This is a genomic window from Mycobacterium sp. MFM001 (assembly GCF_003402475.1).
Classification (GTDB): domain Bacteria; phylum Actinomycetota; class Actinomycetes; order Mycobacteriales; family Mycobacteriaceae; genus Mycobacterium.
In genome coordinates this window covers 54,865-157,503 of record NZ_BFAB01000012.1, presented here as the reverse complement: position 1 = coordinate 157,503, position 102,639 = coordinate 54,865, and the positions used below count along the sequence as shown (strand labels likewise).

103 protein-coding genes, 2 tRNA genes, 1 pseudogene and 1 riboswitch (1 of these 107 only partly in view) are annotated in these 102,639 nt (G+C 68.1%); of the genes and pseudogenes, 65 read left to right on the top strand and 41 right to left on the bottom strand.

The genetic code is table 11. The annotated features are described in order from the left end of the window. The first annotated feature begins 45 nt into the window (after positions 1-45). Positions 46-1,509: an HNH endonuclease signature motif containing protein gene (locus MFM001_RS19680; RefSeq protein ID WP_116376931.1), complete on the top strand. Its 1,464-nt coding sequence runs from the start codon at positions 46-48 to the stop codon at positions 1,507-1,509. Here MFM001_RS19680 and MFM001_RS19675 read toward each other — a convergent pair whose 3' ends face one another. The 5 genes from MFM001_RS19675 to ponA2 form a co-directional block, all read right to left on the bottom strand. Beyond that, on the bottom strand, positions 1,510-3,303 hold the full coding sequence (locus MFM001_RS19675; protein ID WP_116376930.1) for a thiamine pyrophosphate-requiring protein: 1,794 nt from the start codon (positions 3,301-3,303) through the stop codon (positions 1,510-1,512). Between the two features lie 79 nt (positions 3,304-3,382). After that, positions 3,383-3,456, bottom strand: a tRNA-Pro gene (locus MFM001_RS19670). Positions 3,457-3,778: 322 nt separating this feature from the next. Next, positions 3,779-4,876 carry a PLP-dependent cysteine synthase family protein gene (locus tag MFM001_RS19660; RefSeq protein WP_116376928.1) on the bottom strand — a complete coding sequence of 366 codons (1,098 nt, stop codon included), beginning with the start codon at positions 4,874-4,876 and terminating at the stop codon, positions 3,779-3,781. Continuing rightward, a complete protein-coding gene (locus tag MFM001_RS19655; protein ID WP_116376927.1) occupies positions 4,873-5,829 on the bottom strand; it encodes a metallophosphoesterase in 957 nt (318 codons plus the stop codon). Before MFM001_RS19655 ends, MFM001_RS19660 begins: the two co-directional genes overlap by 4 nt. 22 nt (positions 5,830-5,851) lie before the next feature. Then, the gene (gene ponA2 / locus MFM001_RS19650) at positions 5,852-8,287 is read right to left on the bottom strand and encodes a transglycosylase/D,D-transpeptidase PonA2 (RefSeq protein WP_116376926.1); all 2,436 of its coding nucleotides are present in this window, start codon (positions 8,285-8,287) and stop codon (positions 5,852-5,854) included. Between the two features lie 326 nt (positions 8,288-8,613). On the opposite strand from ponA2, the gene MFM001_RS19645 reads away from it, so the two are divergent. Then, complete coding sequence (locus MFM001_RS19645; RefSeq protein ID WP_116376925.1) at positions 8,614-8,967, top strand: WhiB family transcriptional regulator; 354 nt, start codon at positions 8,614-8,616, stop codon at positions 8,965-8,967. A 9-nt stretch (positions 8,968-8,976) separates the two neighbouring features. On the opposite strand, the gene MFM001_RS19640 is transcribed toward MFM001_RS19645, so the two are convergent. Next, entirely contained in the window at positions 8,977-10,110 is a 1,134-nt protein-coding gene (locus tag MFM001_RS19640; protein ID WP_116376924.1) for an ArsA family ATPase, read from the bottom strand. Continuing rightward, positions 10,107-11,117 (bottom strand): ArsA-related P-loop ATPase, encoded by a 1,011-nt coding sequence (locus tag MFM001_RS19635; RefSeq protein WP_116376923.1) that lies wholly within the window; start codon positions 11,115-11,117, stop codon positions 10,107-10,109. Before MFM001_RS19635 ends, MFM001_RS19640 begins: the two co-directional genes overlap by 4 nt. 47 nt (positions 11,118-11,164) lie before the next feature. On the opposite strand from MFM001_RS19635, the gene MFM001_RS19630 reads away from it, so the two are divergent. The 3 genes from MFM001_RS19630 to MFM001_RS19620 are packed head-to-tail and all read left to right on the top strand — an operon-like array spanning position 11,165 to position 12,557. Continuing rightward, positions 11,165-11,326, top strand: a complete 162-nt coding sequence (locus MFM001_RS19630; RefSeq protein ID WP_099539648.1) for a DUF4177 domain-containing protein — start codon at positions 11,165-11,167, stop codon at positions 11,324-11,326. Then, positions 11,323-11,790, top strand: coding sequence for a RidA family protein (locus MFM001_RS19625; protein WP_116376922.1), 468 nt, complete (start codon positions 11,323-11,325; stop codon positions 11,788-11,790). Before MFM001_RS19630 ends, MFM001_RS19625 begins: the two co-directional genes overlap by 4 nt. After that, positions 11,787-12,557, top strand: coding sequence for an MBL fold metallo-hydrolase (locus tag MFM001_RS19620; protein WP_116376950.1), 771 nt, complete (start codon positions 11,787-11,789; stop codon positions 12,555-12,557). Before MFM001_RS19625 ends, MFM001_RS19620 begins: the two co-directional genes overlap by 4 nt. Positions 12,558-12,569: 12 nt before the next feature. Here MFM001_RS19620 and crp read toward each other — a convergent pair whose 3' ends face one another. Together crp and MFM001_RS19610 are read right to left on the bottom strand one after the other, a co-directional pair. Further along, on the bottom strand, positions 12,570-13,244 hold the full coding sequence (gene crp / locus MFM001_RS19615) for a cAMP-activated global transcriptional regulator CRP (RefSeq protein WP_023368605.1): 675 nt from the start codon (positions 13,242-13,244) through the stop codon (positions 12,570-12,572). A 101-nt stretch (positions 13,245-13,345) separates the two neighbouring features. Then, on the bottom strand, positions 13,346-13,633 hold the full coding sequence (locus MFM001_RS19610) for a hypothetical protein (protein ID WP_116376949.1): 288 nt from the start codon (positions 13,631-13,633) through the stop codon (positions 13,346-13,348). Between the two features lie 174 nt (positions 13,634-13,807). Here MFM001_RS19610 and nth point away from each other — a divergent pair, with 174 nt between their 5' ends. From nth to marP, 4 genes are read left to right on the top strand one after another with little or no spacing between them, the layout of a single operon-like run. Next, positions 13,808-14,488 (top strand): endonuclease III, encoded by a 681-nt coding sequence (nth, locus tag MFM001_RS19605; RefSeq protein WP_116376921.1) that lies wholly within the window; start codon positions 13,808-13,810, stop codon positions 14,486-14,488. 10 nt (positions 14,489-14,498) lie between these two features. After that, on the top strand, positions 14,499-15,134 hold the full coding sequence (locus MFM001_RS19600) for a TlpA disulfide reductase family protein (RefSeq protein WP_116376920.1): 636 nt from the start codon (positions 14,499-14,501) through the stop codon (positions 15,132-15,134). A gap of 16 nt (positions 15,135-15,150) precedes the next feature. Then, positions 15,151-15,915 carry a CoA pyrophosphatase gene (locus MFM001_RS19595; protein ID WP_116376919.1) on the top strand — a complete coding sequence of 255 codons (765 nt, stop codon included), beginning with the start codon at positions 15,151-15,153 and terminating at the stop codon, positions 15,913-15,915. Then, positions 15,912-17,102, top strand: a complete 1,191-nt coding sequence (gene marP, locus MFM001_RS19590) for an acid resistance serine protease MarP (RefSeq protein WP_116376918.1) — start codon at positions 15,912-15,914, stop codon at positions 17,100-17,102. Before MFM001_RS19595 ends, marP begins: the two co-directional genes overlap by 4 nt. On the opposite strand, the gene MFM001_RS19585 is transcribed toward marP, so the two are convergent. Together MFM001_RS19585 and MFM001_RS19580 are read right to left on the bottom strand one after the other, a co-directional pair. Further along, entirely contained in the window at positions 17,095-18,060 is a 966-nt protein-coding gene (locus MFM001_RS19585) for an alpha/beta fold hydrolase (RefSeq protein ID WP_116376917.1), read from the bottom strand. The genes marP and MFM001_RS19585 overlap by 8 nt on opposite strands. Beyond that, positions 18,061-18,582, bottom strand: a complete 522-nt coding sequence (locus tag MFM001_RS19580; protein ID WP_116376916.1) for a phage holin family protein — start codon at positions 18,580-18,582, stop codon at positions 18,061-18,063. A gap of 134 nt (positions 18,583-18,716) precedes the next feature. Here MFM001_RS19580 and MFM001_RS19575 point away from each other — a divergent pair, with 134 nt between their 5' ends. Beyond that, positions 18,717-19,433, top strand: a complete 717-nt coding sequence (locus MFM001_RS19575; RefSeq protein ID WP_192887000.1) for a S1 family peptidase — start codon at positions 18,717-18,719, stop codon at positions 19,431-19,433. Between the two features lie 54 nt (positions 19,434-19,487). Here MFM001_RS19575 and acs read toward each other — a convergent pair whose 3' ends face one another. Next, positions 19,488-21,419 carry an acetate--CoA ligase gene (gene acs, locus MFM001_RS19570; protein WP_371685572.1) on the bottom strand — a complete coding sequence of 644 codons (1,932 nt, stop codon included), beginning with the start codon at positions 21,417-21,419 and terminating at the stop codon, positions 19,488-19,490. 28 nt (positions 21,420-21,447) lie between these two features. On the opposite strand from acs, the gene MFM001_RS19565 reads away from it, so the two are divergent. The 5 genes from MFM001_RS19565 to MFM001_RS19545 all read left to right on the top strand — a co-directional run bounded on the left by MFM001_RS19565 (position 21,448) and on the right by MFM001_RS19545 (position 27,160). Beyond that, positions 21,448-23,046 (top strand): ABC transporter substrate-binding protein, encoded by a 1,599-nt coding sequence (locus MFM001_RS19565; RefSeq protein ID WP_116376914.1) that lies wholly within the window; start codon positions 21,448-21,450, stop codon positions 23,044-23,046. Between the two features lies 1 nt (position 23,047). Further along, positions 23,048-23,974: an ABC transporter permease gene (locus MFM001_RS19560; protein ID WP_116376913.1), complete on the top strand. Its 927-nt coding sequence runs from the start codon at positions 23,048-23,050 to the stop codon at positions 23,972-23,974. Next, on the top strand, positions 23,967-24,788 hold the full coding sequence (locus MFM001_RS19555) for an ABC transporter permease (RefSeq protein WP_116376912.1): 822 nt from the start codon (positions 23,967-23,969) through the stop codon (positions 24,786-24,788). Before MFM001_RS19560 ends, MFM001_RS19555 begins: the two co-directional genes overlap by 8 nt. A 70-nt stretch (positions 24,789-24,858) precedes the next feature. After that, on the top strand, positions 24,859-26,427 hold the full coding sequence (locus MFM001_RS19550) for an ABC transporter ATP-binding protein (RefSeq protein ID WP_116376911.1): 1,569 nt from the start codon (positions 24,859-24,861) through the stop codon (positions 26,425-26,427). Continuing rightward, complete coding sequence (locus tag MFM001_RS19545) at positions 26,417-27,160, top strand: oxidoreductase (protein ID WP_116376947.1); 744 nt, start codon at positions 26,417-26,419, stop codon at positions 27,158-27,160. The genes MFM001_RS19550 and MFM001_RS19545 overlap by 11 nt, the downstream gene beginning before the upstream one ends. A 436-nt stretch (positions 27,161-27,596) precedes the next feature. On the opposite strand, the gene MFM001_RS19535 is transcribed toward MFM001_RS19545, so the two are convergent. After that, positions 27,597-28,454, bottom strand: a complete 858-nt coding sequence (locus MFM001_RS19535) for an HAD-IB family hydrolase (protein ID WP_116376910.1) — start codon at positions 28,452-28,454, stop codon at positions 27,597-27,599. Between the two features lie 406 nt (positions 28,455-28,860). On the opposite strand from MFM001_RS19535, the gene ssd reads away from it, so the two are divergent. From ssd to MFM001_RS24950, 7 genes are read left to right on the top strand one after another with little or no spacing between them, the layout of a single operon-like run. Next, on the top strand, positions 28,861-29,937 hold the full coding sequence (ssd, locus tag MFM001_RS19530; protein WP_116376909.1) for a septum site-determining protein Ssd: 1,077 nt from the start codon (positions 28,861-28,863) through the stop codon (positions 29,935-29,937). Next, the gene (locus MFM001_RS19525; protein WP_116376908.1) at positions 29,934-31,097 is read left to right on the top strand and encodes a TadA family conjugal transfer-associated ATPase; all 1,164 of its coding nucleotides are present in this window, start codon (positions 29,934-29,936) and stop codon (positions 31,095-31,097) included. The genes ssd and MFM001_RS19525 overlap by 4 nt, the downstream gene beginning before the upstream one ends. Beyond that, on the top strand, positions 31,094-31,888 hold the full coding sequence (locus MFM001_RS19520; RefSeq protein ID WP_116376907.1) for a type II secretion system F family protein: 795 nt from the start codon (positions 31,094-31,096) through the stop codon (positions 31,886-31,888). The genes MFM001_RS19525 and MFM001_RS19520 overlap by 4 nt, the downstream gene beginning before the upstream one ends. Positions 31,889-31,937: 49 nt before the next feature. Beyond that, positions 31,938-32,516: a type II secretion system F family protein gene (locus tag MFM001_RS19515; RefSeq protein ID WP_192886999.1), complete on the top strand. Its 579-nt coding sequence runs from the start codon at positions 31,938-31,940 to the stop codon at positions 32,514-32,516. Between the two features lie 15 nt (positions 32,517-32,531). Continuing rightward, a complete protein-coding gene (locus MFM001_RS19510; RefSeq protein ID WP_116376906.1) occupies positions 32,532-32,738 on the top strand; it encodes a DUF4244 domain-containing protein in 207 nt (68 codons plus the stop codon). A gap of 41 nt (positions 32,739-32,779) precedes the next feature. After that, positions 32,780-33,061, top strand: coding sequence for a TadE family type IV pilus minor pilin (locus tag MFM001_RS24955; protein WP_238159294.1), 282 nt, complete (start codon positions 32,780-32,782; stop codon positions 33,059-33,061). Between the two features lie 31 nt (positions 33,062-33,092). Beyond that, entirely contained in the window at positions 33,093-33,389 is a 297-nt protein-coding gene (locus MFM001_RS24950; protein WP_238159292.1) for an Rv3654c family TadE-like protein, read from the top strand. On the opposite strand, the gene MFM001_RS19500 is transcribed toward MFM001_RS24950, so the two are convergent. Beyond that, positions 33,386-34,408, bottom strand: a complete 1,023-nt coding sequence (locus tag MFM001_RS19500; RefSeq protein ID WP_116376904.1) for a PAS domain-containing protein — start codon at positions 34,406-34,408, stop codon at positions 33,386-33,388. The two genes, MFM001_RS24950 and MFM001_RS19500, sit on opposite strands and share 4 nt — an antisense overlap. A gap of 234 nt (positions 34,409-34,642) precedes the next feature. Then, positions 34,643-36,967: a DEAD/DEAH box helicase gene (locus MFM001_RS19495; protein ID WP_116376903.1), complete on the bottom strand. Its 2,325-nt coding sequence runs from the start codon at positions 36,965-36,967 to the stop codon at positions 34,643-34,645. 256 nt (positions 36,968-37,223) lie between these two features. Here MFM001_RS19495 and MFM001_RS19490 point away from each other — a divergent pair, with 256 nt between their 5' ends. The 3 genes from MFM001_RS19490 (at position 37,224) to topA (ending at position 41,007) form a co-directional block, all read left to right on the top strand. Further along, positions 37,224-37,427 (top strand): cold-shock protein, encoded by a 204-nt coding sequence (locus MFM001_RS19490; RefSeq protein ID WP_003925183.1) that lies wholly within the window; start codon positions 37,224-37,226, stop codon positions 37,425-37,427. A gap of 99 nt (positions 37,428-37,526) precedes the next feature. After that, positions 37,527-38,105, top strand: a complete 579-nt coding sequence (locus tag MFM001_RS19485; RefSeq protein WP_116376902.1) for a hypothetical protein — start codon at positions 37,527-37,529, stop codon at positions 38,103-38,105. Between the two features lie 130 nt (positions 38,106-38,235). After that, the gene (gene topA, locus MFM001_RS19480) at positions 38,236-41,007 is read left to right on the top strand and encodes a type I DNA topoisomerase (RefSeq protein ID WP_116376901.1); all 2,772 of its coding nucleotides are present in this window, start codon (positions 38,236-38,238) and stop codon (positions 41,005-41,007) included. 35 nt (positions 41,008-41,042) lie between these two features. On the opposite strand, the gene MFM001_RS19475 is transcribed toward topA, so the two are convergent. Next, the gene (locus MFM001_RS19475; protein WP_238159290.1) at positions 41,043-42,722 is read right to left on the bottom strand and encodes an adenylate/guanylate cyclase domain-containing protein; all 1,680 of its coding nucleotides are present in this window, start codon (positions 42,720-42,722) and stop codon (positions 41,043-41,045) included. A 14-nt stretch (positions 42,723-42,736) separates the two neighbouring features. Between MFM001_RS19475 and MFM001_RS19470 the strand changes: the two genes are divergently transcribed. Both MFM001_RS19470 and MFM001_RS19465 read left to right on the top strand, forming a co-directional pair. Beyond that, positions 42,737-43,939 (top strand): DNA polymerase III subunit delta', encoded by a 1,203-nt coding sequence (locus MFM001_RS19470; protein ID WP_116376944.1) that lies wholly within the window; start codon positions 42,737-42,739, stop codon positions 43,937-43,939. A gap of 23 nt (positions 43,940-43,962) precedes the next feature. Next, positions 43,963-44,035: transfer RNA gene (locus tag MFM001_RS19465), tRNA-Thr, on the top strand. 48 nt (positions 44,036-44,083) lie between these two features. Here MFM001_RS19465 and MFM001_RS19460 read toward each other — a convergent pair. Next, positions 44,084-45,886, bottom strand: coding sequence for a hypothetical protein (locus MFM001_RS19460; protein WP_192886998.1), 1,803 nt, complete (start codon positions 45,884-45,886; stop codon positions 44,084-44,086). Here MFM001_RS19460 and MFM001_RS19455 point away from each other — a divergent pair. Beyond that, entirely contained in the window at positions 45,852-46,796 is a 945-nt protein-coding gene (locus MFM001_RS19455; RefSeq protein ID WP_116376900.1) for an NAD-dependent epimerase/dehydratase family protein, read from the top strand. The genes MFM001_RS19460 and MFM001_RS19455 overlap by 35 nt on opposite strands. On the opposite strand, the gene MFM001_RS19450 is transcribed toward MFM001_RS19455, so the two are convergent. From MFM001_RS19450 to MFM001_RS19440, 3 genes are read right to left on the bottom strand one after another with little or no spacing between them, the layout of a single operon-like run. Beyond that, positions 46,793-47,134 (bottom strand): DUF2304 domain-containing protein, encoded by a 342-nt coding sequence (locus tag MFM001_RS19450; RefSeq protein ID WP_116376899.1) that lies wholly within the window; start codon positions 47,132-47,134, stop codon positions 46,793-46,795. The genes MFM001_RS19455 and MFM001_RS19450 overlap by 4 nt on opposite strands. Then, on the bottom strand, positions 47,131-47,817 hold the full coding sequence (locus MFM001_RS19445) for a glycosyltransferase family 2 protein (protein WP_116376898.1): 687 nt from the start codon (positions 47,815-47,817) through the stop codon (positions 47,131-47,133). Before MFM001_RS19445 ends, MFM001_RS19450 begins: the two co-directional genes overlap by 4 nt. A gap of 14 nt (positions 47,818-47,831) precedes the next feature. Then, on the bottom strand, positions 47,832-49,154 hold the full coding sequence (locus tag MFM001_RS19440) for a hypothetical protein (protein WP_192886997.1): 1,323 nt from the start codon (positions 49,152-49,154) through the stop codon (positions 47,832-47,834). 25 nt (positions 49,155-49,179) lie between these two features. On the opposite strand from MFM001_RS19440, the gene MFM001_RS19435 reads away from it, so the two are divergent. Next, entirely contained in the window at positions 49,180-50,148 is a 969-nt protein-coding gene (locus tag MFM001_RS19435; protein ID WP_116376896.1) for a TerC family protein, read from the top strand. Between the two features lie 106 nt (positions 50,149-50,254). Further along, positions 50,255-51,412, top strand: coding sequence for an alpha-hydroxy-acid oxidizing protein (locus MFM001_RS19430; protein WP_116376895.1), 1,158 nt, complete (start codon positions 50,255-50,257; stop codon positions 51,410-51,412). Here the strand turns inward: MFM001_RS19430 and MFM001_RS19425 are convergent. From MFM001_RS19425 to MFM001_RS19415, 3 genes are read right to left on the bottom strand one after another with little or no spacing between them, the layout of a single operon-like run. Then, on the bottom strand, positions 51,409-52,101 hold the full coding sequence (locus MFM001_RS19425) for a hypothetical protein (protein WP_116376894.1): 693 nt from the start codon (positions 52,099-52,101) through the stop codon (positions 51,409-51,411). The two genes, MFM001_RS19430 and MFM001_RS19425, sit on opposite strands and share 4 nt — an antisense overlap. Positions 52,102-52,126: 25 nt before the next feature. After that, the gene (locus tag MFM001_RS19420; RefSeq protein ID WP_116376893.1) at positions 52,127-52,903 is read right to left on the bottom strand and encodes a hypothetical protein; all 777 of its coding nucleotides are present in this window, start codon (positions 52,901-52,903) and stop codon (positions 52,127-52,129) included. Further along, a complete protein-coding gene (locus MFM001_RS19415) occupies positions 52,900-53,316 on the bottom strand; it encodes a hypothetical protein (RefSeq protein WP_116376892.1) in 417 nt (138 codons plus the stop codon). Before MFM001_RS19415 ends, MFM001_RS19420 begins: the two co-directional genes overlap by 4 nt. A 115-nt stretch (positions 53,317-53,431) precedes the next feature. On the opposite strand from MFM001_RS19415, the gene MFM001_RS19410 reads away from it, so the two are divergent. Genes MFM001_RS19410 through MFM001_RS19390 form a run of 5 tightly spaced genes read left to right on the top strand, consistent with a single transcriptional unit; the run spans position 53,432 to position 56,411 of the window. Further along, positions 53,432-53,878 carry a hypothetical protein gene (locus tag MFM001_RS19410; protein WP_116376942.1) on the top strand — a complete coding sequence of 149 codons (447 nt, stop codon included), beginning with the start codon at positions 53,432-53,434 and terminating at the stop codon, positions 53,876-53,878. Continuing rightward, the gene (locus MFM001_RS19405; RefSeq protein WP_085168681.1) at positions 53,875-54,183 is read left to right on the top strand and encodes a PE family protein; all 309 of its coding nucleotides are present in this window, start codon (positions 53,875-53,877) and stop codon (positions 54,181-54,183) included. The genes MFM001_RS19410 and MFM001_RS19405 overlap by 4 nt, the downstream gene beginning before the upstream one ends. A gap of 2 nt (positions 54,184-54,185) precedes the next feature. Further along, positions 54,186-55,775: a PPE family protein gene (locus MFM001_RS19400; RefSeq protein ID WP_192886996.1), complete on the top strand. Its 1,590-nt coding sequence runs from the start codon at positions 54,186-54,188 to the stop codon at positions 55,773-55,775. Positions 55,776-55,811: 36 nt separating this feature from the next. Next, positions 55,812-56,105, top strand: a complete 294-nt coding sequence (esxG, locus tag MFM001_RS19395) for a type VII secretion system protein EsxG (protein WP_116372470.1) — start codon at positions 55,812-55,814, stop codon at positions 56,103-56,105. Positions 56,106-56,120: 15 nt separating this feature from the next. Further along, complete coding sequence (locus MFM001_RS19390; RefSeq protein WP_083130471.1) at positions 56,121-56,411, top strand: WXG100 family type VII secretion target; 291 nt, start codon at positions 56,121-56,123, stop codon at positions 56,409-56,411. A 3-nt stretch (positions 56,412-56,414) separates the two neighbouring features. Here MFM001_RS19390 and MFM001_RS19385 read toward each other — a convergent pair whose 3' ends face one another. Beyond that, positions 56,415-56,906 (bottom strand): inorganic diphosphatase, encoded by a 492-nt coding sequence (locus MFM001_RS19385; RefSeq protein ID WP_083131181.1) that lies wholly within the window; start codon positions 56,904-56,906, stop codon positions 56,415-56,417. Positions 56,907-57,011: 105 nt separating this feature from the next. Here MFM001_RS19385 and dacB point away from each other — a divergent pair, with 105 nt between their 5' ends. Genes dacB through hpt form a run of 4 tightly spaced genes read left to right on the top strand, consistent with a single transcriptional unit; the run spans position 57,012 to position 60,992 of the window. Next, complete coding sequence (gene dacB, locus MFM001_RS19380; RefSeq protein ID WP_116376891.1) at positions 57,012-58,397, top strand: D-alanyl-D-alanine carboxypeptidase/D-alanyl-D-alanine-endopeptidase; 1,386 nt, start codon at positions 57,012-57,014, stop codon at positions 58,395-58,397. Then, a complete protein-coding gene (locus MFM001_RS19375) occupies positions 58,385-59,437 on the top strand; it encodes a zinc-dependent metalloprotease (RefSeq protein WP_238159288.1) in 1,053 nt (350 codons plus the stop codon). Before dacB ends, MFM001_RS19375 begins: the two co-directional genes overlap by 13 nt. Next, complete coding sequence (gene tilS / locus MFM001_RS19370; protein ID WP_116376889.1) at positions 59,416-60,378, top strand: tRNA lysidine(34) synthetase TilS; 963 nt, start codon at positions 59,416-59,418, stop codon at positions 60,376-60,378. Before MFM001_RS19375 ends, tilS begins: the two co-directional genes overlap by 22 nt. Positions 60,379-60,404: 26 nt before the next feature. Then, positions 60,405-60,992, top strand: coding sequence for a hypoxanthine phosphoribosyltransferase (hpt, locus tag MFM001_RS19365; RefSeq protein ID WP_371685571.1), 588 nt, complete (start codon positions 60,405-60,407; stop codon positions 60,990-60,992). Here hpt and MFM001_RS19360 read toward each other — a convergent pair. The 4 genes from MFM001_RS19360 to MFM001_RS25245 form a co-directional block, all read right to left on the bottom strand. Beyond that, positions 60,989-61,687: an SIMPL domain-containing protein gene (locus MFM001_RS19360; RefSeq protein WP_116376888.1), complete on the bottom strand. Its 699-nt coding sequence runs from the start codon at positions 61,685-61,687 to the stop codon at positions 60,989-60,991. The genes hpt and MFM001_RS19360 overlap by 4 nt on opposite strands. Positions 61,688-61,850: 163 nt before the next feature. Beyond that, entirely contained in the window at positions 61,851-63,455 is a 1,605-nt protein-coding gene (locus MFM001_RS19355; protein WP_116376887.1) for an HNH endonuclease signature motif containing protein, read from the bottom strand. A 41-nt stretch (positions 63,456-63,496) separates the two neighbouring features. Then, positions 63,497-63,907: a heavy metal-responsive transcriptional regulator gene (locus MFM001_RS19350; protein WP_116376939.1), complete on the bottom strand. Its 411-nt coding sequence runs from the start codon at positions 63,905-63,907 to the stop codon at positions 63,497-63,499. A gap of 398 nt (positions 63,908-64,305) precedes the next feature. After that, positions 64,306-64,605, bottom strand: coding sequence for a DUF4189 domain-containing protein (locus tag MFM001_RS25245; RefSeq protein ID WP_371685577.1), 300 nt, complete (start codon positions 64,603-64,605; stop codon positions 64,306-64,308). Positions 64,606-64,990: 385 nt separating this feature from the next. Here MFM001_RS25245 and MFM001_RS19340 point away from each other — a divergent pair, with 385 nt between their 5' ends. Next, positions 64,991-65,305 carry a type VII secretion target gene (locus tag MFM001_RS19340; RefSeq protein ID WP_116376885.1) on the top strand — a complete coding sequence of 105 codons (315 nt, stop codon included), beginning with the start codon at positions 64,991-64,993 and terminating at the stop codon, positions 65,303-65,305. Positions 65,306-65,307: 2 nt separating this feature from the next. Here the strand turns inward: MFM001_RS19340 and MFM001_RS19335 are convergent, their stop codons facing one another. Genes MFM001_RS19335 through MFM001_RS19325 form a run of 3 tightly spaced genes read right to left on the bottom strand, consistent with a single transcriptional unit; the run spans position 65,308 to position 68,473 of the window. After that, entirely contained in the window at positions 65,308-66,312 is a 1,005-nt protein-coding gene (locus tag MFM001_RS19335; RefSeq protein WP_116376884.1) for a zinc-binding dehydrogenase, read from the bottom strand. After that, entirely contained in the window at positions 66,312-67,505 is a 1,194-nt protein-coding gene (locus tag MFM001_RS19330; protein WP_116376883.1) for an LLM class flavin-dependent oxidoreductase, read from the bottom strand. The genes MFM001_RS19335 and MFM001_RS19330 overlap by 1 nt, the downstream gene beginning before the upstream one ends. Beyond that, on the bottom strand, positions 67,502-68,473 hold the full coding sequence (locus MFM001_RS19325; protein ID WP_238159286.1) for an alpha/beta fold hydrolase: 972 nt from the start codon (positions 68,471-68,473) through the stop codon (positions 67,502-67,504). The genes MFM001_RS19330 and MFM001_RS19325 overlap by 4 nt, the downstream gene beginning before the upstream one ends. 146 nt (positions 68,474-68,619) lie before the next feature. Here MFM001_RS19325 and ftsH point away from each other — a divergent pair, with 146 nt between their 5' ends. The 14 genes and pseudogenes from ftsH (at position 68,620) to clpC1 (ending at position 83,145) form a co-directional block, all read left to right on the top strand. Beyond that, on the top strand, positions 68,620-70,926 hold the full coding sequence (gene ftsH / locus MFM001_RS19320) for an ATP-dependent zinc metalloprotease FtsH (protein WP_116376881.1): 2,307 nt from the start codon (positions 68,620-68,622) through the stop codon (positions 70,924-70,926). A 17-nt stretch (positions 70,927-70,943) separates the two neighbouring features. Beyond that, positions 70,944-71,552, top strand: coding sequence for a GTP cyclohydrolase I FolE (gene folE / locus MFM001_RS19315; RefSeq protein ID WP_116376880.1), 609 nt, complete (start codon positions 70,944-70,946; stop codon positions 71,550-71,552). A 20-nt stretch (positions 71,553-71,572) separates the two neighbouring features. Beyond that, a pseudogene (gene folP / locus MFM001_RS19310) lies at positions 71,573-72,377 on the top strand (dihydropteroate synthase); the annotation flags it as partial. After that, positions 72,369-72,752, top strand: a complete 384-nt coding sequence (gene folB, locus MFM001_RS19305; RefSeq protein ID WP_371685576.1) for a dihydroneopterin aldolase — start codon at positions 72,369-72,371, stop codon at positions 72,750-72,752. The pseudogene folP and the gene folB, both read left to right, overlap by 9 nt. After that, the gene (gene folK / locus MFM001_RS19300; protein ID WP_116376878.1) at positions 72,749-73,273 is read left to right on the top strand and encodes a 2-amino-4-hydroxy-6-hydroxymethyldihydropteridine diphosphokinase; all 525 of its coding nucleotides are present in this window, start codon (positions 72,749-72,751) and stop codon (positions 73,271-73,273) included. The genes folB and folK overlap by 4 nt, the downstream gene beginning before the upstream one ends. After that, entirely contained in the window at positions 73,273-73,749 is a 477-nt protein-coding gene (locus MFM001_RS19295) for a DUF3180 domain-containing protein (RefSeq protein WP_116376877.1), read from the top strand. The genes folK and MFM001_RS19295 overlap by 1 nt, the downstream gene beginning before the upstream one ends. 64 nt (positions 73,750-73,813) lie before the next feature. Further along, a complete protein-coding gene (locus MFM001_RS19290) occupies positions 73,814-75,094 on the top strand; it encodes a DUF6779 domain-containing protein (RefSeq protein ID WP_192886994.1) in 1,281 nt (426 codons plus the stop codon). A 116-nt stretch (positions 75,095-75,210) separates the two neighbouring features. Continuing rightward, on the top strand, positions 75,211-76,098 hold the full coding sequence (locus tag MFM001_RS19285; RefSeq protein WP_116376875.1) for a Rossmann-like and DUF2520 domain-containing protein: 888 nt from the start codon (positions 75,211-75,213) through the stop codon (positions 76,096-76,098). Next, complete coding sequence (panC, locus tag MFM001_RS19280) at positions 76,095-77,015, top strand: pantoate--beta-alanine ligase (protein WP_116376874.1); 921 nt, start codon at positions 76,095-76,097, stop codon at positions 77,013-77,015. Before MFM001_RS19285 ends, panC begins: the two co-directional genes overlap by 4 nt. Further along, positions 77,015-77,422 (top strand): aspartate 1-decarboxylase, encoded by a 408-nt coding sequence (gene panD / locus MFM001_RS19275; RefSeq protein WP_116376937.1) that lies wholly within the window; start codon positions 77,015-77,017, stop codon positions 77,420-77,422. The genes panC and panD overlap by 1 nt, the downstream gene beginning before the upstream one ends. Positions 77,423-77,424: 2 nt before the next feature. Further along, entirely contained in the window at positions 77,425-78,240 is an 816-nt protein-coding gene (locus MFM001_RS19270; protein ID WP_116376873.1) for a type III pantothenate kinase, read from the top strand. A gap of 101 nt (positions 78,241-78,341) precedes the next feature. Next, positions 78,342-79,841, top strand: a complete 1,500-nt coding sequence (lysS, locus tag MFM001_RS19265; RefSeq protein ID WP_116376872.1) for a lysine--tRNA ligase — start codon at positions 78,342-78,344, stop codon at positions 79,839-79,841. Positions 79,842-79,959: 118 nt separating this feature from the next. Further along, positions 79,960-80,295: a histone-like nucleoid-structuring protein Lsr2 gene (lsr2, locus tag MFM001_RS19260; RefSeq protein ID WP_045382835.1), complete on the top strand. Its 336-nt coding sequence runs from the start codon at positions 79,960-79,962 to the stop codon at positions 80,293-80,295. Positions 80,296-80,595: 300 nt separating this feature from the next. Beyond that, positions 80,596-83,145: an ATP-dependent protease ATP-binding subunit ClpC gene (gene clpC1, locus MFM001_RS19255; RefSeq protein WP_116376871.1), complete on the top strand. Its 2,550-nt coding sequence runs from the start codon at positions 80,596-80,598 to the stop codon at positions 83,143-83,145. A 40-nt stretch (positions 83,146-83,185) separates the two neighbouring features. Here the strand turns inward: clpC1 and MFM001_RS19250 are convergent, their stop codons facing one another. The 3 genes from MFM001_RS19250 to mhuD form a co-directional block, all read right to left on the bottom strand. Beyond that, positions 83,186-84,262, bottom strand: a complete 1,077-nt coding sequence (locus MFM001_RS19250) for a HoxN/HupN/NixA family nickel/cobalt transporter (protein ID WP_116376870.1) — start codon at positions 84,260-84,262, stop codon at positions 83,186-83,188. A 27-nt stretch (positions 84,263-84,289) separates the two neighbouring features. Further along, positions 84,290-84,442, bottom strand: a riboswitch (cobalamin riboswitch). Next, positions 84,406-85,785, bottom strand: coding sequence for a serine hydrolase (locus tag MFM001_RS19245; RefSeq protein ID WP_371685570.1), 1,380 nt, complete (start codon positions 85,783-85,785; stop codon positions 84,406-84,408). (Overlaps the previous riboswitch by 37 nt.) After that, on the bottom strand, positions 85,748-86,065 hold the full coding sequence (mhuD, locus tag MFM001_RS19240; RefSeq protein ID WP_116376869.1) for a mycobilin-forming heme oxygenase MhuD: 318 nt from the start codon (positions 86,063-86,065) through the stop codon (positions 85,748-85,750). Before mhuD ends, MFM001_RS19245 begins: the two co-directional genes overlap by 38 nt. A 14-nt stretch (positions 86,066-86,079) precedes the next feature. Here mhuD and MFM001_RS19235 point away from each other — a divergent pair, with 14 nt between their 5' ends. Beyond that, on the top strand, positions 86,080-86,844 hold the full coding sequence (locus MFM001_RS19235) for an alpha/beta fold hydrolase (RefSeq protein WP_116376868.1): 765 nt from the start codon (positions 86,080-86,082) through the stop codon (positions 86,842-86,844). Here MFM001_RS19235 and MFM001_RS19230 read toward each other — a convergent pair. Next, a complete protein-coding gene (locus MFM001_RS19230) occupies positions 86,808-87,662 on the bottom strand; it encodes an alpha/beta fold hydrolase (RefSeq protein WP_116376867.1) in 855 nt (284 codons plus the stop codon). The genes MFM001_RS19235 and MFM001_RS19230 overlap by 37 nt on opposite strands. A gap of 23 nt (positions 87,663-87,685) precedes the next feature. On the opposite strand from MFM001_RS19230, the gene MFM001_RS19225 reads away from it, so the two are divergent. Further along, positions 87,686-88,297, top strand: coding sequence for a TetR/AcrR family transcriptional regulator (locus tag MFM001_RS19225; RefSeq protein WP_116376866.1), 612 nt, complete (start codon positions 87,686-87,688; stop codon positions 88,295-88,297). Here the strand turns inward: MFM001_RS19225 and MFM001_RS19220 are convergent. Beyond that, positions 88,274-89,176: an A/G-specific adenine glycosylase gene (locus tag MFM001_RS19220; RefSeq protein WP_116376865.1), complete on the bottom strand. Its 903-nt coding sequence runs from the start codon at positions 89,174-89,176 to the stop codon at positions 88,274-88,276. The genes MFM001_RS19225 and MFM001_RS19220 overlap by 24 nt on opposite strands. Here MFM001_RS19220 and MFM001_RS19215 point away from each other — a divergent pair. Beyond that, positions 89,175-89,798, top strand: a complete 624-nt coding sequence (locus MFM001_RS19215; RefSeq protein ID WP_116376864.1) for a carbonic anhydrase — start codon at positions 89,175-89,177, stop codon at positions 89,796-89,798. The genes MFM001_RS19220 and MFM001_RS19215 overlap by 2 nt on opposite strands. Here MFM001_RS19215 and MFM001_RS19210 read toward each other — a convergent pair. Together MFM001_RS19210 and MFM001_RS19205 are read right to left on the bottom strand one after the other, a co-directional pair. Then, positions 89,795-90,460, bottom strand: a complete 666-nt coding sequence (locus MFM001_RS19210) for a response regulator transcription factor (protein ID WP_116376863.1) — start codon at positions 90,458-90,460, stop codon at positions 89,795-89,797. The two genes, MFM001_RS19215 and MFM001_RS19210, sit on opposite strands and share 4 nt — an antisense overlap. A gap of 1 nt (position 90,461) precedes the next feature. Next, positions 90,462-91,664: a sensor histidine kinase gene (locus MFM001_RS19205; protein ID WP_116376862.1), complete on the bottom strand. Its 1,203-nt coding sequence runs from the start codon at positions 91,662-91,664 to the stop codon at positions 90,462-90,464. A gap of 133 nt (positions 91,665-91,797) precedes the next feature. Between MFM001_RS19205 and MFM001_RS19200 the strand changes: the two genes are divergently transcribed. Genes MFM001_RS19200 through MFM001_RS19190 form a run of 3 tightly spaced genes read left to right on the top strand, consistent with a single transcriptional unit; the run spans position 91,798 to position 95,793 of the window. Continuing rightward, positions 91,798-92,124, top strand: a complete 327-nt coding sequence (locus tag MFM001_RS19200; RefSeq protein WP_116376861.1) for a hypothetical protein — start codon at positions 91,798-91,800, stop codon at positions 92,122-92,124. Further along, positions 92,117-94,960: an RND family transporter gene (locus MFM001_RS19195; RefSeq protein WP_238159285.1), complete on the top strand. Its 2,844-nt coding sequence runs from the start codon at positions 92,117-92,119 to the stop codon at positions 94,958-94,960. The genes MFM001_RS19200 and MFM001_RS19195 overlap by 8 nt, the downstream gene beginning before the upstream one ends. A 20-nt stretch (positions 94,961-94,980) precedes the next feature. Continuing rightward, a complete protein-coding gene (locus MFM001_RS19190) occupies positions 94,981-95,793 on the top strand; it encodes a hypothetical protein (RefSeq protein WP_238159284.1) in 813 nt (270 codons plus the stop codon). Positions 95,794-95,797: 4 nt separating this feature from the next. Here the strand turns inward: MFM001_RS19190 and disA are convergent, their stop codons facing one another. From disA to MFM001_RS19175, 3 genes are read right to left on the bottom strand one after another with little or no spacing between them, the layout of a single operon-like run. Next, positions 95,798-96,907, bottom strand: a complete 1,110-nt coding sequence (disA, locus tag MFM001_RS19185) for a DNA integrity scanning diadenylate cyclase DisA (protein ID WP_116376859.1) — start codon at positions 96,905-96,907, stop codon at positions 95,798-95,800. A gap of 14 nt (positions 96,908-96,921) precedes the next feature. Continuing rightward, positions 96,922-98,337, bottom strand: coding sequence for a DNA repair protein RadA (radA, locus tag MFM001_RS19180; protein ID WP_116376858.1), 1,416 nt, complete (start codon positions 98,335-98,337; stop codon positions 96,922-96,924). Between the two features lie 35 nt (positions 98,338-98,372). Continuing rightward, positions 98,373-98,948 (bottom strand): hypothetical protein, encoded by a 576-nt coding sequence (locus MFM001_RS19175; protein ID WP_116376857.1) that lies wholly within the window; start codon positions 98,946-98,948, stop codon positions 98,373-98,375. A 328-nt stretch (positions 98,949-99,276) separates the two neighbouring features. On the opposite strand from MFM001_RS19175, the gene carD reads away from it, so the two are divergent. The 5 genes in view from carD to rlmB are tightly spaced (at most 11 nt apart) and all read left to right on the top strand, a layout consistent with a single transcriptional unit that may run on beyond the window. Further along, positions 99,277-99,765, top strand: a complete 489-nt coding sequence (carD, locus tag MFM001_RS19170) for an RNA polymerase-binding transcription factor CarD (RefSeq protein WP_045382876.1) — start codon at positions 99,277-99,279, stop codon at positions 99,763-99,765. 2 nt (positions 99,766-99,767) lie between these two features. Next, the gene (ispD, locus tag MFM001_RS19165) at positions 99,768-100,430 is read left to right on the top strand and encodes a 2-C-methyl-D-erythritol 4-phosphate cytidylyltransferase (protein WP_192886993.1); all 663 of its coding nucleotides are present in this window, start codon (positions 99,768-99,770) and stop codon (positions 100,428-100,430) included. Continuing rightward, on the top strand, positions 100,427-100,897 hold the full coding sequence (ispF, locus tag MFM001_RS19160) for a 2-C-methyl-D-erythritol 2,4-cyclodiphosphate synthase (protein WP_116376855.1): 471 nt from the start codon (positions 100,427-100,429) through the stop codon (positions 100,895-100,897). Before ispD ends, ispF begins: the two co-directional genes overlap by 4 nt. 11 nt (positions 100,898-100,908) lie before the next feature. Further along, positions 100,909-102,321, top strand: coding sequence for a cysteine--tRNA ligase (cysS, locus tag MFM001_RS19155; protein ID WP_116376854.1), 1,413 nt, complete (start codon positions 100,909-100,911; stop codon positions 102,319-102,321). Next, positions 102,311-102,639: the beginning of a 23S rRNA (guanosine(2251)-2'-O)-methyltransferase RlmB gene (gene rlmB, locus MFM001_RS19150; RefSeq protein ID WP_116376853.1), read on the top strand. 604 nt of this gene lie beyond the right edge of the window; the window shows 329 of its 933 coding nt (coding positions 1-329); the start codon lies at positions 102,311-102,313; the stop codon falls past the right edge of the window. The genes cysS and rlmB overlap by 11 nt, the downstream gene beginning before the upstream one ends.

Below are 102,639 nucleotides of genomic sequence, written 5' to 3'. Positions count from 1 at the left end.
TTGGACGAGTCAACGCGGTCATAGGGCGCGTGTAGTGTCGAATACATGTTCGATAACGGCGTATCGCCGCAGGCTACGGACCCTTTTGCCGGGGTCGACGACGCCGGCGTGGTCGACGCCCTCACGACGGCGGCGCGCAATCAGAACGCGATGTGCGCGCGCGAGTTGGCGGCAATCGGTGAGCTGTATGCGCGCCGGGCACCCGAGGACGATGCCGACCGGGTCAACTGGGCCATCGACGGGTACGAGAACGTGGCGGCCGAGGTGGGCGCGGCGTTGGGCATCAGCCGGGGACGGGCCCGCGGGCGGCTGCGCTACGCGATCGACCTACGTGAGCGGCTGCCTCGGGTCGCCGAGGTCTTCGCGCGGGGAGACATTGACTTTCGGTTGATGGCCGCGGTGGTACGCCGCACCGAGTTGGTCGACGATCCCCTGCTGGTTGCCAAGCTGGATGCCGCGATCGCTCGACATGGCCACAAGTGGATGCGGCTATCCGAGCCCAAACTCATTGAGCGGATCGACATGTGGGTGGCCCGGTTCGACCCGGCCGGCCAAAAGATGCCGGGCCAGCGCAACGAGGATCGCTATGTCGAAGTCGCGCCGCTCGAGTCCGGCCTGGCCGGCGTGTGGGCCCAGCTGCACGGCCAGGACGGCGCCGCCTTGGACCAGAAGCTCGACTCGTTGGCGGCCACCGTTTGCCCGGCAGATCCGCGCACCAAGGCGCAACGTCGCGCCGACGCGCTCGGTGCATTGGTGGCCGGACTGGAGACCATCCGCTGTGAGTGCGGCTCACCGGAATGCCCAGCGGCACAACGGCGGCCGGCCACCGACGTGGTCATTCATGTGCTGGCCGAGCAGGCCACCATTGGCGGCGACTCTGAGGCGCCGGGCTATCTGCCCGGGTTCGGGCCGCTGCCGGCAACCGCGTTGCGGGATCTCGCCGGTACGGCGAAGCTCAAGCCGCTCGCGACACCCCCGGCCGATGCACAGCCCGGGTATCGGCCGTCGGCGGCGTTGGCGGAATTCGTGCGGCTGAGGGATTTGACATGCCGGTTTCCGGGATGCGACCAGCCGGCCGAGGTGTGCGACATCGACCACACGGTCCCGTTTCCGTTCGGCCCCACGCACCCGTCGAATCTCAAGCTCCTGTGCGGTTACCACCATCTTTTGAAGACCTTCTACACCGGCATCGGCGGTTGGGCCGACCGCCAGCTGGCCGATGGCACAGTCGAATGGACAGCGCCAACCGGTCACACGTACACCACCAAACCCGGTGGTGCCGTGCTCTTCCCGGCTCTGGCCATTCCTACGGGCGAATTGGCGTTACCTACCTCGGTACCGCCGGCATCTGAGAAGCGCGGACTGATGATGCCGACCCGGCGACGTACCCGGGCCCAGGAGCGCGCAGCGCGCATCGCCCACGAGCGTGGCATCAACGAGGCGCGCCTCGCCGCGGAAGCGGGCCGCCAGGCCGAGCACGTTGCGGCCTGCAACGACCCGCCCTTCTAGTTATTTGCGGCGCCGCGGAATGAACTCCTGCACCTTGACCTTGATGCCCTCCCTGAGCATCCCGAACGCGTCCTCGTCGCCCTTGAGCACTGACGTGGCGGCGGCCTTCATCTGGTCGAAGGTCGCATGCGGCGGCACCGGCGGGATGTTGGGATCGCAGTGCACGTCGAGCACAGTCGGGCGATCTGCGGCCAGCGCCTGATCCCACGCGGAGCCAATCTGCCCCGGATCGGTAAGCGTCGCCGAGCCCAGGCCCAGACTGGCTGCGAAGCCCGCGTAGTCCACAGTTGGAAGTGTTTGCGACTCAGGGAATTTCGGCGCTCCCGCCATTGCCCGCATCTCCCACGTCACCTGGTTGAGGTCGTTGTTGTGCAACACCGTGACGATCAACCGCGGATCGGTCCACTCTTTCCAGTAGTGCGCGATCGTGATCAGCTCGGCCATCCCGTTCATCTGCATCGCGCCGTCACCCGCGAACACGATCACCGGGCGGTCCGGGTTGGCGAACTTGCCGCCGATCCCGTAGGGCACCCCGGGACCCATCGTGGCCAGGTTGCCCGACAGGGACCCCCGCATGTTGCCACGGAATTTCAGTTGGCGCGCATACCAATTCGCCGACGAGCCGGAGTCGGCAGTGACGATCGCGTTGTCCGGCAGCTTCGGCGACAACTCGGCGAAGAGCTTCATCGGGTTGATCGGCTCGGCGGACACGTTGGCTTCCATTTCCATGGTTTCCCACCAGCGCTGCACGTTCTTCTCGATCTTCTCCCGCCAGGACCGGTCGGACTTGCGCTGAATCAGCGGGATCAGCTCCCGCAGTGTGGCCGCGGCGTCGCCGACGAGATTCACCTCGTTGGGGTAGCGCATGCCGATCAACGCCGGGTCGATGTCGATCTGCACACCACGAGCGTCGCCGAACCCGGGCAGGAACTGCGTGTAGGGGAAACTCGAGCCGATGGTCAGCAGGGTGTCGCAGTCGCGCATCAGCTCGTAGCTGGGCCGGGTGCCGAGCAACCCGATAGAACCCGTGACCCAAGGCAGTTCGTCGGAGAGCACGTCCTTGCCCAGCAGCGGCTTGGCGACGCCGGCACCAAGCAGATCCGCGATCTCGGTGACCTCCTTGACCGCTCCCTTCGCCCCGCAGCCGACCAGCATGGCGACGCGTTCGCCGGCGTTGAGCACCTCGGCGGCCCGCTGCACACCCTCTTTGGAGGCTGCGACCTCGGGCCATTCGAATCCCAGACTCGAGGGCACCATCTTGAATGCGTGCGTGGGCGGCGAATATTCGAGCTCCTGCACGTCAGCCGGAATGATGACGGCGGTCACCGTGCGCCTGGTCAGCGCGGTGCGGATGGCGCGGTCGAGCACGTTCGGCAGCTGCTCGGGCACCGTCACCATCTGGATGTACTCGCTGGCCACGTCCTTGAAGAGGCTCATCAGGTCGACTTCTTGCTGGTAAGAGCCGCCCATCGCGCTGCGGTTGGTCTGCCCGACGATCGCCAGCACCGGAACCCGGTCGAGTTTGGCGTCGTAGAGGCCATTGAGCAGATGGATCGCGCCCGGTCCCGACGTCGCCGCGCACACGCCGAGCTTGCCAGAGAACTTCGCGTAGCCGACCGCCTCGAACGCGGCCATCTCCTCGTGGCGGGCCTGCACGAACTTCGGCTGGTTGTCGGCGCGCCCCCAGGCTGCCAGCAGGCCGTTGATGCCGTCACCGGCGTAGGCGAATACCTTCTCGATCTCCCAATCGCGCAGTCGTTCCAACACGAAGTCGGCAACCAGAGCGCTTGCCATTGCACACCTCTTCCTGTCCGGGAGCAGATAACAGGAAGGTGGTTACCCAGGGAATGCCCCGGTTAGACGCATAAAAATGTCGGGGTGGCGGGATTCGAACCCACGACCTCTTCGTCCCGAACGAAGCGCGCTACCAAGCTGCGCCACACCCCGCGTGAAGCCACGACAGCGTATCGCACTGGCCTGACCGCCCGCCAAAGCGGATTGGCCCGCCGGAGCCGCCGGGTACCCGAACAGTGTTGCAACCCGACGACTGTGCCGCGTGGATCACACCGCGGACAGCCGCGCGACGTGCCTCACACAATGCAGCGGAATAGCCGCCGGTATCAGTACGGTTTATATGCACCGAATTCGGCAACGGAAGCGAGACAATCATGACGGTCCTTGGTGCCGTGGTGTTCGGCGGACTCTTGGTCCTCGGTGTGCTGTGGCTACTGGTGACCGCTCCGGCCAACGAAGCGCAGGAAGCCTGGGATCACGCCCAGCTGCACGAGCGTTCGAACTCGGCCAGCGCCGCGGCCGACGGGGCCGGGTCCAGCCCGTGGGCCTTGACCCATTCGTCGCAGAAGTAGGTGTCGGCGTAGCGGTCGCCGCTGTCGGCGAGCAGCGTGACCACCGACCCGCTGCGGCCTTCGGCAACCATTTCGGCGATTAGGCCGAAAGCTCCCCATAGATTGGTGCCCGTCGACGCGCCGACCCGACGACCCAGCACTGCGCTGGCGTGACGGGCGGCCGCAATCGAGGCGGCATCGGGAACCGAGACCATCCGGTCGACCACATCGGGCAGAAACGACGGCTCCACGCGTGGCCTACCGATGCCCTCGATGCGTGACGACGCGTTGACGACGACGTCGTTGCGGCGCTCGGCGTAGGCGGCGAAAAACGCGGAGTTCTCCGGATCGACCACACATAGCTGCGTGGCATGCCGCCGGTAGCGGATGTAGCGGCCGATCGTCGCGCTGGTGCCGCCGGTGCCCGCCCCGACGACGATCCAGTCCGGGATCGGGTGCTTCTCGTCGCGCATCTGCACATAGATCGACTCGGCGATGTTGTTGTTGCCCCGCCAGTCGGTGGCCCGCTCGGCGTTGGTGAACTGATCCAGGTAATGCCCGCCGGTCTCGCGGGCCACCCGTTCCGCCTCGGCGTACACGTCGCCCGAATGCTGCACGAAATAGCAACGGCCGCCTTGTGATTCGATCAACGCAACTTTAGAAGCACTGGTCGACGCAGGCATCACCGCGACGAACGGAAGACCAAGCAGCGCAGCAAAATACGCCTCCGACACCGCCGTCGACCCCGACGACGCCTCGACCACTGTGGTGTCCTCGCCGATCCAGCCGTTGCACAGCGCATACAAAAACAATGACCGGGCTAGCCGGTGTTTCAGGCTGCCCGTGATGTGCGTGGTCTCGTCTTTGAGGTAGAGCTCGACGTCGGCGCCGGCGCTCCACGCCGACGGCAGCGGGTAGCGCAGCAGATGAGTGTCGGCGCTGCGACGGGCGTCGGCCTCGATCAGCCGAATCGCGTTGTCTGTCCAGTCACGCGGCCTGCTGCGGTCTGCAACGCGGGTCAATGCACCGAATACGTTGGCTGCGAACGCCCCCGGTCGCGGTTCGAGTCACGACCGCCCGTCGGCGCGGCGATCAGCGTCAGCAGCGTCGCCTCGGGACGGCAGCAGAACCGCACGGGCGCAAACGGCGACGTGCCGATCCCCGCCGAGACGTGCAGCCGCATCGTGGCACCCCAACGCGACGCACCCTTGGCCCGGGAGCGGTCCAGGCCCGAATTCGTCACCAGGGCACCGTAGAACGGCAGGCACAGCTGACCGCCGTGGGTGTGACCGGCCAGCACCAGCTGGTAGCCGTCGGCGGCGAAGCGGTCCAGCACCCGCGGTTCGGGCGAATGCGTCAGCCCCAGCCGCAGATTGGCGGCGGGACTGGCCGGGCCGGCGATCGTCTCGTAGCGGTCGCGCGCGATGTGCGGGTCGTCCACGCCGGCCGCGGCGATGTGCAGACCGGCCACCTCGAACTCGCGACGGTTGTGGGTCAGATCCAGCCAGCCGCGCTCGGTGAACGCCGCGCGCAGGTCCTGCCACGGCAGCGGCTGGCCGTGCACCCGGTGCCCGGGATTGGTCAGGTAGTTCATCGGGTTCTTCAGCCGCGGACCGAAGTAGTCGTTGCTGCCGAAGACGAACACGCCCGGCAGCGACAGCAGGTCGCCCAGCGTCTGCACCACCGCGGGCACCGCCTTCGGGTGGGCCAAGTTGTCGCCGGTGTTGACCACCAGGTCGGGCTCCCAGCCGGCCAGTTCCCGCAGCCACGCCTGCTTGCGGCGCTGGCCCGGCCGCATGTGGATGTCGCTGATGTGCAGCACCCGCAACGGCGACGAGCCCGGCGTCAGCACCGGCATGGTCAGTTCCCGCACGACGAACGCGTTGCGTTCGATGATCGAGGCGTAACCGATGCCGGCGGCGGCCGAGCCGAGCGCGACGGCGCCGGTGGTTTTCAAAACTGCGGATGCGGGCATGCAGGCATGCTACTGCGCGACACTATGGCGGCGGCGGTGGCGGCTCGCCCGGCGGCGCGGGTGGCGGCAACAACGGAATCGTGATCGGCGGCAGCCCGGGGATCTCGATGACTTGCGAGCCGATCGGCGCACCTTCGGGTGGTGGCGGCGGGGCGGGCGGGACGCCGTTGCTGATCTGGATGGTGACGACGGCGCCCGGGATAGTCTGGCCGTTCGGCGTCGTTCCGACCACTTCCCCGTACTTGGCGCTGCTGTTGACCGACGTCGGTTGGTCGGCGACCTGGAAACCGGCTTCCTTCAGGCGCTGGCGTGCCCCGTCGACGTCCAGTCCGACGACGCTGGGCACTCGCGAGTTCGGCCCGCCGTCGACGTAGCGCGGATCGGTCGGCGGCAACTTCACTTCGCCGAACTTGTCCGCGATCGGCTTCATCGCGTTGAACCAGGTGCGGGCCGGCTCGTTACCGCCGTAGAGGTTGCCGTCGCCGCAGCGCCGCAGCGGCGAGGAGCACAGATCCGACGGCGAGCTGGAGTCGTCGTAGATATAGTTGGCGGCCGCGTACTGGTTGGTGAAGCCGACGAAGCCCGACGAGCGGTGCGCCTCGGTGGTACCGGTCTTACCCGACATCGGCAGAGTCCAGCCCGCCGCCCCGGCCGACCCCGACGCGGTCCCGCCGGGCTGCGAGTCCTTGCTCAGCGCGTTGGCCAGGGTGTTCGCCAATCCTTCCGGCACCACCTGGTCACACGCCTCGGTGCTGACGGAGACCTCATTGCCGTCGCGGTCGATCAGCTTGTCGATCGGGTTGGGCGGGCACCACTTGCCGCCGGAGGCCAGCGTCGCCGCGACGTTCGACAGCTCCAGCGCGTTGACCTCGAACGGTCCCAGGGTGAACGAGCCGATGTTCTGCCGCTTGATGAAATCGGCCAGGCTCTCGTTGCTGTTTTCGTCGTAGTCGCGGGCGGTGCCCGGGTCGGCGTAGGAGCGCAGCCCGAGTCGGACCGCCATGTCCACCGCACGCGGCACCCCGACCATCTGGATCAGCTTGGCGAACGCGGTGTTCGGCGACGTGGCCAGCGCGTCAGTCACGTTCATCGACCCACGGTAGTTGCCGGCGTTGACCACGCACCACGTCTCCTTGGGGCAGCCCTTGGCGCCCCCGCTGCCCATGCCCTTGGCCTGGAAGCTGCCCGGCACCTCCAGCTGCATGTTGATGCCCATGCCCATCTCCAGCGCGGCGGCGGTGGTGAAGATCTTGAAGATCGACCCCGCGCCGTCGCCGACCAGAGAGAACGGCTGTGGCCGCATCGTCTCGCCCGCATCGGTGTTCAGACCGTATCGGCGGTTGCTCGCCATCGCGATCACCTTGTGCGAGTCTTTACCCGGCCGGATCACGCTCATCACGCTGGCGATGCCGTTGAGATCCGGGCTGGCCAACCCGTCGATCGCCGACTTGACCGAAGCCTGCACATCGGGGTCGAGGTTGGTACGGATCGTGTAGCCGCCGCGCGCGACCTGCTCCTTGCTGATGCCGGCCCGCGCCAGATACGCCTGTACGTAGTCGCAGAAGAATGCGCGGTCGCCGGCTGCGATGCAGCCACGCGGTAATTCGTTGGGCTGCGGCAGAATTCCCAGCGGCTCCGCCTTGGCGGCGCGCAACGCGTCGGCTTCCTGCGGCAGGTTCTCGATCATGGTGTCCAGCACCAGGTTTCGGCGTGCCAGCGCACCCTCGGGGTTGGTGTAAGGATTGAGCGCGGTGGTCGACTGCACCATCCCGGCCAGCAGCGCCGCCTGCTGCCAGTTCAGCTCCGAAGCGTTCACGCCGAAGTAGGTTTGCGCGGCGTCCTGCACACCAAAGGCGTTGTTGCCGAACGAAACCAGGTTCAGGTAACGGGTCAAGATCTCCGGCTTGGAAAAGGTCTTGTCCAGCGTGAGCGCCATCCGGATTTCGCGCAGCTTGCGCGCCGGCGTGGTCTCGACCGCCGCACGCTTTTCGGCGTCGGTCTGCGCGATCACCAGCAGCTGGTAGTTCTTCACATACTGCTGCTCGATCGTCGAACCGCCGCGGGTGTCGACGTCGCCGGACGCGTAGCCGGCCAGCCCGTGCAGCGTGCCCTGCCAGTCGACGCCGTTGTGTTCGGCAAACCGCTTGTCCTCGATCGATACGATTGCCAACTTCATCGTGTTGGCGATCTTGTCGCTGGGCACCTCGAAGCGGCGTTGCGAGTACAGCCAGGCGATCGTGTTGCCCTTCGCGTCGACCATCGTGGTGACGGCCGGGACGTCGCCCTCGAGCAGCTGGGCCGATCCGTTGGCGACGACCTCCGAGGCGCGGTTGGACATCAGCCCGATGCCGCCGACGGCAGGAAACAGTAGAGCCGCGACGATGACGCTGGCCAACAGGCAGCAGCCGGCGAGCTTGGCGACCGTGATAGCGGTCTGGGGCTGCTCCGGCTCCGGCATGGCTACTAGACTAGCGGCGCCGCGACGGAAGTCATCTGGAGTCATCTCGAGTGGCTGATGAGCATATTTTCGCCAGCGTCACAGGTCAGGGCCTATTCGGTGGTTCGTTCGACCTTTCCGGCGGTCCCCTTCATGATCGGACGGCACAGTTGTCCCAAAAAAGGGTGTATCAAACCGTTGCGCAATTGGCACCTGACCACCTAACTTAGACGCACAGTGAGATACAGGTAACACCGACGTGCATAGTGTGGCCTAGATCGCATCGCCGATCTGCAACGCGAGTCGGGGGCCGTCGTACTGACGGTGAGAGCGAAGAGGGGACGCTGGTGTCAGGTACACGGATCGTGGCACGGAAGGCGAACACTGCACCGTCAGCCAACACCGTTCATCGTGCTGATTCCGAGTCACGGATCGCGTGGGTGTCCAAGGCACTGTGCCGGGCCGCCGACCCCGACGAGCTCTTCGTCCGCGGCGCCGCGCAGCGCAAGGCCGCGGTCATCTGCCGCCACTGCCCGGTGATGCTGGAATGCGGCGCCGACGCGCTGGACAACCGGGTCGAGTTCGGCGTGTGGGGTGGCATGACCGAACGCCAGCGCCGCGCACTGCTCAAGCAGCATCCCGAGGTGGAGTCCTGGGCGGAGTTCTTCGCTGCGCAGCGCAAGCACCGCAGCGCTGGCTAAGCCGGGCTTTTAAGCCGCGCCGTTAGTAGCCGTCATCTGGTCGGCGATCGCCCGCAGCGCCTCGAGGTCGCAGACGTCGAACGGCAGCGACGGCACCCCGACAATCGCGACGTGCGGGTTGGCGCCCGTGAACCGGGACAGCAGCCGGATCTCCCGCTTGGACGTCGCCGCCCGGTCAGCGTGAATCTGCAGGACCGCCCTGGCCAGCGCGCCGGAGTCGGATTCGTTCTCCAGCGTCTCGGCGCCGTCGATGGCCCGCTCCACCGGCAACGAGCACAACATCGGGTGGGTGCGGTTCAGGATCAGCCCCGCCAGCGGCATGCGTTCCTCGGAGAGCCGGTCGACAAAGAACGACGCCTCCCGCAGTGCATCCGGCTCGGCCGCCGACACCACCACGAACTGCGTGCCACGCCGCTTCAGCAGGGCATAGGTGCGGTCTGCCTTCTCCCGGAACCCACCGAAGGTGGCATCCAGTGACTGCACGAAACCTGCTGCGTCGGAAAGCATCTGGGAACCCAGCACTGTCGAGAGCGCCTTCATCGCCAGGCCGACCGCGCCGGTGACCAGTCGGCCGATGCCCCGGCCGGGACCCAGCAGCAGCCGCCACAGCCGGCTGTCCATGAAGCTGCCCAACCGTTTCGGCGCGTCCAGGAAGTCCAGCGCGTTGCGCGACGGCGGAGTGTCCACTACCACCAGGTCCCAGCGGTCCTGGCTCAGCAGTTGGCCCAGCTTCTCCATCGCCATGTATTCCTGCGTGCCGGCCAGCGAGGTGGCGACCGTCTGATAGAACTGGTTGTCCAAAATTGCTTGTGCGCGTTCGGGTCCCGAGTACTGGATCACCATTTCGTCGAACGTGCGGCGCATGTCGAGCATCATCGCGTAGAGCTGCCCGGGCACTTCCGGAGCCAGCGGCACACGCTGCGGCGAGTTACCAAGGTCGTTGATTCCCAACGCTTGTGCCAGCCGTTTGGCGGGGTCGATGGTCAACACCACGACCGTACGGCCGTTCTCGGCTGCGCGCAACGCCATTGCGGCAGCGGTCGTGGTCTTGCCGACGCCGCCGGCGCCGCAGCACACCACCACCCGGTTGGTTTTGTCGGCCAGAATGGTGGCCAGGTCCAGCTTCGGCGGCGTAGTACTCATCGAACTCCTTGCTGCGCAAGCACTTCGGAGAGCTCGTAGAGACTGCCGAGGTCGACGCCGTCGGCGATCGTGGGAAGCTCCAGCCGCGGCACTTGCAACTCGTCGAGCTGCTCGGCGGTCTCGGCGCGGGCGGTGATCCGGGTGGCGTGCTGGATGGTCTCGGTCAGCAGGCCGGCGAAATCGGCGTCGTTCAGGGTGATTCCGGCCTTGGCCAGCCCGGCTCGCACTGCGTCGGCGTCGATATCGCCCTCCGCGGCCTTGGTCAAATCGTCGGGCTGCAGGTAGGCCGGGATGTTTCGGTTGACGATCACGCTGCCGATCGGCAGATTAAGCTCCTGCAGCTCGTCGATCGCCTCCATGGTTTCCTGCATCGGCAGCGCTTCCAGCAGCGTCACCAGGTGGACGGCGGTCTGGTCGGAATGCAGCAGCTGGACCACGCCTTCGCTTTGCGAATACACCGGTCCGCCCTTGGCCAGATCGGCCACCGCCCGGGTGACATCCAGGAAGCGCGCAATGCGACCCGTCGGCGGCGCGTCCACCACCACCGCGTCGTAAACGGGCTGCCGGTTCTTGCCGACGCGGATCACCGACTCCTTGATCTTTCCGGTGAGCAGCACGTCGCGCAGGCCAGGGGCGATCGTCGTCGCGAACTCGATCGCGCCGATGCGCCGCATCGCCCGACCCGCGATGCCGAGGTTGTAGAACATGTCGAGGTATTCCAGGAACGCGGCCTCGATGTCGATCGCCAGCGCGTTCACCAGGCCGCCGTGTTCGGCGGTGGCTATCTTGACCTCTTTATAGGGCAGCGGCGGCACGTCGAAAAGTTGCGCAATCCCTTGGCGCCCTTCGACTTCCACTAGCAACACCTTGCGCCCGCCGGACGCCAGGGTCAGTGCGAGCGCGGCGGCGACCGTCGACTTGCCGGTGCCCCCCTTGCCGGTCACGAAATGCAAGCGGGCCTTCTCCAGTCGCGCTGGCCAGCCGATGCTCGGTGTGGTCGCCACCAAAGCATGCTAACCAACGCGTGTTGTCACCCGACCGATAAGCTCGGGCTATGACCCAACCGACCGCATGGGAGTACGCCACCGTCCCGCTGTTGACGCACGCCACCAAACAGATCCTCGACCAGTGGGGCGCCGACGGCTGGGAGCTGGTTTCGGTGCTGCCCGGGCCGACGGGTGAGCAACACGTCGCGTATTTGAAACGCCCGAAGTGAGCGGGGGGTCTGCCAAGGCCCGGCTCGCTGAGCTCGGAATCGAGCTCCCGGCGGTGGTGAAGCCGCTGGCCTCCTATGTTCCCGCGGTGCGCACCGGCAACCTGGTGTACACGGCGGGTCAGCTGCCGATGCAGGCCGGCAAGCTGGCCGGCGCCGGCAAGGTCGGCATCGAGGTCAGCCCCGAGCAGGGCAAGGAATTGGCCCGGCTGTGCGCGCTCAACGCGCTGGCGGCAGTGGATTCGCTGGTGGGCATCGACGCGGTGACCCAGGTGGTCAAGGTGGTCGGGTTCGTCGCCTCCGCGCCCGGGTTCACCGGTCAGCCCGGCGTCGTCAACGGTGCCTCGGAGTTGCTCGCCGACGTGTTCGGGGACCGCGGCGCGCATGCGCGATCGGCGGTCGGCGTTGCCGAGTTGCCGCTCGGTGCGCCGGTGGAAGTCGAGTTGGTCGTCGAGGTGGGGTCCTGAAGCATCCGGCGTACGGACAGCTGCGACCGGTCACCGACACCGCGTCGGTGCTGTTGGCCGACAACCCGGGCCTGATGACGCTGGAGGGCACCAACACCTGGGTGCTGCGCGGACCGGGCAGCGACGAGGTGGTGATCGTCGACCCCGGCCCCGACGACGACGAGCACATTGCCCGGGTTGCGGCCGTCGGCCGGATCGCGCTGGTGCTGATCAGTCATCGGCACGGCGACCACACCGACGCCATCGACAAACTGGTCGACGCGACCGGTGCGCCGGTGCGGGCGGTGGGCAGCGGATGGTTGCGCGGCCTCGGCGGTCATCTGGTCGACGGCGAAGTGATCGAGGCGGCGGGGCTGACGATCCGCGTGTTGGCCACGCCCGGGCACACCGCCGACTCGGTGTCGTTCGTTCTCGACGACGCCGTGCTCACCGCGGACACAGTGCTGGGTCGCGGCACGACGGTGATCGACAAGGAAGACGGCAGCCTGGCCGACTATCTGGAGTCGCTGCAGCGGCTGCGCGGTCTGGGGCCGCGACGGGTGCTGCCCGGCCACGGGCCGGATCTGGCCGACCTCGCGGCGGTCGCCACCGGCTATCTCGAGCATAGGGAACAGCGGCTCGACCAGGTGCGCTCGGCGCTACGCGATCTCGGCGACGACGCCAGCGTGCGCCAAGTCGTCGAACACGTCTATACCGACGTGGACAAGAAGCTATGGGACGTCGCTGAGTGGTCGGTGCAGGCGCAGCTGAACTACTTGCGTCGGTAAGCGCGGAGACCGCTAACGCGCGCGGCGGGCCAGCCGCTCCGAGTCGGAGATCAGCACGCTCTTGCCCTCCAGGCGAATCCAGCCGCGGTGGGCGAAGTCGGCCAGTGCCTTGTTCACGGTTTCTCGTGACGCGCCGACCAGCTGAGCGATCTCCTCCTGGGTCAGGTCGTGGGTGACCCGCATGGCGCCGCCCTCCTGGGTGCCGAACCGCTGGGCCAGCTGCAGCAGCTGTTTGGCCACCCGACCCGGGACGTCGGTGAAGATGAGGTCCGCCAGGTTGTTGTTGGTGCGTCGCAGCCGGCGGGCCAGCACCCGCAGCAGCTGCTCGGCGATCTCGGGACGGTCGGCGATCCAGGCCCGCAGCGCGTCGCGGTCCATCGAGACCGCCCGCACCTCGGTGATGGTCGTGGCGCTCGACGTCCGGGGCCCCGGGTCGAAGATCGACAGTTCACCGAACATGTCGGACGGGCCCATGATCGTCAGCAGGTTTTCCCTGCCGTCCGGCGAACGCCGGCCGATCTTCACCTTGCCGGAAATGATGATGTACAGCCGGTCGCCCGGCTCCCCCTCGGCGAAAACGGTATGCCCGCGCGGGAAGTCGACGGGCTGCAATTGTTTGGTCAGCGCGGCGACGGCGCTGGGTTCCACCCCCTGGAAGATTCCGGCCCTCGCCAGGATCTCGTCCACGTTGCCCCTTAGCTGCTTGGAAGAAGATGTGATGCGCGCACGGCCCACCTTTACTTTGTGAGCTGAGTCTAAAGGTAGGCCGCTAACCCAACGTGCCAACGCTACACACGATTGGCGTGCCGAGGCGGCCCAAACTGCCGATTCGTCCGGGAATGCCGGTGCCGCGGCCTGGCCAACGCCGGTGGGCTGACCGGCGGCGCAGGCTCGGAGATCACGTACTCGGCGCGACGGCGATGCAGGCAATCCAGCGCTTCGGGCATGCCTTCGCGGGCCAGCGTGCTCATGTCGACGGCCTCGGCCTGTTCGAAAAACTCCGCGACGTCGCGCGCGGTGAGCGTGTCGTCGACCAGGCCGGCTTCAAGACGGCTGAGCCCGAACGTCGCCAACATCAGCAACCCCGGAATAAATGCCACCAGCAGCCACGACACAAGGACGAAGTAAACACGGCGAAGGTCTCAACGGGATTACGAAATTCAGTGGATATTCCTCAAAGTACGCTGTCGGACGTGACAACGGCCAAGGCTGAAGAGACCCGTCTGGGCTTGGTGCGACGAGCTCGCCGAATGAATCGCAAACTGGCACAAGCGTTTCCGCATGTCTACTGCGAGCTGGACTTCACCAATCCGCTCGAGCTGACGGTGGCCACCATCCTCTCGGCGCAGAGCACCGACAAGCGGGTCAACCTCACCACCCCCGCCTTGTTCGCCCGCTATCGCACCGCACTGGACTATGCGCAGGCGAACCGCGAAGAACTGGAAAACCTCATCCGCCCCACCGGTTTCTACCGCAACAAGGCGGGGTCGTTGATCGGTCTGGGGCAGGCACTGGTCGAGCGGTTCGACGGCGAGGTGCCGGCGACCATGGAAGAGCTGGTGACGCTGCCCGGTGTGGGACGCAAGACCGCCAACGTCATTCTGGGAAACGCGTTCGGTGTCCCGGGAATCACCGTCGACACTCATTTCAAGCGGCTGGTTCGCCGGTGGCAGTGGACCACTGAAGACGACCCGGTGAAGATCGAGCACGCCGTCGGGGAGCTCATCGAACGCGAGGAGTGGACCGACCTGTCTCACCGGGTGATCTTCCACGGGCGCCGGGTCTGTCACGCCCGCAAACCGGCATGCGGCGTCTGCGTGCTGGCCAAGGACTGCCCGTCGTTCGGCACCGGGCCCACCGACCCGTTGATCGCCGCGCCGCTGGTTCAAGGCCCTGAAAAAGACCACCTGCTGGCGCTGGCCGGCTTGTAGACCGTCGGCCATGAACGCCCGTGCCGGTTGGACCGTCGCGATCCTGGTGGTGGTCGCGGCGTTGCTCGGGGCTCTGCTGGTCGAGTTGCGCGACACCTATCACTTGTCGACGCCGCCGTCGACGAGCGGGCCCCGCGAACACCGCGACGCCGACACCCCCGAGGCGCTGGCCGGGCCGCGCCAGCGCGCCGACTTGCCGCCGTGCCCAACCGCCGGTCCGAGCGACGGGCCGCCCGCGCTGCGCGGCATCACGGTGGAATGTGCGGCCGACGGCTCGACGGTCGAGGTGGCCCGCGCGCTGGCCGGACGCCGAGTGGTGCTCAACCTCTGGGCGTATTGGTGCAAACCGTGCAAGGCCGAATTGCCGGCGATGGCCGAGTATCAGCGTCGCGTCGGATCGGCCGTGACCGTGGTGACCGTGCACCAGGACGAGAACGAGACGGCCGGGTTGCTGCAGCTGGCGCAACTCGGTGTTCGGTTGCCGACCCTGCAGGATGGTCGGCGGCGGATCGCGGCCGCATTGCGGGTACCCAATGTGATGCCCGCGACAGTGGTGTTGGCGCCGGACGGTAGCGTTGCGCAGACCCTGCCGCGGGCGTTCGCCACCGCCGACGAGATCGCGGCCGCGGTTTCAGGCCAGAGGTGAGACCAGGGAGGGCCGGTTGAGCGCTGCGGTTCCGCTGACGCCGGAGCTCGGACCGTCCTGGCTGCGCCCGCTCGTCGACAACGTCGGCCAAGTGCCGGAAGCCTTCCGCCGCCGACTGCCGCCCGACGTGCTGGCGATGGTGACCGCCGCCAAGGTCGCGGCGTCGGTGCGCCGCAACGGCCGCGACGCCGCAGTGCTGGTGCTGTTCTCCGGTCCGGAGTCCGGCCCGGCCGACGGCGGGGTTCCCGACGACGCCGACCTGCTGGTCACCGTGCGCGCCTCCACGTTGCGCCATCACGCCGGGCAGGCGGCGTTCCCCGGCGGCGCATCCGATCCCGGGGACGACGGCCCGGTGGCCACCGCTTTACGGGAAGCCCGCGAAGAGACCGGCGTCGACGTCGGACGGCTGCACCCACTGGCGACCATGGAGCGAACGTTCATCGCCCCGTCGGGTTTTCACGTCGTCCCGGTGCTCGCGTACTCGTCCGATCCCGGACCGGTGGCCGTCGTCGACGAGGCGGAAACGGCGATCGTCGCGCGGGTTCCGGTGCGGGCCTTCATCAATCCCGCGAACCGGCTGATGGTATATCGCAGTGCCCACGGCCGGCGTTGGGCCGGCCCGGCGTTCCTGTTGAATGAGATGCTGGTGTGGGGTTTTACTGGCCAGGTTATTTCCGCGATGCTCGACGTCGCGGGTTGGGCGCAGCCATGGGACACCACCGACGTCCGTGAACTCGACGAAGCCATGGCTCTGGTCGGCGATGAGGGTGGTGCACGATGACCTCGTCACAGTGGTTGGACATCGCGGTGCTCGCGGTCGCCTTCATCGCGGCCATATCCGGTTGGCGCTCAGGCGCATTGGGCTCGCTGCTGTCGTTCGTCGGGGTCCTGCTCGGCGCCGTCGCCGGAGTGCTGCTGGCACCGCACATCGTCACCCACATCGAAGCTCCGCGCGCCAAGCTGTTCGCGGCGCTGTTTTTGATCTTGGGATTGGTCGTCATCGGTGAGGTTGCCGGCGTCGTGCTGGGCCGCGCGGTGCGCGGCGCGATCCGCAGCCGCATCATCCGATTCTTCGACTCGCTCATCGGGGTGGCTGTGCAGATGGTGGTGGTGCTGATTGCCGCGTGGCTGCTGGCCACCCCGCTGACGTCGTCGTCCGGCCAGCCCAATCTTGCTGCGGCGGTGCGTGGTTCACGGGTGCTGGCCGAGGTCAACCAGGTTGCCCCGCCCTGGCTGAAAACAGTGCCCAAACGGCTGTCGTCGCTGCTGGACACCTCCGGTCTGCCGCAGGTGCTGGAACCGTTCAGCCGCACGCCCGTCGCCGCGGTGGCCACACCGGATGCCGGGCTGGCCAACGACCCGGTCGTGGCTGCCACCCAGCCGAGCGTTGTCAAGATTCGCGCGATAGCGCCCAGCTGCCAGAAAGTGTTGGAAGGCAGTGGGTTTGTGTTGTCTCCCGACCGGGTGATGACCAATGCCCACGTGGTGGCCGGCGCCAACAACGTGACGGTCGAGGCCAGCGGCAATCCCTACGACGCCACGGTGGTGTCCTACGACCCGTCCGTCGACATCGCCATTCTGGCCGTCCCCAACCTGCCGCCGCCGCCGCTGGCATTCGCCGACAGCCCAGTCAAGGGCGGCACCGACGCGTTGGTGCTGGGCTATCCCGGCGGCGGTGGTTTTGTCGCAACGCCGGCGCGGGTGCGGGAAATCATCGAGCTGTCCGGCCCCGACATCTACCGCGACGCGACCGTCAACCGTGAGGTGTATACGATCAGAGCCACTGTGGAGCAAGGTAATTCGGGTGGCCCACTGATCGACCTGAACGGCAAGGTGCTCGGGGTGGTGTTCGGCGCGGCGGTTGACAACAACGACACGGGTTTTGTGCTGACCGCCAAAGAGGTGGCCAGCCAGCTGGCCAAGATCGGCGACACCGCGCCGGTGGCCACCGGCGCCTGCGTCAGCTGAGCTCGGGGCCGTACACCTGCCCGAAGAACCGCGTCAGGTGGCTGTTGACGTCCTGCGGCGCCTCTTCGTGGCTGAAATGCCCTGCGCCGGAGAGTGTTACGTAATGACCGTGCGGCGCATAGCGCCGAGTGCGTTCGACCGGGTCGGCCAGCACGTAGGGATCGGCGTCACCGCGGATGTGCAGCAGCGGCAGACCGATGTGTCTCGCCATGGATTTCATGAACCGCCGACCCTCGTCGCGCAGCTGGCTGCGCACCGCCCAGCGCTGGTACTCCAGCGCGGAATGCGCCGCCGACGGAATCTGGATGGCTTGGCGCAAATGGCCGATGGTTTCGGAGAAATCCTCGGACGCAACCCATTTCGCGCTGGCCCGGCTGCGCACCAGCCGCTCGATTTCCTCGGCATTGTGCCGGGTCAGCGAGCGCTCCGGCCAGATCGGCACCTGGTAGCGCAGCAGCCACGGCAACAGCGCGCGCGCCTGGTCGCGGTGGGTCAACGCCGAAGCGCGCAACGCTGCCGGATGCGGTGAGCTGATCACCGCGATCGCGCGGACCAGCCGGGAGTGCAGCACCGAAGTGGCCCAGCAGACCAGTCCGCCGTCGGCGTGGCCGACCAGGGTTGCCGACGAATGCCCGAGCGCGCGGATCAGCCCGGCCGTGTCGCCGGCGAGGGTCCAGCCGTCGTAGCCGCGGGGCGGTTTGTCGCTGCCGCCGTAGCCGCGCAGGTCGACAGCGACGGCGCGCACCCCGGTCAGGCCGCGCAGCTGGTGACGCCACGACCACCAGAACGAGCCGAAGCCGTGCAGCATGATCACCAGCGGCCGCGCCGTCGACGGGGTGCCCGCATCAGGGCCCGTCGGCGCCGCCTCGACGACGTGGAACCGAATCCCGTTGGCGTGTATGTCCAGATGGCGCCATGGCCCGTCGATACGGGTCACCGACGGGTCTGGTGGCGCCATTTACCAGCCCGAAGGGTCGGCCGGTGTTCCGCCCGTGCCGAGCGCCTGCTGGCCGGCCTTGTCGTGGCCCGGCGTGAATGCGGTGCGGGTCTCCTTGACCGATTCGATGGTTTGGCGTGGGCCGCGGATGCGGCGGACCTTCAAGAAGCCGAACAATGCCAGCACCGCGGTGAACACCACCATGATCCCGAACACGATCAGGAACGCGACCCAGCGCCACAGCCAGGTGTCGAGCAGCTCGGCGAGGAAGAAGAAGAAAAAGAAGGTCGAGTAGAACAGCACGACCAGCGCCGAGATGAAGAAGATGCTGCCGGTCAGTCCCTTCTTGACGTCGCGGGTGATCTCGGCGCGGGCCAGTTCCACTTCCGCGCGCACGAGAGTCGACATCTGCGCGGTGGCATCTTTGACCAGGTCGCCGATCGACGGCTCGACGGGCAACGCATGGGGGTCGGTCAACGGGATCGTGGTCAGCGTGCTGGGCACCCCATTGCCACCGGCCTTCTTGCGATCTGGCTTGCTCACAGACGGTCCTCCCGATTGTCGTCGCGGTTCATGTTGCCATGCGGCCTCTGGCCAGACGAGGCCCTGGCCGATCGTGCTCCGCTAGACTGACCCAGCCGGGTCTCATGGCCGGAGTCGTTGACGGGAGTAACTCTTTGCAGACCACGCACTGCCGGCTGTTCCGTGTTGCTGCGGCATTAGTGATGGCCTCGCTGTTTGCCGTCGCTGCTCCGCGCACCGCCGCGGCCGACGACAGGGTTCCGATGGGCGGCGGCGCGGGCATCGTCATCGACGGCGACACGATATGCACACTGACCAGCATCGGCAACGACAACGCCGGCGCGCTGGTCGGCTTCACGTCGGCGCACTGCGGCGGGCCGGGCGCTCAGGTAGCCGCCGAGGCGGCGCAGAACCGCGGCGCCGTCGGCACGATGGTGGCCGGCAACGACAGCCTCGACTACGCGGTGATCCGGTTCGATCCGGCCAAGGTGACACCGGTGCCCAACTTCGACGGCTTCGCGATCGACGGGATCGGTCCTGATCCGGGTGCCGGTCAGATCGCCTGCAAGCAGGGCCGCACCACCGGAAACTCCTGCGGCGTCGTCTTCGGGCCAGGCCAGGACCCCGGCACCCTCGTGATGCAGGTGTGCGGCCAGCAGGGCGACTCGGGGGCGCCGGTCGTCGTCGACAATCTGCTGGTCGGGATGATCCACGGCGCGTTCAGCGAGAACCTGCCGACCTGCGTCATCAAATACATCCCGCTGCACACGCCCGCGACCGTGGTGTCGATCAACGCGGTGCTGGCCGACCTCGCCGCCAAGGGCCGCCCGGGCGCCGGGTTCGTCCCGGTGTCGGCGAATCCGGCTACTTAAGGCGATCGCAAGCGCGGCGAAGCCGGGCGCCGCGGGTCGCCGCGAATCCCGCTGCTATTTAGCCGCCTTTATCGCGTCGAACACGCCCGGGTCCAGCAGCGTGGACGTGTCGCCCAGTTCGCGGTTCTCGGCGATGTCGCGCAGCAGCCGGCGCATGATCTTGCCGCTGCGGGTCTTCGGCAGCTCGGGCACCACGTGCAGCTCACGCGGCCGGGCGATCGGCGAGATCTCCTTGGCGACGTGCCCGCGCAGCTCGTCCAGGATCTCCTCGCCCAGGGATTCCGGCTGATCGGCCTGCAGCACGACGAACGCGCAGATCGCCTGACCGGTGGTTTCGTCGGTGGCGCCGACGACCGCGGCCTCGGCCACCCCGGAATGCCCGACCAGCGCGGACTCCACCTCGGCGGTGGAGATCCGGTGCCCGGACACGTTCATCACGTCGTCGATGCGACCGACCACCCAGATGTCGCCGTCGGCGTCGTAGCGGGCGCTGTCGCCGGCGAAATACCAGCCCTGCTTGGCGAATTTGGACCAGTACGTCTCGCGGTAGCGTTCCGGGTCACCCCAGATGCCGCGCAGCATGGCCGGCCAGGGTTGGTCGATGACCAGGTATCCGGCGTCTTCGCCACCGGGCCCGAGCTGATTGCCGTCGTCGTCGACGATCTTGGCGGAGATGCCTGGCAGCGGCGTCATCGCCGAACCGGGTTTGGCGGCGGCCACCCCGGGCAGCGGCGAGATCATCGCGGCGCCGGTCTCGGTTTGCCACCAGGTGTCCACCACCGGAGTCTTGCCCGCGCCGAGGACGTCGCGGTACCACCGCCAGGCCTGCGGGTTGATCGGCTCGCCGACCGATCCCAGTAGCCGCAGGCTGGACAGGTTGTGCGCGTCGGGAATCTCCCGGCCCCACTTCATGAACGTGCGGATCAATGTTGGCGCCGCGTAATAGGTTGTGACACCGTATTTTTCGATGACCTCGAAATGCCGGTGCTCGTTGGGGGAGGCGGGCGTGCCCTCGTAGAGAATCTGGGTGACGCCGTTGGACAGCGGTCCGTAGACGCTGTAGGTGTGCCCGGTGACCCAGCCGATGTCGGCGGTGCACCAGAACACGTCGGTCTCCGGCTTGACGTCGAAGATGCTGTAGTGGGTGGACGACGACTGGGTGAGGAACCCGCCGCTGGTGTGCATGATGCCCTTGGGCTTGCCGGTGGTGCCCGACGTGTAGAGCAGGAACAGCGGATGTTCGGCGTCGAAGGCTTCCGCCGTGTGCTCGGCCGGCGCGGAGTCGACGACGTCGTGCCACCACAGGTCGCGGCCCTCGGTCCATGGCACGTCGATTCCGGTGCGCCGCACCACGAGAACATGCTCGACGGGGCTGTCCTGGCCCACCGCCTCGTCGGCCGCCTCCTTCAACGGCATGGGCTTGCCGCGGCGGAACTGCCCGTCGGCGGTGATCAGTAATTTGGCCTCGGCGTCGGCGATTCGGGCCTGCAGCGCGTTGGCGGTGAATCCGGCGAAGACGACGCTGTGCATGACGCCCAGCCGCGCGCAGGCCAGCATCGCGATGACGGCTTCCGGGATCATCGGCAGGTAGATGGCGACGCGGTCACCGGCCACCAGCCCCAGGTCGCTCAACGCGTTGGCGGCCTTGCAGACCTCGGCCTGCAGGTCGGCGTAGGTCAGGGCGCGGCTCTCATCGACCGGTTCGCCCTCCCAGTAGATCGCGGTGCGGTCGCCGTGGCCGGCCTCGACGTGGCGGTCCACGCAGTTGTAGGCGACGTTGAGCTTGCCGCCGGCAAACCATTTGGCGAACGGCGCATCCGACCAGTCCAGCACCTGCTCGAACGGCGTCGCCCAGGACAGCCGCTCGGCCTGCTTGGCCCAGAACGCCAACCGGTCCTGTTCGGCCTCGCGGTATGCCTCGTCGCTGACGTTCGCCTGCGCTGCGAACTCCGATGACGGCGGGTACGACGACGGCGCTTCGGTCACAGGTTTGAGCCTAACTAGTGTCGCTGCCATGGTGCGTGCGGTGGCGGCGGCAGCGGTGGTTGCCGCCGCGGTGCTGTCGCTGACCGGCTGCGCCGGGCCGGCCGTCAACCCGCACGCGGTGGTCGTCAACGCCGGCGAGCCACAGAATCCGCTGATCCCGACCAACACCAACGACACCAACGGCGGGCGCGTCATCGACCGGCTGTTCGCGGGGCTGATGTCCTACGATGCCAAGGGCACACCGTCGCTGGAGGTCGCGCAGTCGATCGAGACCACCGACAACGTCCACTACACGATCACCCTCAAACCGGGATGGACGTTCTCCGACGGATCGCCGGTGACGGCGCACTCGTTCGTCGACGCCTGGAACTACGGTGCGCTGGCCACCAATGCCCAACTGCAGCAGAGCCTGTTCGGCCCGATCGCCGGGTTCGACGAGGTCGCGGCCGCCGAGCCGACCGCCCACACCATGTCGGGGTTGCGGGTGCTCGATGACTACCACTTCACTGTCCAACTCAAGGCTGAAACCATCGACTTCGAACTGCGCCTTGGGTTTTCGGCGTTCTACCCGCTTCCGGCGGTGGCGTTCAAGGACATGGCGGCTTTCGGGCAGCACCCGATCGGCAACGGCCCCTACCGACTCGCCGACCGGGACGCTTGGTTGCACAACGTCAAAATCGAGCTGGAGCCCAACCCCGGCTACCACGGTAATCGGGTGCCGCGGAACAAGGGGCTGCGCTTCGTCCTCTACGCGAACCTCGACACCGCCTACGCCGATCTGCTGGGGGGCAATCTCGATGTGCTGGACAGCATTCCGCCCAGTGTGCTGCCGGTGTACCGCAAAGACCTCGGCGACCGCGCCGTCGCCGCGCCCGCGGCGACAAACCGCACGCTTGACACCCCGTTGCGACTGCCGCATTTCGCCGGAGAGGAGGGCCGGCTGCGTCGGCTCGCCTTAGCCGCGGCCATCAACCGCCCGCAGATCTGCCGGCAGATCTTCTCCGGAACATGCACGCCCGCCCGCGATTTCACCGCCAGCTCGCTGCCGGGCTACAACCCCGACATCGACGGCAACGACGCGCTGAACTTCGATCCCGACCGGGCACGGCAGCTGTGGGCGCAAGCCGATGCCATCTCGACGTGGAGCGGGCAGTACGCGATCGGCTACAACGCCGACGGCGGCCACCAGGAATGGGTGGACGCGGTGGCCAACAGCATCAAGAACGTACTGGGCATCGACGCCGTCGGCGCGCCGCAACCCACCTTCGCGGGATTTCGCACCCAGATCACCAACCGCACCATCGCCACGGCGTTTCGAGCTGGCTGGCAGGGCGACTACCCGTCGCTGCTCAGCTTTTTGGAACCACTGTTCGTCACCGGTGCCGGCGCCAACGACGTCGGCTACTCCAACCCGCGCTTCGACGCGGCGCTGGCCCGCGCCGCTGCGGCCCCCAACCTGCCGCAGTCCTACACGCTGACCAACGAGGCGCAGCGAATCCTGTTGCAGGACATGCCCGTCATACCGCTGTGGTACGTCGTCACCGTAGCCGGCCGGTCCGCGGCGGTCAGCAACGTCGTGCTCACCTGGAACGGCCTGCCCGACTATGAACACATCGTCAAGGCCTGACATGGGCTGGTATCTCGCGCGGCGCATCGCGGTCATGATCCCGGTCTTCCTCGGCGCCACACTGCTGATCTACGGCATGGTCTTCCTGTTGCCCGGAGACCCGATCGCCGCGCTGGGCGGGGACCGGCCGCTGAGCCCCGCGGTGGCCGCGCAGCTGCGCGCGCAATACCACCTCGACGACCCGTTCTGGCTGCAGTACCTGCACTATCTGGGCGGCATCCTGCGCGGCGACCTGGGCCGCGCCTACTCCGGACTACCGGTGACAACCGTTCTGGCCCAAGCATTTCCGGTGACAGTCCGGCTGGCGCTGATCGCGCTGGCGGTCGAGGCGGTGCTGGGCATCGGGTTCGGCGTGATCGCCGGACTGCGCCAGGGCGGCATTTTCGACGCCGCTGTGCTGATCGCCAGTCTGGCTATCATCGCGGTCCCGATTTTCGTGCTGGGGTTCCTGGCGCAGTTCGTGTTCGGGGTTCGGCTGGGCATCGCCGCGGTCACGGTGGGCGATCAGCCGACGTTCGCGCGGTTGTTGTTGCCCGGAATCGTTTTGGGCTCGGTGTCATTCGCCTACGTGGTGCGGTTGACCCGCTCGGCGGTCGCCGCCAACGCTCACGCCGACTATGTGCGCACCGCCACCGCGAAGGGGTTGTCGCGGCCGCGGGTGGTCACGGTGCACATTCTGCGTAACTCGCTGATTCCGGTGGTGACCTTCCTGGGCGCGGACCTCGGCGCGCTGATGGGCGGCGCGATCGTCACCGAAGGCATCTTCAACATTCACGGTGTCGGCGGCGTGCTGTACCAGGCGGTCACCCGCCAGGAGGCGCCGACGGTGGTGTCGATCGTCACGGTGCTGGTGGTCGTCTACCTGGTGACCAACCTGCTGGTGGATCTGCTGTACGCGGCGCTAGATCCCAGGATTCGTTATGGCTGAGCTCTGGCGCAGGCCGAAATTCCTTGTCGCGGCGGCTCTGATCGTATTGGTGGTCGTGATGGCCGTGTTGCCGTCGTTGTTCACCGGCGCCGATCCGGGCTATGCCGATCCCGACCAGAGCATGCTGGCGCCGTCGGCGGCGCACTGGTTCGGCACCGACCTGCAGGGCCACGACATCTACGCCCGCACCATCTACGGCGCCAGGGCGTCGATCACCGTCGGGCTGGGCGCGACGTTGACGGTGTTCGTGGTCGGCGGCGTGCTGGGTGCACTGGCCGGCTTCTACGGAGGCTGGATCGACGCGGCGGTGTCCCGTGTCGCCGACGTCTTTTTCGGAATCCCGTTGCTGCTGGCCGCCATTGTGCTGATGCAGGTGATGCATCACCGCACGGTGTGGACGGTGATCGCGATCCTGGCGTTGTTCGGCTGGCCGCAGATCGCCCGGATCGCGCGCAGCGCGGTGCTCGAGGTGCGCGGCAGCGACTATGTGCTGGCCGCGAAGGCGTTGGGGCTGAGCAGGTTTGGCATCTTGGTACGCCACGCCGTGCCCAATGCGATCGGGCCGGTGATCGCGGTGGCCACGATCGCGCTGGGGCTGTTCATCGTCACCGAGGCGACGCTGTCCTACCTCGGGGTCGGGCTGCCGCCGTCGGTGGTGTCCTGGGGCGGCGATATCAACGTGGACCAGATCCGGCTGCGGGCGGGCTCGCCGATCCTGTTCTATCCCGCGGGCGCACTGGCGATCACCGTGCTCGCGTTCATGATGATGGGCGACGTCCTGCGCGACGCCCTCGACCCGACGGCACGGACATGACCGCGCCGGCGACGAGATACGTTGCAGCGATGAGGTGGGGGCGCCCCCGCTCGCGGGGGAGAGCGGCGCCATGACAGAGCCGTTGTTGAGCATCGACGGGCTCGAGGTTCGCTTCGGCGACGAGGTGGCCGTCCGGGGAGTGGACCTCACCGTCGAGGCCGGGCAGACCGTCGCCGTCGTGGGTGAATCCGGCTCGGGCAAATCGACCACGGCGGCAGCGGTTCTCGGCCTGCTGCCGCCCGGCGGGCGAATCACCGCGGGCCGCATCGTGTTCGACGGCGTCGACATCACGTCGGCCGACCGGCGCACGTTGCGCTCGATCCGGGGCTCTGGCATCGGCTACGTGCCGCAGGACCCGATGACCAACCTGAACCCGGTGTGGAAGGTCGGCTTCCAGGTCACAGAGGCATTGCGCGCCAACAATATCCGCGATACGGATGCGGTGGAACTGCTCTCCCACGCGGGGATGAGCGATCCGGTGACGCAGGCCCGGCGATACCCTCATCAGCTGTCCGGGGGCATGTGCCAGCGCGCGCTGATCGCCATCGGGCTGGCCGGCCGGCCCCGGCTGCTGATCGCCGACGAGCCGACTTCCGCGCTGGACGTCACCGTGCAGCGTCAGGTGCTCGACCACCTGCAACGACTCACCGCCGAACTGGGCACCGCCCTGTTGCTGATCACCCACGATTTGGCGCTGGCCACCGAGCGGGCCGAGCGTCTGGTCGTCATGCAACGCGGGGAAGTGGTGGAAACCGGTGCGGCACAATCGATTCTGGCTAAGCCGCAGCATCCGTACACCCAACGTCTGGTGGCAGCCGCGCCGTCGCTGCGTGTGCCCGCGGCGCATACGCCCGGCTCGGGCGACGATGTCGTCGTTGCCACCGGGCTGACCAAGGTCTATCGGCAAACCCGGGGCGTGCCGTGGCGGCACACCGAGGTGCGCGCCGTCGACGACGTGTCGTTCCGGCTGCGTCGCGGCACCACGCTGGCCATCGCCGGCGAATCCGGTTCGGGCAAGTCGACGCTGGCCCGCATGGTGCTCGGCCTGCTGCAGCCGACGTCGGGCAGTGTCGTTTTCGACGGCCAGGACATTGCCACGCTGGATCGGCGGCGCGTGCAGCCGGTGTTCCAGAACCCCTACGGCAGTTTGGATCCGATGTACTCGGTGTTTCGCACCATCGAGGAACCGCTGCGCATCCACCGGATCGGTGACCGGCGGCGGCGCCGCCAAGCAGTGCGCGAGCTGGCCGACCAGGTCGCGCTGCCGGCGTCGCTGTTGGGCCGGCGACCGCGCGAGCTGTCGGGCGGTCAGCGCCAGCGGGTCGCGATCGCGCGGGCCCTGGCGCTGCGGCCCGAGGTCGTGGTGTGCGACGAGGCGGTGTCCGCGCTCGACGTCGTCGTGCAGGCGCAGATTCTCGACTTGCTCACCGAGTTGCAAGCCGAACTCGGCCTGAGCTACCTGTTCATCAGCCACGACCTGGCGGTGATCCGGCAGATCGCCGACGAGGTCCTGGTGATGCGCGCCGGCCGGGTCGTCGAGCAGGCGCCCACCGAGGAGCTGTTCACGAAGCCGCGCAACGAGTACACCCGCCAGCTGCTGGAAGCCATACCCGCCTATGGTGCACATCGTGACCACTGACCCGCTCGCCCCGCTGACGGAGCTACCCGGTGTGGCCGTCGCCGCCGAGCAGGCCCGCGACGCGCTGGGGCGGGCGCATCGGCATCGGGCCAACCTGCGCGGCTGGCCGGTGACGGCCGCCGAGGCCGCGCTGCGGGCGGCGCGGGCGTCGTCGGTGCTCGACGGCGGGCCGCTGCAACTGGACGAGTCGGCCACCAGCGACCCGGTCTTCGCGGGTGCGCTACGGGTGGCGCAGGCGCTGGAAGGCGGCGAGACCAACCTGGTCGGGGTGTGGCAGCGGGCGCCGCTGCAGGCGCTGGCCAAACTGCACATGCTCGCCGCCGCCGACCAGGTCGACGAGGACCGGCTGGGTCGGCCACGCACCGACGCCGATGTCGGGCCGCGCCTCGAGTTGCTCGCGGACTTGGTCAGCGGCGGCACTCGGGCGCCGGCGCCGGTGGTTGCCGCGGTCGCACACGGCGAGCTGCTGACGCTGGCCCCGTTCGGCAGCGCCGACGGCGTGGTGGCGCGTGCGGTGTCGCGGCTGGTGACCATCGCCAGCGGCCTGGACCCGCACGGGCTCGGTGTGCCGGAGGTGACGTGGATGCGCCGCGCCGCCGACTATCGCGACGCCGCACGCGGGTTCGCGTCGGGCACTGCCGACGGGATCGCGGCGTGGCTGAAGCTGTGCTGCAAGGCCATGGCCGACGGTGGTCGCGAGGCGCTGACGATCGCCGAATCACTCGGCCAATAACGTTGCCAGCGAGCGCTGTCGCGACTGGCCCGGCACATGCGAAGCGGGCGGCGATCCGACATTGTCGGCTCGCCGCCCGCTAGCACGGAACTCGGTTACCAAGCGTGCAACGTGTGGGCTGCGTGGGTGGCCTCGGCGATCTTGCGATGCGCTCGGCCATAGCCCCACCCAAAGGGCCGTCCTGGCCGTCCGCTTTTCGCAATTACGCAGGCCCGCAACACTTCTGCCTCTATCGCGGCTGTGGCTCCGCGTGGGTGCCGTGAACCGTGCTGGGGGCCCGGGTCGGGAGATCGAACCTTCTCTTCCGGATCGACCTTGGCCTCACCGGGCTTCCGTGTCTCCTTTGTACTACGTGACCCCCATCACATCAAGGGTCAAATGTGTGAAAACCATGAAACGACTGTGCAACGTGAATGGCGGAGTGTTTGCTGGCTGGTCAGAACGCGAAGCGGCGCAGCAGCGAGTAGGTGACCGCCCCGGCGGCCAGCGCGCTGACTCCCACCGCGGCCGTCGTCGCCACCGCCGCTCCCGACGGCGCCGGGATGCGGTCGCGCAGCGACACGGGCCGCGAGAAGCTGAGCGCCGGCCAGCCGCGGGCGATGGCCTCCTTGCGCAGGGCGCGGTCCGGGTTCACCACGCTCGGGTGACCGACCGCCTCCAGCATCGGCAGGTCGGTGATCGAGTCGGAGTAGGCGTAGCAGTGCTCGAGCGCATAACCTTCGCGCGCGGCGAGCTCGCGGATGGCCTGCACCTTGCCTTCGCCGTAGCAGTAGAACCCGATCTCCCCGGTGTACTTCCCGTCCTCGACGACCATGCGGGTGGCCATCGCGTGGGTGGCGCCGAGTGCGCGGGCGATAGGCGCGACAAGTTCTTCACCGGAGGCCGATACCACCACGACGTCGCGGCCACACAACTTATGGCCGGCGATCAGGTCCGCGGCTTCGGCGAACACCAGCGGGGTGACGATGTCGTGCAGCGTCTCGTTGACGATCGAGCGGACCTGTTCCACGTCCCAGCCGGTGCACATGTTGGTCAGGTGAATGCGCATCCGGTCCATCTGATCGTGGTCGGCGCCGGACAGGAGATAGAGGAACTGGGCGTAGCTGGATTTGAGCACCGCGCGCCGGTTGATCAGACCCTGGTTGAAAAACGGTTTGCTGAAAGCAAGCGTGCTGGACTTGGCAATGATGGTCTTGTCGAGGTCGAAGAACGCGGCTGTGCGGGCGGCTGGACCGGCGGCGTCGGGTGCTTGCGGTGATGTTTGCTGGTGGGCGGCCGAGTCGGAGACGGACACCGGCCAAGCATAGGGCCGCCCAGTGCCGCGTCGCGAGACCAATGGGCAAAAGAGCCGGTCAGCCGGGGTTCGCCTGTTACAGATAGCATTACGCCGTCGGGTCCACATAGTTGGACGTCGTGCTTTCTATTGCAAGCAGCACTTGCGCTAGGTAGCGCTGTCGTGTGTATAGTAAGCAGTACTCGGCGTTAAGCCGAGGGTGTATCAGCCCGACCCCCCGGGGCTGATACACGACGACCCTCGCCTCCTCCCCCCCTGGCGGGGGTCGTCCCTTTTGTCGGGCAAGTTCGCCGCCGGTAACACGTTCCAGATTTCATCGGCGGTCCGTTGTGCACAGATCCGGGTCTGTCCACAGATATCGGTTTGACGCTGGCCGCCCGCAGCCACCGCCCGGCACGGTGAACGGGTGAGGACCACACCCGACGGCGCCGGTGTTTTGGCGGTACTTGCCGAACCCGCACTGCGCCCCGAGGTCGATCGCATCGCGGCGGCCGTCGGTGTGCGTGTGGTGCATGCCGGCGCCGGCTCGGTGAGCCGGAAAAGTTGGTCGGCCGCCGCGGCGGTTTTGTTGGACGAGGCCGCGGCGCTGCGGTGTGCCGAAAGCTCGCTGCCGCGGCGCTCACACGTCGTCGTGCTGAGCGACACCGAGCCCTCGTCGGCAACGTGGGCGGCCGCCGCACGAGTCGGTGCCCATCATGTCCTGACGCTGCCCGCCCAGGACGGCGAACTGGTCCGCGAACTCGCCGAGGCCACCGAATCGGCGCGTGACGGGAATGCCCACGGTCGGGTGGTGGCGGTCATCGGCGGCCGCGGCGGAGCGGGCGCGTCGCTGTTCGCGGCCGCGCTGGCGCAGACGGCCCGCGAGCCGCTGCTGGTCGACCTCGACCCGTGGGGTGGTGGCCTCGATCTGCTGCTCGGCGGTGAAACCACGCCGGGCGTGCGCTGGCCCGATCTGACGCTGCAGGGCGGACGGCTCTCCTGGTCGGCGGTGCGCGACGCGTTGCCCCGATTCCGCGGCGTCAGCATGCTCTCGGGCACCCGGCGCGCATACGAGATGGACGCCGGCGCAACCGATGCCATCATCGACGCCGGCCGCCGCGGCGGGGCCACCGTGGTGTGCGACGTCCCGCGCCGGCTGACCGACGCCGGCCAGTGCGCCATGGACACGGCCGATCTCGTCGTCGTCGTCACCTCCTGCGACGTGCGGGCATGTGCGGCCACCGCGACCGTCGCCCCGATGCTCGCCGGCCTCAACCCCAACATCGGACTGGTCGTGCGCGGGCCATCTCCCGGCGGGCTGCGCGCCGCCGAGATTGCCGACATCGCCGGGGTGCCACTGCTGGCGATGATGCGCCTCGAGCCGCGGCTGGCGGAGCGACTCGAGCACGGCGGCCTGCGATTGGGGCGCCGATCCGCGCTGGCGGCTGCCGCCCGCCGGGTGCTTGCGGTGTTGCCGCCCCGTCCCGTGACGGCGGCCGCATGACCGGTTCGCTGATCGACCGGGTGCGTGAGCGGCTGGCCGCGGAATCCGCGCCGCTGCGGCCGACCGTGGTGGCCGACGCGATCAGGGCTGAGTCCGGCGGAGTGCTCGGCGACACCGAGATACTCAGCAGCCTGCGGACCTTGCAGACCGAGCTGACCGGCGCCGGGATTCTCGAGCCGCTGCTCTGCGCCGAGGGCACCACCGACGTGCTGGTCACTGCGCCCGACGGCGTCTGGGTCGACGACGGCAACGGCTTGCGGCGCAGCGACATCCGGTTCGACGACGAGGCAGCGGTGCGTCGGCTGGCGCAGCGGCTGGCATTGGCGGCCGGTCGCCGACTTGACGACGCGCAGCCGTGGGTGGACGGGCAGCTGACCGGCGTGGGCACCGGCGAGTTCGCGGTACGACTGCATGCCGTGCTGCCGCCGATCGCGACCGGAGGCACCTGCCTGTCGCTGCGGGTGCTGCGGCCGGCCACTCAAGACCTGGCCGCGCTGACCGCCGCCGGCGCCATCGCGCCACAAGCCGCCGGCCTGCTCGGCGAGATCATCGCCGCCCGGCTGGCGTTCCTGGTCAGCGGCGGAACCGGCGCCGGGAAAACCACCCTGCTGGCCGCCATGCTGGGCGCGGTCTCGCCGGACGAGCGGATCGTCTGCGTGGAGGACGCCGCCGAGCTGGCGCCGCCGCATCCGCATCTGGTCAAGCTGGTTGCCCGCTGCGCCAACGTCGAAGGCGTCGGCGAGGTGACGGTCCGCCAACTGGTCCGGCAGGCGCTGCGGATGCGGCCGGACCGCATCGTCGTCGGCGAGGTCCGCGGCGCCGAGGTGGTCGATCTGCTGGCGGCACTGAACACCGGTCACGACGGCGGCGCCGGCACCGTGCATGCCAACAACCCGGGCGAAGTCCCGGCCCGGCTGGAGGCGTTGGGCGCGTTGGGCGGTCTGGACCGGGCCGCACTTCACAGTCAGCTCGCCGCTGCGGTCCAGGTGCTGGTGCACGTCGCCCGGGACCGTGCCGGACGCCGACGGGTCAGCGAAATCGCGGTGCTGCGTTCCAGTCGCGGGCAGGTCCGGCCGGTCACGGTGTGGCACGTCGATCGCGGGCCGACCGACGACATCGTCGAGCTGCGCCGGCTGCTGCGGGACCGGGAAGCGACGTGACGGGCGTTTCGGTGGCCGCGTTGGCTTTGGCGGCGGCGCTGGTGGCGTTGCCGTCATCGCCGCGGCGACGGCTTGCGGTCACCGTGGCCGCCGGCCCGCGGGTATCGCCGGCCTTCGCCATGTGCCTGGCGGTGTGTGCCGCGGCTGTTGCCGTCGTGATGTTGCCCCCGACAACCGTTCTCGCTGTCGGGGTGCTGGCCGCGACGGCGGGGCTGCGTTACCGGCGCCGCCGTCGCCGCCGTCGCGGCATCGAGGAGAGCCGGGCGCTGGAAACCGCGATCGACGTGCTGGTCGGTGAACTGCGGGTCGGCGCTCACCCGGTGCACGCGTTCGACCTTGCGGCAGCCGAAACCACCGGGCCAGTCGGGGAGCGTTGTCGAGCAGTGTCGGCGCGTGCGCGGCTGGGCGCCGACGTGGCCGCCGGTCTGCGCGGCGCCGCCGAGTCCTCGGTGCTGCCCGTGCAGTGGGAGCGGCTGGCGGTGTGCTGGCAGTTGGCGGGTGAGCACGGTCTGGCGATGTCGACGTTGATGCGGGCGGCGCAACGCGACATCGCCGAGCGGCAACGCTTTTCGGCGAGCGTGGCAGCGTCGATGGCCGGTGCCCGCGCCACCGCCGCCATCCTGGCGAGCCTGCCGCTGCTGTCGGTGCTGCTGGGCCAGGCGATCGGGGCGCGGCCGGTGGCCTTTCTGCTGGGCGGACATGCGGGCGGCTGGCTGCTGGTCGTCGGGGTGACGCTGGCGTGCGCGGGCCTGTTGTGGTCGGACCGCATCACCGATCGGGTCACGTCGTGAGCGGCGACGACGATGATGCTGGCGCAGCTGGCATCGAGGAGCGACGCACATGAGCACGGCCGCGGCTGTGCTGCTGGCCGCGGCGCTGCTCACTGGCGCCGGGCCGTCGACCGTACGCAGGCGTGCCGGGACGATGCGCTATGCGGCGCGGCCCCGAAGGCGGCCCGTGCGCGACCAGGATCCGCTGGCGGCGGCGTCGAGCCTCGACGTGTTCGCGGCCTGTCTGGCCGGGGGCATGGCGGTGTCGACAGCCGCGGCCGCCACCGCGCCATCTGCACCACCGCTGTTGGCGGGGATATTGCGTCGAGCGGCCGACCTGCTGGCCCTGGGTGCCGACCCGGCGACGGCCTGGGCGGCGCCGCCGGACGTCGACCCGCAGACCGAGGCGTTGCTGCGGCTGGCGCGACGCTCCGCATCCTCAGGCGCCGCGCTGGCCGACGGCGTCGCCGAGTTGGCCGGCCAGTGCCGCCAGGACGCCACCCACGCCGCGTCCGCGGCCGCCGAGCGTGCCGGGGTGCTGATCGCCGGCCCGCTCGGGCTGTGCTTCCTGCCGGCGTTCGTCTGTCTGGGCATCGTGCCGGTGGTCGCCGGGCTGGCCGGTCAGGTGCTGCAGTCGGGGCTGTGGTGATGAGAGAGGGGAAAGATGAAGCTAGCCAACATGTTTCAGGCGATGAAAGTGCGTGCGACGCTGCTGGCGCTCGACGAGTCGGGCATGTCTACCGTCGAATACGCTATCGGCACTGTGGCCGCGGCGGCGTTCGGCGCGATCCTGTACACGGTCGTCACCGGCGATTCGATCGTCAGCGCGTTGACCAACATCATCGGCCGCGCGCTCAACACCAAGGCCTAGGCGATGACGCCGGCGCGAGCACCGTCGAGGCGGCGCTTGGCATCGCCGCGCTCGTTGCGGTGCTGGTGCTGTGTCTGGCGGGCGTCACCGCGGTGTCGATGCAGGTGCGATGTGTGGACGCAGCCCGCGAGGCCGCCCGGCTCGCGGCGCGTGGTGACGAACGCTCGGCGATCGCGGCGGCGCGCGGCGTCGCGCCCGGCGGGGCAGTGGTGCAGGTGCGCCGCGACGGCGAGTTCATGGTCGCGACAGTCACTGCCCGCTCCCGTCTGCTGCCGGCGCTGGCGATCGCCGGCACCGCCGTCTCGGCGGCAGAGCCGCAGTGACCGCGGGTCGGCGACCGTGGCTGCCGCCGCGATGGTCGCGGCGCTGTTGGCCGTCACCGTCGGCGGCGCGTATCTGGGTTCGGCCGTGGTGGCTCGCCACCGCGCCCAGGCGGCCGCCGATCTGGCCGCGCTGGCCGCGGCTGCGCGGCTGCCCGCGGGGGCCGACACGGCATGCGGTCGGGCAGCGGCGGTCGCCCGCGCGATGCGGGTCGACGACATCGACTGCACAGTGCGAGGGCTCGACGCCGTGGTCAGCGTCAGGGTCGCGGTCCCGCTGCGCGGCTGGGGCAGCGCGAGGGCCGCCGCCCGGGCGGGTCCGGCGGGCTAGGGGTTCGGCAGCCTCGCTTCGGCAAGTTCAGCGTTGGTCGGTAGCCGCACCGACACCAGTCCGGCGAACGTCTGCTCTTCGAGCTCCACCCGGTTGACGGTCACGTGCACCGGAACCCAGGTGTCGCCGTCGCCGGGCATGCGTAGCACCGCGGTGGCGGCGCCGTTGACGAACTCGGCGGACATCGCCGCCAACCGCGGCTCGTCGTCGGGATGCACGCGTGGGGCGTTGCGCGCGCTGCGACGCCAGTCGTAGAACGGGCACGGTTCGTCGAGCCATTTCAGCAGCGTCCAGGTGTTGAGATCGAGCAGAGCCCGGTGAACTCCCGGCTGCGCCAACCCGTGCAGGATCCGCTGCGCCAGGTGATCGGTCGGCTCCGTCGGCGCGGTCGGCTCGGCGCGCCAGTTCATCCCGCGCGCGACCAGGTGGTCGCGGCCGTCGGGACCCGGTTCCACGGCATTACGCGCAACGAAGCTGACCCGGATCGGATTGCCTTGCCAATCGCTGGCATCCCAGGTGGCGCAGAGCGTCTGACCCGGCTCGGGTTTGACGGCCAACGCCAGCACCTTGCTTTCGTTGGGCTTCAGGTCGCGCGCCGGCCAATTTTCTGCGAACGCGCGACCGTCGGTGTCCTCGACATCGGGATTCTTGCCGTTGTTGGCCAGCGACTCCGGGGTGTCGGTGGCCACGCCCAGGGTCAGGTCCCACTTGAGCGGGCCCGGAATCGGCCGCTCGGGCGGTTCGACCTTGGCCGGTCCGCTCCAGACGTGCACGCCGTGCATTCGGCCGTCGGACATCAACACCGGCTCGGTGCGGATCACCCGGTCGTTTTTGGGGGTGATGCTGACCAGGCTCTGGCCGGTCCGCGCCGACTCCGCGATCGCCGTGCGGATCGCGGCGAGGTGGGGATTGCGTCGCAGGAAAGCGGTGATGGGTACCAGATTCCTGAGCTGACGCCCGAGCGCCACCACGGCCGGTTCGTTGCCCAGCGTTTCCACCAGCAGCCAGTCGTGGGCCATGTCCCCGTATTTTACCGATCGCGACTGTAGGTATTAGCTCGTTTGCCCTCCGGTCGAATCCCGGAAAGGTTTGACTTCTGTCAATTCGTATGCAATGTCGACACGTTGGCAGGCGAGTTGCACACGACGGCTCGCGCCGGGTATTTTGCTGCTGCGCCCCACCGGGATTGAGAACGGCTCGCGTTGTCCGGCCGTTTGTCGCGCCGTCCATGTCGACCGTCGAGGGGTCGGTCGTCAGGCGAGCTCCGCGAGCACCAGGCGCAACACGCGCACAGCGCCCGCCTTGTCCAGCGGTTGGTTACCGCTGCCGCATTTCGGCGACTGTACGCACGATGGGCATCCCAACGTGCACTCGCACGACTCGATGGCCGCGGCGGTGGCGCCCAGCCACGTGCCGGCCTGGCGGAAGCCGCGTTCGGCGAACCCGGCCCCGCCCGGATAGCCGTCGTAGACGAACACACTGGGCAGGCCGTCGGGCTCCGGGCCCACCGCGGTGGACAGCCCGCCGATGTCGCCGCGATCGCAACTGGCCACCAGCGGCAGCAGCCCGATCGCGGCATGCTCGGCGGCGTGCAGCGATCCCGGGATTTGCGGCGGGTCGATCCCGTTGCGCTCCAAAGCTTCCGGCGTGATCGTGTACATGGCCGCGGTGGTGGCCAGCGTTTGGGTCGGCATGTCCAGCTCGACGAAGTCGATCACCTCTCCGGACAGGCGCCGGCGCAGATAGCCGACGACGCGGCTGGTGACGGTGACCGGGACGAGCCCCAGCGTCACCGACCCGAACACCTTGCGTTCCCCGGGTCCGGTGACCGCGATGTCGGTGAGTTCCCGCGCGAACGTCGCATACCCGGGATCCTCGGCATGGACGAACGCCATCCCCTCGTCGAAGTCCAGCGAGTCGACGACGTAGCTCTCACCCTGGTGCAGGTACACCGCTCCGGGGTGCACCGACGCCGGCGCCTGGCCGACGCCCGCTGTCCCCAGCAACCGTCCCGTCTCGGCTTCGACGATCACGATCTGCCCACCCGTCGGTCCCCGGATGTCCACGGCCGGATGCGGATCCACGCCCGGAGCCGGGTAGTACTTGCCGGACCGGCGTCGTAGCAGCCCGTCGTCGACCAGCGAGCCGGCCACCTGCTCGGCGCCCAACTCCCGGACCTCGGCCTCGTCAAGTGGTAATTCGGTTGCAGCGCACAGCAATTGCGGACCCAGTAGGTACGGGTTGGCCGGGTCGATCACCACCCGTTCGATTGGCTTGTCCAACAACGCCGCCGGGTGGTGGACCAGGTAGGTGTCGAGTGGATCGTCGCGGGCGATCAGCACGATCAGCGCGCCCTGGCCGCGTCGCCCCGACCGGCCTGCCTGCTGCCAGAACGAGGTGACCGTGCCGGGAAAGCCGGCCAGCACCACCGCATCCAGACCGGCGATGTCCATGCCCAACTCGAGCGCATTGGTGGTGGCCAGGCCGCGCAATCGCCCGTCGGCCAGCGCGTGTTCCAGCGCGCTGCGGTCCTCGGGCAGATAGCCCGCGCGATACGACGCCACCTGTTCGCTCAGCTCCGGAGCAATGTCGTCCAGCCGTGCGCGGGCAGCCATCGCCGTCAATTCCGCGCCGCGGCGCGACCGCACGAACGTCAAAGTCCTTGCGCCCTCGGCGATCAGGTCGGCCATCACCCGCGCCGCCTCGGCCCCGGCGGAGCGCCGCACCGGAGCGCCGTTCTCCCCGGTCAGGTCGTCGCGCAGCGGCGGCTCCCACAACGCCACCGTGCGCGCGCCCTGCGGCGAGCCGTCCTCGGTGACCTCGGCTACCGGCTGACCGATCAGCTCGGCGGCCGTCTCGCCGGGCGACGCCGTCGTCGCACTGGCGAAGATCACCGTCGGCGCCCCGGAATAGCGCGCGCACAACCGCAACAGCCGACGCAGCACCATCGCCACATTGGAGCCGAAAACGCCACGGTAGTAATGGCATTCGTCGACAACGAGATAGCGGAGGTTGCGCAGGAACACGGCCCAGCGGGCATGGTTGCGCAGCATCGACAGGTGGATCATGTCCGGGTTGGAAAACAGCCAGCGGGAGCGTTCCCGCGCGAATCGGCGCACCTCGGTGGGACTGTCGCCGTCGTAAGCCGTCGGCGCGACGTCGGTCAGTCGTGGCGTCGCCGCGGTCAGTGCATGGGCGGCGCGCAGCTGGTCGTGGCCCAGGGCTTTGGTGGGCGAGAGGTAGAGCGCCCGTGCCCGCGGATCGGTCGCCAGCGCGCCCAGAATCGGAAGTTGGTAAGCCAGCGATTTGCCCGATGCCGTGCCGGTGCTGATCACCACGTGGCGGCCGGCGTGCGCGAGTTCGGCCGCGTCGAACTGATGCGACCACGGCGCAGCGATGCCGCGTTCGGCGAACGCACGAACCACCTCAGCGTCGGCCCACGCAGGCCACGGACGTGTCCGGCCCTCGCGTGGCGGCAGTTCGGCGACGTGACGCAGCGGCTGCTGCTCACCCGGCCCGCCGCCGGCGACTGCAACGGCAAGCAAGTCGCTGCCGAACGTCACCTGACACCCCTCCATATCCGCCTCTTAATGCAATTGTTCATTGAATTGATCACCGGAGGCTGTCGTCGACGCGACGAACATGATTGACTAATGCACGGTCGCAGCTTCTGTGTTCGTGTCAAACTTTCGCAGGATCAACGTTGCGGCCGCGGTTCCTGCGAGTTCTAGCTCGGGTGAAGTTCCGGCGACTCCGCGAGGTATGGCGGTCACAGCGGGCCCGGGGCACCGAAAGGCGGTGCACCGCACCCAGTAGTAAAGGAAAGATCGAGAAATGCCACAGGGAACTGTGAAGTGGTTCAACGCGGAGAAGGGGTTTGGTTTTATCGCCCCCGAGGACGGTTCGGCCGACGTGTTTGTCCACTACACGGAAATCCAGGGATCGGGATTCCGCACCCTTGAGGAGAACCAGCGAGTGGAGTTCGAGGTCGGCCAAAGCCCGAAGGGGCCCCAGGCCACCGGCGTCCGCTCCATCTGAGCAACTTCTGGCGAAACCCCCGCGCGGTCCTGCACAACGGGATCATGCGGGGGTTTTCGTTATGCCGCTCTATTTGACGTCTGGCCTACTGTCGGTGACGTGAGCCAGCTCTCCTTTTTCTCTGCTGAGTCGGTGCCGCCCGCGGTCACCGACCTCACCGGGGTGCTGGCCGCCGCTGGGCAGATCGTGGTCGTCGGCGGCGGGGCCAGACTGTCGGTGGTGGTGGACGAGCTGTGGCGGGCCGAGGCGCTGGCCGAGATGATCGAGTACGCCGGCCTGGTGTCGGAGATCACTCGCACCGACGAGGACACTCCGCTGGTACGGACCGCGGTGGACGCCCGGCTGCGCGCCATCGCCGCCGACTGGACCCGGGGCGCGGTCAAGACCGTGCCTCCGCTGTGGCTGCCCGGGCCGCGCGAACTGCGAGCCTGGACGCTGGCCGCTGGAACCCCGGAGGCCGACCGGTATCTGCTGGGTCTGGACCCGCACGCGCCGGACACCCATTCGCCGCTGGCGTCGGCGATGATGCGGGTCGGGATCGCGCCCACCCTGATCGGCACCCGCGGTGCCCGGCCGGCATTGCGGATCAGCGGCCGGCGCCGGCTGTCGCGCCTGGTAGAAAATGTGGGAGAGCCGCCCGACGTCGTCGAGGCGAAGGCGAACTGGCCGCACGTTTAGCGGTCATTGGGAGGGTAATAACCGGGGGGTCGGTTTGCGTCGGCCCGTCCCGGGTGTCACATTGTCAGTTGTCTACAGGGGGGCACCGGCGCCCGATGCAGCCGGAAATGGAAAGTGAGCGTAAGCGCAGTTGGCTGGTGAAGACCGCGGTAATCGCGGCAATGGAAGCGCGCGCCGACTCGTCATCGTCGAGTCGCCCACCAAAGCGCGCAAATTAGCCGGCTACCTGGGCTCTAACTATGTAGTCGAGTCCTCGCGAGGCCACATCCGCGACCTGCCCCGCAATGCCGCCGACGTGCCCGCCAAATACAAATCCGAGCCGTGGGCCCGGCTCGGGGTCAACGTCGACGCCGACTTCGAACCGCTCTACATCATCAGCCCGGACAAGAAGAGCACGGTCAGCGAGCTCAAAGGCCTGCTCAAGGACGTCGACGAGCTCTACCTGGCCACAGACGGCGACCGCGAAGGCGAGGCCATCGCCTGGCACCTGCTGGAAACCCTCAAGCCCAACATCCCGGTCAAGCGGATGGTGTTCCACGAGATCACCGAGCCGGCGATCCGCGCCGCCGCCGAGAACCCCCGTGACCTGGACATCGACTTGGTCGACGCGCAGGAGACCCGCCGCATCCTCGACCGCCTGTACGGCTACGAAGTCAGCCCGGTGCTGTGGAAGAAGGTGGCGCCCAAGCTCTCGGCGGGCCGGGTGCAGTCGGTGGCCACGCGCATCATCGTGCAGCGCGAACGCGACCGGATGGCGTTCCGCAGCGCCACCTACTGGGACGTCGTCGCCGAACTGGACGCCAGCGTCTCCGACCCGAACGCCTCCCCGCCGACCTTCACCGCCCGACTGACCAGCGTCGACGGCCTTCGAGTGGCCACCGGCCGGGATTTCGACTCGCTGGGCGCCGTGCGCAAGCCCGACGAGGTCGTGGTGCTCGACGAGGCACGGGCGACCGAGCTGGCCACCGGGCTGCGCGGCGCACAGTTGAGCGTGGCGTCGGTGGAGGAAAAGCCGTACACCCGCCGCCCGTATCCGCCGTTCATGACATCGACGCTGCAGCAGGAGGCCGGTCGCAAGCTGCGATTCTCCTCTGAGCGCACGATGAGCATCGCCCAGCGGCTCTACGAGAACGGCTACATCACCTACATGCGGACCGATTCGACGACGCTGTCGGAGTCGGCGATCAACGCCGCCCGCACCCAGGCCCGCCAGCTCTACGGCGAGGAGTACGTCTCGCCGTCGCCGCGCCAGTACACCCGCAAGGTGAAAAACGCGCAGGAAGCGCACGAGGCGATCCGGCCCGCCGGTGAGACGTTCGCCACTCCCGACGCGGTGCGCCGCGAGCTCGACGGCGACGACTTTCGGCTCTACGAGCTGATCTGGCAGCGCACCGTCGCCTCGCAGATGGCCGATGCCCGCGGCACGACCCTGAGCCTGCGGATCGCTGGCGCCTCCGGCGCGGCGCAGGTGGTGTTCTCCGCCAGCGGGCGCACGCTGACCTTCCCGGGGTTCCTCAAGGCCTACGTGGAGACCGTCGACGAGCTGGCCGGCGGCGAGGCCGACGACGCCGAGCGACGGCTGCCGCATCTGCGCGAGGGTCAGCGCGTCGACGCCACCGAGCTGACTCCCGACGGGCACTCCACCAACCCCCCGCCCCGCTACACCGAGGCCTCGCTGGTCAAGGCGCTCGAGGAGCTGGGCATCGGCCGGCCCTCGACGTACTCGTCGATCATCAAGACCATCCAGGACCGCGGCTACGTCTACAAGAAGGGCAGCGCGCTGGTGCCGTCCTGGGTGGCGTTCGCCGTAATCGGCTTGCTGGAGCGGCATTTCGGCCGGCTGGTCGACTACGGTTTCACCGCCGCGATGGAAGACGAGCTCGACGCGATCGCGTCCGGCAACGAGCAGCGGACAACCTGGCTCAACCACTTCTACTTCGGCGGCGACCACGGCGTCCCAGACTCGGTGGCCCGCTCGGGCGGCCTGAAGAAGCTGGTCGGGGTCAACCTCGAAGGCATCGACGCCCGAGAAGTCAACTCCATCAAGGTGTTCGACGACGCCGAAGGCCGGCCCATCTACGTCCGGGTGGGCAAGAACGGTCCCTACCTGGAACGCATGGTTACCGGCGACGACGGCGAGCCGAAACCGCAGCGGGCCAACCTCAACGACTCGCTGACTCCCGACGAGCTCACGCTCGAGGTGGCCGAACAGCTTTTCGCCACGCCGCAGGAGGGCCGGTCGCTGGGTGTCGATCCGGAGACCGGTCACGAAATCGTCGCCAAGGACGGCCGTTACGGGCCGTATGTCACCGAGGTCCTGCCCGAGCCGCCCGACGACGGCGACGCCGCTGCCGGAACCAAGAAGGGCAAGAAACCCACCGGCCCCAAGCCGCGGACCGGTTCGCTATTGCGCAGCATGGACCTGCAGACCGTGACGCTCGACGATGCGCTGAAGCTGTTGTCGCTGCCGCGGGTGGTCGGGGTCGACCCCGACACCGGCGAGGAGATCACCGCGCAGAACGGGCGGTATGGTCCATACCTCAAGCGCGGCAAGGATTCTCGTTCGCTGTCGACCGAGGACCAGATCTTCGACATCACCCTCGACGAAGCGCTGAAAATCTATGCCGAGCCGAAACGCCGTGGCCGGCAAGCTGCTTCGGCGCCGCCGCTGCGCGAGCTCGGCACCGATCCGGCGTCGGGCAAGCCAATGGTGATCAAGGACGGCCGATTCGGGCCGTACGTCACCGACGGGGAAACCAACGCCAGCCTGCGCAAGGGTGACGACGTGTTGTCGATCACCGATGAACGCGCCGCCGAACTGCTGGCTGACCGTCGCGCCCGCGGGCCGGTCAAAAAGGCGAGGAAGAGCACCCGCAAGGCGCCGGCCAAAAAACGCGCTTAGCGCTTAGCCGCCAAACAGAAGTCAGGGCTGTGATTTCAGGGGTTCGACGACCCTAGCTTCTGTTTCGCGCCAGCTTGGTCGGAAACCTCTTCCTGCGCAGCCAGATTCAACGGCCGGGCCAGCTGGGTGGGTGCGGTGCGACCGCGTAGTGAGACCACTTCGCCGACATCCCAGCACAGCGCTTCGGCGTCCAGCGCGCCGCTGACCGCGATCGCCGACGCCAGCACGTGGCCCTCTTCGAGCTTGGCCAGCTCGGTCAGCCGGGCGGCCTCGTTGACCGGGTCACCGATCACGGTGTACTCGAAGCGGGCCTGCGCGCCGATGTGTCCGGCGATGGCTCGCCCGGCAGACACCCCGATGCCGAACTCCAACGAACCGAGCACCGGCAGTAGCGCGTCGTGCAGTTCGCGGGCCGCCGCCAGCGCGCCGCCGGACGCGTCCGGGTGCTCGATCGGCGCGCCGAAGATCGCCAGCGCGGCGTCACCCTGGAATTTGTTGACGAATCCGCCGTGCCGGCCGACGGTGTCGACCACCACCCGGAAGAACTCGTTGAGCAGGCTGACGACCTCGGCGGGCGGCCGGGTGGACGCCAGCTGGGTCGAGCCCACCATGTCGACGAACAGCACCGCGACGTCGCGCTCCTGGCCGCCCAGTTCGGTGCCGCGCTCCAGGGCACGCCGTGCCACGTCTTCGCCCACGTAGCGACCGAACAGGTCGCGCAGCCGCTGCCGCTCGGCCAGGTCGCGCACCATGTCGTTGAAGCCGGCCTGCAGCAGGCCCAGCTCGCTGGCGTCGTAGATCTGCATGTGCGCGTTGTAGTTTCCGTGCTGCACCTCGCCGAGCGCCCAGCGAAGCTGGCGCAGCGGGTCGGCGATCGACATGGCCACCAGCAGGGTGCTGGCGAACCCGATCACCAATGCGACCAGCGCCATCAACAGGATTGGGTTGAACAAGCTTTCCGGCGGTGCATGCAGTAGGGACGCCTTGTCGGCCACCACGGCCAGCACGATGGCCAGCAGCGGCACGCCGGTGGACAGCCCCCAGGTCAGCAGCTGCCGCAGGATCACACCGGGCGCTGCGATGTTTTCCGGCTGCCCGCCGCGCAGCGCGGCGACGGCGACCGGTCGCAGTACCCGTTCGGATTGCAGGTAGCCGATGATCGCGGTGGCGGCCGCGCCCAGCGCGACGGACACGGCCACTACCGGTGCCAGGTGGCTGGTCTCGCGCCAGCTGGCGACGATGAAGATGGTGCCGCCGACCGACCAGTAGCCCATGCTGATCAGCACGCGATAGAACGGCATCCGCAGCGCGCGGCTGCGGGCCAGCTCGGTGGTGGCTGGCTCGGTGTCGGCGAACATGCCGTCGCGGCGCTGCCAGCGGAACACCGGCAAAAGCAGCCGCACGCTTATCGACGATCCGATGCCGAAGAGGACCACCAGCGCCAACCCGAAGATCGCCAGGTTGACGCCCGGCAGGTCCTGCAGCTCGATGCGGTCTTCGGGCGGCAATCCGTACCGCAGGAAGCCGAACACGAACAGCGCGCCGATGATGTCGGCCTGGATGACGCTCAGCAAGAACACCGGCCACGGGGTACGCAGCACCCACTGGACGAATCCACTGATCCGCCCAGGGAGTTCCGCTGCCGTGCTCACGGACCCACCGTATCGGTCGGCGGGGACGAAGAAGTAGCCAAAAAGCGTGTCGGCAGCCGGCACTAGTGTTGCCTGTGATGTCCGGGGTTTTTGCGCGGCTGGTCGGCCAGCAGCCGGTCGAAGCCGAGCTGGTGGCCGCGGCGCAGGCCGCGCGCGGTGATTCGGCTCACAGCGCGGCCATGTCGCATGCCTGGCTGATCACCGGCCCGCCGGGGTCGGGCCGCTCGGTCGCGGCGTTGTGCTTCGCGGCGGCGCTGCAGTGCACCTCGCCGGGGGTGCCCGGCTGCGGCGAATGCCGGGCCTGCACGACGACGATGGCAGGTACTCACGCCGACGTGCGGCGGGTGATTCCCGAGGGGCTGTCGATCGGCGTCGACGACATGCGGGCCATCGTGCAGATCGCATCGCGGCGGCCGAGCACCGGACGCTGGCAGATTGTCCTGATCGAGGATGCCGACCGGCTGACCGAGGGCGCGGCGAACGCGTTGCTGAAGGTCGTCGAGGAACCGCCGCCGTCGACCGTGTTCCTGCTCTGCGCGCCGTCGGTGGACCCCGAGGACATCGCGATCACCCTGCGGTCGCGCTGCCGGCACATCGCGCTGGTGACCCCGTCGGCGGCGGCAATAGCGCAGGTGCTGGTCGAGGCCGACGGACTGGACGCCGAGACGGCGAATTGGGCGGCATCGGTCAGCGGTGGACATGTGGGCCGGGCGCGACGGCTGGCCACCGACCCGGAGGCCCGTGAGCGACGGCAGCGAGCGCTGGGGCTGGCGCGCGACGCGGCCACACCGTCGCGGGCATACGCGGCCGCCGAGGAGTTGGTGGCGGCCGCCGAGGCCGAGGCCGCGGTGCTGACCGCCGATCGCGACGAGGCCGAAACCGAAGAGCTGCGGACGGCGCTGGGCGCGGGCGGCACCGGCAAGGGCACCGCGAGTGCGCTGCGCGGCGCCACCGGCGCGATCAGAGACCTTGAGCGACGGCAGAAGTCGCGGCAGACCCGGGCGTCGCGGGACGCCCTGGACCGCGCGTTGATCGACCTGGCGACCTACTTCCGGGACGCGCTGCTGGTGTCGTCCGGGGCGCGCAGCGTGGCGGCCAACCATCCCGACATGGCCGACCGGGTGGCCGCGATGGCCGCGCACGCGACGCCCGCGCGGTTGTTGCGCTGCATCGAGGCTGTGCTGGAGTGCCGCGAAGCGCTGGCGATCAACGTCAAGCCGAAGTTCGCCGTCGACGCGATGGTCGCCACCATCGGCCAGGAGCTGCGGGCCGGCCTGTAGACTCGTGCCGCCCCGCAGGGCATGCCACCTTAGCTCAGTCGGCAGAGCGGCTCACTCGTAATGAGCAGGTCAACGGTTCGATTCCGTTAGGTGGCTCTCACTTTTCTTGGGCCGCGAGCGTTGGCATTCTGCGCACCCTCGCGCCTAGACCGGCACCACATATCCCACCGGCCCCGAGGCGATGCACACCGACAGCGCGGCGGTGTCCGCCCGCGCCGAGATCGCATTGCCCGCCCCGGACAACCGGACGTAGACCCGGTTGAGCCCGGGATGCACCGGGACCTTGACGGGGGAGCCGTCGGACAGCGACATCGTCATCGAGCCGTCGCTGTTGGCCAGGTAGTTGATCTCGGCCGTCCAGTCCGCAGGCAGCAGCGGCCCGTCGAGAGCAAGCGACGCCGGCATGTCGGGCTGCACGAAGTATCCGCACTGCGGCGCGGGACCGGGCACGATTGCGCGGGTCCACGCCACGCGCGCGTCGACCAGCCGGCCGGAACTGTCCAGCATCCGCAATTGCGTTGTGACAGCAGCGAATTCGGGCCGATCCCGCACAAGCGCGAACATGTGACTGGCCAGGTTTTCCGGCCAGGCCACCCGGCCCAACACCAGCGGGTCGACGTCCTGGTCCAGCAGCGGCGCGGTCGACGCCGCGTGCCCCAGACTTCGCTGCGCGTTCTGCAGATAGGGCTTGGCCGGGTTGTCGCGCCACGACGTCAGAAACGTCGCTGTGGAATACCAGCAGCTGGCCACGAACAGCGCCGCCACGCCCGTCGTCACCACGCTGCGGACAAGGGACGCATCCAGCCAGTGCGACGACGGGCGGTTCGGCGCGCAGAAGCCCACCGCGGCCAGCAGCGCCAAAACAACCACCAGGTCAGGGAAGTACCGCAACGTCTGGGCCAGCTCGAGCGCGGTGAACCGCGACGAGCGCATCAGATAGATCGGCACTTGGCACGCGACCGCATAGCCGGCCGCGGTCAGCCACACCAACCCAATCCGCTGCTTGCGCAGCAGCGTGACCGCCAGTGCGAGAGCCAGCACCAGCCAGCCGAGCACCCGCACCGCAACCGGCGGCACCGCCCACGGCGACGCGGGCGCCCAACGGTCCCACGCCCAAGGCCCGCCGACCAGACCCGGCACGATCCCGTGGGTCACCGAGCGGCGCAACAGATCCCACGTCATCGCCAGGTCGGTGCTCCAGCGCTGCTGATCGACCACGACGAGATACACCGCGATCCACGCGGCGGTCAGCGCCAGCGACGCCGTCCACAACCGGACACCACCGCGCCATGCGGTCCGCAACGCGGGCTCGCCCTGGACGTGGCATAGCAGTGCGACGACGGCGAAGGCGACGAACGGGATCACTGCCGCCTTCTCGAAGAAGAGCAGGCCGCCGAGGTAGACCAGCACGCCGGTCACCGCGTAGCGCCGGTTGCCGGTGCGCACCAGCAGCACAGCATCGCCGCAAACCCAGGCCAGCGCGGCCAGCATCGGCAGCGAGTTCAGCGCCGCGGCCCACCACGCGAAACCGGTGATACCCAGCGGCGTGAACAGCGCGAAGGTCAACGGGATCAGCAACACCGGCCGCCAGCCCAGGATGACGTGCAGCGCCCGCAACAAGGCCAGCGAGGCCAGCAGCTGCAGCACCACCAGGCTGATCGCGGGACCGGTCCAGTTCAGCGGCGCGAGCCTGGTGATGGCGCCCGCGACCAGGTAGGCGGCCGGCATCACGTGGCCGTCGTGGTCGTCGAACAGATACGACGGCGACAGCAGGTTATGCGTGCCCGCGCGACCGATCAGAATCAGGTCGTCCCAATAGAAGTAGCCCCGAAACGCCAGCACCCCGCGGATTACCAGCTGCACGGCGACCAGGGCTACGGCGACCGCGGCGACCCCTCTGTATGGTGGGCCGGTGCGCGCACTGGTCACCGGGGCAGCCGGATTCATCGGGTCGACGCTAGTCGACCGTTTGATCGCCGACGGCGGCTCGGTGGTGGGCCTGGACAACTTCGCGTCGGGACGGGCCACCAACCTCGAGCACCTGGCCGACAACCCCGAGTTTGTCTTCGTCGAGGCCGACATCGTGACCGCGGATATGCAGGCCATCCTCGCCGAACACCGGCCAGAAGTGGTGTTCCATCTGGCCGCCCAGATCGACGTGCGGCACTCGGTGGCCGACCCGCAATTCGACGCCTCGGTGAACGTCGTCGGCACCATCAGGCTCGCCGAGGCGGCACGGTGCACCGGTGTGCGCAAGGTGGTGCACACGTCGTCGGGCGGATCCATCTACGGGACGCCGCCGGTCTACCCCACTCCGGAGACGGTGCCCACCGATCCGGCGTCGCCGTATGCCGCAGGCAAGGTGGCGGGGGAGATTTACCTCAACGCGTTCCGCCATCTCTACGGGCTGGAATGCTCACACATCGCGCCGGCGAATGTCTATGGCCCGCGCCAGGATCCGCACGGCGAAGCCGGCGTGGTGGCCATCTTCGCCCAGGCGCTGTTGTCCGGCAAGCCCACCCGGGTGTTCGGCGACGGGACCAACACCCGCGACTATGTCTACGTCGACGACGTGGTGGACGCCTTCGTCAGAGCCGCGGGCGAGAAAGGTGGCGGGCAGCGGTTCAACATCGGCACCGGCGTGGAAACCTCGGACCGGCAACTACATTCGGCGGTGGCAGCTGCTGTCGGCGCGCCCGACGATCCGGAATACGCCCCGCCGCGGCTGGGCGACCTCAAGCGTTCCTGCCTCGACATCGGTTTGGCCGCAAAGGTTTTGGATTGGCGTCCGCAGGTACAGCTGGAGGAAGGCCTGCGCCGCACCGTCGAATACTTTCGGCACACACCCACCGACTAGCGCTGTTCGGGTGCCCGTGCTCCCTCCAGCGCGATGGCCCTGGCCAGTCGCGCGTAACGCAACTCCAGGTCCTTGAACCGCAAATACGTGCTCAGCGTGGTGAAGCTGAACGCGATGATCAGCGCGTAGAGCATCAGGTCGGTGCCGCGCGCCACCCCGAGCCAATGTGCCACCACCGTGGTGTCATTCGGCCGCAGCACCGCGTAGACCGCCGCGAGCACGAACACCACATAGCCGACCTTGACCCACGCCTTCGACTGCGCGCTGCGCCGCGAACGCAACAGGTACACCAGCAGCGCGACGATCGACACGATCAGCAGTACCTGGATCCAGTTCATCGCGGCATCCTTCCTCGCAAGAACCCGTCGAAGATGATGTTGACGCCGTTCAGCAGCGGCTGGCCCTTGGACTTCGAGTAGTCTGTGTAGAGCACTTCGACCGGCTCTTCGGTTACCCGCCAACGGTTTTCGGCGATCAGCATGATGAACTCGGTGGCGTGGCTCATCCCGCTCATCGTGATGTCCAGTCCGTCCGCGACGGTCTTGTTGAACACCCGAAGGCCGTTGTTGGTGTCGGTCAATCCCAGCCGCCGCCCGCGTGGGCTGAGCCACGCCGCGGTGCGCAGCACCAGGCGCTTGGCCAGCGGCGGTCGGCTGACGCCGCGGCCGAAGCGGGTGCCGATCACGATGTCGACGTCGCCGGCGGCCAGCCGGTCGACCATGGTCACGACGTCCTTCACCCGGTGCTGACCGTCGCCGTCGAACGTGACGAAAACCTGCGCCCCGGGCTGCCGACGGGCGTACTCGACACCGGTCTGGATGGCCGCGCCCTGGCCGAGGTTCACCGGGTGGCGCACCAAATGGGCCCCGGCCGCCAGCGCGACGTCGCCGGTGCCGTCGCGGCTGCCGTCGTCGACGCAGACGACGTTGTCGAAGACCGAGCGGACGTCGGCGATCACCTCGCCGATGACACTGGCTTCGTTGAAGGCTGGAACGACGACCCAGACGTCGGGATAACCCATTTCGATGCCGCATACTACCTAGAGATGAACCACCCGGCGGGTCGTGCCAGCGCGGCCAGGTGCACGCCGATGCCGACCAGCGGACCGCACATCAGCGCGACGACGGTGCGGGTCTCCAGCGGCAGCGGCAGCAGCAGCAGCAACGTCGACGCGACCGTCGCACCCACCCAGCCCACGGCATAGGCGCGGTGCAACGCCGCCGCAACGGCGGCCGCGCCGGTCAGCGTCAGCATCGCGATCGCCACCGCGGCCGCGGTCAGCCATGCCAGCAGCGCGCTGCCGGCGTCGTAGTCGGGGCCGAACGCGGCACGCAGGATCCACGGGCCGATCAGCCCCGCCGCCAGCACGCCGACTCCGCCGATCCCGGCGACCAGCAGCGCCGGCGCGACCAGTGCCCGCAGCCGCTCGGTGCGCTCGTCGACGAAGTGGGCGATCAGGTTGCCCTGCATCGCGGTCAGGGGCACCAGCAGTGGCGCCCGGGTCAGGGTGACGGCCAGGATCACCACCCCGCCCGCGGCGCCCAGCTCAGCGGACGTCGCCTTGAGCAGCACCGGAAAACCCATCACCAGAATCGCGCTTGCCCCCGCCGCGGTGATCGAATGCGCCGCGCCGCGCAGAAACGTCGTCACGCCGCCGGGGGTCATCAACCGAGCCGCCGCCCGCGTCGTCGGCGACACCACCAGCATGATCAGCCAGGCCACCGCGCCCGCGACGGTCGCCCACAAGAACCCGACCAGACCCCAGCCGATCAGGAACGTGGCCGTCGCGACCGCCACCCGGATCACCGCGTCGGTGACCATCAGCGCGCCGTATTGGGTCCAGCGGTCGACGCCGGCCAGCATGCCCAGCAGGGTGGCGTGTAGGCAGAACCCGGCCAGCCCGACGCTGAGCAGCCCGACCGAAAGCCAGGGGGCCTCGGCGAACACCTGCCCGCTCCACAGTGGCGAGCTGCCGGCGATCACCACCGCCGCGGCCGCCCCCAGCATCCCCGCTACGCGCAGCGGATGGGTACGTCCGGCCGCGACGTCGGTGTAGCGCACCGAGCGGACCTCGCGGGTGGTTTCCTGCAGCAATCCATTGGCGGCCCCGGTGACCAGCCCGAACGCTCCCCAGAACACCGCGAAGACAGAGAAGCCGGCCGGGGCCAGGTCGCGGGCCGCCAGGTAGACCACGGCGTAGCCGCACAGGGCGGTCAGGGCCGTCGCCGCGCCGACCCGGGCGACGCTGCTGCGCCCGATCGGCCCGGCGGAGGCCGCCGTACCGCCGACCTCGGTCACAGCGACGGCACTTCCACAGTTCGAAAATACTAACGGGCGAGGCCTGCACCGACCTGACATGCTGGACGGGAGAGGGGGTCTCCCGTTGCACGTCTCCGTGCTGGAATGGTCCGTCGCATTGGGCGTGACCATGGCGGTCCTGCTGTTCGACGTCGTGGTGATCGCCCGCCGGCCGCATGAACCGACGATGCGCGAATGCGCGATCGCGTTGTCCGCCTACATCGGGTTCGCCGTGCTCTTCGGAATCTGGGTGTGGTGTTTCCACGGCCCGAAATTCGGACTGGAATTCTTCGCCGGCTGGCTCACCGAGTACAGCCTGTCCGTGGACAACCTGTTCATCTTCATCGTCATCATGGCGAGCTTCAACGTGCCCAAGCGCTATCAGCAGCAAGCCCTGTTTGTCGGGATTGTGATTGCGTTGTTGTTCCGCGCTGTTTTCATTGCGCTCGGCGCAATTGCGATCCAGCAATTCGGGTGGGTGTTCTACGTCTTCGGCGCATTCCTGGTCTATGCGGGCATCAAGCTGGCTCGCGACGGGGGATCCGGCGGCGACGCCGACAACGCCGTCGTCCGGTTTGCTCGCAGCCGCCTGAACACCACCGACCGCTGGGACGGCCTGAAGCTCTACGTGAAGGAGGGGTCCGGGCGTGCGATGACCCCGATGTTTCTGGTCATCGTGGCGCTGGGTGCGACGGATCTGATGTTCGCCCTGGACTCCATTCCCGCGATCTACGGCCTGACCCGCGAGCCGTATTTGGTGTTGGCGGCCAACGTGTTCGCGTTGATGGGTCTGCGGCAGTTGTATTTCCTGCTCGGTGGTCTGCTGGAGCGGTTGGTGTATCTCGGCCGGGGTCTTGCCGTCATCCTGGTGTTCATCGGCGTGAAGCTGATGTTTCATGCGCTGCGGGAAAACGATGTTCCGTTCATCAACGGCGGCGAGCACGTCAATGTGCCGGAAATTCCGACTTTGCTCAGCCTGGCCGTCATCGTGGTGACGCTCGGCGTCACCGCGGCCGCCAGCCTGTACCGGACCAGGGTTCTCCAAACCGATTAAACCGATTTCCTCCCAACGGATTTCGGTTCAGGAAAGGTCCGCGTGTAGCCACCGGCCGGACGGGGTAATCAGCCTTTTCTGCTGTCACATGAGTAAGGGAGGAGCCATGGGTAACTTCGGCGACTACCAATACCAGTTCTACAAAGCCGGGGTTCTCAACAAAACCTCTCCGTTCCCGTTCACCTTTGCCGAATGGGAACACCGCGCCCACGAGGACATGAACCCGCTGATCTACGGCTACGTCAAGGGCGGCGCGGGCGACGAGGAGACCCAGGACATCAACGTCACCGAGTTGCGCCGCTATGGCCTGACACCGCGCATGCTGCGGGACCGCAGCGATCGCGACATGTCGGTGACCTTCCTCGGCCGCACGTTGCCGTCGCCGGTGTTTCTGTGTCCGGTCGGGGTGCTCGGCAACATCCGCCCGGAGGGCGACTTGGAGGAAGCCCGGGTGTGCGCCGAGCTCGACCTGGTCGGCATGTACTCCACGCTGTCGTCGGCGACCATCGAAGAAGTGGCCGAGGCGCGCGGCGAGTCGTTCGGGGTATTTCAGCTGTATCCGACCGCGGACGAAAAGCTCACCGAGAGCTTCGTGAAGCGCGCCGAAAAGGCGGGGTTCGACGCCATCGCGGTCACTGTCGACTACGGCACCGTGGGCTGGCGTCCGCGCGACCTGTCGCACGGGTTCATGCCGATGCTGCGCGGCGACTGCATCGCCAACTACACCTCGGATCCGCGTTTTCGCGAATTAGCCGGGGTGACAAGCGAAAAGGACCTCGACCCGGTGCACGCCGGCGCGGTGTGGATGGACGTGTTCGCCAACCCGGCGTTCACCTGGGATGACCTGAGCTGGTTGCGGCAGATCACCGAATTGCCGTTGATCGTCAAGGGAATCTGCCTGCCCGACGATGCCGCGCACGCCAAACAGCTTGGCGTCGACGTGATCGCCTGCTCGAATCACGGTGGGCGCCAAGCCAATGGTGGTGTCCCGGCGATTTGCCATCTCGAACCGGTCATCGAGGCGGTCGGCGACCTGCCGGTGACGTTCGATTCGGGTATCCGCGACGGCGTCGACGTGCTGCGCGCCTGCGGGCTCGGCGCCGCACTGGTCGGCATCGGCCGGCCCTACGCCTACGGCCTTGCGGTCGGCGGGCGCGACGGGCTTCGGACGGTGGTGTCGCAGATTCTGGCCGAGGCCGACCTGACGATGGCCGTCGACTGCTACACCGACCTGAGTCAGCTCGCCGTCGAAAGACTCGACTAAGCCTCGATCTGGCCGGCGATGCGCCGTTCGATGCTGGCCCGTGCCGGGGCCGGCAGCACGATCAGCCCGTCGAGCTCCTTGCTCGCCCGCGCGTAAGCGGTCTGCCGCTCCTGCGGGCTGGCCGCGTCATCTTGCGCCAACTGCAACAGGTTCTGCGCGCGGGCCAAACGCTCTTGGTCGTCGGCGGAGAAGTCGCTACGACGCCGGCGAATCGCCTCGACCTCGGCGACCTCGAACGCGGTGACGTACTCGTGCACCGCGTCGCGGTAGTCCAGTTGCGCGTCGCGGTCGTCGACCATGTCCTCGGGCCGCTCCGGGCGCAGCAAGTCCGCGCGCCGCTTGGCCTTGTGGAACGCGATCGTCAGCGGATTGCGCATATCGGTCATCATCGGAAAGTCGAGCAGCTTGGCGATGTCGATTTCGTAGTCGAACCAGCGTGCGTCGGTCCGGTCATGTTCGGCGAGCAGCTTGGTCAGCTCTCGCCGGTAGCTCTCCTGATTGTTTCGGGCCCGCCCGGATGCCTCGGCCTTTGCGATCTTGGCCTGCTGCTTCAACCGGTACCGCTCGAGCCGCCGTTCGGCCCGCCGCTCGTTGGCTGCCGCGATCGCCCGCAGCCCGCCGCCGATCGCGCCGCCCAGCGGGAACACCAGCCACCAGAAATTCGCGGCGAAATGCAGCACCGGGCTCACAGTGCCAGCATGCCACCGTCGCCCGTCAGTGCTGCTTGACGACGGCGCGCGGCGCGGTCCGCCAGCTGCGGCTGCCGTCGGGCCGCTCGCGGGGCGGCTCGAGCAGCAACACCGCTAAGCCGTCGACGAGTACCGGCCGTACCCAGTCGCCCAGTTCGATGCACTCGCCCGGCAGCGGCCGACGGCCGTCGTCGTCGCGTGCCAGGTCGATGGGCGCGCGGGCCAGCAGCTCGTCGAGCCTGGCCTCGTAGGGCAGTTCTTCCAGGCCGGGGAGCGTGATGAACAGCCCGTCGTTGCCGGACAGGTGCAGCCCGACGGCGGCCAGCGCGCCGAGCACCCCGCCCTCGGTGCCGCCGTGCCCGGACAGGTGCACGCCGAGTGTCGCCGCCAGTTCACGAGCTTCGTTGGGGCGCAACACTTCTCGCTTGGCGCGGAAACCGAACTCGACCAGCGGTGCCATGTCGAGGCTCCCGGGGATGGCCACCGCCAGCCCCGGGTCGGCGCCGGGGGGACACACCTGTTCCAGGAATTTTCCGGCGAGTTCGATGACGCGCGGCGCGACGGCATCCGGGTTCCCGTCGACGCTGCGCCACGCCAGGCATGCGCTGGAATTGTGCGAGGTGTAGGGGATTCGGTCGTCGACGAGCAGCTGGTGGCGCGTCGCCCCGCCGGGATCACCCAGTCCGGCCGCCGCCAGTTCGCGAAGCAGCGCCCGGGCCCGCCGCCCGGTACCAGGGCTCCACAGGTCGTCGGTGTCGTCGATGCCGATCAGCAGATCCACCCCGGCCAGTGCAGCGCTCATGGGTTGACCACCAGACCGGTGACATCGCGCACCCAGCGACTCAGGTCGAGGTTGGTGCCGGCGAGCTTGAGTGTGTGGCGTTTGGTGACGTCCAAGATGACCTGATCGGTGAGCTCGGCGAGCGTCAGGGTCTGGGCCGGATCGCGCCCTATCACCCGCACGGTGGCGACGCCGGTGGCGTGCGCCGCGTCGAGGACCGACCGCACGGTAGGTCCCTTCTGGACTTGGGCACCGCGCGATTGCGGCGTCCGGATCTCGACCTGCGGAAGGTCTTGCAACTGCGGCAAAGTGAACCGGGCGAGCAGCTGGCTGCGCTGTTGCACCACCAGAGATTCCTCGGGCGCAGACCTCCCACACGCAATCAGGCTGACGACGAGAACAACCGTGATCAGCCGCGCGGCCCATATCCGCATGGATGCACCCTATGGGTTGCGCGATAGCGCATTCAAGGAACGCAAAGCGGGTAAGCTGCCGCACGTGCGGGTATGGGCAGGTGCCGGTTCGTCCGATCGTGTGCTGACGACGGACATGCTGCGTGAAGTCGCCCTGCCGGTGCTTGCGGTCGCGGCGATCGTTGCGTACGCGGATGTCCGTACCCCGCTCGGGTTGCCCGGGCACCGCGGCCTGGTGTGGCTGGCCATGCTGGTCGCCGTTGCGTTGGTGAGGCGCGAGACGGTAATAGCGGTCGGCGCAGCGGCGACGGCGACGACGCTCGCGCTTCACCTGGCGGCGGGCCCGTGGGGCGCTGCGCGGTATCTGGCCGCGGCGGTGTTGCTGTACGCCGTAGCGGCTTGGGCGCGCCGGCGGCCGTGGTTGCTGGCGCTCGCCGCCGCACCGATTCACCTTGTCGCGCTGGCAGGTTCGTTCATCTCGGCCGAGCGGGCGGCATTCCATCTGGTTTTCGGTTTGACAGCCGGGCTGCTCGGCTGGGCTGTCGCATTCGGTATGGGTCGTCGAAGGGAGTGGGTGTCATGACATTGCGTGTGGTTCCGGAAGGTCTGGCCGCAACCAGTGCGGCGGTCGAGGCGATCACCGCGCAGTTGGCGGCGGCGCACGCGGGCGCGGCGCCTGTGGTCTCGGCGGTGGTGCCGCCGGCGGCCGATCCGGTGTCGCTGGAAGCTGCGGCGGTGTTCAGTGCCCGCGGCACCCAGCACTCGGCGGCGGCGGCCAAAGGCGTCGAGGTGTTGGGCCGTGCCGGGACGGGTGTGGGCCTGGCCGGGACCAACTATGCCGTCGGCGATGCGGCGGCGGCATCGACATATCTGGGGGCGGGCGGCTGACGATGACCGCGCCGGTGTGGATGGCCTTTCCGCCGGAGGTGCATTCGACGTTGTTGAGCGCCGGTCCGGGGCCGGGCCCGATGCTGGCGGCCGCGGGAACGTGGTCGGCGCTGAGTGCCGAATATGAGGCTGCCGCAACGGAATTGACCTCGGTGCTGGCCGGCGCGCAGGCGGTGTGGGAGGGTCCCACCGCCGAGCAGTACGCGGCGGCACACCTGCCGTACCTGGCGTGGCTGTCGTTGGCAAGCACGCTCAGCGCCGAGGCGGCCGCTCAACATACGACCGTGGCCGGCGCCTACACCGCCGCGCTGGCCGCGATGCCGACGTTGCCGGAGCTGGCCGCCAACCACGCCATCCACGCCGTGTTGGTCGCGACGAATTTCTTTGGCATCAACACGATTCCGATCGCGCTCAACGAGGCCGACTACGCACGGATGTGGACTCAGGCGGCCACCACGATGAGCACCTATCAGGCGACCACCAAGGCGGCCCAGAACAGCAGCGGAGCCGGTGCCGGTAGTGGGGCGGGGTCAGGCAGCGGCGCCGGCTCAGGCGCCGGAGCAGGCAGTGGCGCTGGCGGCGGCGGTGGCGGCGGCGGCACCGGGTCGTTTCAATTGCCCACCCCCGAGGAGATCTGGGAGATGTTGTTCGGGCCCGACGGCGAGCAGATCCCGGGCCAGGGCCAACCCAACTGGTCTCCGGACCAGTATTTGCAGAACCTGGGCAACTTCTTCAACGGCAATGCGCAGGCTTTGGCCTGGCTGCAACAAAACATGCAGGGCTTGCTGAACCCGTCGCAGGCGCCGGCGCTGATCGAGTACTTCATCGCCTGGCAGACCTATCGGATCGTCAACTGGACGCTGCGCACGTTGCGGTTCTTGATCCAGGAACTGCCGTTGCTGATCACCGTCGGCGTGAGCCTGATGATGCCCACGTTGGCCGGCAGCTTGGCGGGTTTGGCCGGTTTGGCCGGCCTGTCGGGTCTCGCGGGGCTGGCGCAGCCGGCCGCCGTTGCGGCCCCCGCGCCGCAGCCCGCGGTGTTGGGTATCCAGCCGCCGGCGGTGGCGATTGCCCCGACGATGGCTCCGATGGTCCCGACGAGCCCGGTGGCACCGGCCGCGCCGACAGTCGCGGCACCGATCAGCGCGGCTGCGCCCGCTGCGCCGCCCGCGCCTCCGCCCATCCCGCCGGTCCCGGTGACGGGCGCCGAGGGCTTCGGTTACATGGTGGGCCTCGCCGGTCTTAGTAGCGAAGCGAGCCTGTCTACCCGCTCGAAAGCCACGAAGCCCACCGCGCAGAGCACCGAGGTGACTGCCCGCGCGGCGGCGCCCGAGGCACAAGAGCGGACGCGACGACGGCTGCACTCGGTCATCGACCGCGGATACCGCCACGAATATCTGGACGGCGAACCGGTCACCGCGTCCGAGCAGGGCGCCGGCCCGCTGGGGTTCGCCGGGACGGTGACGAGGACGGGTCTGCAGGCGGCGGGCCTGACCACGCTGGCCGCCGACGACTACGGCGGCGGCCCGACGATGCCGATGCTGCCCGACAGCTGGGGCGAAGACCCCGGAGGGGAGGCCACTCGCAACTAGACGGTCAGTAGTCGCTCAAGAGAAAGGACAGTTGTCATGAGTATGTTGGATGCCCATATTCCGCAGTTGGTGGCGTCGCAGTCGGCGTTTGCGGCTAAGGCGGGGTTGATGCGTTCGACGATCGGTCAGGCCGAGCAGGAAGCGGTCTCGGCGCAGGCGTTTCATGTCGGGGAGTCTGCGGCGGCGTTTCAGGCTGCCCATGCCCGGTTTGTGGAGGTGGCGGCGAAGGTGAACGCGCTGCTGGATATTGCGCAGGCCAATTTGGGTGATGCGGCGGGCACCTATGTGGCCTCTGATGCCGCGGCAGCCAGCACGTACACCGGGTTCTGAGAGGGGTTAACGCAGATGTCGCAGATTATGTACAACTACCCGGCGATGCTGGCCCATGCCGGGGACATGGCTTCTTATGCGGCCACGATGCAGGGGTTGGGGGCCGATATCGCCAGCGAGCAGGCGGCGTTGTCGGCGGCGTGGCAGGGCGATACCGGGATGACGTATCAGGCGTGGCAGGCGCAGTGGAATCAGGCGATGGCCGATCTGGTGCGCGCGTATCACGCGATGGCCGGCACGCACGAGACCAACACGGTGTCGATGCTGGCCCGCGACCAAGCCGAAGCCGCCAAATGGGGCGGCTGAATCTCAGTGCCCGCCAGCGGCTTTGAAGCGCTCGATTGAGCGCTGCACCTCGGCCTCGGCCTCCGCACGGCCGACCCAGTTGGCCGTCTTGACGAACTTGCCCGGCTCCAGGGCCTTGTACTGCGAGAAGAAGTGCTTGATGACGTCCAGCTCGAAGGCCGGAACGTCCTCGATGTCCTTGATGTGATCCCAGCGGTGGTCGCCGGCCGGCACACATAGCACCTTGTCGTCGCCGCCGGCTTCGTCGGTCATCTGGAACATTCCGACCGGCCGCGCCTCCACCTGCACACCGGGGAACAACGGCTCGGGCAGCAGCACCATGGCGTCGAGCGGGTCGCCGTCTTCGCCCAGGGTGTCGTCGATGAAGCCGTAGTCGGTGGGGTAGGCCATCGACGTGTAGAGGTAGCGGTCCAGACGAACCCGACCCGTCTCGTGGTCGACCTCGTATTTGTTCCGCTGGCCCTTCGGGATTTCGATGGTCACGTCGAATTGCACCGTCTCGGCTCCTTCGTAAAGTCACTGCTCATCCGCTGGCGTCGGAGGTCAACCCTAGTAGAGCCACGTGGTTCGGCAGAATGGGACCAGACAGTCAGGAGTGTCATGCGTCCCTCTCAGTGGCGGCGGTCAACCCACCTGATCGTGGGGGCGGCCGTGCTGGCGGTTGTTGCCGTTTTGGTGGCGGCGGCTGCGTTTTTCACCGCGAACGTTCGCGGCGCCGGCAATGCCCACATCGCGCCGCCGCCGCCCGCGGTGACCGCGAAGCCCGGCGTCGTGCCGGTGGCCGACTCCGCGCCGATGCCGACGCCGAGCGGGCTGGCGGCGGCGCTGGCCGCTGTCGTGGCTGACCCGAATCTGGGTCAGTTCGGCGGCCGGGTCACCGACGCGATGACCGGCAAAGAGCTCTGGCAGCAGCAGGACAACGTCCCGATGCTGCCGGCTTCGACCAACAAGACCCTGACCGCCGCCGCCGCGCTGCTGGCGCTGGACCGCGAGGCCCGGGTGACCACCAAGGTCGTCGCAGCCGACCAGCCGGGCGTGGTGATCCTGGTGGGCGGCGGCGATCCCACGCTGTCGGGGGCCCCACGCGGTGGCGAGACCTGGTATCACAATGCGGCCCGGCTCAGCGATCTGGCCGACCAGGTCCGCGGCAGCGGCGTGACACCGACCGCCGTGCAGGTCGACATCTCGGCATTCACCGGACCCAAAGTGGCGCCGGGTTGGGATCCGGGCGACATCGACGGCGGCGACGTCGCCCCGATCGAGTCGGTGATGCTCGACGGCGGGCGCGTCCAGCCGGCAACGGACGAGTCCACCCGTTCGCACACCCCGGCGCTTGACGCCGGTCGCGCGCTGGCCCAGGCGATCGGCGTCGACCCGGCGAAGGTGTCGATCGCGGCCCAACCCGCGCCGTCGTCCGCGCGGCAGTTGGCCGCGGTGCAGTCGGCGCCGCTGATCCAGCGGTTGCTCGAGATGATGAACGCCTCCGACAACGTGATGGCCGAATGCATCGCCCGGGAGGTCGCCGAGGCCATGCACCGGCCGCGCAGCTTCGCCGGCGCCGTCGACGCGGTGACCAACCGGCTGAGCACCGCGCATGTCGACATCACCGGTGCGGCACTTCAGGATTCGAGCGGGCTGTCGGTCGACGATCGGCTGACCGCCAAGGCGCTGAACGACGTCGTGCAGGCCGCAGCGGGGCCGGATCAGCCAGCGCTGCGCCCGCTGCTGGACCTGTTGCCGATCGCCGGCGGCAGCGGGACACTGGGCGACCGGTTCTTGAATCCGGCCACCAACAACGGTCCGATCGGCTGGTTGCGGGCCAAAACCGGCTCGCTGACCGCCATCAACTCGTTGGCCGGAGTGGTCACCGACGTCGACGGTCGGGTGCTGACTTTTGCGCTGATCTCCAACGACGCGGGCCCAACTGGCCGTATTGCGATCGACAACGTCGCCGCCGCCCTATGGTCGTGTGGATGCCTGAAGTAACTGCACCACCTGAGCTGACCGTTGGGCGCGCTGTCGACTGGCAGTTCGCGGCCACCGTCGGCGAATGGCTGGCCCGTCCCGGCCCGCCGTCCACCGACTACACCCGTCGCCAGGTGATCGACGACTTGGCTAGCGCCGCCAAGGCGGCCGAGCCGCCGGTGCGCGACGTGACCGGTCTGGACACCAGCGATGTGGTGCCCGACGCGCGCATCGTCGACCGGCCGGCGTGGATCCGGGCGGCGGCCGAGTCGATGCGGGTGATGACGGGCGGCACCGACAAGCCGCGCGGCTTCATCACCGGGCGGGTCACCGGCGCGCAGACCGGCGCCGTCCTGGCGTTCGTCGCGTCCGGCATCCTCGGCCAGTACGACCCGTTCGCCGCCGGCGACTCCGGCTGCCTGCTGCTGGTGTACCCCAACGTGCTTGCGGTTGAGCGCCAATTGCGCGTCGAGCCAGCCGATTTCAGGTTGTGGGTGTGTCTGCACGAGGTCACCCACCGCGTGCAATTCACCGCCAACCCGTGGCTGTCCGGCTACATGTCGGAGGCGTTGGGCGTGCTGACCCAGGAAAGCGGCGAGGACGTCGCCCAGGTGATTGGCCGGCTGGCCGACTTCGTCCGCGGCCGCGGCGGTCCCTCCGATGCTCACTCGTCGGGCGTGCTGGGCCTGGTGCGCGCCGTGCAGTCGGAGCCGCAGCGCCAGGCCCTGGATCGGCTGCTGGTACTCGGCACCTTGCTGGAGGGCCACGCCGACCACGTGATGGACGCCGTCGGTCCCGTCGTCGTGCCCACGGTGGCGACCATCCGTCGCCGGTTCGACGACCGCCGTCACCGCAAACAGCCTCCGCTGCAACGACTTCTGCGCGCCTTACTGGGTATCGATGCCAAGCTCAGCCAGTACACCCGCGGCAAGGCGTTCGTCGACCACGTGGTGGGCCGGGTCGGGATGGAGCGGTTCAACGCCGTCTGGTCGTCGCCCGAGACGCTGCCGCTGCCGGCAGAGATCGAAGACCCGCAACGATGGATCGACAGGGTTCTGTAGGACAGCTGTACGCGGCTGTCGCAGCGTTCGCCAAGGAATACCTCCCGACCGCCGAGCAGTGGTGTGTCGCGCTTTCCGGCGGCGCGGATTCGTTGGCGCTGACCGCCGTCGCCGCCGCCATGCAGCCGACCACCGCGCTGATCGTCGACCACGGCCTGCAGAGCAGCTCTGCAGAAGTCGCCGTCACCGCCCGCACTCAAGCCCTCGGCTTGGGATGCGTTGACGCCCAAGTGCTTTCGGTGGCAGTGAGCGGCAACGGCGGTCCGGAGGCGGCGGCGCGGACGGCGCGCTACGTCGCTTTGCAGGCGGCCCGTGGCGACCGTCCGGTGCTGCTGGGCCACACCCTCGACGACCAGGCCGAGACGGTGCTGCTCGGGCTGGGCCGCGGTTCGGGAGCACGCTCCATCGCCGGGATGCGCCCGTACGATCCGCCGTGGTGCCGGCCGCTGCTGGGGGTGCGGCGTGCCGTGACGCACACCGCGTGCGAGGAGCTGGGGCTGACCGCATGGCAGGACCCGCACAACGCCGACCGCCGGTTCACCCGGAACCGGCTGCGCCACGAGGTGCTGCCGCTGCTGGAGGACGTGCTCGGTGGCGGTGTCGCCGAGGCGTTGGCCCGCACCGCGACGGCGTTACGCGAGGACACCGGGCTGATCGACACATTGATCGCGCAGGCGCTGACCACCTCGGTTACCGACGAGGGGCTCGACGCGCGGGCGTTGCGGGCGCTGCCGGACCCGGTGCGCCGCGGCGTCATCCGCAGCTGGCTGCTGGCCGGCGGTGCGATCAACCTGACCGACAAGCAGATCCGCGGGATCAACACACTGGTCACCACGTGGCGTGGCCAGGGCGGGGTGGCGGTGGGGTCGAAGCTGCACGGCCAGCGATTGGTGGCCGGCCGGCACGGCGGTGTTTTGACCCTGCAAGCCGAGCCGATCTAGAGCTCTGCCCGCCGGCATGGCACGCTGTGGACGTGACAGCTGATTCGGGCGAGCTGTACCCGGGGGACATCAAATCGGTGCTGCTCACCCAGGAGCAGATCCAGACCCGCATCGCGGAACTCGGTGCGCAGATCGGCGAGGACTATCGCGACCTGACCACCGGCGATGCGCGCGACCTGCTATTGATCACCGTGCTCAAGGGCGCGGTGCTGTTCTGCACCGACCTGGCCCGCGCGATTCCGCTGCCCACCCAGTTCGAGTTCATGGCCGTCGCGTCTTACGGGTCGTCGACGTCGTCGTCGGGCGTGGTGCGCATCCTCAAAGACCTCGACCGCGACATCAACGACCGCGACGTGCTGATCGTCGAGGACGTCGTCGACTCCGGGCTGACGTTGTCGTGGCTGTTGCGCAACCTGGCCACCCGACGCCCGCGGTCGCTGCGGGTGTGCACGCTGTTGCGCAAGCCGGATGCGGTGCGCGCCAACGTCGACATCGCCTACGTGGGTTTCGACATCCCCAACGAATTCGTGGTCGGCTACGGCCTGGACTACGACGAGCGCTATCGCGACCTGCCCTACATCGGGACGCTGGACCCGCGGGTCTATCAGAGCTAGTGGAGTTCCCACGCGACGGTCACCGAGAAGCTGACGGTCTGCTGCCCGGGCTGCAGCGGGGCCTCGGTGGCCATCGGTGCCCCGCGCAGTGGCGTCGGCGTGGGTGGAGTGCTGCCGGAGGCCTCGGAAATCGAGATCACCCTGCCCAGGCTCAGCCCGGATAGCTGCGCGTACTGCGTGGCACGGTCCTTGGCGTCGTTGAAGGCCCGGGCGCGTGCGTCCTTCACCAGCTTCGAGTCGTCCTCGATGGAATAGCTGACCGAGTTGATCCGGGTGGCGTCGCCGCCGGTGTCGACGATGACGGCCAGCACGTGCGAGGCCGTGTCCGTCTTGCGGATCTTGACCCGGATCGAGTTGGCGGCGCGGTAGCCGCTGATCGTGTTTCCGCCGCCGGTGTACTGCGGCTGCAGGGTGACGTCGGTGGTGCTGATGTCCTTGCTGTCGATGCCCGCGCCGGTGAGCGCATTGATGACGGCCTGCTGACGTTGGTTGGTCTGGTCCATCGCCGAGGTGACGTCGGGCGCGACGAATTCGATCGCGACGTCGGCGGTCAGCGTGTCGGGGACGCCTTGGACCTGTCCGTTGCCGACGACGGTCACCTGCCGCGCATTGTCTTTGAGCGGGCCGGGGTTGCCGTCGCAGGCGGACAACGCGGCGACGACGAGACCCAACATGGCGATCAGACGCAATGGCATGAGTGGCACCCTATGCGAGGGATTGCCAAATCATGACGGTCCCCGCGGCGCGAGCCCTCGCTATCGCGATCGAGCCCTTGAGGCACTCGGGTTCGGGCCCGGCTCCGGAAATCCGCGCGGAGTCGCGATGCCCGACGGCCCGGCGTACTTCTGTAGCCGTGGCTCAGAACGGCGGGTCGTCGGGCAGGGGTTGCGGCTCGGGTTGGTCGGGTTTCCAATCCGGTGGTAGTTCTTCGGGTTCGCGCGGGTCGTTGACCCAGGTGCAGAACGGGCTGGTGCTGGGTGTGCCCTTGAACAGGAACAGCATGTCGCGCATGTGATTCCGGAACTTTCGCGAGGCGATTTCCCTTTTGCGCGCTTCCTCCAGACGACGCCGCGCCTCGTTGACGGGTCGCTGCTCGCGGTTGCGCTTGCGCACCTGCGCAATTCGTGCTCTTCGTCGCTTGGCCATGGTCCGCCTGGTGGGTGCCGGAGCCGCACATGCAGGAGCGCGCGCTTGCGGGAACAGGTCAGCTCCGGCGGGACTTGTGCGGTAGGTCTGTCCGGTGGGCGACGTCCAGACGATGGTGCCGTCCGCGAGTTGCTTGTCCTGCCAGCCGCCGAACGTTTTCAACCGATGATGTTGGCGGCAAAGGCATTTCAGGTTACTGGCTACTGTCAGTCCGCCTGCGGCGGGGTTGCTGTGGTTGAAGGGAATGGTGTGGTCGACGTCGCAATGTGTCGCCCGTCGATGACAGCCAGGGAAGCGACACGTCAAATCCCGGCAGCGGATAGCACGCTCGAGCGCGGCCGACGGCTGATACCGTAACGCCGCCGCAGCACTGGTCGCAGGATCCGCCAACCGCAGCCACGCAGCCTCAGCGAGCGCCCGCACCTGCTCGGCGTCGATGACCCCGTAGCCGTCCAGATAACCCGGCCGGTGACTTTGGCCGTTGACGGTCTGCTCGCTGGCCACCACGTTGATGACGACCTGCGCCCCACCCGGGACGCGATCAGGATCGACTCTGCTGGGGCATTCCGATTGTCCGCAGGCGCAACCCAATTGGCGACCCTCGGTCAGCGCCGCCAGGGCGTCGGCGCGACGCTGGTCCAGCGTCCGTGGATCAGCCGGGCACACCTGCGTGGCCAACTGCGACAGCCGCCGATCGAACGCCGTCGCCGCCGTCGCGGCCACGCTGCCATAAATCTCGGCCATCCCGTTGTCGCCGGCGGTAATCCCGATGTAGCGGTCATCTTCAGCCTTGGTGCGGCGCTCACGCACCGCGTCGGGATCGGCGATGCGCACTGCGGCATCGACGGCATTGATGATTCGCTGCCTGGACCACCCGTGCCATTTGCCGATCCGCGCGGCCAGCGACTCGTCCAACTGCGCGATCACCGCGTCGTCGGTGACCAGGTCAGTGCGGCTGATGATCAATCGCACAGTGCGCCAATCGGTTCGCCCCTCGGCGAGCAGCGCCGCCACCCTGGGCAACCGAACATCCAGCGCTTCGGCGTGCGACACCAGATAGCTCGCCGCCATCGGCGACAAATTCATTGCCGCGGCCACCTCGGCGGCGGTCTGCTCGAAGCCGTCGATCGCCGCATAGCCGCGCTCGACTTGGGCCGCTTCGCTCGTCTCGACACGATGCCGCAACAACGCGGCCACCGCCGCCAGCCGCCGGGCCACCAGCATCGACTCCGACCTGTGCGACGACGTCACGGCCTCCACCAGCGCAGCCGGACCCAGATCGCGCATCGCGGCTGGATCGGGAAGCGGTTCGAACATACATTCGATTATGCCACAGGCGGCCGACAAGAGCCCTCGGGTTAGATCTCTGTGGAGCCTTCGATGATGCGGCACACAGTGGCCGATCGACCGCGATGTTCGTCGTCGCGTGCACCCTGCAGCGCGGCAGACAGAGTGCTGCGCAACGCGCTCAGTTCGGCAATGGCGCGGTCGATGTCGCGGATGTGGGCGTCGAGCAGCGTGGTGACCTGTTCGCACGGTGCGGTGCCCTGGCGGTGCAGGTCGAGGATGCTTTTGATCTCCGAGAGCGTGAGCCCCAGCGTCTTGGCGCGGCTGATGAAGCGCAGTATCTCGATGTCGTCGTCGCTGAATTGGCGATAGCCGGCCTCGGTCCGCCCGGCAGCGGGGAGCAGTCCGCTGGCTTCCCAGATTCGGATGGCCTTCGCGGAGACGCCGACGGCCTTGGCGGCAGTGCCGACCGTGTGAGCCACGATGATCTCCTCGCCCCGCGGCAGCTTGCCGCTGCGGCAGGGTTTCAGCGTAGCCGTGTCAGCTCGCAGCAGTCTCTGTCGCCAGGCGCCTTCTTGGGGCAGCAACCCTTGTCGCCGGGCATGGGTCCCTTTGGCGCGTCGTCCTTGCTCATCATGCAGGCCTCTGTCCGGAAATGACCATGCCAACCGGGGAGCCAGCCCGTCGCAGCACCGGAAATGAAGACGGCCGCGGCAACAATGGCACCCGCAGCAGCGATTCCGGCCCATGTCAGAGCGCGGCGAAGCCTAGTGGGCTTCCCTGGCGCAGACTCCGGTTCGCTTGTGGGCTCGGCAGTTTCAGTCATTGCCTCACCCTAGAGATTGCCCCAGGGGCAAGGTCAAGGTTCGGGTCCCCGCCGTTACCCGCCTGCCGGCGTAGTGGTGGTGGTTGTCGGCGTGCTGCTCGCGGTTGTAGGCGTGCTGCTCGAGCCTGGCGCGTTGTTGCATGCCGAGCGGAGGACCGTGCTGCCGGGACTTTGGTTCTGGGCGTTCTGCTCGGCCTCCTGCTCCGTGGCGCCGCTATCACCGAAATACTGGTCCCCGTTCTTCACGACCGCGCCGCAGTCGGGGTACTTGAAGGTGATCAACACGTTGCAGGCAGCGTTGTCTTGGTGGCAATCGGAGGTCGCATGCGTGTTGGCCTGGTACTCGTTCGGCATGTTCGTCGCCACTCCCACCGACTTCCCGTCCGGCGAGACGGCGATGGCGCCCCAGGATTCGTCGTCGGCGTGTGCAGTGGGAACCACGGCAACGGCAAACGCGGCGATCGCTGCGCCGCCTGCCGCGAAGACGGCAATGCGCGTACGAGAACTGGCTCCAATCATGGTGTTCCTTTCGCTCTTGCAGGCTGGTCTTGCATGGTTCGTGTCGAAATTTGGCTGGGGCCCGACGGTCGGAATGACGACCGCTTCGTAGCGCCCCGCAACACCCCCTCCCGGTTTGAAGGGTCAGGACGCAGGCTAACTCCGACAAGATCGCGCCAGAGCCGTTTTCCGAAAAACTTCCGTCAGGTGAGCCCCTGCGGACCAGGTAAATTCGGCTGTTATGAGTGGTGGTGGCGAGGAACTGAGAGTCGATCCGGGCGTGCTGCGCGGCGCTGCTGGTGATTTTCGTGGTGCGGCGTCCGATATCGCCGGTTTGGGCGTCGATGTTCCGCTGGGCGACGCGGCTGCCGGCATGCCCTCGTTGGCGACGGGAACTGCCTGCCGCTCAGCGCAAACCAGCATGGCCGACCAGATGAAGGCGGCCGCCGACGACAGCCGTGAGTTCGCCGGGAGCCTGGACACGGCCGCCGCCGGCTACGAGACCACCGACCGGGCCGCCGAACACAACATCCGGAGCAACCCGCTGGCCAATTAGCGCTACGGCGTGACGAGAATCTTGCAGTGCCGCTCGGGGTCGGCCAGGTCTTCGAATGCCTGACCCACGCCGTTCAGGCCCACCTCCCCGGTAATCAAGGGAGAAACGTCGATGTCGCCCTCGGCGATCGCCCGCAGCGTTTCGGCGAATTCGGTCGGGTCGTAAGCGAAAACGAACTGCACGCTGATCTCTTTGGCAATACCGAAGAATGGATGCACGGTGTCCGGTTCCATGCATACCCCTGCGACCACGATGCGACTGCCCGCCGGCGTCCGGCGCATCGCGTCGTCGATGATCCCCGGCACCCCGACCGCCTCGAACACCACCTTCGGTGCGACCGTGTCGAACGGCGAACCCTGAGCGGGATCGATAGTTTGATGCGCGCCCATGGTCACCGCCAGCTCGCGTCGCTTCGGCGAAAAGTCCGATGCCACAATCGTTTCGATGCCACGCGCCCGCAGCGCGGCAATGATCGCGATGCCGATCGGGCCGCAGCCGAGCACCAACGCCGTCTCGTCGCGCTGGATCGCGGACTTGTTGACCGCATGCAGCCCGACGGCCATCGGCTCGGTCAATGCGGCGTGGCGGTGATCCAGGCCGTTAGGCACCGGCAAGAGCAGCGGCGCCGAGAGCAGCATCCGTTCGGCATAGGCGCCGGCTGCTCGGTCGGTGAAGCCGATCGGCACGACTGCGGTGTCGGATAGCACCACCGGCATCGACGTGACCAGCGTTCCCGGCGGATGCGTATCGGTGTCGGGCCCGGCTTCCAGTACCTCCGCACTGAATTCGTGGCCCATGATGATGTCGCGGCCCAGGTCGGCACCTACACCCGCGCCCATTTGCTCGGTCAACGCCAGCATCTCGTCGCCGTGCGCAGCGAAATGCAGGTCCGAGCCGCAGATTCCGCACGAACGCACACCAACCAGCACCTGGCCCGGCCCGGGCACCGGATCGGGCACGTCGTCGCGAAACACCATGCGGCCGTCGTGCAACACCGCTGCGCGCATCAGCCCTTCTCACTTTCCATCTTGAGCTCGTCGGTGTGCTCGCTGATCGCTTTGACCACCGCCTCACCGGCGCGGCCCAGCAACTGCTCTCGCATGCCGCGCGCCCATTCATGCGATGCTCGCGGCGCTTCGAGTTGTCCCTTGAAATGCGGAATCACCTTGCGCGCGAACAACTCATACGAGTGATAGGTCGCGGCGGGCGATGCCCAGTCGTGTCCGAGCAACAGGAACGTGCCGAAACCGCCGGAGCGGTCAACCAGATCCTCGATGTAGGCGATGCAATCATCAGCCGTGCCGATGCAGCAATTACCTTTGGACGCATAGTCTTCGACGAACTCGTGCGGTGATTGTGCGCCGTCGACCAGGTTGGCCAGCGGCACGAACCCGGCCGCACCGAAGTACTTGGCGAAGTCCTGCAGCCCGTAGGTGCAGTCCTCGATCGCCTGGTCGCGGCTGTCTGCCAGATGCACAATGCCCAGCACCCGCCACCCGGCGCGGTCCGGCTCCTCACGGCCAACCTTCGAAGCCTGATCGCGCACCACTTCCCAGGTGTTCTCCAGCGCCGCATAGCCGCCGGGCACCGACATCGACAACGACAGCAGCGACGTGCCCAGCGCACCGGCGAGCCGCGGGCCCGACGGCGAAATCATTGCCGCCGTGGAGATTTCCGGATACGGCCAGGTGTAAGGACGGATGTGCAACTGCGCGTCGCGCAGCGTGAACCAGTCGGAGTGCCGGTTGATCCGTTCCCCGGGTTCGGCGCGGAACAACGCCAGGATCGCTTCCAAAGACTCCTGCATCATCCGGCGCTGCTCGACCGGGTCGATGCCCATCATGTAGGCATCCGACGGCAGCGCTCCCGGGCCCGTGCCGAACATCACCCGACCGCGGGTCAGATGATCCAACAGCACCCAGCGATCGGCGACCATCAGCGGATGGTGATACGGCAGCGACACCACGCCGGTGCCCAGTCGGATGTGCTTGGTGCGCTCTGCCGCCGCGGCAATGAACACCTCCGGGCAGGCGATCAGTTCGTAGCCACCGGAGTGGTGTTCGCCGAACCAGGCTTCGTCGAACCCCAGCCGATCCAGCGCCACCACCCGGTCCATGTCGTATTCCAGTGCCGCCGTGGGGGATTGGCCGGTCGGGTGAAACGGCGTGATGAAGACCCCGAAGTTCAGCGGGCGGTTCATGACAGCTCCAAACCAGTGAGGAAGTCCAGCAGCACTTCGTTGACCCGGTCGGGTTGTTCCTGCTGCAGCCAGTGCCCTGCGCCCTCGATGATCACCTCGCGGTACGGGCCGGTCACCACCTCCGCGGACCGCTCACGGCGCATGAAGGTCAGCACGGGGTCGTCGGCGCCCGCCACGAACAACGCCGGAACCGAAATCGTCTCCGTAGCCGGATTGGCCAGGATCTCCCAGTTGCGGTCCAGGTTGCGATACCAGTTCAGACCACCGGTGAACCCGGTCCGCGAGAACTCGGCGATGTAATGGTCGAGTTCCTCCGCACTGATCCAGCTCGGCAGGCCGTCGGGTTCGGGCAGCCGCTCGACGAAACCTTCCGGACCCGGCCGGATCATCCGGGCCCCCGCCTCGCGGTCTCCCTTCAGGCTGCTCATCATCCGGCGCATGGTCTTCGCCGGGTCGGCGCCCAGCTCGGCATCGGCGACGCCGGGCTCCTGGAAATAGAGCATGTAGAAGAAGTTGTCCCCGAAGAGCTTGCGGAATGCCTGCGTCGGCGGCACCTGGGCGCGCGGTACGGCCGGGACGCTCATACCCACCACCGCCGCCACCCGGTCCGGGTGCAGCTGCGCCGAGCTCCACGCGACCGGAGCGCCCCAGTCGTGACCGACGAACACCGCTCGCTCGGCGCCGACGTCGTCGAGCAGACCGATCAGATCGGCGGACAGGTCAGCGATGTTGTAGGCGGAAATCTCGTCGGGCCGGCTGGAGCGGCCGTAGCCGCGCTGATCCGGGGCCAGCACGTGATATCCGGCAGCGGCGAGTACAGGAATCTGGTGTCGCCAGGAATAGGCCAGTTCGGGAAATCCGTGGGCCAGCAGCACGACGGGCGCACCGCGGTCGCCCGCTTCAACGGTGTGCAACCGAACACCGTTGGTTTCGATGATGCGCTCGGTCGACGGGACGGTATCAGGCACGTGTTCACCAAAGCACACGCTCAGCCTGGCCGGAAGGGTTCGGCCAGCCCCCCGCCGGGAACCTTAGTTCGTTGCTATAGCGGTAACCTGGGATATTCCAGCTGCGTGTATCGGGGAAGGACCTGGCCGACCACGGCCGATGATTGATGAACCGGAAAAACGTAATCCGCACACTGACGGCGATCGCCGTCGTGTTGCTGCTCGGCTGGTCGTTCTTCTATTTCAGTGACGACACCCGCGGATACAAGCCCGTCGACACCTCAGTGGCGGTGGCCCAGATCAAGGCCGACAACGTCAAGAGCGCCCAGATCGACGACCGCGAGCAACAGCTGCGCCTGACCTTGAAAAGCGGAAACAGCGAGACCGACGGATCCGACAAGGTCATCACCAAATACCCCAGCGGCTACGCCGTCCCGCTGTTCGACGCGCTGAGCGGCAAGAACACCCAGATCAGCACCGTGGTCAACCAGGGCAACATCCTGGGCTCGCTGCTGATCTACGTGCTGCCCCTGCTGCTGCTGGTTGGGCTCTTCGTGATGTTTTCCCGCATGCAGGGCGGCGCCCGGATGGGCTTCGGGTTCGGCAAGTCACGGGCCAAGCAGCTCTCCAAGGACATGCCCAAGACCACGTTCGCCGACGTCGCCGGCGTCGACGAGGCGGTCGAGGAGCTCTACGAGATCAAGGACTTCCTGCAGAACCCGGCGCGGTATCAGGCGCTGGGCGCCAAGATCCCCAAGGGCGTGCTGCTCTACGGTCCGCCCGGAACCGGTAAGACGCTGCTGGCGCGGGCCGTGGCCGGTGAAGCCGGAGTGCCGTTCTTCACGATCTCGGGCTCGGACTTCGTCGAGATGTTCGTCGGTGTGGGCGCCTCCCGTGTAAGGGATCTGTTCGAGCAGGCCAAACAGAACAGCCCCTGCATCATCTTCGTCGACGAGATCGACGCGGTCGGCCGTCAGCGCGGCGCCGGCCTCGGCGGCGGCCACGACGAGCGCGAGCAGACCCTGAACCAGCTGCTGGTCGAGATGGACGGCTTCGGCGAGCGCGCCGGCGTCATCCTGATCGCGGCCACCAACCGGCCCGACATCCTCGACCCCGCGCTTCTGAGGCCCGGCCGCTTCGACCGGCAGATCCCGGTGTCCAACCCCGATCTGGCCGGCCGTCGGGCCGTCCTGCGGGTGCACTCCAAAGGCAAGCCGATCGGCCCTGACGCCGACCTCGACGGGCTGGCCAAGCGCACCGTCGGCATGACCGGCGCCGACCTGGCCAACGTCATCAACGAGGCCGCGCTGCTGACCGCCCGCGAGAATGGCACCGTCATCACCGCGGCCGCGCTGGAGGAGGCGGTGGACCGGGTGATCGGCGGGCCTCGCCGCAAGGGCCGGATCATCAGCGAGCAGGAAAAGAAGATCACCGCCTACCACGAGGGCGGGCACACGCTGGCGGCCTGGGCGATGCCCGACATCGAACCGATCTACAAGGTGACGATCCTGGCCCGCGGCCGCACCGGCGGGCACGCCGTCGCGGTGCCCGAGGAAGACAAGGGCCTGCGGACCCGCTCGGAGATGATCGCGCAGCTGGTGTTCGCAATGGGCGGCCGCGCCGCCGAGGAGCTGGTGTTCCGCGAGCCGACGACGGGCGCGGTGTCCGACATCGAGAAGGCCACCCAGGTCGCACGCTCGATGGTCACCGAATTCGGGATGAGCTCACGGCTGGGCGCGGTGAAATACGGCACCGAGCACGGCGACCCGTTCCTCGGCCGCACGATGGGCACCCAGCCGGACTACTCGCACGAGGTGGCCCGCGAAATCGACGAGGAGATCCGCAAGCTCATCGAGGCCGCGCACACCGAGGCCTGGGAGATTCTCACCGAATACCGGGACGTGCTCGACACCTTGGCCGGCGAACTGCTGGAGAAGGAGACGCTGCACCGCGCCGAGTTGGAGGCCATCTTCGCCGACGTCGAAAAGCGGCCTCGCCTAACGATGTTCGACGATTTCGGCGGTCGCATCCCGTCGGACAAGCCGCCGATCAAAACCCCCGGCGAGTTGGCCAAGGAGCGCGGCGAGCCCTGGCCTCCGCCGGTGCCCGAGCCCGCGTTCAAAGCCGCGATCGCTAAGGCGACGGCCGAGGCCGCCCAAGCGGAGTCCGAGCGGGCTACCAACGGCGCCAACGGTTCTCACGGTCCGGAGGAGCCGGTTCCGGCCCACCAGCCGACTCAGCCCGATTACGGAGCGCCGGCCGGATGGCGCGCACCCGGTTGGCCGCCGCAGCAGCCGCCCGGCTACTGGTACCCGCCGCCGGGGCCGCAGCCGCAGCATTGGCCGCAGCCGGCATACCCGCGCCAGCAGTATCCGCCTTATCCGCCATACCCGCCGCCCGGTCAACCCGCACCGGAGGCGCCAGATCAGCAGGGCGGCGATCCGAGCAGGTCCAACCCGCCGGCGCGCGGCTGAAACAAACGGAGGCTTCGATGGCGCAGCCGGATTCACGTGTCACGAATCTGCGCAGACCGGTGTTCGACCAGGCCCGTGCCGAGGCGGCGATCCGCGAGTTGCTGTACGCGATCGGCGAGGATCCCGACCGTCACGGCCTGGAGGACACGCCGGCGCGGGTCGCCCGCACGTACCGGGAGATGTTCGCCGGGCTCTACACCGATCCCGACAGCGTGCTGAACACCACGTTCGACGAGCAGCACGACGAGCTGGTGATGGTCAAGGAGATCCCGCTGTACTCGACCTGCGAGCACCACCTGGTGTCCTTCCACGGTGTAGCGCACGTGGGCTATATCCCCGGAGACGACGGCCGCGTGACCGGCTTGTCGAAGATCGCCCGGCTGGTCGATCTCTACGCCAAGCGCCCGCAGGTGCAGGAACGGCTCACCGCCCAGATCGCCGATGCGCTGATGCGCAAGCTCGATCCGCGCGGGGTCATCGTCGTGATCGAGGCCGAACACCTGTGCATGGCGATGCGGGGTGTCCGCAAGCCGGGCGCCGTGACCACCACGTCGGCGGTGCGAGGTCTGTTCAAGACCAGCCAGGCATCTCGAGCCGAGGCGCTCGAACTGATCCTTCGCAAGTGAGCACAACACGCATCCAGGTCATGGGAGTGGTGAACGTCACCGACGACTCGTTCTCGGATGGCGGGCGCTACCGCAACGCCGACCGCGCCGTCGAGCACGGCCTGGCGCTGGCGGCCGAGGGCGCGACCATCATCGACGTCGGCGGGGAGTCCACCCGCCCCGGCGCCACAAGGGTCGACCCACACGTCGAAACCGCCCGTGTGGTGCCCGTCGTCAAAGACCTTGCCGCAGAGGGCGTTACGGTCAGCATCGACACCATGCACGCCGGTGTTGCGCAGGCGGCATTGGAAAACGGTGCCCAGATCGTCAACGACGTGTCCGGCGGCCGCGCCGACCCCGGCATGGCGCCACTGCTGGCCGAGGCCGATGTGCCGTGGGTGCTGATGCACTGGCGCTCGGTCTCGCACCAGGTGCCGCAATACCGTGACGTGGTGGCCGACGTCCGCGCCGAACTGCTGGCCGGCGTCGATGCTGCTGTGCGTGCCGGCGTCGACCCGTCGAGGCTGATCATCGATCCCGGACTCGGATTCGCCAAGACAGGACAACACAATTGGGCGCTGCTGCACGCGCTGCCCCGGCTGGTCGACACCGGTGTGCCCGTGCTGGTGGGGGCGTCGCGCAAGCGGTTCCTCGGCACGCTGCTGGCCGATTCCGACGGCGCGCCCAGGCCACCCGACGGGCGCGAGACGGCGACCGCGGTGGTATCCGTGCTGGCGGCGCTGAATGGCGCCTGGGGAGTACGCGTGCACGACGTGCGGGCCACCGTCGACGCGCTCAAGGTGCTGGAGGCTTGGACCGATGGCTGACCGGATCGAGTTGCGCGGCTTGACTGTTCGCGGTCGGCACGGAGTCTTCGACCACGAGCGCGCCGAGGGGCAGGACTTCGTCATCGACATCACCGTGTGGATCGACCTGGTCGATGCCGCCGCCAGCGACGACCTGTCCGACACCTATGACTACGGGGTACTGGCCCAGCGGGCGGCCGATATCGTCGCCGGGCCGCCCCGCAACCTGATCGAAACCGTCGCCGGTGAGATCGCCGAGGATGTGATGAAGGACAAGCGAATTCACGCCGTCGAGGTGACCGTGCACAAACCGCAAGCCCCGATCCCGCAGACCTTCGCCGACGTCGCGGTGGTCGCGCGGCGCTCGCGACGCGGTGGCCGCGGATCGGTGATACCCGCGGGAGGCGCCGTATGACTCGTGTCGTCTTGTCGATCGGCTCGAACCTCGGTGACCGGCTGGCCCGGCTGCAGTCGGTGCTCGACCGGCTTGGCCAGGCGGTGCGCGCGGTGTCCCCGGTCTACGAGACGACGGCCTGGGGCGGCGTGGAGCAGGGTCCGTTCCTCAACGCGGTGCTGATCGCCGAGGACCCCGAGCTCGACGGGCAAGGCTGGCTGCGGTGTGCCCAGGAGATGGAGGAGGCCGCCGAGCGGGTGCGCGGCCAGCGCTGGGGCCCGCGCACCCTCGACGTCGACCTGGTCACCTGCTACGACGACGGCACCGAGTTGTTCTCCCGGCACGACGGGCTGACGCTGCCGCACCCGCTGGCTCACCTGCGGGCCTTCGTGATGGTGCCCTGGCTGGCCGTCGATCCCGGCGCGGAGCTGACCGTGGCCGGCCGGCGGCGACCCGTCACCAAGCTGCTGGACGAGCTGGACCCGGCCGACCGCGCCGGTGTCCGGATGACCAACTTGGCGCTTCACCCGCGAGACGTCTGATGGGACCCACCCGCAAACGTGACCTGACGGCCGCGGTGACCGGCGCTGCGGTGGTCGGATACCTGCTGGTGGTGCTGACCTACCGGTGGTTTCCGCCGATCACGGTGTGGACCGGGCTGTCGCTGCTCGCGGTAGCCGTTGCCGAGGCGGGCTGGGCACGCTACGTACGGACCAAGATCAGCGACGGCGAGATCGGCGACGGACCCGGCTGGCTGCACCCGCTCGCGGTGGCCCGCAGCCTGATGGTCGCCAAGGCATCGGCCTGGGTCGGCGCGCTGGTGCTCGGGTGGTGGATCGGGGTGCTGGTGTATCTGCTGCCGCGACGGTCGTGGCTGCGGGTGGCCGGCGAGGACACCGCCGGCACAGCGGTAGCGGCCGTCAGCGCGCTGGCTCTGGTGGTTGCCGCGCTGTGGCTACAACATTGCTGTAGGTCGCCGCTCGACCCGGGCGAGCGCGGTGAGGGCGCCGAGAGTTAATGCAGGTGAGAATCGCCGGAGTGCGGCGACACGCGGAGTGACCTCGGCCCGGTACAGTCGGGCCATGACCGTTCTGTCCCGCGGCGCCCGGGTCCGGCGCGGCGGCCGCAGGCCGGGTTGGCTGCTTTTGACGGCGTTGCTGGTGCTCGCCATTGGGGCCAGTTCCGCGTTGGTTTTCACCAACCGGGTGGAGCTTCTCAAACTCGCGGTGATCCTGGCGCTGTGGGCTGCCGTCGTCGCCGCATTCGTGTCGGTGATCTACCGCCGGCAAAGCGACGTGGACCAGGCGCGGGTTCGCGATCTCAAGCTGGTCTACGACCTGCAATTGGACCGCGAGATCTCGGCGCGGCGCGAATACGAGCTGACGGTGGAGTCGCAGCTGCGCCGCGAGCTGGCGTCGGAGCTGCGGGCCCAGGCCGCCGACGAGGTGGCGGCGCTGCGGGCCGAGCTGTCCGCGCTGCGCACCAATCTCGAGATCCTCTTCGACACCGACCTGAACCAGCGCCCGGCGCTGGAGACCGAGCGCACGACCGTGCGCGGCTACAGCGAGTGGGATCGGGAGAACGAGAGCCCCCGCGACCGGGTCAATCGGGTCGCGTCGGTCCGCGCGGAGGAGCCCCCCAGTCCCAGCGACGACAGCTCGATCATCGACGTGCCGGAGGAACCGCTGGTGCCGCCGCCGGGCTACCAGACCGCCGAGCCGTATCGCGGCTCACCGTGGCGGCAGCCGTCGGCGGATCGCTGGGCGCCGCCGGACCGGCAGCCGCAGAGCGGCGGCTGGGCTCCTCAAGAGCGGAACGACTCCCAGCCCCAGCCACGCCGTCGCTACTACGAGCCGCCTCCGCCACCGGCCGAGCCGCGGTTCGAACCGCCGCCGCCACCGGCTCCAGAACCGCCGCCACCGCCGCAGCCGCAGCCCGCTCCTGCGCCGTCGGCCACCGGTTGGCAGCCCGTCAGCAATTGGGGCGGCACGCCGCCCACCGAGGACGCCGGTGTCCGGGAGCCGACGCTGGCCACGCCGCCGCCCGCCGAGCGACGAGGCCGGCACTCCAGTGCGTCCGAGCCGGGGCCTGGTCAGCCGGCAGAAGCCGAATCAGGTTGGCAGTACGGCGATTTGGGCCGCCGCGCGCGGGCCCGCCACTCCGCGGAAAGCAGCCCGGAGCCAGAGCCGTCGCACGCGGCGCCGGTGATGTCGTCGCCGTCGCAGCCGGCGGCCCGGCACCGCAGCGCCGAGGAGTCGGAGGCCGACGGGCCGCAAACCGGCGGCCAATCGGTCGCCGAACTGCTGGCGCGGCTGCAGGCGACCCCAACCGGGGGCGGCCGGCGGCGACGCCGCGAGGAGTGAGCGTGGCGAACGCCACGTCGCGGTAAAGGTCGGCCGGCAGGTAAAGTCTTCGTGACCGTCCGGTACCCGCCACGCGGGACTGGAACGAACCAAGGAACTTGCGAGGGTCGTCTGCGATGGTGCAGTTCGACGGATTGCGCCCGGCCCGGCTCAAGGTGGGAATCATCTCCGCGGGCCGGGTAGGCACCGCATTAGGGGTCGCGCTGGAGCGCGTCGACCACGTCGTGGTGGCATGCAGCGCCATCTCCCGGGCATCGCGCGAGCGGGCACAGCGCTGGCTGCCCGACACCCCGGTCTTCCCCGTCCCCGAAGTGGCCAGCAGCGCCGAACTGCTGCTGTTGGCGGTGCCCGATAGCGAATTACCCGGGCTGGTGTCCGGTTTGGCGGCCACCTCCGCCGTGCGGCCCGGCACGATCGTTGCCCACACGTCCGGCGCCAACGGCGTCGGCGTGCTGGCGCCGCTGACCGGCTGCACTCCGCTGGCGATTCACCCGGCGATGACGTTCACCGGATCCGACGAGGACATCGCCCGGCTGTCCGACACCTGCTTCGGGATCACCGCGGCCGACGAGGTCGGCTACGCGATCGCCCAGTCGCTGGTCCTAGAGATCGGTGGCGAGCCGTTCCGGGTCCGCGAAGAGGCCCGCCCGCTGTATCACGCCGCGCTGGCCCACGCCGCCAACCACCTCGTCACGGTGCTCGGCGACGCACTGGACGCCCTGCGGGCCGCGCTGCCCGGCGAGCTCGGCCTCGACGACCCCGACGGGATCGCCGAACGCGTGCTGGGGCCGCTGACCCGGGCGGCATTGGAAAACACCCTGCAGAGCGGTCAGGCCGCGCTCACCGGGCCGGTCGCGCGCGGTGACGCCGACGCCCTCGTCGCACACCTGGACGCGCTGGCCGCGGTCGACCCGCAGCTGGCCCGGGCATACCGGGTCAACGCCCTGCGCACCGCCGAGCGGGCGCACGCCCCCGCCGACGTCTTCGAGGTGCTGGCGCGATGACCCTGAACACGACGCCGAAATTCAGCGCCGGTGAGCTCAACGTCTATTCCGCGCCCGACGACGTGGCCGCCGTCAGCCGTGCGCTGCGCCACACCGGGCGGCGGGTGATGCTGGTACCCACCATGGGCGCGCTGCACGACGGCCACCTGGCCCTCGTTCGCGCCGCCAAACGGGTGCCCGGCTCGGTGGTTGTCGTGTCGATCTTCGTCAACCCGCTGCAGTTCGGCGCCAACGAAGACCTCGACGCCTACCCGCGGGTCCTCGACGACGACCTGGCGTTGTTGCGCGGCGAAGGGGTCGAGGTGGCTTTCACGCCGACCGTGGCGGCGATGTATCCCGACGGCCCACGCACCGCAGTGCAGCCCGGTCCGCTGGGAGCCGAACTCGAAGGGGCCGCGCGCCCAACGCATTTCGCCGGCATGCTGACCGTCGTGCTGAAACTGCTGCAGATCGTGCACCCCGACCGAGTGTTCTTCGGGGAGAAGGACTATCAGCAGCTCGTGCTGGTCCGGCAGATGGTCACCGACCTCAACATCGACGTGCAAGTGGTCGGTGTGCCGATCGTGCGCGAAAACGACGGGCTGGCAATGTCTTCCCGCAACCGCTACCTCGACCCGGCGCAGCGGGAACTCGCAGGCACGCTGTCGGCGGCGCTGCTGGCCGGCATGCACGCGGCGCCGGCCGGTGCCGAGGCGGCACTGGCCGCTGCGCGCGCCGTGCTGTCAGCGGTACCCGCTATCGACGTCGACTACCTGCAACTGCGCGACCCCGCCCTGGGGCCGGCACCCACCCACGGCGCGGCAAGGCTGCTGGTCGCCGCGCGACTCGGCACCACCAGACTTCTCGACAACATCGCCATCAATGTCGGAACTACCGTCGCAGCCGACGGTCGACTCGAAACATGCTGGAGGAACTGATGTTACGGACAATGCTCAAGTCGAAGATCCACCGGGCGACCGTCACACAAGCCGACCTGCACTACGTCGGATCGGTGACCATCGACGCCGACTTGATGGACGCCGCCGACCTGCTCGAGGGCGAACAGGTGACCATCGTCGACATCGACAACGGCGCCCGGCTGGTCACCTACGCCATCACCGGGGAGCGCGGCAGCGGTGTGATCGGAATCAACGGCGCCGCAGCGCATCTCGTGCACCCCGGTGACCTGGTGATCCTGATCGCCTACGCGACCATGGACGACGCCGAAGCCCGCAGCTACCAGCCGCGGATCGTGTTCGTCGACGCCGCCAATCGCCCCGTCGACCTGGGCCACGACCCTGCGTTCGTGCCCGATGACGCATCCGACCTGCTCTCCCCGCGGTAGCCGTGCTCCTCGCGATTGACGTCCGCAACACGCACACCGTCGTCGGTTTGCTCTCCGGAGCAGGAGAGCACGCGAAGGTGGTGCAGCAGTGGCGGATTCGCACGGAATCCGAAATCACCGCCGACGAACTGGCGCTGACCATCGACGGCCTGATCGGTGACGATTCCGAACGGCTCACCGGCGCGGCCGCACTGTCCACCGTTCCGTCGGTGCTGCACGAGGTGCGGGTCATGCTCGACCAGTACTGGCCGTCGGTACCGCACGTGCTGATCGAACCCGGCGTTCGCACCGGTATCCCGCTGCTGGTCGACAACCCGAAAGAAGTCGGCGCCGACCGGATCGTCAACTGCCTGGCGGCTTTTCAGAAATACAGGTCGGCGGCAATCGTGATCGACTTCGGGTCGTCGATCTGTGTGGACGTGGTCTCGGCCAAAGGTGAATTCCTCGGCGGCGCCATCGCGCCCGGCGTGCAGGTGTCGTCCGATGCCGCTGCGGCGCGCTCGGCGGCGTTGCGGCGAGTCGAGCTGTCGCGGCCCCGTTCGGTGGTCGGCAAGAACACCGTCGAGTGCATGCAGGCCGGCGCGGTGTTCGGCTTCGCCGGGCTGGTCGACGGCTTGGTGCAGCGCATCCGCGACGACGTCGATGGCTTCGCCGGCGACGACGTCGCGGTGGTGGCCACCGGGCATACCGCGCCGCTGCTGTTGTCCGAACTGCACTGTGTCGACCACTACGACCAGCACCTCACCCTGCACGGGCTGCGGCTGGTGTTCGAACGCAACCGCGACAGCCAGCGCGGACGGCTCAAGACGGCCCGCTAGTCGATCGCGAGACAGAAGCTACGGCTGCGATCGGACCTGCGATCACGACCCTGGCTTCTGTTTCGCGGCCCGGTCTGCGCATTGCTTTAAGCTGGCACGTCGTGAACTCCGCCGATCCGGATATTCCCGAGCAGCATCGAATCCGCCGCGACAAGCGTGCTCGGCTGCTGGCGGAGGGCCACGACCCCTACCCGGTGGTCGTGGAACGCACCCACACGCTGGCCCAGATCCGGGCCGCCTACCCCGACCTGCCGGCCGACGCCACCACCGATGAGCACGTCGGCGTGGCCGGCCGGGTGATCTTCATCCGCAATTCCGGCAAATTGTGCTTTGCGACGCTGCAGGAAGGCGACGGCACTCAGCTGCAGGTGATGATCAGCCTCGCGGGCGTCGGCGCCGAAGCGCTCGACGCGTGGAAGGCCGACGTCGACATCGGCGACATCGTCTTCGTGCACGGCGAGGTGATCAGCTCACGGCGCGGCGAGTTGTCCGTGCTGGGCGATTCCTGGCACATGGCGTCCAAGGCGCTGCGGCCCCTGCCCGTCGCGCACAAAGAAATGAGCGAAGAATCGCGGGTACGGCAACGCTACGTGGACTTGATCGTCCGGCCGCAGGCCCGCACTGTCGCACGTCAGCGAATTGCCGTCGTCCGTGCGATACGCAACGCGCTCGAGCAACGCGGCTTTCTTGAGGTCGAGACACCGATGTTGCAGACATTGGCAGGTGGCGCGGCGGCCCGGCCGTTCGTGACGCACTCCAATGCGCTGGACATCGATCTCTACCTGCGGATCGCGCCGGAACTCTTCCTCAAGCGCTGTGTGGTCGGTGGGTTTGACAAGGTGTTCGAACTTAATCGCGTGTTCCGAAACGAAGGAGCCGATTCCACACATTCGCCGGAATTTTCCATGTTGGAGACCTATCAGGCGTATGGAACCTATGACGATTCGGCAGTTGTGACACGCGAGCTTATTCAACAGGTGGCTGACGAGGCGATCGGCACCCGACAACTTCCGTTGCCAGACGGCAGTATCTATGACATCGACGGAGAATGGGCCTCGATACAAATGTATCCGTCCCTATCCGAAGCGATCGGTGAAGAGATCACACCGCAGACCAGTCTCGAGCACTTGCTGCGCATTGCCGAGCGGCTCGGTATCGAGATACCCGCCGATCGAGGTTATGGGCACGGCAAGCTGGTCGAGGAACTCTGGGAGCACACCGTCGGTGCCGGACTGACCGCCCCCACCTTTGTGCGGGATTTCCCGGTTGAGACAACGCCTTTGACCCGTCAGCACCGCAGCATCCCCGGGGTCACCGAGAAATGGGATTTGTACCTGCGCGGCGTCGAACTGGCCACCGGGTACTCCGAATTGATCGACCCGGTGGTACAGCGTGAGCGATTCGCGGCCCAGGCGCGAGCGGCCGCCGCAGGCGATGACGAAGCGATGGCGCTCGACGAGGATTTTTTGGCTGCCCTCGAGTACGCGATGCCGCCGTGCACCGGAACGGGAATGGGTATCGATCGGTTGTTGATGGCTTTGACTGGCCTGTCAATTAGAGAGACAGTTTTGTTCCCGATTGTTCGTCCGCACACCAACTGAACTACTTCGTGACCGTGATCGTGGTATTGAATACCATGCACGGCTATGGCAGATTAGTGCCACGGGGCGGACAATGTGACGTGCACAGTAAGTGCACAGGAAGAAGTTGAGGGAGCTAATGGCGAAGAAAGTGACCGTCACCTTGGTCGATGATTTCGACGGTGAGGGCGCCGCCGACGAAACCGTCGAATTCGGGCTCGACGGAGTGACCTATGAGATTGATCTTTCAAGCAAGAATGCCAACAAACTGCGTAGCGACCTGAAGAAATGGGTCGACGCCGGCCGTCGGGTAGGCGGCCGCCGCCGCGGACGTTCCTCCGGCCGTGGCCGTGGGGCCATCGACCGCGAACAGAGCGCTGCAATCCGGGAATGGGCTCGCCGCAACGGGCACAACGTGTCGACTCGCGGCCGCATCCCGGCCGACGTCATCGACGCATTCCACGCAGCCACCTGAGGCGCGTGGCGACGATGCAGAGCGCAGTCGCGATGAGGTGGGGGCACCCCCAGCCGCGCAGCGGCGAGGGGGAAAGCCGCGCGATCTGACCTAGCAGTCTTTCGCTGGTGGCGAACTGATCACCTGATAGCGCGGGAAACGTTTCGGCGATTCACCGCGTTGCCATTGGTGTCGTTTTGGTGCGGCCGACCGTGAGGTAGGAAGCCCGGCGGGCCGCCCATTACAGTGGATGGCAGGTACGCAGGGACCGACCTAAAGCCCGCCGCAGTACCGATGGTGAGGGAGAGCAGGTAACCACCAATGTTCGAGAGATTTACCGACCGTGCCCGCAGGGTCGTCGTCCTGGCGCAGGAAGAGGCCCGGATGCTCAACCACAACTACATCGGCACTGAGCACATCCTGTTGGGCCTGATCCACGAGGGTGAGGGCGTCGCCGCCAAGTCACTGGAATCACTGGGCATCTCGCTCGAGGGCGTGCGCAGCCAGGTCGAGGAAATCATCGGCCAGGGCCAGCAGGCGCCGTCGGGTCACATTCCGTTCACGCCGCGCGCCAAGAAGGTGCTGGAGCTCTCCCTGCGGGAGGCGCTGCAGCTCGGCCACAACTACATCGGCACCGAGCACATTCTGCTCGGCCTGATCCGTGAGGGCGAAGGCGTCGCGGCCCAGGTGCTGGTCAAGCTCGGCGCCGAGTTGACCCGGGTGCGTCAGCAGGTGATCCAGCTGCTGAGTGGCTACCAGGGCAAGGAGACGGCCGAAGCCGGCACCGGAGGCCGGGGAGGAGAGTCCGGCTCACCTTCCACGTCGCTGGTGCTCGACCAGTTCGGCCGCAACCTGACCGCCGCTGCGATGGAGGGCAAGCTCGACCCTGTCATCGGCCGCGAGAAGGAAATCGAGCGGGTCATGCAAGTGCTGTCCCGTCGCACCAAGAACAACCCGGTGCTGATCGGCGAGCCCGGCGTAGGCAAGACCGCGGTGGTCGAAGGTTTAGCGCAGGCCATCGTGCACGGCGAGGTTCCCGAGACGCTGAAGGACAAGCAGCTCTACACGCTGGACCTCGGTTCCTTGGTGGCGGGCTCGCGCTACCGCGGTGACTTCGAGGAACGCCTGAAGAAGGTGCTCAAGGAGATCAACACCCGCGGCGACATCATCCTGTTCATCGACGAGCTGCACACGCTGGTCGGTGCCGGTGCCGCCGAGGGCGCAATCGACGCCGCGAGCATCCTCAAGCCGAAGCTGGCCCGCGGTGAACTGCAGACCATCGGCGCCACCACCCTCGACGAGTACCGCAAGTACATCGAGAAGGACGCCGCGCTGGAGCGACGGTTCCAGCCGGTGCAGGTGGGCGAGCCGACGGTTGAGCACACCATCGAGATCCTCAAGGGCCTGCGGGACCGATACGAGGCGCACCACCGGGTGTCGATCAGCGACGACGCGATCGTCGCCGCCGCCACGCTGGCCGACCGCTACATCAACGACCGGTTCCTGCCGGACAAGGCGATCGACCTGATCGACGAGGCGGGCGCGCGGATGCGGATCCGCCGGATGACCGCTCCGCCGGACCTGCGCGAGTTCGACGAGAAGATCGCCGAGGCGCGCCGCGAGAAGGAGTCCGCGATCGACGCGCAGGACTTCGAGAAGGCCGCGTCGCTGCGGGATCGCGAGAAGCAACTCGTCGCCCAACGTGCCGAGCGCGAAAAGCAGTGGCGCTCAGGTGATCTCGATGTGGTCGCCGAGGTCGACGACGAGCAGATCGCCGAGGTGCTGGGCAACTGGACCGGTATCCCGGTGTTCAAGCTCACCGAGGCCGAGACCACCCGGCTGCTGCGCATGGAGGACGAGATCCACAAGCGGATCATCGGTCAGGAGGACGCGGTCAAGGCCGTGTCGAAGGCCATCCGTCGTACCCGCGCCGGCTTGAAGGACCCCAAGCGCCCGTCGGGCTCGTTCATCTTCGCCGGTCCGTCCGGTGTGGGGAAGACCGAGCTGTCAAAGGCGTTGGCGGAGTTCCTGTTCGGTGACGACGACGCGCTCATCCAGATCGACATGGGTGAGTTCCACGACCGGTTCACCGCGTCGCGGCTGTTCGGTGCCCCGCCGGGATACGTCGGCTACGAGGAGGGCGGCCAGCTCACCGAGAAGGTGCGGCGCAAGCCGTTCAGTGTGGTGTTGTTCGACGAGATCGAGAAGGCGCACCAGGAGATCTACAACAGCCTGTTGCAGGTGCTCGAAGACGGGCGGCTGACCGACGGGCAGGGCCGCACGGTCGACTTCAAGAACACCGTGCTGATCTTCACGTCCAACCTCGGTACCGCCGACATCTCCAAGGCTGTCGGCCTGGGCTTCACCCAGGGCGGCGGGGAGAACAACTACGAGCGGATGAAGCAGAAGGTCAACGACGAGCTCAAGAAGCACTTCCGCCCGGAGTTCCTCAACCGCATCGACGACATCATCGTCTTCCACCAGCTGACTCGCGACGAGATCATCCGGATGGTCGAGCTGATGATCGGCCGCGTCGAAAAGCAGCTCAAGAGCAAGGACATGGCGCTGGTGCTCACCGACAAGGCCAAGTCGCTGCTGGCCAAGCGCGGCTTCGACCCCGTGTTGGGCGCCCGCCCGCTGCGGCGCACCATCCAGCGCGAGATCGAGGACGCTCTCTCCGAGAAGATCCTCTTCGAGGAGGTCGGTCCGGGTCAGGTCGTCACCGTCGACGTCGACAACTGGGACGGCGAAGGCGCCGGCGAGGACGCCAAGTTCACGTTCGTCGGGAGTCCCAAGCCCGTCGAGCCGGTCGAGGCGGACCTGGCCAAGGCCGGAGCGCACAGCGCGGGCGGCGCACACAGCGCCGAGTAAACCGATCAGCGGGTGGCCACCTTAAGTGGCCACCCGCGGTTTATTCCGGCCGCGCAGGTTGCCAGCGTTGTTCGACGTTGGCCAACTTCCAGTAGGCGATCGCCCCGATCCACGTGACGGCGAACAGCCCGACGATCGCCACGCCGGCGTTGTTGAGGTTGATGCCGCTGATCCAACTCGTCACGGGGTCAACCCAATTGAGGTCGTCGTGCAGTATCGACACCAGCTCGATCGATCCGATCAGCAGCGCCACCGCAATCGACAACCCGGTCACCGTGAGGTTGTAGTAGATCTTGCGGATCGGCTGCATAAACGCCCAGTCGTAGGCGGCCGTCATCAGCAGGCCGTCGAGAGTGTCCATCAGGCTCATGCCGGCCGCGAACAGCAGCGGCAGCACCAGGACGGCGTACCACGGCAGGCCGGCGGCGGCGCCGGTGCCGGCCAGCGCGAGCAGCGCGACCTCGGTGGCGGTGTCGAAGCCAAGGCCGAACAGCAGTCCCACGGGGTAGATCTGCACCGGCCGCTTGATGCGGTTCATGATCGGGCGCAGCACCCGGGCCAAAAAACCGCGGTCGTTCAGAGCGGCTTCGAGCTCTTCGTCGGAATAGTCGCCGCGGCGCAACTTGGTGAAGGCGCGCGATATGCCAATCAACGCGATGATGTTCATGGCCGCGATCAAGTAAAGGAACAGCCCCGAGGCCAGGGTGCCGGCGAAGCCGAGCGCACGCCGGGTCGGTGAGCCGTCGTCGACAAGCGCCCCGACCGCGTGGGCGCCGACGATCACCAGCACCGCCATCACCAGCACGATCGTGGAATGGCCCATCGCGAACCAGAATCCGACGGATTTCGGTTTGTGGCCGTCGGTCATCAGCTTGCGCGTGGTGTTGTCGATCGCGGCGATATGGTCGGCGTCGAATGCGTGCCGCAGCCCGAACAAGTAGGCGGTAAGCCCCAATCCGACACCGAAGATCTGGCTTCCGGCGTGATAATGGCGCGGCGCGATGATCATGAACAACGTCGTGAACCCGACGAGGTGCATCAGCGCGATCGCGCCCAGCAGCACACTGATCTCGATTCGGTCCCGGCGATTCCACGCCGCGGAAGCTAACCGAAACATCAGACCGCCTTCCGAGGATTACGCGTCCTCATCCGCGATGTGACGGGGAGGTCTGGCTTCCAGCGTCGAACGCTGGTTACAGTGGCGCGACCGCACCGGAATATGCACCGGTTTCCCCGCCGTCACATGACTACCGCGAAAGACTAGCGCGACATCGGCACCAGCGCGAAGACCTGCTTGGCGATTTGCAGCATCCAGCCGGTCACCCTCGGCCCGTGGTCGCGACCCCAGTTCAGCTGGAAACTGACCACCCACGGCTGACCCGTCCTGTCCACGGCATACCAGCTGAACGTCAGGTCACCCGGCAGGCCGCCGGCTTTGGCGGCGATGTAGGGCCAAAGCCGGCGGTCCAAGTCGACCCCGGGCACCGCGGACATGATCTGCTTGACCGGCGCCGCTTTGCCGACTGCGCCGGCCTGCAGCGCCGTGTGCACCCGGCAGATGTCCTCGGCGCTGCCGTACCACTCCGCGCCGAAGCCCGATGCCGGCGAGTGTGCGCGCGTCGGATCCGGTTGGTAGACACGGGAATTGGCCTGCTGCAGCAACTGGGCGCGGGCTTGCGGGTTGGCGGCCTGCTTCCATTGCTCACGAACATCCGGTTGCCCCCAGGCGACCGAGAACAGCTCGTACATCGTCGGGAATGGCGTCATGCTGGCCGGGTCGTGATGGCCGGCCGCAACCAGCGCGTTCTCGACGGCGTGCGGTCCCACCTTTCCGATCAGCAGGTCGGTGGCCATGTTGTCACTGGTGGCGATCATCTTCTCGGCGGCGGTACGGACCGAAATATGCGCTCCCACCGGCAATTCCAAGCCGGAACCGACGGCCTTGCCCTTGTCGGTGACGGTCAGCTGGTCATCCCAGGAAACCGTTCCGTCTTTGACTGCCTGGGCCACGGCGTAAAGCACGTACAACTTGAAAATCGATGCCAGCGGCAGAGATTCGGCGGTATTGGTGCCCGCCACCCGATCGCAGCGCCCGTCGTCGACCTTGGCGACCTGCCACGAGTAGCGGGCGCCGGTCCGGGTCAGCGTGGCATCGACATCGCGCCAGGAGGAGATGACGGGAGCCTGCGTGGTGACCTCGAACCCGTCGACCAGAGTGTCGTCGTCGGTGTGGATCCGAACGGTCTGGCGCGCGCCGTAGGACGTGATGAGCTGCAAGGTGGCCGCGCCAGCGCTGATCGCGACGTCGCCCACGGTGAAGGGACGGTCCCACCAGAGTTCTTCCATCGAGTGCTCGACGGAATCCACCATGTCGGGTGCGGCCAGCGTACGTACCCCGACCGGTCCGATCGGCCAGTCCGAGTTGAGCATGTCGACGGTCTGCTTGGCCCGCAGACCGGGCGGCGTCCTGATGTCTATCCGTACGCCGGAATCCGCGGCGTTCGCGGACGGAGTGGGCGGTGGGCTGCAACCGGGCGCCAGGGCGGTGACGAGCGTGGCGACGGCACCGAGTGCCGCCGCGCGGTGCCGCCCCGGGCGCCGGCTATGCCTTCGAGCCAGAGCCGGCAACGTCCAGCACAACCTCGAATTCCAGCAGCGACGCCCCGGTCGCCACGGGGTTGGCCCGGTGGCCGGCGTGTGCCTCGATGGCGGGCCCGGTGGCCCAAGCCTGGAAGGCCTCGTCGGACTCCCAATGGGTCACCACGAAGTAGCGGTCCTCGCCCTTGACCGGGCGCAGCAGCTGAAAGCCGAGAAAGCCGGGCTGGTTCTCGACAGCATGGGCGCGGTGTGCGAACCGCTTCTCCAGCTCGGGGCCGGCGTCGGGCGGCACCTCGATTGCGTTGATCTTCACCACTGGCATGCCGTCAGGCTACCGTGCCGGACATGACAGCCGACCTGCTGACCCATCGCGGTGGGCGCGGCGAGCCGGTGGTGCTGGTGCACGGGTTGATGGGGCGCGGGACCACGTGGTCGCGGCAACTGCCCTGGCTGACCAGGCTGGGTGCCGTGTACACCTACGACGCGCCGTGGCACCGCGGCCGCGACGTCGCCGACCCGCACCCGATCAGCACCGAACGCTTCGTGGCGGATCTGGGCGACGCGGTGGCCACGCTCGGTGCCCCGGCGCGGCTGGTCGGGCATTCGATGGGCGCGCTGCACTCCTGGTGCCTGGCGGCCGAGCGTCCCGACCTGGTGTCGGCGCTGGTGGTCGAGGACATGGCGCCGGATTTCCGTGGCCGGACCACGGGACCCTGGGAGCCGTGGCTGCATGCCTTGCCCGTCGAATTCGATTCAGCCGAGCAGGTATTCGCGGAATTCGGCGACATCGCCGGCCGCTACTTCCTGGAGTCGTTCGACCGCACCGCGACGGGCTGGCGTCTGCACGGTCATGTCGAACGGTGGATCGAGATCGCCGCCGAATGGGGCACCCGCGACTACTGGGGGCAGTGGAAGGCGGTGCGGGCGCCGGCGTTGCTGATCGAGGCCGGCAACTCGGTCACGCCGCCCGGCCAGATGCTTCAGATGAGCGAAAGGGGCTATCGGGCAAGCTATCTACTGGTTCCGGAAGCCGGCCATCTGGTACACGACGACGCGCCGGAGGTCTATCGCGAAGCGGTGGAATCGTTTCTGACGGGGTGACGGGACAGCAGGTCAAGCAGCGCCGACGCCACCTCGTCTGGGCGCTCTTCCATGATGTAGTGGTCTCCGCCGCTCAGCCGGGTCAGCGCTGCGCCGGGGATGCGCTCGGCGAGTTCACGCGCAGTACTAAACGGGATGTACGCGTCGCGGTCGCCCCAGATGATCGCGGTAGGGCAGGTGATTGTCGACAGGCCGTCGGCCAGCCAAGTGACCTGCGGTACATGATAATTCGCGAAGAACTCAACGAATGTTCGTGCGCCGCCCGATGTTTGCATCCAACCGAGATATTCGTCCTCGAGCCCGGTGTCGAAGCAGCCGAGTTTGCGGTAGCGGCTCAGCGCGAAGTGGTGGAGGGCCCGCAACGGCAGACGGCGCACCAAGGTTGTGCCGATGCGATGCGTGGCCAGCCACCGCTGTCCGAGCGAGAAGTTGTAGAACCATGGCCGAAAAACGCCGTGCGCCCGGCTGTTCAGCAGTGCCAACCGCAGTACCCGATCCGGGTGCCGCAGCGTGTAGCCCAGCCCGAGAAATCCGCCGTAGTCGTGCGCGATCAGATTGAAGCGGTCCAGTCCGAGTCGCGACACGAGCCGTTCGACGCGTTCGACTTCCTCGTCGTAGGTCGGTGGCGTCGCGGGCGGCTCCGAGCGGCCGAAGCCGGGCCAGTCCGGCGCGATGACGCGGTAGCGCGCCGCCAGCGCGGGAATTTGATGCCGCCAGCATGACGAGCTCTGCGGGTAGCCGTGCAGCAACAGCACCGCTTCCCCGCTGCCGGTATCGATGTAGTGCACCTGCCGACCGTCGACGTCACACGTCTTCATTTTGTGCAATGTAGTATAAAAATATGGAACAGGCAAGACGACCGCGGGGGAGGCCGCGGCGCTACGATCCCGGCCTAGCGCTCGAGCGCGCCCGGGATACCTTCTGGCGCAATGGCTATGGTGCGACGTCGCTGGACGAGCTGAGCGCAGCGATGGGCATGAACCGGCCGAGCATCTATGCGGGGTTCGGTGACAAGCGGGAGCTGTACCAGGCGGCGATCACCCGCTACGCCGCTGACAGCCACGCGGCGCTGGCCAGCGAGCTGGCGAAGCCGCGGCCACTGCGCGCCGGGTTGCGCGCGGTGTATGAGAACGCGCGGAAGTACTACCTTGCCGGCGACGACGGGCCGCGCGGCTGCTTTCTGGTCGGCACGGCGGTGACCGAAGCCAGGCGTGACGAGCGTGTCGCTGCGATCGCCGAATCGACCTTCGACGGGTTCACCGAGTTGTTCGGCGAGCGGTTCGAGCGAGCCAAGCGGGAAGGGGAATTGTCGTCAACGGCGGCGCCGCGGGCGCTTGCCGAAGTTGCGACCGCTGCGCTCATCACTATCGCCGTGCGCACTCGGACCGGGGCGACGAGCAAGCGGATCAACGCGATGATCGATGCGACTCTAGCGGTCCTCTTCGCCGACTAGGGCGTAGCGGCCATCCGACGTCTGCGCGACCAGGCCGTCGGCGAGAAGCGAATCCAGCGCGCGGTCGCGCTGCTCGGTGTCGGCCAGCCAGGCGACGTCCAGCTGTGCCCGGGTGACCGGAGACGCATTGTCCCGCAACACATCCAGCAATCGGCCGCGCACCTGGCGGTCGGTGCCGGCGTAGGTCTGCGCGCGCCGTACCGGTCCTTCGGCCGGGGGATAGCCGGCCTGCCGCCATCGGCACCGGGTAACCGGACACAGTCCGCATTTCGGCGCCCGGGCGGTGCACACCGTCGCGCCCAGTTCCATCAGAGCCGCCGAAAACTGGTGCGCCACGCCATTTTCCGGCAGCAGTGCGACGACGTCGGCATGATCACGGGCCGACGGCGTGCCCGCATCGGCTCGGCCGTGCACGGCACGGGCCACCACCCGTCGCACATTGGTGTCCACCACCGGCACCGGTTGGCGGTAGGCGAAACACGCCACCGCCCGAGCGGTATAGGCGCCGACTCCGGGCAGCGTCATCAGGGTCTCGACGTCGTCAGGAACCACGTCGTCATAGTCGCGCGCGATCACGGTGGCGCACTCGTGCAAGCGCTTGGCCCGTCGCGGATAACCCAGCTTGCCCCAGGCGCGCAGCACATCGGCGGGGCTGGCCGCCGCCGTCGCCGATGGCGTGGGCCAGCGTGCCACCCACTCCGTCCAGACCGGCAGCACCCGGGCCACCGGCGTCTGCTGCAGCATGAACTCGCTGACCAGGATCTGCCACGGGCTGACACCCGGATCGCGCCACGGCAGGTCGCGGCGTTGCGCGTCGTACCAGTCCAGGAGGTCCTCCGCCGCGACGATCATCGGCGGGTACGGCAGAATGTGCGCCATGCCGAATACCAATCCCATAACCGCGTGGAAGGCACTCAAAGAGGGTAACGAGCGGTTCGTCGCCGGCAAGCCCGAACATCCCAGCCAGAGCATCGAGCATCGAACGAAACTGGCCGAGGGGCAAAAGCCCACCGCGGTGGTGTTCGGCTGCGGCGACAGCCGGGTGGCCGCGGAGATCATCTTCGACCAGGGCCTGGGCGACATGTTCGTGGTGCGCACCGCGGGCCACGTGATCGACTCCGCGGTGCTGGGCTCGATCGAGTTCGCGGTGACGGTGCTCGACGTGCCGCTGATCGTGGTGCTCGGCCACGACAGCTGCGGTGCGGTGAAAGCGACGCTGTCCGCGCTTGACGACGGCGTGCTGCCGGGAGGTTATGTGCGCGACCTGGTCGAGCGGGTGACGCCGTCCATCCTGTTGGGCCGGCGGGAGGGCATGAGCAGGGTCGACGAGTTCGAGGCGCGCCATGTTGTCGAGACCGGCACACAGCTGATGGCCCGGTCGACGGCCATCGCCGAGCGAGTCGGCGCGGGCACCCTGGCGGTCGTCGGCGTCACCTATCACCTGGCCGACGGGCGAGCGGTGCTGCGCAACCACATCGGTGAGATCGGCGACGAGGCCTAGTCCGCGTAGCGCGGAGTGACGACGCCGTGGTCGTAGGCGTAGACGATGGCCGCCGCGCGGTCGCGCAGATTGAGCTTGACGAAGATGCGGCCGATGTGGCTTTTCACCGTCAGCTCGGAAATGCAGAGCTCGCAGGCGATTTCGGCGTTGGACCGGCCGGCTCCGATCAGCCGCAGCACGTCGCGCTCACGTGCGGTCAGTTCGGCGACGACATCCGGTCGGTGTTCGCCGGCGACCCGGCGATAGGTGGAGAGCACGCGCGCGGTGACGGCCGGGTCGAGATAGCTGTCGCCCTGCGCGACGGCCCGCACCGCGCGGATCAGCTCCTCGGCCGAGGAATCCTTGAGCACGAATCCGGATGCGCCGGCCCGCAGCGCGCCGGACAGTAGCTCGTCGTCGTTGAAGGTGGTCAGCGCCAGCACCGGCGGCGAACCCGGTGCGGCGAGCCTGCGGGTGGCCTCGATGCCGTCGACCCGCTTCATCCGTAGGTCCATCACCACCACGTCCGGACGATGCTCGGCCACGGCGTCCGGAACCTCTTCGCCGTCAGCGCATTCGGCGACGATGACGAATCCGTCCTTGCGCCGCAGAATCCGCCGCAGGCCGGAGCGGACCAGATCCTGGTCGTCGACCAGCAACACGGAAATCTCGTTGTTGTCCATGTCAGAGTGGGCACCGTCGGGTGCGCGGACTCGGGTCAGTCAACGGGATCTCGGCGCGCACCGACCACGCGTTACCGGACGGTCCGGTGTCGATCACGCCGCCGAGCAGCTCCACCCGTTGGCGCATGCCGGCGAGCCCGCGACCGCCTTGCGTTGCCAGCGCGCCGCCCACCGCCACCGGTATGGCGTTGACCACCGACAGCGCCGTGGCAGATGGCGAAATAGCCAGCTGTACAGTCGCTTTCGATCCTGGTGCATGTTTGGCGATGTTGGCCAGCGACTCCTGGGTGATCCGGTAGAGCGCCAACCCGACCGCCGCCGATACCCGGTTCGTATCGCCCTCACTGCGCAGCGTGACCGGCAGCCCGGCCTGGACGAAATCGTCGACCAGATCAGGGATGTCGTCGATTCCAGGTTCGGGGGCCATCTTGGCCGGACCGGCATCGAGCAGACCGACCGTACGCCGGATATCGGCCATCGCCTGACGGCCCAGCCGCTCGGCATCGGTCAGCGCATCGACCGCGTCGTCGATGTCGCGGTCTTGCTGTAGCGCGTGCCGCGCCCCCGTCACGTGAAGCATTGTGACGGAAAGGGAATGCGCGATGACGTCGTGCACCTCGCGGGCGATACGGCGCCGCTCGTCGGCAACGGCGTGCTCAGCCAGGTCCGCCTGCATCTCCTGTTGTTTTACGATCAACTGCGCCTGGATTCGTGTCAGAATCCCCATCAGCCAGCCCATTGCGACCATGCCGAGATACAACGCGAGCTCGTCAAGCCGGTGCATCCCGGCTGCTACCACCAGCAGCGCCGCCGCCGATCCGAGGGCAAATGTCCCGGAAAGCACTGGCGCCAGTGCGGTGGTACATCCCAGGGCCACCACCAGAACTACCGGCGCCACGTCGCCGTGGACCGGTGTCGAGGTCGCGAAGAGCAGGATGGCCGTCGCTGCATATGAGGCGGCCCAGACCAGGCCTGGCAGAAATCTGATTCCGGCCAAAAAGAACAGCAGCAACGGCGCCAGCGCCAGTAGCGCGGCAATGCCGGCGGCGGGCAGGTCGGCGCGGCTGCGCTGCAGCGCCGACGCGATCAGGAACAGCACCATGGTGGTGTCGACCACGAGTACGAAGTTCCAGGAGTACCCAGGCGGTATCAGGTCGCCGCGTTGCCGCATCCGATCGCACACGAAATCGATCACGCGCCTCATCGGCCCATCGTAGAAGGGTTAGCGGGGCCGCACATCATGCTGCGGACGGAGTTCGAATCCGACCGTAGTAGGAGCCCGAAAACCGAACCCTGGCACGACGACGGGCGCCGGGTGTTTCCCTAGCGTCACTTTCGTGACGTGGACACAACTGCACGAGCGAATGGCATTCATGGCTGAACTGATCGACCGGGCTGCCGAAAATCCGGATGCTGCATTGCATTTCAATGGCAGCCTGCCCGACGTCGAGCGGCTTTTCGGCGGCGAGGAGGGCCTTTTGCTGGCATTGCAGCAGCGCTGGATGACGGCGGTGACCGCACGGCTGGACAGCGACATCTCGGTGGAGGAGGCCCGCGCCGAGGTCGCTGCCGCCGAGCCGGGACTTCGGGCACTGCTGGACGCGGCCGCACACCGGTCGCGGCGGCTGCGGTCCGTGCAGCGCGAGGAGCAGACCGTTGCGTGAACTGCCCGGCCGCGCCGCGCGTTTCACCAGCCGCCACGCGGTTCTCATCGTGGTCTGCTGGGTCGTCGTAGCCGGTCTGGCCAATGTATTGGTGCCGCAATTGGAGCGGGTCGTCGCGTCGCACTCCCGATCGTTCATGCCGGCGTCTGCGGCGAGTCAAACCGCGGCCACGCGGGCGGCCGAGCGGTTCGGCATCGTTCCCAGCAACAACATCAATTACGTCGTGCTGGAGCGTAATCAGCCATTGCAGCCGGCCGACCGCCGCTACTATGACGCGCTGATGGCAGCGCTGCGGTCCGACACCGCGCACGTCAACGCCGTCACTGATTTGTGGGCGCTGCCGCTCACCGAATCGGCCGCGTTGAGCCATGACCGGCATGCGGCGAATGTGATGCTGCGGCTGTCGGGGATGCTGGGCACCTCGGTGGCCGCCGACGCAGTTGACGCGGTGCGCCACACAGTGTCCCGGCTGGCGCCGCCCGAAGGTCTACATGTCTACGTCACCGGGCCGGGCGCCACCATCTCCGACGAGTTCGCCGCCATCGACCGGCAGATGCTGCTGATCACCGTCGCCACGATCGCGGTGATCCTGGCCTTGCTGCTGATCGTCTACCGCTCGCCGATTGCTGCCGCCGTTCCGCTGATCACGGTGGGCCTGGCCCTGGCCGTGGCGCGCCCTTTGGTGGCGGTATTGGGACAGCACGGCGCCGTCGAGGTGTCATTGTTCTCGGTGGCGCTGATTGCGGCGATGCTGCTTGGCGCCGGAACCGATTACGCGATCTTCATGATCGGCCGCTACCACGAGGGCCGCAGACGCGGAATCGGTTGGGCGAGTGCGCTGGAGCAGGCGTACCGCGGTGTCGCGCCGGTTGTCGTGGGGTCCGCGCTCACGATGGCAGTCGCATTGGCCTGCCTGAACCTGGCCAAAGTCGGCATGTTCCGCAGCGTCGGAATACCTTGTGCGATAGGCATTTTAGCCGGGATGGTCGCGGCTCTGACCCTGACCCCGGCGTTGATCAGCCTGGCCGGGCGTCGAGGCCTGCTGGAACCCCGACCGTCGACCATCGCGCGCCGCTGGCGACGGATCGGCGTGATCGTTGCGCGCTGGCCGGGACCGGTCTTGGTTGCCAGCGGCATGGTCGTACTTGTCCTGGCGTTGCCGGTGGCCGGGTTAAGGCCCGGCTGGAACGAGCCCGCGGCCACCCCGGCCAACGCCGACTCCAGTCGTGGTTATCAGGCGGCAAGCCAGCACTTCCCGGCGAACCAGTTGTTTCCCGACGTGGTGACCGTCGGCGCCGACCACGACCTGCGCAACCCCGCGGGCCTTATCGCCGTCGAGCGGATCAGCCGCCAGATCATGGCGATACCGGGTGTGCGGATGGTGCAGTCGGCCAGCCGGCCGGCCGGCACCGTGCCCGACGAGGCGACCCTGAGTCATCAGGCGGGCCTGGTCGGTGAGCGATTCGGCGCCGGGATCGATTCGCTGGTGCAGCGTCTGCAGCGGGTGGGTGACCTGGACGCGATGTTGTCGCGGATGACCGCGACGGTGGACCAGCTGGGCCGGGGTATGGCCGGCAGCGCCGCCGGCCTGGGCGAAATCAGTTCGGGCGCCGAGGATATGCGTGCCGGCATGGACGGTCTGCACACCAGCGTCAGCACCGTGTCGGAGTACCTGGACCCGTTGCGCGGATTCGTCACCAACACCGCCGACTGCCCTGCCAATCCGATTTGCTCGGTGGTGGCGCGTGTCGTCGAACCCGTGGACGCCGTGGTCCGCAGTTCCGGCGAATTATCCAGCGGAGCAGTCAAATTGACGGCCGGCTCCGGCGCGGCGACGGCGGGTTTGGCCGGGTTGCCGCGGACCTTGCAGTCGATGCGCGACGTGCTCGGCCAGGCCCGGGCGGCCACCGGCGAGCTGCGGGACACCATGGGCTCGTTCGGCCCGCAAGTGCGTGAGCTCACCGACTACCTGCGTGAGCTGGACGCTGGTTTCCGCAGCAGCGCCGCGGGCGGCTTCTACCTGCCCTCGCGCGCGCTGTCCGACCCGAGATACCGAGAAGTGTTGAAAGACTTGATGTCTGCCGACGGGCGCGCAACCTACCTGCTGGTCTACGGCGACCGCAACGAATGGGGAGCCGACGGCGCCCGGCGGGCCGAACAGGTCCGGACCGCGGTGGCCGAAGCGACCAAGGAAGGCACACTGACGCCCACCGAGGTGGACCTGGCCGGGGTTGGCCCGGTGACCAGCGATCTGCAGGTCTTCGTCGCCCACGACTTTCGGTTGCTGGTGGTCGCGACCCTGGCGTTGATCTTTCTGATCGTCGCGGTGATGCTGCGCAGCCCGGTGGCGGCAGCGGCGGTGATGGGGACCGTCATCGTCTCGTACGCCTCGGCGCTGGCCGTCAGCGGCCTGGTGTGCCGGCACCTGCTGGGCCAGGAAATGCACTGGGCCGTCGCGCCGATCGCGTTCATCGCGCTGGTGGCCGTCGGCGCCGACTACAACCTGCTGCTGGCGATGCGGATCCGCGAGGAGGTCCGCGCCGGCATCGGGACCGGCATCGTGCGTGCCTTCGCCGGCACGGGCGGGGTGGTGACCACGGCCGGCGTCGTCTTCGGGATCACGATGTTCGCCCTGATGGCGAGCACGGTGCAGCCCGTCGCGCAGACCGGGTTGACCGTCGGCGTCGGGCTTTTGCTGGACACGTTGATCGTCCGCACGTTGCTGCTTCCCTCGCTGGTGGCGCTGCTGAATCGGTGGTTTTGGTGGCCCCGCCGGGTCACCGTCCGGCGGACCAGCCTCGCGACACGCCGAGAACGGTCGCTCGTGTCAGTGTGACCTGGGCTTACGGTGTGAATGTGCTGGATCTGGAACCGCAGGGCCCATTGCCGCCGGAGATCTACTGGCGGCGCAGGGGGCTAGCGCTGGGCATCGCGGTCGTCGTGATCGGAATCGTGGTCGCCACCATCGTCGCGATCATGAGCAGCAGCGCGGGCGCGAAGACCAGCGACAAGCCCACTGCCGCAACCCCCGCGAAGTCCCCGATTCAGCAGCCCCAGGTCGAGACGCCGGTCACGCCGCCGGCCGGGCAGAACCCGGGTCCGTCCGAGACGCCGACCGCGGCCGTGCAACCGCCGCCGGTGCTCAAGGAGGGCGACGACTGCCCCGACTCGACACTGGCCGTCAAGGGCCTGACCAACGCGCCGCAATACGTGATCGGTGACCAACCGAAGTTCACGATGGTCGTCACGAACATCGGGCTGGTGGCCTGCAAACGCGACGTCGGTGCCGCGGTGCTGGCCGCCTACGTGTATTCGCTGGACAACAAGCGGCTGTGGTCCAACCTGGACTGCGCGCCGTCCAACGAGACGCTGGTGAAGACCTTCGCGCCGGGGGAGCAGGTGACGACGGCGGTGACCTGGACCGGCATGGGATCGGCGCCGCACTGCCCGCTGCCGCGCCAGCCGATCGGACCGGGCACCTACAACCTGGTGGTGCAGTTGGGCAACCTACGCTCGGCGCCGGTGCCGTTCATCCTGGCCGAACCGGCGCCGCCGGGTGCGCCGGGCGCGCCGGGTGCACCGCCGCCGGGAACGCCGCCGCCGCCCGGCTTGCCCGCTCCCGGTGAACTTGGCCCGCCGCCCGGGCCGGCCGCTCCCGGCGGCAACTGAGCAGCTACCTGATCGGGTCGGCGATGGTCTCGGCCAGATGCGAGAGCCCCTCACGCACGTGCCGGGCCCACATCTCGCCGATGCCCTCCACCGACTGCAGATCGCCGGCGCTGGCTGCCAGCAGACCCTGCAGCGAGCCGAACTCGCGGACCAGCCGGTCGACGTGCGCGAACTGCAACCGAGGGATACCGGCCATCGCGCGGTAGCCGCGCGGGCTCATCGACGAGTCCTGAGCCTCGGCGGTCGACGGATATCCGAAAACCTTTGCCAGCACGGTGAAGTCGAGCAGCTCGGTGTCCGAAAGGGCGTCCAGCTCGTCGAGGGTGGCGGTGACTTCGGCCACCGACAGCGGTTCGGGGTTGGCGTGGTAGTCGCGCACGATCAGCTCCCGCGCGGTGTCATTGCCGCCCAGCAGCTCCTCGAGCTGCAGCCGCAGCTGGCGCCCGTCGGTGCCCAGTTCGACGACGTCGTAGTCGATCACCAAGCCGATCCGGCGGACCAGCTCCAGCCGCTGCACGACGGTCATCACCTCGCGCAGCGTGACGAAGTCTTCGATCTCCGCTCTGGACAGTTGGCGGCTGACCTCGTCGAGCCGGATTTTGTAGCGCTCCAGTGTGGCGATGGCCTGGTTGGCCCGCGACAGGATGGTCGCCGAGTCGGCCAGCACGTGGCGTTCGCCCGCGACGTAGACGGTCACGATGTTCATCGAGTGGCTGACCGAGATCACCGGGTAGCCGGTCTGGATGGCGGCCCGTTCGGCGGAGCGATGCCGGGTGCCGGACTCGTCGGTGGGTATCGACGGGTCGGGCACCAGCTGCACGTTGGCGCGCAGGATGCGGCTGCCGTCGGTGGACAGCACGACGGCGCCGTCCATCTTGCACAGCTCGCGCAGCCGGGTCGGCGCGTAGCGAACGTCGAGGGAGAAGCCGCCATCGCAGATGGCCTCCACGCTGTCGTCGTAGCCGAGCACGATCAGCGCGCCGGTGCGGCCGCGCAGGATGCGCTCCAGGCCGTCGCGCAGGGCAGTGCCCGGCGCCAGCCTGCCGACGGCCTCACGCAGGGTGGGTCGCGCCGCCGGTACCACGCCGATTCTGGTCGCCTTGCTCGCAGTCATTACCAGCCATTGTGCTATGCGGGCGGTGGATCCAGCAGGCGCAGTGGCGGTGGTGTGTTGGCGGCGTGCTCGGCGATGTCGAGCATGTGTTGCAGCGCGGCGACGATGGTGGCCGCCTCCAGGATCCGCAAACCCGGCGGCTTCGCGCCGCATCCGGGCGGAATCAAGGCGGTGGTGAAGCCCTGCCGGGCCGCTTCGGCGAGCCGGCGGTCCATCCCGGTGACCCGGCGCAGATCCCCGGCCAAGCCGACCTCGCCGATCATCACCGCCGTGGTGGGCAGCGGCAGGCTCACGTAGGCCGACGCCAACGCGGTCGCCACCGCCAGATCGGTCGACGGGTCGGTCAACCGCATGCCCCCGACGGTGGAAAGGAAGGTGTCGTTGGCCGAAATCCTCAGTCGCGCATGCTTTTCCAGCACCGCAATGATCATCGCGGCGCGGGCATGGTCGATGCCGCTGACGGCGCGGCGCGGCCGGCCGTCCAGCGGCGTGGCCAGCAACGCCTGGACCTCACCGACCAGCGGGCGCTTGCCGTCGAGCGTCACCGTGATCGCGGTTCCGGGAACCGGATGCGGCCGCTGATCCAAAAACAGGCCCGACGGGTCGGTGACGCCGTCGATGCCGCCGTCGTGCAAAAGGAAGCAGCCGACCTCGTCGGCGGCGCCGAACCGGTTCTTGATCCCGCGGACCATGCGCAGCGCAGAGTTGTGGTCGCCCTCGAAATGCAGCACCACGTCGACCAGGTGTTCCAGCGAGCGCGGCCCGGCGATGGCCCCGTCCTTGGTGACGTGGCCGACCAGGATCATGGCCACCCCGGTGGTCTTCGCCGCGGCCGTCAGTGCCGTGGTCACCGCGCGCACCTGGGTGACCCCACCGGTGACCCCGTCGGCCTCGGTGCTCGACATGGTCTGCACGGAGTCCACCACGACCAGGGTGGGCCGCACGACGTCGATGTGGCCGAGCACCGCGTGCAGGTCGGACTCCGCGGCCAGGAAGACCTCGTCGTGGCTGCAGCCGGTCCGGTCGGCCCGCATCCGGATCTGGCCGAGGGACTCCTCGCCGGACACGTACAACGCCCGCCGGCCGGACTGCGCCCACTGGTGGGCAACCTGCAGCAGCAACGTCGACTTACCGACCCCCGGATCGCCCGCCAGCAACGTCACCGAGCCGGGCACCACACCGCCGCCGAGCACCCGGTCGAGCTCGTCGACCCCGGTGGGGCAGTGCCGGGCGCTGCGCGGCTCGATGGAGCTGATCGGCACCGCGGCCGAGGCCGGGACTACCGACCGGCGGGCATTGCCGCTGACCGCGGACAGCACCGCCACCTCGTCAACGGTTCCCCAGGTGCCGCATTCCTGGCAGCGTCCCACCCATTTGGCGGTGACATGGTGGCATTCCGAGCAGCGGTATTGCGAACGAGCCTTGGCCACGGACCGACGGTATCCGCCGGGTACGACATCGGGACTTAAGGATGCTCGGCCGGTACCGGCGTTTCGCTCTTGCGCGGTGCAAGTCCGGCCGAAATCGGCACCGGCACGGTGGTGCTTCCCGCCTTCTCGAAGTCGAAGGTGAAGTTGTAGGTGAGGCCGTTGGTGATCGGCTTGCTCAGCGCCACGGTCGCCTTCGCGTTGTGGGCGGGCTCCACGGAGTTGACGGCTTTGTTGTTCTGGCCGTCGGCGGTGCCGACGAAGAGCATCCCGCCGGCCGGCAAGCGGGTATCCCCGGACAGCGTCACGGTGCCGACGTCGGTGGTGACGCCGACCAGTTTGTCGGTGGTATCCGGCGACTGGTTGGTGGCCACGAACACCAGGTCCACGGAGTGGCCCGGCCGCAGGAAGTCGCCGGTCTGCACCGCCTGGACGTGAATATTGCGCAGCGCGACGTTCTTGATCACCGACTGGGTGCCGTTGACGGCGGGCACCTGGGCGGCGGTCTGGGAGAGCTGGCCGCTGCCGCAGCCGGTGAGCAGGAGCGCGCCGACCAGGCTGCCGGCGGCCAACGCGGCGACGGTCGTCGAGCGGCGGTTGTCTAAGCGGTTCACTCAAAGCCTCCTGCTCAAGCCCGATTGCTCGGCTTCTCCTCGGACCGCATGCGGTCCGCATCGTCGCCGAGCGGCCGTCCCGGTTCGACTATGCAGAGTAGTAGGTCGGTCGCGTGGGCGGTACCACAGGGCGCTGGAGACGGCTCTGGGCAGCGCAGTACCATCTTTCAGTGCCCTCCGCCGGGTTCCCAAAAGGTCGGTGCCATGCACGAATTCACCGGTCTGTCAACCCCCACCCTTGGCGTGCGGTGCCCCTGACCTGCACCGTTGTTCCGCGTGTGTCGAGGCGCCGTGTTAAGATCGAAGCAACGAAAGGGGCTCGAACCAGATGATTTTCAAGGTCGGTGACACCGTTGTCTATCCACACCACGGTGCAGCGCTAATCGAGGCGATCGAAACCCGGACCATCAAAGGGGAACAAAAGGAATATCTCGTCTTGAAGGTGGCGCAGGGTGACCTGACCGTTCGAGTCCCCGCCGAGAACGCCGAGTACGTCGGTGTCCGCGATGTGGTTGGACAGGAAGGCCTCGACAAGGTGTTCCAGGTGCTGCGCGCACCGCACACCGAGGAGCCGACCAACTGGTCGCGCCGCTACAAGGCCAACCTCGAGAAACTTGCGTCCGGTGACGTCAACAAGGTCGCCGAGGTCGTTCGTGACCTGTGGCGCCGTGACCAGGAGCGCGGCCTGTCGGCCGGCGAGAAGCGCATGCTGGCCAAGGCGCGGCAGATCCTGGTCGGTGAGCTGGCGCTGGCCGAAAGCACCGACGACGCCAAGGCGGAGACCATCCTCGACGAGGTTCTGGCCGCAGCCTCCTGACTGTGAAGGGCACGGTCGCGGTAGTCCCGGCCGCCGGATCGGGTGAGCGGCTGGCCGCAGGTGTTCCCAAGGCGTTCTTTCACCTCGACGGGCACACCCTGGTTGAACGGGCCGTCACCGGCCTGCTGGAATCCGGGGTGGTCGACCGCGTGGTGGTGGCCGTGCCCGCGGATCGCACCGACCAGGCCAAGCTGATCCTGGGCCACGTCGCCACGATCGTGGCTGGCGGCGCCACCCGCAGCGAGTCGGTTGCCCACGCATTGGCGGCCGCCGGCGAACCGGACTTCGTGCTGGTCCACGACGCCGCGCGAGCCTTGACACCCCCGCAACTGGTGGCCCGGGTCGTCGAGGCGTTGCGGTCGGGACATTCGGCCGTCGTGCCCGCATTGCCCGTACCCGACACCATCAAGGCCGTCGACGCCAACGGCGTGGTCCTGGGTACGCCGGAACGGGCCGGTCTGCGGGCGGTGCAGACTCCGCAGGGCTTTGCCACCGAATTGCTGCAGCGTGCCTACGAGCGGGCCGCATCCGCCGACTTCACCGACGACGCGTCGATGGTCGAGCACATCGGTGGGCAGGTCCACGTGGTCGACGGCGACCCGCTGGCCTTCAAGATCACCACCCGGCTGGACCTGCTTCTGGCGCAGGCGCTCGTCAAGCAATGAACGTCCGGATCGGTCTGGGCACCGATGTGCACCCGATCGAGCCCGGGCGGCCGTGCTGGCTGCTGGGCCTGCTTTTTCCCGACGCCGACGGCTGCGCGGGACACTCCGACGGCGACGTCGCCGCACACGCGCTGTGCGACGCGCTGTTGTCGGCAGCGGAACTCGGCGATATCGGGGTTGTGTTCGGTGTCGACGATCCCCGCTGGGCCGGTGTCAGCGGAGCCGACATGCTGCGCCACGTCGCCGAGCTAATCGGGTCTGAGGGGTGGCGGCTCGGCAACGCCGCCGTCCAGGTGATCGGAAACCGGCCCAAAGTCGGCCCGCGCCGCAACGAGGCGCAGGAGTTGCTGTCCGGGCTGCTCGGCGCGCCGGTGTCGGTGTCGGCCACCACGACCGACGGCCTCGGCCTCACCGGCCGTGGGGAGGGCCTTGCGGCCATAGCAACGGCGCTGGTAGTAGCCCGGTAAGCTGGCACGTCGTGACCGATCGCGCCCAGTTGCGGCTACACGACACGGCTAGTGGCGCCGTGCGTGATTTCGTCCCGCTGCGGCCCGGCCACGTCTCCATCTACCTCTGCGGCGCCACCGTGCAGGGCCTGCCGCACATCGGCCACGTTCGCAGCGGCGTGGCCTTCGACATTCTGCGCCGCTGGCTGATGGCCCGCGGCTACGACGTCGCGTTCATCCGCAACGTCACCGACATCGACGACAAGATCCTCAACAAGGCCGCCGCGGCCGGCCGGCCCTGGTGGGAGTGGGCGGCCACCTACGAGCGGGCGTTCACCGCCGCCTACGACGCGCTGGGCGTCTTGCCGCCGTCGGCGGAGCCCCGCGCCACCGGGCACATCACCCAGATGGTCGAGCTGATCGAGCGGCTGATCTGCACCGGCCACGCCTACACCGGCAACGGCGACGTGTACTTCGACGTGTTGAGCTATCCCGACTACGGCCAGCTGTCCGGCCACAAGATCGACGACGTCCACCAAGGCGAGGGCGTGGCCAGCGGCAAGCGCGACCAACGCGACTTCACGCTGTGGAAAGGCGCCAAGCCCGGCGAGCCGTCGTGGCCGACCCCGTGGGGCCACGGGCGGCCGGGCTGGCATCTCGAATGCTCGGCGATGGCCCGGACCTATCTCGGTCCGGAATTCGACATCCATTGCGGCGGAATGGATTTGGTGTTCCCCCATCACGAGAACGAGATCGCGCAGAGCCGCGCGGCCGGCGACGGGTTCGCCCGTTACTGGTTGCACAACGGCTGGGTCACCATGGGCGGCGAGAAGATGAGCAAGTCTCTGGGCAACGTGCTGGCCATCCCGGCGATGCTGGCGCGCGTGCGGCCCGCCGAACTGCGCTACTACCTCGGCAGCGCCCACTACCGCTCGATGCTGGAATTTTCCGAGACCGCCCTGCAAGACGCCGTCAACGCCTACGTGGGTATCGAGGACTTCCTGCACCGGGTGCGCAATCGGGCGGGCGCCGTCGAGCCGGGGCAGTGGACCCCGCGGTTCGCCGAAGCGCTCGACGACGATCTCGCTGTGCCGATCGCGCTGGCCGAGGTGCACCACGCGCGTGCGGAGGGCAACCGTGCGCTCGACGCCGGCGACCACGAAGGCGCCCTGGCTCATGCCGCGGCCATCCGCGCGATGATGGGCGTCCTCGGCTGCGATCCCCTCGACGAGCGGTGGGAGTCCCACGACGAGGCCTCGGCAGCGCTGGCGGCCGTCGACGTATTGGTGCGTTCCGAGCTGGAGCGACGCGAGAAGGCCCGCGAGCAGCGGGACTGGGCGCTGGCCGACGAGATCCGCAACCGGCTCAAAGACGCCGGCATCGAAGTCACCGACACCGCCGACGGGCCGCAATGGTCGCTGGGGACCGAAACAGATGCCCGGTAATTCGCGGCGGCGCGGCGCGGTCCGCAAACCCGGCACCAAGAAGGGCCCGACCGTCGGATCCGGGGGTGTGCGCCGGCGCGGCCTCGAGGGCCGCGGGGCCACGCCGCCGGCACACATGCGGCCCAACCATCCCGCGGCCAAGCGGCTTCGTGCCCAGCAGCGCCGTCAACCCAAACGCACCGAGGACACCGCCGAGACGGTGCTCGGCCGCAATCCGGTGCTGGAGTGTCTGCGGGCCGGTGTGCCGGCGACCGCACTCTATGTTGCGCTCGGTGCTCAGGCAGACGAGCGGCTGACCGAATCGGTCACGCGCGCAGC

What these genes read in the sequence shown, in the direction of transcription:
- MFM001_RS19210 (WP_116376863.1), bottom strand. Translation starts at nt 90,460, where the DNA reads ATGGACAACAACGAGATTTCCGTGTTGCTGGTCGACGACCAGGATCTG.
- MFM001_RS19250 (WP_116376870.1), bottom strand. Translation starts at nt 84,262, where the DNA reads ATGTTTCGGTTAGCTTCCGCGGCGTGGAATCGCCGGGACCGAATCGAG.
- MFM001_RS19640 (WP_116376924.1), bottom strand. Translation starts at nt 10,110, where the DNA reads ATGAGTACTACGCCGCCGAAGCTGGACCTGGCCACCATTCTGGCCGAC.
- MFM001_RS19390 (WP_083130471.1), top strand. Translation starts at nt 56,121, where the DNA reads ATGTCGCAGATTATGTACAACTACCCGGCGATGCTGGCCCATGCCGGG.
- MFM001_RS19335 (WP_116376884.1), bottom strand. Translation starts at nt 66,312, where the DNA reads ATGCGCGCAGCGGTGTTGCACGACGGCCGCATGGTGTTTCGCGACGAC.
- MFM001_RS19290 (WP_192886994.1), top strand. Translation starts at nt 73,814, where the DNA reads ATGACCGTTCTGTCCCGCGGCGCCCGGGTCCGGCGCGGCGGCCGCAGG.
- MFM001_RS19585 (WP_116376917.1), bottom strand. Translation starts at nt 18,060, where the DNA reads ATGGCGCCACCAGACCCGTCGGTGACCCGTATCGACGGGCCATGGCGC.
- MFM001_RS19495 (WP_116376903.1), bottom strand. Translation starts at nt 36,967, where the DNA reads ATGGAGGGGTGTCAGGTGACGTTCGGCAGCGACTTGCTTGCCGTTGCA.
- carD (WP_045382876.1), top strand. Translation starts at nt 99,277, where the DNA reads ATGATTTTCAAGGTCGGTGACACCGTTGTCTATCCACACCACGGTGCA.
- MFM001_RS19375 (WP_238159288.1), top strand. Translation starts at nt 58,385, where the DNA reads ATGCCTGAAGTAACTGCACCACCTGAGCTGACCGTTGGGCGCGCTGTC.
- tilS (WP_116376889.1), top strand. Translation starts at nt 59,416, where the DNA reads ATGGATCGACAGGGTTCTGTAGGACAGCTGTACGCGGCTGTCGCAGCG.
- MFM001_RS19515 (WP_192886999.1), top strand. Translation starts at nt 31,938, where the DNA reads ATGAGCACGGCCGCGGCTGTGCTGCTGGCCGCGGCGCTGCTCACTGGC.
- MFM001_RS19440 (WP_192886997.1), bottom strand. Translation starts at nt 49,154, where the DNA reads ATGTCAGGTCGGTGCAGGCCTCGCCCGTTAGTATTTTCGAACTGTGGA.
- MFM001_RS19450 (WP_116376899.1), bottom strand. Translation starts at nt 47,134, where the DNA reads ATGAACTGGATCCAGGTACTGCTGATCGTGTCGATCGTCGCGCTGCTG.
- MFM001_RS19470 (WP_116376944.1), top strand. Translation starts at nt 42,737, where the DNA reads ATGTCCGGGGTTTTTGCGCGGCTGGTCGGCCAGCAGCCGGTCGAAGCC.
- MFM001_RS19610 (WP_116376949.1), bottom strand. Translation starts at nt 13,633, where the DNA reads ATGTTGGCGACGTTCGGGCTCAGCCGTCTTGAAGCCGGCCTGGTCGAC.
- MFM001_RS19230 (WP_116376867.1), bottom strand. Translation starts at nt 87,662, where the DNA reads ATGAAGACGTGTGACGTCGACGGTCGGCAGGTGCACTACATCGATACC.
- MFM001_RS19630 (WP_099539648.1), top strand. Translation starts at nt 11,165, where the DNA reads ATGACCCAACCGACCGCATGGGAGTACGCCACCGTCCCGCTGTTGACG.
- MFM001_RS19600 (WP_116376920.1), top strand. Translation starts at nt 14,499, where the DNA reads ATGAACGCCCGTGCCGGTTGGACCGTCGCGATCCTGGTGGTGGTCGCG.
- MFM001_RS19400 (WP_192886996.1), top strand. Translation starts at nt 54,186, where the DNA reads ATGACCGCGCCGGTGTGGATGGCCTTTCCGCCGGAGGTGCATTCGACG.
- MFM001_RS19525 (WP_116376908.1), top strand. Translation starts at nt 29,934, where the DNA reads ATGACCGGTTCGCTGATCGACCGGGTGCGTGAGCGGCTGGCCGCGGAA.
- ponA2 (WP_116376926.1), bottom strand. Translation starts at nt 8,287, where the DNA reads ATGCCGGAGCCGGAGCAGCCCCAGACCGCTATCACGGTCGCCAAGCTC.
- nth (WP_116376921.1), top strand. Translation starts at nt 13,808, where the DNA reads ATGAATCGCAAACTGGCACAAGCGTTTCCGCATGTCTACTGCGAGCTG.
- MFM001_RS19445 (WP_116376898.1), bottom strand. Translation starts at nt 47,817, where the DNA reads ATGGGTTATCCCGACGTCTGGGTCGTCGTTCCAGCCTTCAACGAAGCC.
- MFM001_RS19460 (WP_192886998.1), bottom strand. Translation starts at nt 45,886, where the DNA reads ATGAATCCGGCTGCCCCGGTGACCAGTGCGCGCACCGGCCCACCATAC.
- mhuD (WP_116376869.1), bottom strand. Translation starts at nt 86,065, where the DNA reads ATGCCAGTGGTGAAGATCAACGCAATCGAGGTGCCGCCCGACGCCGGC.
- esxG (WP_116372470.1), top strand. Translation starts at nt 55,812, where the DNA reads ATGAGTATGTTGGATGCCCATATTCCGCAGTTGGTGGCGTCGCAGTCG.
- MFM001_RS19220 (WP_116376865.1), bottom strand. Translation starts at nt 89,176, where the DNA reads ATGGCGCACATTCTGCCGTACCCGCCGATGATCGTCGCGGCGGAGGAC.
- MFM001_RS19410 (WP_116376942.1), top strand. Translation starts at nt 53,432, where the DNA reads ATGCTGCGTGAAGTCGCCCTGCCGGTGCTTGCGGTCGCGGCGATCGTT.
- MFM001_RS19285 (WP_116376875.1), top strand. Translation starts at nt 75,211, where the DNA reads ATGGTGCAGTTCGACGGATTGCGCCCGGCCCGGCTCAAGGTGGGAATC.
- MFM001_RS19500 (WP_116376904.1), bottom strand. Translation starts at nt 34,408, where the DNA reads ATGGCCCACGACTGGCTGCTGGTGGAAACGCTGGGCAACGAACCGGCC.
- MFM001_RS19405 (WP_085168681.1), top strand. Translation starts at nt 53,875, where the DNA reads ATGACATTGCGTGTGGTTCCGGAAGGTCTGGCCGCAACCAGTGCGGCG.
- clpC1 (WP_116376871.1), top strand. Translation starts at nt 80,596, where the DNA reads ATGTTCGAGAGATTTACCGACCGTGCCCGCAGGGTCGTCGTCCTGGCG.
- lsr2 (WP_045382835.1), top strand. Translation starts at nt 79,960, where the DNA reads ATGGCGAAGAAAGTGACCGTCACCTTGGTCGATGATTTCGACGGTGAG.
- MFM001_RS19560 (WP_116376913.1), top strand. Translation starts at nt 23,048, where the DNA reads ATGGGCTGGTATCTCGCGCGGCGCATCGCGGTCATGATCCCGGTCTTC.
- MFM001_RS19355 (WP_116376887.1), bottom strand. Translation starts at nt 63,455, where the DNA reads ATGTTCGAACCGCTTCCCGATCCAGCCGCGATGCGCGATCTGGGTCCG.
- MFM001_RS19225 (WP_116376866.1), top strand. Translation starts at nt 87,686, where the DNA reads ATGGAACAGGCAAGACGACCGCGGGGGAGGCCGCGGCGCTACGATCCC.
- MFM001_RS19510 (WP_116376906.1), top strand. Translation starts at nt 32,532, where the DNA reads ATGAAGCTAGCCAACATGTTTCAGGCGATGAAAGTGCGTGCGACGCTG.
- MFM001_RS19430 (WP_116376895.1), top strand. Translation starts at nt 50,255, where the DNA reads ATGGGTAACTTCGGCGACTACCAATACCAGTTCTACAAAGCCGGGGTT.
- MFM001_RS19415 (WP_116376892.1), bottom strand. Translation starts at nt 53,316, where the DNA reads ATGCGGATATGGGCCGCGCGGCTGATCACGGTTGTTCTCGTCGTCAGC.
- panC (WP_116376874.1), top strand. Translation starts at nt 76,095, where the DNA reads ATGACCCTGAACACGACGCCGAAATTCAGCGCCGGTGAGCTCAACGTC.
- ftsH (WP_116376881.1), top strand. Translation starts at nt 68,620, where the DNA reads ATGAACCGGAAAAACGTAATCCGCACACTGACGGCGATCGCCGTCGTG.
- MFM001_RS19550 (WP_116376911.1), top strand. Translation starts at nt 24,859, where the DNA reads ATGACAGAGCCGTTGTTGAGCATCGACGGGCTCGAGGTTCGCTTCGGC.
- folK (WP_116376878.1), top strand. Translation starts at nt 72,749, where the DNA reads ATGACTCGTGTCGTCTTGTCGATCGGCTCGAACCTCGGTGACCGGCTG.
- MFM001_RS19565 (WP_116376914.1), top strand. Translation starts at nt 21,448, where the DNA reads ATGGTGCGTGCGGTGGCGGCGGCAGCGGTGGTTGCCGCCGCGGTGCTG.
- MFM001_RS19675 (WP_116376930.1), bottom strand. Translation starts at nt 3,303, where the DNA reads ATGGCAAGCGCTCTGGTTGCCGACTTCGTGTTGGAACGACTGCGCGAT.
- MFM001_RS19420 (WP_116376893.1), bottom strand. Translation starts at nt 52,903, where the DNA reads ATGAGCGCTGCACTGGCCGGGGTGGATCTGCTGATCGGCATCGACGAC.
- MFM001_RS19295 (WP_116376877.1), top strand. Translation starts at nt 73,273, where the DNA reads ATGGGACCCACCCGCAAACGTGACCTGACGGCCGCGGTGACCGGCGCT.
- folE (WP_116376880.1), top strand. Translation starts at nt 70,944, where the DNA reads ATGGCGCAGCCGGATTCACGTGTCACGAATCTGCGCAGACCGGTGTTC.
- MFM001_RS19340 (WP_116376885.1), top strand. Translation starts at nt 64,991, where the DNA reads ATGAGTGGTGGTGGCGAGGAACTGAGAGTCGATCCGGGCGTGCTGCGC.
- ispF (WP_116376855.1), top strand. Translation starts at nt 100,427, where the DNA reads ATGAACGTCCGGATCGGTCTGGGCACCGATGTGCACCCGATCGAGCCC.
- marP (WP_116376918.1), top strand. Translation starts at nt 15,912, where the DNA reads ATGACCTCGTCACAGTGGTTGGACATCGCGGTGCTCGCGGTCGCCTTC.
- MFM001_RS19680 (WP_116376931.1), top strand. Translation starts at nt 46, where the DNA reads ATGTTCGATAACGGCGTATCGCCGCAGGCTACGGACCCTTTTGCCGGG.
- MFM001_RS24950 (WP_238159292.1), top strand. Translation starts at nt 33,093, where the DNA reads ATGGTCGCGGCGCTGTTGGCCGTCACCGTCGGCGGCGCGTATCTGGGT.
- MFM001_RS19215 (WP_116376864.1), top strand. Translation starts at nt 89,175, where the DNA reads ATGCCGAATACCAATCCCATAACCGCGTGGAAGGCACTCAAAGAGGGT.
- dacB (WP_116376891.1), top strand. Translation starts at nt 57,012, where the DNA reads ATGCGTCCCTCTCAGTGGCGGCGGTCAACCCACCTGATCGTGGGGGCG.
- MFM001_RS19330 (WP_116376883.1), bottom strand. Translation starts at nt 67,505, where the DNA reads ATGAACCGCCCGCTGAACTTCGGGGTCTTCATCACGCCGTTTCACCCG.
- disA (WP_116376859.1), bottom strand. Translation starts at nt 96,907, where the DNA reads ATGACTGCGAGCAAGGCGACCAGAATCGGCGTGGTACCGGCGGCGCGA.
- MFM001_RS19360 (WP_116376888.1), bottom strand. Translation starts at nt 61,687, where the DNA reads ATGCCATTGCGTCTGATCGCCATGTTGGGTCTCGTCGTCGCCGCGTTG.
- panD (WP_116376937.1), top strand. Translation starts at nt 77,015, where the DNA reads ATGTTACGGACAATGCTCAAGTCGAAGATCCACCGGGCGACCGTCACA.
- MFM001_RS25245 (WP_371685577.1), bottom strand. Translation starts at nt 64,605, where the DNA reads ATGCCGAACGAGTACCAGGCCAACACGCATGCGACCTCCGATTGCCAC.
- MFM001_RS19655 (WP_116376927.1), bottom strand. Translation starts at nt 5,829, where the DNA reads ATGCCCGCATCCGCAGTTTTGAAAACCACCGGCGCCGTCGCGCTCGGC.
- MFM001_RS19555 (WP_116376912.1), top strand. Translation starts at nt 23,967, where the DNA reads ATGGCTGAGCTCTGGCGCAGGCCGAAATTCCTTGTCGCGGCGGCTCTG.
- MFM001_RS19205 (WP_116376862.1), bottom strand. Translation starts at nt 91,664, where the DNA reads ATGAGGCGCGTGATCGATTTCGTGTGCGATCGGATGCGGCAACGCGGC.
- MFM001_RS19490 (WP_003925183.1), top strand. Translation starts at nt 37,224, where the DNA reads ATGCCACAGGGAACTGTGAAGTGGTTCAACGCGGAGAAGGGGTTTGGT.